Below are 86,078 nucleotides of genomic sequence, written 5' to 3' on the forward strand. Positions count from 1 at the left end.
AAACAGACTTTGCGATATCTAAACCGATTGTAGTAATCTTCATAGGTGGACCCGTCCTCTTTTTGATGAGTTTTAGCGACTACATCGTGGCCCATTGCGAGGCCGATTAAAAGTGGATGGGTCCATTCCATTATCCCTGTTGGCGCCTTAATCTTTCGTTTAGAATTATTGGGAAGTAAGGTACTGATTTTGAAAAGCTATCTTTAATATCTGCACCGTACGTAGACATTGAAACAAGATTTAATTCAGGTTCACTACCATCGCTAGTAATAGTATCCTCGTCTGTAGGTATTCCATTAATAGTCCCGAACATGTCGCAATTGAACAAATGTTCTTTGAATCTACCTAATATAAAAAAATGTTCATCTAGTTCTGTTCGTGAAATAGGGAGTTCGCCATATAATTCAGTTTTGAAATCAATATCATTATGGTCGAAGTCAAGTTTTAAACCAAGGTTTGGTTTATAGATGACTAAATTAGCATCCTTATCTGCATTATCTTTACAAGCAAAGAAAATTGCCACTAGTAGGTTTGTTGTCCAGTCGAGCAATCTTGTGGGCAATCCATAATGTTGTGCATAGGTCAGTAATTCGAGATTATTTCTATGCTTCTCTCTTGCCTCAGGATGTATACGTACAAACTCTTTTAGTAATTTTGCCTCGTCATAGTAGCCAGTTATATTGCCATTTCCATCCTTGAACGGCCTAAACAGACTTGGAACAAGTTGATAACTAGAGTCGCTGTGCCCTCTATACCAATAGGTTCTAGAAGAGTCCATCTCATTGTCGGCTTCTTGTATAACCGATAAAAGCTCTTTCATTCAAATAACCTTGACTGTTAAAGTGCAGCTAACCACTGATCTTCAGAAATAATGGCAATGTCATAGCCTTTGGCTTGCATTTGCTTAGCGTGCTGAATTTTGGTGCCATGGCTTGAGTAAGCCCAGTCACGACTAGATAGTGAGCCAACCACCACGTAGTGAGTCGCCAACGTCGGTGTTTTTTTAATGATGTTAGCCCCTAAGCTTTTGGCTTTGGCTTCAATATTCATGCGGTTATCAGTTTTAAACTTACCTGTAAAACAAAAGCCTTTACCTGTGTGAGTAATACCTACCACAGTGTCAAAGCATTGAGTTGGAGAGTCTGCAGCATCACCCGTTTCGTTAAAGTCATTACCAGTAACTTGGGTGACTAACAGATAAAGTTCGACGCGTTCTTCTGTGGTGATAACGCCATCAGCGAGTATTTGATCAATCTTGTGGGTTAGTTGAGGCACTGGCCAAATATGTGCAATATCTGTGTTTGTGGCCAACCATTTTTTAAAAAATACAATTTCAGCATCGTTAATGTCAGCGTCAGCAGTAATACCTTTCAAAATCCCTAACAATACATTGAGATGATCTTTGCATTTGGAGTCGTCTAATTCTTTGTAGGCGATAACGTCCTCAATTAAACAAAACAAATCTTCATGCTCGTCATCGCTAATCGAACCGTCTTCAAGCACATCTGATAGCAAATCGATTAAATCAGTAGTATCTGGATCATCTTGTAAAAATTCATGTTCTTTTAGCCAAGCGTTTAAAAAAATCAACTCAGCAGGTTTAAGCTTAGTGTCGCAAATCACACCTGTTAGCACGCCTTTTAGCGAGCACAACGCTTTTTGCTTGTTGTGGTTAAAGTTAATGCGACTGTAGGGTTGACCATCATTGTCTAGTAGAGGATTTTTATCACTCATAATATGTCCTTATTTTAGTTGTTAAACCGTTTCTAAAATTGATACTACCTTGCCGTGGATCTTGGTGGTGTTTGTGTTTGGGTTGACTTGGTACTTATCACCAGCATGGAAACAGATAGGCATGGCCATCTGGCAGCATACGTAAATCACAAATTTGGTAAGTATCATTAATCGCAAACAAATAACGGCTATTTGAAACTGAGTTTAATTTGAGTGGATAAAGCAATTTACCTAACTCTTTGACAATTCGCTATACGTCAACGCTATTCAATGCAAACAAAAAGGGCTTAACCTTGCGGTTAAGCCCTTCTGGTAAAATTGGTGGAGGCGGCGGGACTTGAACCCGCGTCCAGAACACCTACATCCAAGGCGCTACATGCTTAGTCTTTCTTTTGGTTAACCTGAATAAACTCCGAAAGACAGGATTTCATCAGGCGAGTCCGGTACTGTTTCGCGGTTCACCCCCGGACGGGGTTCCCTCGCTATCAAATGTAAGATGACCATCTGTATACACTGCCCATTTGAGAGACCTGTGTCAGATGGCTAGCTAGCCTAAGCTGCTAGAGCGTAGTTATCGTCGTTTGCAACTATAACTGTGCGGCTTTTTACGAGGCCAACCGCCCCTCGGCATGCTCCCAGGGTTTCGTGAATCCTGTCGAATCCAGAATCGCCCCCAAGAAAGTTGATTGTAACCTGTCGCTTAAAGATAACCTAGTATCATTTATGACAAGTGCAATCGTTTGTTCATTATCCACGCGTTTTCTCTTTTTTCATCACCCGGGCTTTTTCAACTTCCCATTCCCGTGCTTTAGTGTCTTCGCGCTTATCGTGATCTTTTTTACCTTTGCCTAGGCCAATTTCCACTTTGACCCATGCACCTTTACGCCAGTACATTGAAATCGGAATGATAGAGTAGCCTTGGCGTTCGACTAAGCCCGCCAGTTTGTCGAGTTCTTTGCGGCTTAGGAGTAATTTTTTTAATCGAAGCGGGTCGCAAACTACATGTGTCGATGCAGTATTGAGCGGAATAATAGTGCAGCCATGCATAAAGGCTTCACCATTTTTCAGGAATACATAGCAGTCCGACAGGTTGACCTTACCCATGCGGATCGACTTCACTTCCCATCCCATAAGGGACAGGCCAGCTTCCATTTTTTCTTCGAAACGGTATTCGAAGGTTGCGCGCTTATTGCGTGCGATAGTCGCAGGCGCGGCTTTTTTTGAGTTTTTCTTTACCATAGTGGCGCCATTATACGCACGGTGAATCAATTTGAAATGGATATAAGGGCTTATTTGACTTATTTCAACCCTATAGTATTTTATTGCTGATTTTTTATACTCACATGGTGCAAAACGCTATGGGGGTGATGCCCCTATGTGAGCAAGGGATGCGTTTTTTGCATATCGTGATAAAATCCCATGCAATTTTTAGTTTCCCTAGGTTTCTTAGGGCACGTGAATTTACTTGAGATCGCGTGAATTGGTTATGTAAAGAGTGCCTAAGCCCTATGCCGCAAATTTCTCGAAGTGTGTTAGTTCGTTTTAGTGCTATGCAAATGTATGATTTGGTTAATGATGTTGAGTCATATAAAGAGTTTTTACCCGGTTGTGTTGGCGGAAAAGTGTTAGAGTTTGATGGTAAAACTATGTTGGCTTCGGTTGACGTGAGTAAGGCGGGGATCCGTAAAACTTTTACCACGCGTAATCAGGTTGTTCCGGGTAAGCGTATTGATTTAACGTTAGAAAATGGGCCTTTTAAACATTTACTCGGACAGTGGCGTTTTACCGAATTAACCGAGGATGCCTGTAAGGTGGAGTTCGATTTAAGCTTTGAGTTTTCGAGCTCACTCGTCGATATGGCCTTTGGTAAAGTGTTTAATGATCTTATGGTATCAATGGTGACGGCGTTTACGAGCCGAGCTAAGGTAATTTACCGTGGTAAATGAAGCAGATAAGTTTATAGTCGATGTTATTTATGCTCTGCCGATGCAGCAGAAAGTCATTTCTGTGAGCGTGCATCCTGGCACTAGCGCGATTGAGATAGTACGCCAGAGTAATATGGTGAGCTTTTTCCCTGAGATCGATCTAGATACGGTGAAATTAGGGGTGTTTAGCAATCTGGTTAAGCATGATCAAGTAATTTTACCGGGACAGAGGGTTGAAATTTACCGCCCTTTGATTGCCGATCCTAAGGATGTACGCCGTCGCCGTGCCGATAAGGCTAAGGATGAGGGGCGCGCGAACAAAGTCACGGGTGGCCGTGCTTAATTGCATTTTGCGCATTATGGGTCATTAGAAATAAAAAAGCGCCTAAGGCGCTTTTTTATTTCTGAATAAATTCAAAGTACTATTAAGTTTTTAACACTACTTAATGGGTTTTTGCACTTGTGCTTCAGATTGATTTTCTTTCACTAACGGCTTTTCATCTGGACGCTGCACAGGGATCAAAGGCGTTGTTTCGGTCGTTGTTGCCATAGGCAATTTGCTTTGTTCCAGTGGGGTATCAAATTCTTTACTTAATTCATAATCCCCAGTTACCGAAGTTAATTTGTTGCCCGTAAAACGCAGGATCAACTCTTTGTGGGTGATACTGGCATCGCGGCCACTCTTATAGTGATAAACATAATACCAAGTATCATCGGCAAAGCTATCGCGTAACACTGGACGGCCGAGAATGTATTCGGCTTGTTCTTTGGTCATGTCGATACGCAACTTTTCAACTTGTTGTTGTTCCATGTAGTTACCCTGTGGAATGTCCGGCTTATATATCAGCCAATCGAACACACTACATGCACTGAGCGAAACAGAGAGCGCCACAGCGCCCAGCAGGGTAAGACTTTGCTTTTTATTGATCATTGTATGCGCTACTTCTGAAAATCTGGCGGCCATAATACCCAAGCATTCCCCCTTATGACAAGGGCATTCGGGCTTTGCTGCCTTCATAGTTCGAATTGTGTGAGTTTTCGACCTAGGATTTGGGGTTAAGTTCTCAAATGGTGGAGATATTTGTTCGTTATTGGGCCGAGGTTTTTATTTTATGCTTTATTTGGCGAGAGATTACTCAATGGTTAAGCAAATTCTACCAAATGGAGTGCTGCAATGTAGCAATGTTGTAAAAACATGGGTAGAGTTGTGAAAAGGTTTTACTTTGATGGTGTTAGCATTTTTTTATGGTTTTAGGGAGTAGCATAGGGTTTCGCTATCGTTTATCTCGCCAATTATGCTAACTCTTTAGTTAATGAGACAAAACATATCTTGTAAGGTGAACTTGGGGGCAATTTGGGGTCATTAGTCTGTGTGGGAACAGGTTTGCAGCTAGCGGGACAGATAAGCGTCTTAAGCCGCAGCTATATTGAGCATGCCGATATCGTATTTTCACTCCTGCCCGATGGCTTTTCCCAGCGTTGGCTGATGAAAATCAACCCGAATGTCATCAATTTGCAGCAGTTTTATGCGCAAGATGGCGAGATAAAAAATCGCAGACAAACCTATGAACAAATGGTCAATGCCATTTTGGAGGCCGTGAGGGCGGGCAAAAAAACAGTTTGTGCACTCTATGGTCATCCGGGCGTGTTTGCCTGTGTTTCCCATATGGCAATTACGCGGGCGCGGACGGAGGGATTTTCGGCCAAGATGGAGCCTGGGATCTCGGCTGAAGCTTGTTTATGGGCGGATCTGGGTATCGACCCTGGTAACTCTGGTCACCAAAGTTTTGAAGCCAGTCAGTTTATGTTTTTTAATCATGTGCCGGATCCCACTACCCACTTATTACTCTGGCAAATCGCCATTGCGGGTGAACATACATTAACTCAGTTCCATACGTCGGCGGACAGATTGCAAATTCTGGTGGAGCAACTTAACCAATGGTATCCCCTCGAACATGAGGTGATTATTTATGAGGCGGCAAACTTGCCAGTGCAAACGGCGCGTATCGAACGCTTGCCCCTTGTTGATTTACCCCAAGCGCACTTAACACCGATTAGCACTTTGTTAATTCCGCCAGCAAAAAAGCTGGAGTACAACTATGCTATTTTGACTAAGTTAGGGATAAGCCCCGAAGATTTAGGCTAAATGGATAATATTGAGTCACTATTAATAACAAGGAGAAAATATGTCTGCATTATCGGATTTTTTCACCCAGCTAGGCCAAAATGCGCAGTTAATGGAAGACTATAAACAGGATCCAGAGGCGGTGATGCGTGCCCATGGGTTAACTGATGAAGAAATTACCGCGGTGATGACGGGGGATATGGAAAAATTGAAAAACCTGAGCGGGGATGAAAGTTATCAGTCCTACCTTGTTATTTCACATGGTAATGGTGATTAGTTGAAGCGTGTTTGCGCTTTATTTGCGATTATCTTGGGTATACTCTGTATGCCCTTAATTGCTGCACCTACAAATTACGATGAAACGCTAACTAAGATTGAAACATTGCAACATTCCGATTTACCCGCTGCGATAAATCTACTTAAAACGACTGAACCTGAATTTGATTCTATGTCGCGCTTGCAACAGGGGCGATTCTTGGTCTTTAAAGGGGCTGCTTCTATTTATGCCGGGCAGTATCAAACAGCTATCGATACATTGAATCAGTCGGAAGCCTTACTGAAAGATTCTGATATGCTATTTTCTGCATATAGCTATGAGGCGACAGCCTATATTGCTTTACGCCATTTTAATGATGCTTTCAATGTGATGGGGAAGAGTCTTAGATTAATTGAGCGCATTGAAGATGTTAACCTTAAACGTGCCTCATATTTACGTTTGGCCAGTCTCTATGCCGCCATGGGGATTACAGAAGAAGTGGCTACATACGCAGCTAAAGCTCTTGCTCTTGCTTCTCCTAATGATGTTAAAGATGTGTGTGTATCTAAATTATATTTATCCGTTCACCAGTTAGAATTAAAGTCTTATTCTCAAGCATTTGATGAATTTAAATTCACTCATAGTTTTTGTGAGTCCAATGGCTATCCACTAATTGCGTATATTGCATTAAAAGGTATGGGTGAATCTAAGTTAAGGTTGGATGAACCACTCCCAGCCGTATCCTATCTATTAGATGCGCTAAAAGGCTATGAGTCATTTAATTTTCAGCTTGAGATAAATAGTACACATGCGTTGCTCAGTGAAGCCTATTTGATGTTACAGGATTTTGCGAAAGCAGAGTTACATGCTCAGCATCTTATGAAACTTTCCGATGACTCTAGTAATACGGAACTTAAGCACACTGCCTCACGGGTGCTCGCCAAGATTAGCGCTCAAAATAAACAATTTGAGCAAGCCTATGAATACTCAAGAAAAGAGCAGTATTATAATCAACTGATCTTTGATCAGTCCAAGATGAAAACCCTCGCTTACCAGGCCGCTAAGTTTAATGCCGATGAACAGGCCCGTGAAATCAATTTACTCAATAAAGAGCGTGAACTTTACATCGCTCAACAAACGGTAAAAGAGCGTGAATACACGAATATGCTGATGTTTATCACGATATTAGTTGGAGGGCTGTTTTTCCTCGGAATTTTATTAATCGTTGGGAATCTGCAAAAGCGCAAGTTTATGCGCATGGCGAGGATCGATGCCCTCACAGGCGTGCTTAATCGTGGTGCGGGGCAAGAACTCGGGGAAAACCTGTTTGTGCAAGTTGCGGCCCGTGATGGGGATTTTTGCGTGGTCTTGTTCGACTTAGATCATTTTAAACGGATCAATGATTCTTTCGGCCATGGCACGGGTGACTGGGCGCTGAAGAAGGTCGTTGAGTCACTTAAGCCCCAGATCCGTAATGGTGATGTATTTGCTCGGATTGGTGGCGAAGAGTTTGCAATCTTTCTGCCCTACGCTAATGAAGCAAAGGGAATGGAGGTTGCCGAACAGTGTCGAACCAGAATTGAGGCAATTGATACCCATTTTTCGGGGCATAAATTTGTGATCACCGCCAGTTTTGGAGTGAGTGGTATGAGGTCGGAGGATTTAAGTCTTGATCCCCTATTGCACCGTGCCGATATGGCCTTATACGCGGTCAAATCCAGTGGGCGCAATAGCGTTTTTTGCTATTCGGATATGTTAAAGTCTGATAAACAAGCGACCAGTTTAGGTAACCGCTTGGTGAGTATGCCCTAAGTGTTTTAGCGGTTGGGGTATCTATGCCGCCGCGGATTGATGGATATCAATCTCTTCTTGTCTTTAGTGTTTATCCCTGTTTTCCTCCTCCGCCGACTTATCCTTGCGTTTTGATTTTCTCCTCCTAAGTTTTAGGGTTTGTTAACAAATAAATAGGGTATGATTAGCAATAATTAGGTGTGCGTGCTTGTTTCCTATCATTTTTACTTTGTTGGAGCCCTGATGGAACAGTCGAGTTTGCTGACTTCTGTGCTACTTTTTTTACTCGCCGCGGTGATTTTTGTGCCCTTGGGTAAGCGCTTTGGGGCGGGGCCTATTCTGTCCTATCTTGCTGCTGGGGTGATTTTAGGGCCTGGAGGCATGGCGTTAGTTTCCGATCCCGCCGCCGTTTTACACTTTGCGGAGCTTGGCGTAGTGCTGATGTTGTTCGTGCTTGGGCTTGAACTCAATCCAAGTAAACTTTGGGAACTACGCAGTGCTATCTTTGGCTTAGGTAGTGGTCAGTTACTGCTTTCCTGGGCGGCGATTGGTGGTTTAGCTTGGGGATTTGGCCTATCGGTTGAGGCGGCGTTAGTGGTCGGTGCTGCGCTATCCTTATCTTCGACTGCTTTTGCGGTGCAACTGATGAGTGAGCATAGACTGCTGACGACACCTCTTGGGCGCGATGCCTTTGGGGTACTGTTAATGCAGGACCTTGCAGTGATCCCTATGCTGTTACTCACAGCCTACTTAGCACCCAATTCGGCACAGATTGAACATCATGCCGTGCCTTGGTATTGGACCTGTGTGGCATTAGTCGGCTTTGTGTTGGTGGGCAAATATTTACTGCCACGAGTGCTTAAATTAGTGGCAAGTAGCGGTGTACGTGAAGTGCTGACTGCTTTTGCATTATTGCTGGTGATGGGCAGTGCCGAGTTGATGGAATTGCTCGGGTTATCCGCGGGTATGGGGGCATTTTTAGCGGGGATTATGCTGGCAAACTCCAGCTATCGACATCAGCTTGAAACGGATATAGAGCCCTTTAAGGGGCTCTTACTCGGCCTGTTTTTTATGGCGGTCGGTATGAGTATGGATTTAACGTTATTGCTGACCGATCCCTTACTTATCTTAGCCATATTGCTGGGGATGTTAGTGATTAAAACCTTAGTGCTGATGCTACTTGGGCGATTACGTCACCATACTTGGCGCCCGAGTATTGCCCTTGGATTAATCTTGGCCGAGGGGGGCGAGTTTGCCTTTGTGCTGTTATCGCAGGCACAATTATCGGGTATTGTGGGCGACAAAATTGCACAGATTTTGGTGCTTGCTATCGGTCTATCTATGGCGGTTACACCTATGATTTTCTCCTTGTTCCGGGCCACTAAAGCCAAAGTGGTGGATACTCGGCTACCCGATACCATTAATGTGACAGAATCTGAGGTAGTGATCGCGGGCTTTGGTCGAGTAGGGCAGATAACGGGACGTATTTTGGCCTCCTCGGGTATTCCATTTGTGGCTCTGGATAAGGATGCCAGCCATGTGGATGTTATTCGTAAATATGGTGGTGAAGTGTATTTTGGTGATGCCAGACGTTTAGATATGTTGATGTCGGCGGGAATAGCACGCTCACGTTTACTCTTGCTGGCGGTCGATAATGTTGAGGATTCCATTGAGATTGCCCAGCAAGTGAAAACCCACTTTCCCCATATCCATATTGTGGCGCGGGCAAGGGATCGTAACCATGCCTATCGTTTGATGAGTCTGGGCATAACCGATGTGTTCCGTGAAACCTTTGGCTCGGCGTTATCCGCCAGTGAGAAGATCCTTCAAGGCTTAGGTTTGTCGCAGGTGCAGGCCAACGAGCGGGTAAAAATCTTTGCCGAGCACGATAAAAAACTGGTGGTTGCCAGTGCTGTCCATCAACATGATTTAGCGACGCTGATTGATTTATCTAACAAAGGTAAAGCCGAGTTGGAGTCCTTGATGCGCGGCGATAGGGAAAATGTGAGTTAAGTTTTATTGCCTAAGAGAATCAAGAGAGCCTATTGGCTCTCTTGTTGTTTATAGCTGCGAGGGAAATACTTAGAAACGCTAGTTATATTGCAGTTTTACATTGCGCTCTTCGCCCGGCATGCCGCCGAGGAATATGGCTTTACTGTAATAGTCTTTGTTGAATAGATTGTTGATATTGAAAGTCCTTTCCACGAGTTGGCGGCGTAGCTGATTGCCGATCCCACTATGGTATAGCTAGGCAGGTAACCCTCTGGTATCCCAAATGAGCTCGAGTGCGTGCTTCTATCATCCACATATTTTGCACTAAGACTGAGTTCGATTGAGCTCGGTAGTGCAAACCTGTGTCACTGTAGGTTACTCAGGCACTGGTAGTCACATAGGGTACGCCTTTTTGACTGCTGTTGTAGGTTGAACTGTTTGGATTTTGTTTATCCCTTGCTTCTTGGTATATACCGTTCGGTTTGATACGCCAGTTGTCATTTCAGTGGGCATTGAGCTCAACCTCAACCTCAACCTTTGCTTCAGCCCTTGAGTATCTAGTGCTGTGAGTGATCTGCAAAATGGTTTCATTGATGTAGCTCCCCATGAAAAGGTTGCGAATAATCATTTTGATTCTATATGCAACACATGTTTCAGGATGGGAAGAGGTATTGCAGCGACATTCTTTACGTATAAAAAACGGTAAATATTAAGGGGAGGGAGTCCTACTACCGAGCAGATCCCATTCTGTTGATGGCATTCTCGCTAACATGCCGCTGTTATTTCGATTTTGTTTCATTTTTTTTATAAAAAAGTGATTTATTTTTTGAGTTAACCAGAGCAACCGACCTTGTTGATCTGGAAACGCAACCCTAAGGGGAGTTATCTATGGGATTACAGATTTTACTGTTTACGTAAACGTCAAATTGAAACGGTCGTTTAAATTTATTGTATAGTGCTTTACATTTAACCAAATGATTTTAAATGATTTTAAATCTTTACCTCTAGGTTAGTTCAAAACATCTTCATATTTCTACTTAGGTCTAATATGGCTTTAAGTGTGTATCTAAAAAAATACTTAATGTAATAAAAGTACGTAATAAATTACATTGTATTGTCGTTGGTAAAGTTGTCTGACAATTTTCATATTAGTAAATATTTATGCTATTTATACAATTTTATTTTAGTTATAAATCAATTGCTTTATTGCGTTTTCCTTGCTTGGTATGACCAATTTTAAATGTTGCTTTGGTTAATTTTAAGCAATTTTCAACCCTGGTTTGACTGTTGCAAATACAAAGGTTTGTCGGTAAGTTTTAGTTCGAAACAAACATTTGATGGTTTTGTGGCTGATATTTAGACAGCGGTGATTGGGGGCTTGTCCCAGTGTCTGCGACAAAACTGTGATAGTTGAGCCTCTTGGGAGGGCAAGAAGATGACGGAACACACTTTGAGTAAACAGCAGTTGAATTTAGCGCAGGGGAAATCAATTTCCAGTAGTCCATTAACAATTGTGGGCAAGGATATCCCTGGGCAGGAAGTCATTTTTACCGAAGGGGCAATTGCCTTACTCGAGTCTCTTTGCCGCGAGTTTGGCGACGAGGTTCCTGCGCTACTGGCTAAGCGTAAAGACAAGCAAGCACGAATAGATAAGGGGGCTTTGCCAGACTTTTTACCCGAAACCCGTGCGATTCGAGATGGGGAGTGGCAAATCCGAGGTATTCCTAAAGATCTGCTTGACCGCCGCGTAGAAATCACTGGTCCCGTTGAACGTAAGATGGTGATCAATGCACTCAATGCAAACGCCAAAGTGTTTATGGCTGACTTTGAGGACTCCTTAGCACCGAGTTGGCAAAAAGTCGTCGAAGGTCAAATCAATCTACGCGATGCAGTGCGGGGGGATATCGAGTACACGGCTCCCGAAACGGGCAAACACTATAAGCTGGGGCCAAATCCTGCGGTATTGATCTGTCGTGTCCGTGGTCTGCATTTAAAAGAGAAGCATGTTGAGTTCAATGGTCAGGCCATTCCCGGCTCACTGTTCGACTTTGCCCTGTATTTTTACCATAACTATCGCCAACTGCTGGCGAAGGGCAGTGGACCTTACTTCTATATCCCTAAACTAGAAAGCCATATTGAGGCGCGTTGGTGGGCAAAAGTGTTTGCTTTTGTTGAAGAAAGGTTCTGTTTACAGGCGGGAACTATCAAGTGTACTTGCCTGATTGAGACTTTGCCTGCGGTGTTTGAAATGGATGAGATCCTCTATGAATTGCGTTCTAACATTGTCGCGCTCAACTGCGGCCGTTGGGACTATATTTTCAGTTATATCAAAACATTAAAGCGCCATAGTGACAGAGTGTTGCCCGATCGTCAGGCGGTGACTATGGACACCCCTTTCTTAAGTGCTTACTCAAGACTCTTGATTAAGACTTGCCACAAACGTGGCGCCTTAGCCATGGGCGGAATGGCCGCCTTTATTCCAGCGAAAGATCCCGCACAAAATGAAGCCGTTTTGCAGCGAGTACGTAGGGATAAGGAGTTAGAAGCGCGAAACGGCCACGATGGTACTTGGGTTGCACACCCTGGGCTTGCTGACACGGCCATGGGGATTTTCAACGAATATATTGGTCAAGACCATAGTAATCAGTTGCATATTACCCGCGATGTGGATGCACCTATCCTCGCTGCAGAGCTACTCAAAACCTGTGACGGTGAGCGTACCGAGCAGGGCATGCGCCTCAATATTCGTATTGCCTTGCAATATTTAGAAGCGTGGATCAGCGGCAATGGTTGCGTACCTATTTACGGCTTAATGGAAGATGCGGCCACGGCGGAAATTTCTCGGGCATCTATTTGGCAGTGGATCCAACACGGCAAGTCGCTCTCAAACGGCAAGCTTGTCACTAAACAACTCTTTAAAGACATGCTGGTGGAAGAGTTAGCCAATGTGAAGCAAGAAGTGGGTAGCGACAGGTTCACCCATGGCAAGTTTACCCAAGCCGCAGTATTGCTCGAGGATATTACCACTTCAGACGAGCTGGTCGATTTCTTAACCTTACCCGGTTACGAGATGCTCACGGCTTAACATAAAAGTTGTTAACGGTTTTATGTAAAACACTATTAGCTGTGGCGGGGCTACCGCCAATTAAACCCATGAGCATAGTGAAACTGGGGGGCAGTTTCATGATAGCTACAACATCACAGAGAAAGGAGTGACCCTATGACTAAGGCAACGCAGATTTCACGTCAACAGCAGATTGATGCGATCAAGAAAGACTGGGCAGAAAACCCACGTTGGAAACATGTGCGTCGTCCTTACACGGCGGAGGAAGTAGTGGCGTTACGTGGCTCAATCGTGCCAGAGAACACCATTGCAAAACGGGGTGCGGCTAAGTTATGGGACTTAGTCAATGGTGGTGCGAAAAAAGGTTATGTCAACTCCCTTGGGGCCTTAACCGGTGGCCAGGCGGTACAACAGGCCAAGGCAGGAATCGAAGCGATTTATCTTTCTGGCTGGCAAGTGGCTGCCGATGCGAACTTGGCCGGCACTATGTACCCAGACCAATCCTTGTACCCAGCAAACTCGGTACCGGCTGTGGTATCGCGGATTAACAATTCTTTCCGCCGTGCTGACCAAATACAATGGGGTAATGGCGTCAATCCAGAAGATGAAGCATTTGTGGATTACTTCCTGCCGATCATTGCCGATGCTGAGGCAGGTTTTGGCGGCGTATTAAACGCCTTCGAATTGATGAAGTCGATGATCGATGCGGGCGCTGCCGGTGTGCATTTTGAAGATCAGTTAGCTTCGGTTAAAAAATGTGGCCACATGGGCGGTAAAGTATTAGTGCCTACCCAAGAAGCGGTGCAAAAGTTAGTTGCGGCGCGTTTAGCGGCGGACGTGAGCGGGGTTGAAACCTTAGTGATTGCCCGTACCGATGCGAATGCGGCGGATCTGTTAACGTCCGATTGCGATCCCTATGACCGTGACTTTGTGACTGGCGAGCGTACCTCTGAAGGTTTCTATCGCGTTAGAGCGGGCCTTGACCAAGCGATTTCCCGTGGTCTTGCCTATGCCCCATATGCAGACTTGATTTGGTGTGAAACCGCTAAGCCTGATTTAGAAGAAGCACGCATTTTTGCCGAAGCTATCCACGCCAAATACCCAGATCAGCTATTGGCCTATAACTGTTCACCTTCCTTCAACTGGAAGAAAAACTTGGATGACGCCACAATTGCACGCTTCCAACAAGCTTTATCCGACATGGGCTATAAGTATCAGTTCATCACTTTAGCCGGTATCCACAACATGTGGTACAACATGTTTGATCTCGCGTATGACTATGCTCGTGGTGAAGGTATGAAGCACTATGTCGAGAAAGTTCAAGAAGTTGAGTTTGCTGCGGCCAAGAAGGGTTATACCTTCGTTGCCCATCAACAGGAAGTGGGTACTGGTTATTTCGACCAAGTGACGACAGTGATCCAAGGTGGCCATTCATCGGTCACCGCTCTGACTGGCTCCACCGAAGAAGAGCAGTTCTAAGCAGTTGTTAAAGTCGATTTACCCGTAAGATGTTGTCAATGTAAGCCCTGTGTTTAGCTGCGTTGCAGCTGTTGTACCCCCGTGCAGTTCGCCTACATGTGCTGCACGGGTTTTTAAGTCAAAACTTGTGACTTAACTTCCTACCCAGTAAGTATTTGCTTGCCTAAGCTTGGCGACTCTCTGAGTCGCTATTTTTTTATTGTTAACTCACTGATTATTATGGTGCAACTCTGGTTCGAGTTGGTGCAATTTTTAGCGGATTCTATTAACGCTTATTGCTATCTCATTGTTATTTAATGGCTAGTAAAAATGGCCTGAATAATGCTCTCAATATAAGGCAAGCTTATTTGCGCACTTAAGCTGTTTGTTGGCATTCATATTGAGGTCATCGCCATGAAATATTACAGTCGTCGTTTAGTCAAACCCGAACATTTAAATCCTGCGAACACACTGTTTGGTGGCCAGCTATTAAGTTGGATTGACGAAGAGGCCGCCATCTTTGCTGCCTGCCAGATGAAGAGCACTAGTCATGTCACTAAGTTGATCTCAGAAATCAATTTTATGACCCCAGCCCGCCAAGGGGATGTACTCGAATTTGGTCTAGAGTTAGTGAGTCTTGGACACAGTTCTATCACTGTCAGTTGTCAGGTGCGCAATAAGATGACGCAGGCGCCTGTGGTCAGTATCGATAAGATGGTCTTTGTCAATGTCAATGCTCAAGGTTTACCCGTGCCCCATGGCATTCGTGCCAATGCGGCCTGAACGGTTAGTCCCTTGCAAAAAAATGAAGTGACGCCAAGGCGTCACTCTGTGTCTTTGGTCAAATCCTCCTTGACTGACTTGACCGCATCCCGTGATGCATGGCCTATCGCTTTAGTCGTGTCTCTGGTGGCATGACCTATCTCTTTGGTGACATCTTTCGTGGTGGTGCCAATGGCTCGTCCAGCGTCCTTTAAATCTGCACAGGCCGTAGTTGCAAGCAATAGCGGGATCATTATCAGTGTCGCTTTATTCATCTTGATGTCCATCACTTAAAGGTGAGTTTCTAATATTAAGTGCGATCAATATAACAGATAGTTGCACTTAATGTTCTACTCAGCATGCAGGCGTTGTCATTAGTGTAATTTTAAGTGCGGATGGATGATACGACTAATGCCCTTAGCAAACATGAGTAGGGTTCCCTTGACGATGCCGTGCAGCTCAATTAAGTGTCTACGGTAGAGTGAGGTATAGACAAAACGTGCAATTTTGCCTTCAACCATCACGCCGCCGCCAATAAAAGACATTAAATTTCCAACCGTGTGGAATTTAGAAAGATTGACGAGCGAACCTAAATCTTTGTAGAGATATTCATGTATGGCCTCCTTGCCTGCGAGCAGCAGTTGTATATTGTCCGCCGTCATTAGTGCCATCTGTCTTGCCGATTGCCCCCTAGGTGGGACGAAAGTGCCATCGGGCTGTGGGCATGCCGCGCAATCCCCTATGGCAAAAATATGGGGATCTCGGCTGGTTTGCATATTCTGTTTTACCATGAGTTGATTGATATGGTTGGTTTCTAAGGCGCCAATATCCTTTAAAAAATCCGGCGCTTTTACCCCCGTTGACCAGATCACCATATCGGCGGGGATCATCACGCCATCGGTTGTTGTCAAACCGTCTGCCGTGACTCGATTAATGCGGGTGTTGGTCATGACCTTTACACCCAGCACCGCCAGTTCCTTAGCGACTGAGTCAGAGATTTCTACTTTTTCAACCTTAGGCAAAATGCGTTTATCCGCTTCGATGAGCGTTACTTCGAGTAAACGGGAATCAATGTTGTAACCAAAGCCGCGTAATTGATCGACCGCATGGTGCATTTCCGCGGACATTTCGACCCCAGTGGCTCCCGCACCGACCACCGCGATTTTAATTTTATCCGCGAGCAGACTGTGGCTGGCATAGCGCAGAAATTTGTTCAGTAGGATCTTTCGGATCGCCATGGCTTGCTCGGTATTGTCGAGAAATTGGCAGTATTCACGTACTCCAGGAATATTGAAATCATTCGCAATACTGCCAATAGCTATGACTAAGTAGTCGTAGTCTATGCGTCGTGCGGGCAATAGCACCTCGCCATTTTCATCACAAATCGCCGAGAGGACGACCTGTTGTGTCTGTCTATCAATATCCGTCATGGCTCCCTGCTGAAAATGGTAACCATGTGCGGCGGCGTGGCTTCGATAGCTTAGGGCATCAATGCCGATATCGAGTGCGCCAGTCGCGACCTCATGCAGTAGGGGTTTCCAAATATGACTTTCGGCACAATCGATTAGTGTCACATTTGCCTTTTCTTTGCGACCGAGCCTATGGCCCAATTTCGTCGCAATTTCCATGCCTCCAGCGCCTCCTCCAACGATGACAATATTCGCAATAGCCATGCAATTTCTTCCTGTTCAGTGTGATCTGGGGTCAGCGTGTGAGCCAAAAATTGCGGCCCTGATACAAAATATTAACAGTGGCATTATGCCCTAGGCAATTGAGGTAAAAAGTGCTCTAAAAGCTGAAATATATAACAATTTTTATTTTACTATTTGAATTTGCTGCAATTTTTGTTTTATCGTTTGAACGCTATTCAAGCTAAGTTGACGGGCAAGGTCAGGAAGTGTGATCTGTCTCGTGCTGTGAATTTGATAATTGTGCGCTAGCTCACCTCTCGGTTGTTGGGCTATAAAGCGTTTGAACTGTTTTTTGGGGAGAGTGAGGGTGAAACTGTATGGGCTGAGTGTGAATAGGGGAGTTGATGGTGGCAATTATTATGGGTGCCAGCACTGAGCGTGGCACCCGTCGAGGAGTGATTAAACCTGTTCGAGCTTGGCTAAACGCTGCTGATAATCTTCGATCAGATGCTGCATAATTTCCTCTGGCGCGGCATCGTCACAACATTCGTCTAAAAAGATTTTAAAGGTGACGAGGGCGTGGCCATCATTTTTCAACCTGTCACTCTGCATGGAAAAGTAAGCGTCTTCATTCTCGGCTTTACGAACAATAAACTTATTGGTTTCGAAGGATTTATTACCTGAAAGTTCATGCCATTTGGTAATACGGTTTAACGCAATTTCACAGGACTGGTTCATTTCGATATGGTTTAACCAAGTTACGGGATGTTCAGGATCTTTGTAATGCGGACATCTAACTGTGTAGTTATATACGTGCGTGATTGCTGTCATAGCGTACCTACCTGTTCGAGGATATTGTTGCCATCATAGGCATCGTTTTTGAATCCGGTCAATCATTAATTATGGTCATTATGTTCGGTTGTTTTTCTAAATAAATAGTTTCTTTTTGTATGAAAATTAAACAGTTGCTTAGGTTTGTTATGGCTCTATTTAGCATGAGTTTTTTACCAATAACTTTGTGCTAGCTCTCAGTTTAGAATGAAGTTTCGTTTTTACTGAATTACTGATTAATAAAGCAACAATTGACGGTCAGTGCTATCAGTGTAAGTGATAAAAATAGTGTTAGGCTCAATAAATAGAGTAATCGCGTATTGATGGAATAAACGCAGGCCATAAAAGCAGAAGGGAGAATGGACAGAGGCCCATTCCTTAGAATGGGCCTCTCAGCTGGCTTCATCTTTTGCAGGGAAAAAGCGAACTGGAAACAGTTTATCGGATCTGTAACAGAGTGTAACCTACAGAGATCACGTTTTTTTATATCATTTTGCTATGAATTTTAAAGGTTCAGATCTTTTCTTCTTAAATATGCTGACTTGTGAGTGTTTTGTCAGGGTAAAGGTGCATGGATACTGGCTTTTATGGTTATTTTTGTTGCTCAATTTCTAACACGGCTCGGTTAATGTTCTTATCTATACAAGTATAAAAATGCCCCAATAGTGCTGCGGTAATCTGTGCGCTATTGGGGCTATAAACGATTTCATTGGAGAATGAAGTCGTGTCTACACTCTCAGGTGGCAACGAGCCATTTATCCTGAAATTACATCTTGCTTACAGCGCATTAGTGAAGATCTGACAGATCTCCGCATGGGTTGCTTGTTTGGGATTTGTGAAGCCACAGGCATCTTTTAACGCGTTATCCGCAAGGGTTGGAATATCTTCCGCTTTCACGCCTAACAAGGTCAGGTTTTCAGGGATCTTAACCGCAACAGACAGTTTTTTGATTGCCGCTATCGCCGCACTGGCACCTTGCTCATCTGTCATGCCAGACACATCCACGCCCATCGCCTTGGCAATGTCTTTTAAACGATCAGGGACGACCTTGGCGTTGTATTCTTGCACATGGGGCAGCAGCAGGGCATTACACACACCGTGGGGCAGATCGTAGAAACCGCCCAATTGGTGCGCCATCGCATGCACATAACCTAAGCTGGCATTATTAAAGGCCATACCCGCTAAGAATTGGGCGTATGCCATTTGTTCACGGGCGTTGATGTCTTGACCATTTTCCACTGCGTTCACTAAGTTAGCCTGAATTAACTCAATCGCTTTGATAGCACAGGCATCGGTGATCGGGTTAGCTGCAATAGACACATAGGCTTCGACCGCGTGAGTCAGTGCATCCATACCGGTTGCGGCCGTGAGGCTCGCGGTTTTTTTCAGCATTAATTCAGGGTCGTTGACCGACAGCAAAGGCGTAGTGTGCTTATCGACAATCGCCATTTTAATGTGGCGGGCTTCGTCGGTAATGATACAGAAACGCGTCATTTCACTGGCTGTGCCTGCCGTCGTATTGATGGCCACTAACGGCAACTGTGGTTTTGCGGATTGATCTAACCCTTCGTAATCTTTGATGCTGCCGCCATTGGTGGCGACAAGGGCGATACCCTTAGCGCAATCATGGGGTGAGCCGCCACCGAGTGAGATCACAAAGTCACACTGGTTGGCTTTTAACAGGGCCAGACCCGCTTCGACGTTCGTCACGGTTGGGTTAGGTTGTACGCCATCATAGATGGTGGAGGTAATGCCATTTTGACCGAGTTTCTCGGCTACTTCACCGACTAAGCCAATTTTGACTAAGGGTTTATCCGTCACTATGAGTGCGTGTTTAAAGCCTAAGGTTTTGATGTCACCGATAGCATCATCCACTGCGCCTTGGCCTAATACGTTGACAGAAGGAATAAAAAATTTAGCAGCCATAAATCCACCTATATAATTTGCAAAGATAAATTTGTTTCATTTTCTGGTTATCAAGCTACCAATTTGGAGGTGGTGAAAGTGTGAGCTTGATCGAGTTCGGCGCTTATCTGGGGGCGATTTCCCACTAAAGTTGGAACTCGGTAACTAAACTTCGGACTTTTATGCCGGATATCATGGACAAAATCTTGAAGACTAGGGAACCTAGTTCGTTGCTCTAGGGTGCTGAATCTATTGTGACTAGGGTCGACACCGATAATAGCGATGCAGCGATACCATTGAGCATAAAGCTCTAAGCTGACAAACAGATTGAAGATAAAAAGCACTGAATCTTCAGTGCTTTTTTGCTTTTAGCTGTATGTGTTTTAGATGCTTAAGCAGCAGGACAGCTTGTTTCAGCCACAGAGTTAATCAGAATTTCTTCCACCGGCGTATAGGAGAAACCACCACTGGTTTTAGTGGGTACTATGCTTATTTGATCGACCACCTCCATACCTTCAACGACTTTGCCAAAAACGGCAAAGCCATAACTACTGGCCGATGCATCCAGATCCGGATTATCTAAGATATTGATAAAGAACTGTGATGTTGCAGAATCAGGGACGGCTGTTCTCGCCATTGCAATTGTCCCGCGCTTATTACTAATGCCGACGGCGGCCTCGTTGACTATGGGAGCATTGGTCGGTTTACTCTGTAATCCAGTTGTAAATCCCCCGCCTTGAATAACAAAATTATTGACGGCTCTATGGAATAAGGTGCCGTTATAGAAAGACTTATCCACATACTGTTTAAAGTTTTTACCTGTGATAGGCATATTGGTTAGGTCAATGGCGAGGGTGATGTCGCCCTTCGATGTGCCCATTAAATAGCAGATATCGGCGGATAATGCGGGTGGGGTTGGATCCGGTGTCGGAATTGTCGGCGTCGAGTCTTCATCGCTACCACCTCCGCAAGCTGTTAACAGGAGTGAGAGTCCACTCGCAAAGAGCAATCCTGTGAATGTTTTCATTTTATATCCTTATTTTTAATAAATTTTATCGGCAGAAGCAGAATCTATTTTGAATACCGAACCCCAATAAATATTGCTTTATGTTGGCTGTATGTTGCTTTTTTGTGGTTGGGCGAATGGTGACAGAAGTAGCGCGCTAAATTCAAGGTAAAATTTCAATTGATACAAAGTGTTGCAGCTTGATTGCTGCCGTTTAATTAAACAAAGATCAAGGACGGAAAGGCTGAATCATGGCAGGGATTGGCAACCGTCCCTCCATTGGAAGGCATTAGTCATATTAAAAAATGCTCCCTTTAAGTTCATTGCACCTTTTTTAATCACTTTCTGCTTCAATCTAGTGCACTAAGGCGTCTTTCTACTATGGCAAGATTTTTTAATATTCTAGGCTAAGTTATTCAAGTCACTGATTTATAAATTGTCTTCACTGTCATTTGGCTGACATAAATCTGTCGTCATGCTGTTATTTTGTGCTGGCATGGTTACTGCCTATCTAAAGCTATGGATGAGCCGTCGCGGGGGCGACAAATATGGGGCTGGAGAAGTTGCTGTATTTGCGAGGGGTTGGAGCTGACTTTACTGACTGCTTTGGCCAGTATATCCGCATTCCTGAGACGGATAGGCAAGGGATTTTGACTTGCATGCTACAGAAAAAAAACATCCTTGCTAGTGGTGAAAAATGCACACAGGCAGAGGAGGTTTTACTCAATAAAAGTGGGATTGAAGCCCAAATCCATCAGCTTGATGCACAACATTGGACTCAAGTTTTGCCCACATTCCATTGGTGTTATGTGGATGAGCCTTGGCTGAGCCTTTACTTACCCCATCATTATACTGGCGAGTTAACGATCACTATTGCTTGTGAACATGGTGAAGCTATTGTTTTTGACGTGCCATTTGCATCCTTAAAGCCGATAGGTGACTACCGTATTCAACATGCCCCCATCGGAGATGGTCAATATATTCAGTATCGCCTCGATTTAGTGAATGTCGACTTTAATCGTCCCTGTGGCGAAAGTGAGCAAAACGTTTCTTTAGTGGAGGATAACCCCTTAACTCCGAGCAGGGAGCATATCGAGGCTTACCTTGTAAGAGGCGATTCCTCCTCCACTTGTTCCCCAGAAAATGATGACAATACGGGCGATTTTTCGTCCTTAGGTTTGGGGTATCACGGGATAGTGCTAAAGCTGAAGTCGCCACTAGAAGCTAATCGTCAACGGACTGAAACCCCAGAACGCCTCGCCTTCCATGGCACTTTGATGGTGGCACCTAGGGCGGCGTACCAAGGTGTGCTCAGTGCCACACTCCAAGGAAAACGCCATCAACCTTGGGGAGTGAGTGTTCAGTTATACAGTTTGCGCAGTGATAGCCAATGGGGCATTGGTGATTTTGGTGATCTTGAGGAATTGATTGCTTTTATTGCAAGTTATGGTGCTGATTTTATTCAGCTTAATCCACTCCACGCCCTAGATATCGCCGCGCCAGAACATCCCAGCCCCTACAGCCCATGCGATCGCCGCAGGCTTAACCCCTTATATATCCATTTGCAGAGCGTGCCCGAATATGAGCCCTTGGCCAGTGAGTTAACTTTACCGAGTTGGCAGGAGGCAATTGCTGCGCTCAATCGGGATAATTGGCTCGACTATTCCAAAGTGAGTGAACTTAAGTACCGCGCCTTTGCCCGCTTATATAGTGTCTTTTGCGAAATGCACTTAGCGAAGGAGACGCCAAGAGCAAAGCGTTTCAATGAGTTTGTGGCCGAGCAGGGGACTGCTTTGCTTGAATTTGCTCGAGCTGAATCCCTAAGAAGCCCAAGGGCGATCGCCCTAGATGAAGGTTTTTACTTATATTTGCAGTTTGTTGCCGAGACCCAGTTGCAGCTGTGTCAATTAAAAGCCAAAGAAGCGGGAATGGGCATTGGACTTATTCGGGATTTGGCCGTAGGCGCAGCGCTTCAAGGTGTTGAAGTTCAAGCGAATGCCGAACAGTTTTGTCTAAATGCCAGCATTGGAGCACCACCGGATCCCTTTGCCCCTCAAGGCCAAAATTGGGGATTAACGCCCCTCGATCCTATCAAATTAAAACAGCATGATTACCGTCATTTTATTGAACTTATCCGTGCCAATATGGAGAGCTGTGGTGCGCTACGTATCGACCATGTGATGGGCCTATTGCGCCTATGGTGGTGGCCGCTGGATAAGCAATTAGGCAAGGGTGCCTATGTGTATTACCCCGTTGAAACCTTGCTGGCCATCGTTTGCCTTGAGAGCCAACGTGCCCGTTGTGTCGTGATAGGTGAAGACTTAGGACTCGTGCCACCGGATATTATTCATCGTCTCTACACTTCCGGCATTTATTCCAACGAATTGTTCTATTTCTGCAAAGACTATCAAGGCTTTAAATCTCCAAATCAATACAAGTCCCAGAGCCTGATGATGCTGGCGAACCATGATGTACCGACTTTGGTCGCCTGGTGGTGTGGGAGTGACTTGCACTTAAGACGACAGCTCGCCCTGTTTGCCAACGATGGGCAGCTAGATGAAGCTTTATCGGCGCGAGAACATGAGAAACAGCAGTTAGTGTCCCTGCTAATCCAGCAACATCTATTACCGGATTTTGCGCCGCAAGATATTGAAATTAATGACCTAATAACCGCTTGGATGACCCTCGGCGCCTCGGGTTGCAGTGCGCTCTATAGCGTGCAGTGGTGCGATCTGATGGGCGATCGCCACGCGGTCAATATACCGGGGACTTGGCTCGAATACCCTAACTGGCAAAGGCGTTTGCCCCTGAGTGTCACACAGGCGATGACTCGGGGGGAGATCCCCCAGCGATTGCATAATATTGCCAGTGCGCGGCAACTGTCCCAGCTAGCCCACACCCATTCACCCGATTGAACCATTGATGAATAACGGAAGCAAAATGATGACTGAGGCTAATGCTTATTTTTATGACGGTGCCGAGGTGGCGCTGCTAAATGGTCAATACACGGACGTGTTCTCACTCTTAGGTATGCACAGGTCGCCGGATGGTAAGGGGCTCATAGTGCGTTGTTTTTTACGCAATGCCCTTAAGGTTGATGTGATAAGTCTTAAAGATGGCCGCAAAGTGGCGAGTCTGGATCGAGTCAACGAGGCGGGCCTGTTTGCGGGCACATTGGGGCGACGGGTTAAGCCATTTCCCTATAGTTTAAGGGTGGAATATCCCCTGTGTCAGTTAGATATAGTCGATCCCTACCAATTTGGTTCTTTACTCAGCGATGATGATGTCTATCTGTTTGGCGAAGGCAGCGCCGAGCGGGCCTATGGTTTTTTAGGGGCGAATTGGCGTTATGTGGACGGCATTGAGGGCGTGCATTTTTGTGTCTGGGCACCCAATGCGAAACGGGTTTCCCTGACCGGGGATTTTAATCATTGGGATCACACCCGCCATGTGATGCGCCAACATATTGCGAATGGCCTTTGGGAAATATTTTTACCTAATGTGGCCGAAGGTGCGCACTATAAGTTTGATTTGGTTTATCAAAATGGTGAGCGTCACGCTAAGGCCGATCCTATGGCAACCCAAATGGAATGCGCGCCCCATAATGCGTCTATCGTGCCACCCAAGGCCCATCACAGTTGGAATGACACCGCTTGGATGAGCAAGCGGGCGGCAACGGCTTGGCATAAAGCACCTATGTCTATCTATGAAGTGCACTTAGGTTCCTGGCGCCGAAAGGGGAGTCATGGTGAGCAATTCTTAGATTATCAAGATCTTATTGAACAGCTTATTCCCTATGTGAAGGCACAAGGTTTTACCCATATCGAGTTGATGCCGATCAGTGAATATCCCTTCGACGGCTCCTGGGGTTATCAGCCCGTCGGCCTCTTTGCGCCGAGTCACAGATTCGGTGAGGCCAGTGGGCTCAAGGCCTTTGTCGATGCCTGTCATCAGGCGGATATTGGCATTATTCTCGATTGGGTCGCCGCCCATTTCCCTAAGGATCCCCATGGGTTAGTGCGTTTCGATGGCACTTGCTTATATGAACATGAAGATCCCCGCAAGGGCACTCATCCCGATTGGGATACTCTGATCTACAACTATGACCGCGGTGAAGTGCGCAGCTTTTTATTGAGTAATGCCTGCTATTGGTTAAGGGAATTTCACTTCGATGGCCTAAGATTAGATGCTGTGTCCTCCATGTTGTACCTCGATTACAGCCGTGAGCCGGGCCAATGGTTACCCAATGCCTATGGCGGACGGGAAAACCTTGAGGCCATCGGTTTTCTGCAAGTACTCAATCAGCGTCTTTATCATGCCTTCCCCGGTATTTGTATGATAGCCGAGGAGTCCACTGCCTTTGCGGGAGTGACTAAACCTACGGATCACGGCGGCTTGGGCTTTGGCTTTAAGTGGAACATGGGTTGGATGAATGACAGCCTAAGTTACTTAGGGCGCGATCCTCTCTATCGCCAATATCATCACCATCAACTGACTTTCAGCCTCATGTACGCCTACACCGAGCAATTTATGTTGTCCGTCAGCCACGATGAAGTGGTACACGGTAAAGGCTCACTGCTGCATAAAATCCCCGGGGATGATTGGCAAAAATTTGCGACGCTCAGGGCCTACTATGGCTTTATGTGGGGGCATCCGGGTAAGAAACTCCTATTTATGGGCAGTGAGTTTGCCCAGCGTAACGAGTGGAACCATAGTCAGAGCCTAGACTGGCACCTGCTGGCCTTTGAGCCCCACCAAGGGGTGCAGCACTGGCTTAGCGATCTCAATCAGTTATATCGGCAAATGCCGGCGTTATCTGTGCTCGATTATGACACTGCGGGGTTTCGTTGGCTCGATTGCGACAATGGTCGTGACAGCATTTTCAGCTTCGTGCGCTATGGCTTAGTGGATGATGCGCCCCTCGTCTTTGTGATCAATATGACACCCACAGTTCACCAGGGGTTTCGTATCGGCTTACCCCAAGGCGGGGATTTTTGTGAATACCTCAACAGCGATAGCCATCTCTATGGTGGTTCTAATCAGGGGAATGCTGGCCTAGTCGTAGCTCAGGCTCAGCCATGGCAGGGGATGGAACAGAGTGCGCTTATTACAGTTCCGCCTTTGGGCTGCTTAGTCCTAGGCCCTGTCGCAGGCCGAGGTTAACACACTATGGCAATCGAGGCTTGGGTGACATCGACGCGCTATTTTCCCTATGGACTCAGTGCAGGAAGCCCGTTTCCCCTTGGGGCAACTGTGGATGATGAAGGGGTAAATTTTTCGTTATTTTCTGCCCATGCGACTGGGGTTGAACTCTGCCTATTCGATGATGCAGGCCATAGCGAGATCCACCGTATTGCCCTTAGTGAACAGACGCAGCAGATCTGGCATGGCTATGTGCATGGGCTTAAGGCCGGGCAACTTTATGGCTATCGGGTTTATGGCCCCTATGAACCGCACCTCGGCCACAGATTTAATCCCCATAAATTGTTGCTCGACCCCTATGCGCGCCAGTTTGTGGGCGAGTATCAGCACCATAGCGCTAACTACAGCTATGAATTAAATAATAGTAGTGAAGACTTATCATTCAGTACCTTAGATAACGCGGCATTTATGCCTAAATGCAAAGTGGTGGATATTCGGCCGCTTATCGCTGCCGCCAAGGCGTCGGCAATCAGACCACTCGTTCGCCGGCCGTTAGAGCAAAGTATTATTTATGAGATGCACCTTAAGGGCTTTACGGCGGCACATCCCGATATTGACGATAAACGGCGCGGCACTTTTGCGGGGTTAGCTTGCAAGCCCGCCATCGATTATTTAGTCGAGCTCGGGGTGACCTGTGTTGAACTGCTTCCGGTGCAGGCTTTTTTTTACGGAACCTTTCTTACTGGAAAAGCAGTTAACTAATTATTGGGGTTATAACAGCATTGGTTTTTTTGCCCCCGAACCCAGTTACTTATCCTCGGCAGTGATTAGCGAGTTTCGCGCCATGGTGGATGCGCTCCATAATGCCGGGATCGAAGTCATCCTAGATGTAGTCTACAACCACAGTGCTGAAGGCAGTCGGTTGGGGCCAACCTTAAGTTTTCGTGGCATAGATAACCTCAGTTATTACCGTTTGCACCCCAATGATAAACGTTTCTATATCAATGATACTGGGTGTGGAAACACCTTAAATATCAATCATCCTCGCATGTTGCAGCTCGTGCTCGATTCGTTGCGTTACTGGGTTGAAGTCATGGGCGTGGATGGCTTTCGCTTCGACTTGGCCGCCTGTCTTGGGCGCGAAGCCTATGGCTTCGATCCCGGCTCAGGCTTTTTCGATGCGCTGCTGCAGGACCCAGTGTTGTGCCAAGTGAAATTGATTGCCGAGCCTTGGGATATTGGCCCGGGGGGGTATCAATTGGGCAATTTCCCCGTGGCCTTTAGCGAGTGGAACGACAGATACCGCGATACTATGCGCCGTTTCTGGCGTGGCGATCATGGCATGTTGCCCGAGTTCGCCCGCCGTTTTCATGGCTCTGGGGATTTTTTTGAGCACAGTGGGCGGCCCCCCGCCGCCAGCATTAATTTTTTAACTAGCCACGACGGATTCACCCTGGGGGATCTGGTGAGTTATACCCACAGGCACAACCTTGCCAATGGGGAAGATAATCGGGATGGTCACCAAGAAAACTTCAGCTATCACTACGGCGTTGAAGGGGCCACCTCAGATCCCACCATCATGGCGATTCGGGCGCGGCAGCAGCGTAACTTATTAACGACGTTATTTTTATCCCAAGGCGTACCCATGTTGCTCAGCGGGGATGAAACTGGGCGAACCCAATTAGGTAATAACAATGCCTATTGCCAAGATAATAAACTCAACTGGTTCGATTGGTCGACCGTCGGGATGGACAAGGAACTGCTCGCCTTTACCCGTACACTCATTGCCCTGCGTAAGCGTTTTCCGCTCCTGTGCGCTAAGCATTTTATCCACGAGCAATTAGTAGCCCAACCCTTAGTTGGAGCCTATGCCCGTTTAGATTGGTTTAGCCGTCAGGGGGAGCAAATGACTAAGAGCCTGTGGAGCGAGTCCATGTGCCGAAGCCTAAGCGTAGTTTTGTCTGGGGATTTAGAACTTAAGGGCAAACAACAGGCTTTACTGCTTATGGTCAACGCCGATGATAATCCCTTAGCCTTCACCACCCCGACACTTGCCCACCTAAGCCCGTGGCAATGCCTCATTCATACCCAGTTAGACACACAACCGTCCCCCTGCGCTGGGCCACTGGATGCTCAGGTCTTATCGACTCAATACCTGTTACAAGATCGCAGTCTTATGCTGTTTCATGCTGATTTGATTTTATAAAATAATCAAGGAATTAACTATGAGTAATGACAGTGAACTGAGCCATAAAATCCCTGACGTCAAAGCGGCTAAACCCAGCCGCTCCAAAAAAACGAGTGCCATTAAAAAAACGGCTGAACCCTGCGAGCCCTGTGATGCTCTGCCCGCGTCCTTCGAGCGCCATGTTCGTTATGGTTTAAGCCGTGGAGAAGGGGTCAGTTGCGAGTTATTTCAAGCCCTTGCACTGAGTGTAAAGGAGCAAATGTTAGATAATTGGCGCCAGACTCGATTAGATGACAGCCATTTCGAACGGCGACAAGTGGCCTATTTGTCCCTCGAATTTTTAATGGGTAGGGCACTGGGTAATGCTTTATTAAACCTAGATTTACAACAGGATAGCCGTGATGCATTGAACCATTATGCCGTCACATTGGAGGCGCTGGAAGAGGTGGAACATGATGCGGGCTTAGGGAATGGGGGGCTAGGTCGACTCGCTGCCTGTTTTCTCGATAGCTGTGCCAGCATGGATTTATCGGTAACGGGTTATGGCATTCGCTATGAGTACGGCATGTTTGCCCAGAAGATTGTCGATGGTTATCAAGTCGAGCGTCCAGACCGTTGGTTACGTGAGGGCAACCCCTGGGAAGTGCGGGTGCCGAACCATAATGTGACTGTGCCGTTTTTTGGTCACACCGAATCCTATGTGGATAAGCAGGGGCGCAGACATATGACTTGGGTCGATACCCAAGACGTGCTCGCCGTCGCCTATGACATGCCTGTGCCTGGATATCGCAATGGTAGGGTGAATACCCTGAGATTATGGAAGGCGGAGGCGACGGATGACTTCGACCTAGCGGAATTTAACCAAGGTGACTATACCGAGGCCGTGGCCCGTAAAAACTTGGCAGAGCAGATCACTATGGTGCTCTATCCCAATGATGCCAGCGAAAACGGCAAGGAGCTGCGCCTGCGGCAACAGTATTTTTTATCCTCCGCCAGTCTGCAGGACCTACTCAAACGTTGGGTGCATCAGCATGGCCATGACTTTAGTGATTTTGCCGCTAAAAATGTGATGCAGTTAAACGACACTCATCCGAGTATTGCCGTACCGGAATTAATGCGCTTGTTGTTGGATGAATATGGTTTGGAATGGGATGCCGCTTGGGCCATCACTCACCACACTATGGCCTACACCAATCATACTTTGTTACCCGAAGCCTTAGAGCGTTGGCCCGTGCGCATGATGGCGTTAATGTTGCCGCGTATTTTAGAAATTATCTATGAAATCAATGCTCGTTATCTAGATATTGTCGCCCATCATTGGCCGGGGGATGGTGCAAAACTGGCGAGTATGTCGATTATCCAAGATGGGCCTAATCCCCATGTTCGTATGGCATATCTGGCGATTGTGGCCAGTTTTTCGGTGAACGGTGTGGCGGGGTTGCACACCCAATTATTAAAGACCGGGCTGTTTAAGGATTTTTATACCCTGTGGCCCGAGAAGTTTAATAACCGTACCAATGGCGTGACGCCAAGGCGCTGGTTGGCCCATTGCAACCCTGCATTAGCCAGACTGTTGACCGCCCATTTAGGCCATGGGTGGGTGACGGATTTAAAGCAACTCACGGCGCTCAATGCCCTAACTCACGATGCCAGCTTTATTCAAGAATGGCGTGAAGTAAAACAGGCGAATAAGGCGCAGCTCGCACAAATGATCCTTAAGGAGTGCGGGGTAGCTTTGACCCCAGTATGCTATTTGATGTGCAAGTTAAGCGTATCCATGAGTATAAACGTCAGCTACTCAATATCTTACATGTTATTCATCTCTATCATCAGATCCAGCAAGGGCGTACCGAAAACATGGTGCCACGCTGTGTGCTTATCGGTGGTAAGGCCGCCCCAGGCTATTTTATGGCAAAGCTGATTATCAAACTCGCTAACAATGTGGCCCATATGGTCAATTCCGATCCCCTGGTGTCCCCCTATCTGCGCTTTGCATTTTTACCCAACTACAACGTCAGCGCCATGGAAAAAATTTGCCCGGGCACCGACCTGTCGGAGCAAATTTCGACCGCGGGTAAAGAGGCCTCTGGTACGGGCAATATGAAATTTATGATGAATGGCGCGCTCACCATAGGCACCTTAGACGGCGCGAATATTGAAATGCTCGAAGAAGTCGGGGTGGATAACTTTTTCATGTTCGGTCTGAATGCCGAGCAAGTGGGGCAGATGCGCTGTGATTACCACCCACAGCGGATTATTACTCAGTCCAGCGCCCTCTCCGAGGTAATGACACTATTAAAGAGTGGTCATTTTAGCCTACTCGAACCCGGCATTTTTGACCCTATCATCGCATCCATTGAGAGCCAGGATGATCAATGGATGACGGCGGCGGATTTTGATAGTTATCGCATCGCCCAAGAAGCGGTCGCCCATGTGTACAAAGATCCTAAATTGTGGACGCAAATGAGCATTCGCAATACCGCGGCCAGCGGTCGTTTTTCCAGTGATGTCACCATCGCAGGTTACAGGGATGAAATTTGGAAGCTGTAAAAGCGTTCAGCAATCAGTCAATGGAGAGTGGAAATGAAGGGATGCAAATATGGGGAAGCCCGTTGTCAGTCAACTGGGGTTAAGGGGATGTCGATGCGGTGTCTTATCGTTGCATTAATCGACTGTAATGCGTTGTTTTCGGAGTAATAGCCTATGTCTAATGTACGTTATATCAGTAATTTAACTCGTGAAACCTATGCATTAATTTTGGCTGGTGGGCGAGGCTCACGTTTGCATGAACTCACGGATTGGCGTGCTAAACCCGCACTCTATTTTGGGGGAAAGTTCCGTATTATCGATTTTCCCCTATCGAACTGTATTAACTCGGGGATCCGCCGTGTGGGGGTGGTGACTCAATATAAATCCCATTCATTGATCCGCCATGTTATGCGCGGCTGGGGCCATTTTAAGAAAGAGTTGGGGGAGTCGGTGGAGATTTTACCCGCATCGCAGCGTTATTCGGAAAATTGGTACCAAGGCACGGCCGATGCCGTGTTCCAAAATATCGACATTATTCGCCACGAGCTACCTAAGTATGTGATGGTGCTGTCGGGGGATCATGTGTATCGCATGGATTATGCCGGGTTGTTAGCGGCCCATGCGGAGTCAGGCGCCGATATGACAGTTTCCTGCCTCGAGGTGCCCGTTGCCGAGGCCGCAGGCGCCTTTGGGGTGATGGAAGTCGATGAAGATATGCGTATCTTAGGTTTTGAAGAAAAACCTCAACAGCCGAAGCATTCACCTGGTAATTCTGAAATGTGCCTCGCTTCTATGGGTAACTATGTGTTTAACACTGAGTTTTTATTTGATCAGTTGAAAAAGGACGCACAAAACGCCAATTCTGACCGCGACTTTGGCAAAGACATTATCCCCTCGATCATCGAAAAGCATAGAGTGTTTGCTTACCCCTTTAAGAGTGCATTCCCGAATGAGCAAGCCTACTGGCGCGATGTGGGGACCTTAGACTCCTTCTGGCAGGCCAATATGGAGTTGTTATCACCCACACCCGCCTTAAATCTTTACGATGCTAAATGGCCCATCTGGACCTACCAAGAGCAATTGCCCCCTGCTAAGTTTGTGTTTGACGATGATGATAGGCGTGGCATGGCGGTGGATTCGATTATTTCCGGCGGCTGTATTATTTCCGGCGCGACCGTGCGTAGAAGCGTGTTATTTAATGAGGTACGTGTCTGTTCATATTCGCTGGTGGAGGATTCTGTGGTGTTACCCGATGTGGTGGTGCTGCGTCACTGCAAGATTAAAAATGCCATTATCGACAGGGGGTGCATCATCCCCGAGGGCACTGTGATTGGCTACAACCATGACCACGATAGGGCTAAAGGCTTTCGGGTTTCAGAAAAGGGAGTCACCTTAGTGACACGGGATATGTTAGGCCTACCCGTGGGGTATGAGTAAGGCTAAGTCATTAATCGCCCGCAGTTTCGGATAATAACTTTGGAGTGCTAATTTAAGTGAAACGTATTTTGATGGTTGCGGCGGAAAATGGTGCCCTAGCGGGCGCCAAGGTAGGCGGCATGGCGGATGTGATCCGTGATTTACCACAGGCCTTGGCGGGCGTGGATTTGTGCGTCGATGTGATTATGCCCAGTTATGGATTTTTGGCCTCACCAACGGCTCAAACGCAAGCTTTAGGCGAGTTTGAGGTGGCATTTGGGGGAAAACTTGAGCGGGTCAAATTAGTTGTGATCCCCCATCCTAGGGTCGATAGAGCCAAGATTTACTTGTTAGAACATGGACTTTGGCAATCTATCCCTGGGAAAATTTATAGTCAGGGAAGTGCCGAACGCCCCTTTGCCGACGATGCCACTAAGTTTGCCTTACTCTGTGCCAGCGTTGCTAAGGTCTTAGTCGCTGGCCTTGTACCTATGCCGCAGGTATTACATCTCCATGATTGGCATGCGGGCTGTTTAGCCATGCTGCGCGCTTTTGCGCCAGAGTACAGCGCCCTTAAGACAATTGGGTGTGTGTTCTCTATTCATAACCTCGCGCTGCAGGGCATTCGTCCCCTTAGCCAGGATGCTTCCTCTCTGGCAGCCTGGTTTCCCGAACTGTTTGCCTCCCTGACTGATGAGCAAAGGCAGCAGATCATCGATCCCCGTTACCCCCACTGCATTAACCCTATGCGAATGGGTATAGTGCTCAGTGATAGAGTGCATCTTGTCTCGCCCAGCTATGCGCAGGAAGTATTGCTGCCATCGGATGTCACTGCGGGATTTTTTGGTGGCGAGGGGTTAGAGCAAGACTTAAGGCTAAAAGCCTCTGGGACTAAGGTCATTGGGATCTTAAATGGTTGCAATTACTCAGACCTTGGCTCAAGTACCTCAAAAAACCAATCTGAAACGCCATCGTTGCAACGTATTCAACTCGATGAATTTAAAACATTACTCACAACTATCGAGACGGCGTTAGTCGAATGGCAGGGCACGCAAACCCAAGTGAGCGGCGTGGATATGATTGCCTTTGCGCGGACTCAGGCCCATTGGCGCCATGCCTTAGTGGGTGAAGTCCCAACCTTCCTTATGACATCCGTTGGCCGCTTGACCGATCAAAAAGTGCTGATTTTGCGCCAGCAATTGCCTTCCGGTGCCTCTGTGCTCGAAAGCCTGTTAAAGCAGCTACAACAGGCTCAACCACGGGCCCTGTTTATCCTGTTGGGAAGTGGGGATGCTGATATCGCCCTCTACTTTCAAAACCTTGCGGCAAAATATCCTAACTTTCTGTTTTTGAATGGATACCATGAGTCGCTCTCGGCATGTCTCTACCAATATGGAGACTTATTTCTGATGCCGAGTTCCTTTGAGCCCTGCGGGATCAGCCAAATGCTGGCCATGCGGGCCGGACAGCCCTGTTTAGTGCATGGTGTCGGTGGACTCAAGGACACAGTCCACGATGGCGTCGATGGTTTTGTGTTTAATGGCAATGGCCTTACTGAGCAAGGCGAAGCATTTTTACACAGGTTGAAAGAGGTAATGGACTGTTTTGATAGTGAAAGTTGGCCAAAAATCCGCATGAATGCATGGAAGCAACGTTTCGATTGGAGCCACATTGCGCAAATGTACCAACAGCAGCTGTATGATAATTTGTGATAACAGACTTGTAATTAGAGCATGATTTGTAAGCAATTCTGCTACACTAGTGAGGGAAAGTTGTAACTGGTCTCCCATCCCTTACTTTTTTTGGAGTTGCTCCCCGATCCATGGACAAAAGCATTTTATTACCATTAGTACAAAATGCGGCATTACTGCTCGCTTTAGTGTTTTTGTATGATGCAATACCTAAAAAACATCAGCGGCAGTATTTTTTACTGTGGCGTCTGGGAATTGGATTTCTGATTGGTGGGATAGGCATCACCATCATGAGCAGTCCCTTGATATACCAACCTGGAATTATCTTCGATACCCGCTCCGTGCTCCTCTGTGTATCAGGGCTCTTTTTTGGTGGACTGCCGACATTTATCGCCATGGCCCTTACCGCATTTTATCGTATCGGTATCGGTGGCTCAGGTATGTGGATTGGAGTCGGGGTGATTATCTCATCTGGACTTATCGGGATGATGTGGCGTCAATACCGTAAGGCCTACCTTGCGGATCTCTCGGCGAAGGAAATCTTCAGTTTTGCCTATCTGGTCCATATAGTGATGTTGCTGTGGTTTTTTACTTTACCATTAGACGTCGCCTTGCCTCTCCTAATGACCATCAGTTTACCCGTACTCACGATTTACCCTATTGCCACTTGGCTGCTATGCCGGCTGCTATCGAGACGGTATGAGTCTGAGCGGGATGAGCAAATCCGCCTTCAGGATGACTTCCTCTTTCGCAGCCAATTCAACGTAGGCAATATTGGCATTGCGATAACCGATGTGGACCAAAAGTGGATCAAGGTGAATCCCCGTCTGTGCCAAATGCTGAAATATTCAGAAGATGAATTACTCCATATGACATGGAAACAGCTGACTCACCCCGAGGACATAGAGGCTGATGTCGTTAAGTTCGAATTAATGTTGGCGGGAAAACTCGATAATTATGAGATGGATAAGCGTTTTATTGCTAAGGATGACTCGATTGTTTACACCCATATGACGGTTGCCTGTAAGCGCGTTAACAATAGTGTGCTGCTTGTGATTGCAGGTTACTTAGATGTGACTGCGCAGACTTTGGCGGATAGGGAAGTACTTGCCAGTCGTGAGCAACTCGAACTCGTGTTAAGCAGTAGCGATCTTGGGGTGTGGGATTGGGATATTCGCCGTGACAGTATTGAACGCAATGCCCGCAGCGCCGATATGTTAGGTTGCGATATCGACACGTTGAATGCTGACAGTCGCCAATGGATGGACGCCATCGCCGCCGAAGACAGGCCTAAGGTGTTGCACTCCATTGAAGCCCATCTGCGGGGGAAACGGCGCAGCATAGGATGGAATATCGCTTAAATACCCTTAATCGAGGTGTTCGCTGGATTTTAGATACGGGTAAGGTCGTTAGCCGAGACGCCAATCATAATGCCCTGAGGATGTGCGGAACCTACACTGATATTACCGATGCAAAACTCATCGAAGAATCGTTGAAATTGTCGGCGCTGGTATACGACAACAGCTCAGAGGCCATGAGTGTACTCGATGAAAAGGGCGTGATCATTACCGTCAATGCCGCTTTCTCCGATATCACAGGGTACAGTGAGTCCGAAGTCCGTGGCCAGCATATTCGCCTGCTTTATTGTGATCTAAACGGCCGTGATTTTTACACGAGTATGAATGCCGAAATCCGCGAAAAGGGCCGCTGGCAGGGCGAAATGTGGCAGAGGCGTAAGGGAAAGGAAGAGTATGTTATCTGGTTAACGATAAATACCATTAACGATAAAGAAGGCCAACCCTACCGCCGAGTGGCCCTGTTCTCCGACATTACCGATAAAAAACAGAATGAACATTTGATCTGGAAACAGGCCAACTACGATACGCTAACGGGCTTACCCAACCGCCGTATGTTACTCGAATACCTAGGGGCTGAAATAAGAAACTCTGACCGTAATCGGAATCATTTTGCCCTATTATTCCTCGACTTAGACTATTTTAAAGAAGTTAACGACACCTTAGGCCATGCGATGGGCGATCTATTGCTTATCGAAACCGCCGACCGTTTAAAAGCCTGTGTGCGCGATACCGACGTGGTCGCGCGTCTTGGGGGGGATGAATTTACCATAGTGCTGAGTGCTATGGCCGATCATAAGGGGATTGAGCGGGTCGCTGAGAATATTTTGCGGCGCATTGCCGAGCCTTATCTGCTGGGGGAAGAAACCGCCTATATCAGTGTCAGTATCGGCATAACCTTATATCCCGATGATGCGACGAGCATTGAAGGGCTACTCAAACATGCGGATCAAGCCATGTATGCGGCCAAAGATCAGGGACGCAATCGTTTTAATTACTTCACGCCCTCCATGCAGGAATATGCCAAATATCGCATGCGATTAATCCAAGATCTGCGTCAAGCCGTGCTCAATAAAGAGTTTCAGTTGCACTTCCAGCCGATAGTGGCGCTGGAAACGGGGGCCATCACTAAGGCCGAGGCTTTGATCCGTTGGGACCATGCGGAGCGTGGTTCAGTGTCACCGGCGGAATTCATTCCCGTGGCTGAGGATACTGGGTTAATTGTCGAAATTGGTAACTGGGTCTTCGAGCAAGCGGCGCGTCAAAGCGCAGCTTGGCGACGGGAGTTGGGCGTTGAAATCCAGATCAGTGTGAATAAATCCCCGATACAGTTCCGCGATGAGGGGGCATTACTGCACAACTGGCTCGGGCTGCTGCAGGATTTGGATATGACAGGAGCCGGTGTGTGCGTCGAAATTACGGAGGGACTCTTACTCGATGCCAGCATGGGGGTGACTGAAAAACTGCTCGCCTATCGGGATGCGGGGGTACAGGTTTCCTTGGACGACTTTGGTACTGGGTATTCGTCACTCGCTTATTTAAAGAAGTTTGATATTGATTATCTCAAGATCGATCAATCTTTTACCCGCAATGTGGATACGGATACAAACGATCAAATTCTCTGTGAAGCCATCATAGTGATGGCCCATAAGCTGGGGATGAAAGTGATTGCCGAAGGGGTTGAGACGGAGGCGCAGCGACAGGTGTTGCTGGCCGCAGGCTGCGATTTTGGTCAGGGATATCTATTCTCTAAACCACTGATAGCCAGTGAGTTTGCCGAAAAATATTTAGGGGCATCGGCTAAGCTTATCTCCCCAGTAGCCTAAATTTCCCTTGGCCTTAGACCGAGTTGGATAATTGCCTATAAAAACGCCGCGGATTTTGGTAGACTCCGCGGCCCTCCTTTTGGGGCACTGCGCTTTCCATGCATTGATTTTTACCCCTTAGATGTTTTGCCACTTAGCTAAAGAGTCTTTATGAAATTTGAAACACTCGGTTTATCTTCCCCCATTTTGAATGCGATAACTGAGTGCGGCTATCTGCAACTCACTCAAGTACAAGAGAAAGTGATCCCACTTGCCTTTGCAGGCAAAGATATTATGGCCTGTGCTCAAACCGGAACGGGTAAGACGGCCTCTTTTGCTTTGCCCGTGCTTGAAAAATTGTCAGCGGAGGGCATAGATAGACCCAAACTGCGTGCGCTGGTGATGACGCCCACCCGTGAACTTGCCATCCAAGTTTGTGAGAATATTCAAAAATATAGCCAGTTCTTATCCCTTAAAACCTTAGCGGTATACGGCGGCGCGAATATGAATCCGCAGCGTAAAGGAGTGGAACAGGGGGTGGATATTCTGGTGGCCACCCCAGGGCGTTTGTTCGATATTATTGGGCAGTTTAATTTGGATTTATCGAGTGTAACGACACTCGTCGTCGATGAAGCCGACCGTATGCTCGACTTAGGCTTTGTGCGCGACATTGAAAAGGTGAAGCGTTTAATCGCGCCATTGCACCAAACTATGTTGTTTTCAGCGACCTATAGCGATGCAGTCAAACAGCTCGCCGAGAAGATGCTCAATGAACCCCAGTGGGTCAATGTGGCCGAAAACACGACGGCATCGACCGTAGTGCAGGAAGTGTATCGCGTCGATAAACGCCGTAAAGCCGAATTGTTGTCAGAACTCGTTGGCCGTCATAACTGGCGCCAAGTGCTAGTGTTTGCGAGTACCAAGGAGAGTGCCGAATATTTATTGCAGGAATTAAAGCTCGATGGTATCGCCGCGGGCGTGTTCCATGGCGATAAAACCCAAGGCGCTCGAAACCGTGTTTTGGAAGACTTTAAAGCGGGTAAACTGCGGGTATTAGTGGCCACCGATGTGGCGGCCCGTGGCCTCGATATTCAGGCCTTACCCTTAGTGATTAACTTAGAGCTGCCTTTCCTTGCCGAAGATTATGTCCACAGAATTGGCCGTACTGGCCGTGCCGGGCTCTCGGGCCGAGCCATCTCTTTTGTCTCTCCCTCCGATGATGAGATGCTCGCTGAAATTGAAGCCTTGATTGGACAAACATTGCCTGTCTCGGTCGAGCCCGGTTATGAAGAGGGGGCGCCATTACCAGGACGTTACCGCGAGGCTCCAGCATCGACGGCCAAGGCGACTAAGTGGAGCTACAAGGCACCTAAGGACCGCACTATTGGTAAGTCAAGCGGCAAGGCGAATGGTCAGTCTAGTGAGAGTCAAGCACGGTCACGCCAAGCACCATCTCGAGCGGGAAAGTACGCTAAAGATAAATCGGCCCAGGGCGCTAATGCTCAGGTGGGGGATGGTTTTAATAAAGCTAAACCTAAACCTAAATCTAAATCCCCCTCGGCAAACCGTTCGGGTTTTGGTTCATCCCGCGGCAATAAACCGAAATAATCAAGCTTAGCCATAATGGCCCTCATTATGCTCACTCTATAAAGTGATCTGTAACTCGGAACCGTTATCTAGATTGGTTGTTTAATGAGATGGCATATTTTTACCCCAAGAGCGCAGTGATTGGACTGCGCTTTTTTGTTGAGCTTGGGGAATAATATCCCTACACTCGAACGCCTCTAATGGCGTTATCAAGGTCGTTATCGCCAAAATATTTTAGATCCAATCGAGTTTAGCCATGATAGTAAAAGCCATTCCCACCAATATCATCACAGGTTTTTTAGGCGTTGGTAAAACCTCCTTAATCAAGCAATTACTGGCAACTAAACCCGAGAATGAGACTTGGGCAGTATTAGTCAATGAGTTTGGTGAAGTGGGGATTGACGCTGGCTTACTCAACAATAGCGATTCAGGGATCCAGATCCGTGAGGTTGCGGGGGGCTGCATGTGCTGTGCGGCGGGGGTGCCGACCCAAGTTGCCATTAATCAGCTTATTGCCCGAGCTAAACCCGATCGTTTGCTCATTGAGCCCACGGGACTTGGCCATCCAAATGAAATCATTAAGGTATTATCTGCGCCCCATTATCAGAATGTGATCTCCCTGTGCAGCACTTTATGCCTAGTCGATGCCAGAAAGGTGAGCGATCCCCGTTACAGCACACATGCGAACTTCATCCAGCAATTACAGGTGGCCGATGTGATTATGGCCACTAAGACGGATTTATATTCAGCTACAGATCCCGCAGAAAGTGCTGCCTTATTAACGGCATTACAAGCTTATCTTAATGATTTACAACGTATTGATATTCCTGTTATCAGCCATAGTTCGCAGCGAGACTTGCCTCTGGACTTACTCGCTTTTTTGGATCAACCACGGCGAGAGCGAGCATGGGCGCTTAAGGCTAATGTGGTTGCCAAACCCCACAGTTTACTGCGTGTGACGGCCAATACATTGGGGGAGATGGGGCTTTTTGCCGAGAATGTGAGCGAACAGCGGCTCACATTTGACCCACGTGGAATAGCGCGCAAACAGAATCATGGCGAAGGATGTTTTAGCTGTGGCTGGGTATTTGAACCTTCTCAAGAATTTGATTTTTATAGACTAATGGCATTTATTCAAGATCAAACTAGACTCGCTACAGCGGGAGAATCGCTGCTGAGATTGAAAGCCGTGATGATCACTACCGACGGTATTGCGGGCATTAATTGGGTAGATAGGGAGTATCATGTTGTCGAGCTCGATGACACCTTAGACTCAAGATTAGAAATGATTGCGACCCAAGAGTTGGATTGGGATGATATCGAGCGGCAGTTAATGGCTTGTTTAGTCGTTTAATGGGGAATTGGTTAGTTGTTTCAATTGGGGATAGTCACGCTGTGGATTTTGCTGAGATTGGCAAGTTCTCCGCTTTGGAGCATATCCTCGAAGAAACGGTCGAATTGCTGCTTGAGCGGTGCAAATTGCACCTGTTTCGGAAACGCCATATAACCATCCTGTGTACCGATAATGGGGAAAATGGGGCCGATAGCCTGGGGGATTTTTATATTCGCTAAGGTCGCCTCGGTATTACGCACATTCGTGGCCAGCAGATCGAGATCGCCGCGGGATAAACGCTCAATACCACTCTTGATATCGACAAACTCATCTATGGCAAGTGACTGAGTTTTTTCATTAAATGATTCGCCATAACTCCAGCCTTGCATCTTACCTATGCGTAGACCTTTGATACGCTCGTAGTCACCATTCCAGGGAATGACGCTGGCATTACCGGCATAAAAAACAATCTCATCACGGTAGAAAGCTTTGGCTGAGAATGCGAGCAGGCTTTGCCGCGCCTGATTGAGGTATGGCCCGATCAGAATATCTGCTTGGCCACGTTCAACCATAGACTGGGCTCGGCGCCAAGGGGCGATTTCATAGTGAATAGTGACTTTTTGTTGCTTGGCGAAACGGTTCAATATGTCGACGCCAAGGCCGGAAAATTCACCATTGGCTTGTTGTTCAAAGATTTGATTAAAGCGGGTGCCAACCGCAAGCAGATCCTCTGCCTGGACGGTACAGCAAAAACCACTGAGTGCCAAAAGGAGGACTTTAAGATGGATTTTGCTCAGTATCATGGCGCTCCTTAGGGGATTTATCATTATTAAATCAGTGGGATCCAAGGCTTAGGAGATAAACGGCATTCGTAGGCTGTGAATTGTACATCTTTTTGAGTAATTATAGACATCATGCGTGCTAAGTATAATCGAGCAACTGTGTTTTATGGGACGAATAATACCGAATTAACTTCTTGTATTACTTTGACTGTTAGCCTTAATTTTTAGGTTGTTTCAATTTGCATCCCGATAAGTGTTTAATCAGTTAAGGCCGATGAAAGGGGATTCGAGTATGCTTAGCCTCGCATTGAACATTACACCCATTGGGGTGGCTATTTGAGAATGGAGATTATGAAGTTACAGCATGTTGATAAAGGCACTTACCGCAAAAACATGAACTTATTTATGGTGGTCTTAGTGCTTAGCCTGATACTGCTCTCGCTTTCCTTCGGGGCAGGGTTAATAGCGCTCTTCGGTGTGGAGACGACACCCGGTGAGCCTACGGGGAATTTTCACTTAAACTTGCTCGGTGTGATACTGGCGGCCATCCTCTGTAGTGCCATAGTTTTTCAACTTAAAGCAAAACCGTTTTTTACTGAAATTTACTATGTTTGGCAGTTAAAACAGTTGCAGAATCGCATCTATCGCAAGCTGATTAAAATAAAGGCAGCTGCGGCTAATAATGATGTTAATGCACTGATTATTTTGTTGTTTTACTATACGAGCTTAAAACAAGTTTATGTATTGGATGATAATACCTTAACCTTAGCCACAGTGGAGCAAGCGTTAAGCCAGTTGCAGACTCAAATCCAAGGACAGGGATTAGCACTTAGTGCCGAACAATTCACTCCAGAGCTGCTGGGCTCATTGTCAATCGTGTAATAAAAAAGTGAGTATTTGCATACTCACTTTCGGATAGTGTTTGGGTTAATGGGCCGCTTGCTGCGCCTTTTGCAGTGTCAGCAACCACTTACCATAGAGATAAATCCCCACCGCAGAGATAGTCCCTATGGCGGCGATGATGTACCAGGCCATGCCTATGTTGTTGCTGTGGTAGAGCAGTTGCGTTAGATCATGGGCACTTTCCCCCGTATAGCTAACCAGAGTCGTAAAGGCTTCACCCTGTGGGATGGCACTTATTTCTATACTGTCCATACCGCGTGCTAGTAATAAATCCCGTGAAAATAATTCTTTAGAGGCATAAATCTCATAGAGCTTAGGGCCAAAGTAGCCTTCTAATCCCCAACCAATCCCTTGGGGTAACATCACAAATCCCAAGTACATGGCTTTTTTGCCCTGGGGGGCGATATTACCCATAAATTCATTTTTCTTTGGACTTATCATCATTTCACCGATGGAAAACATGGCAATAGCGAGCACGATAAACCAAGCCGCATGGAAAGCGCCGATAAACACAAAGGCTAAAATACTCAGCAAGCAACCAATGAACATGGCCGTGGTGATTCGATATTTGGCGGTCAATGCGGCGATGATAAAGCAACTGGTCATGATAAGACCCGCATTGAGATTTAGCATGCCCTCAGGCATCACCTTAGTGCCTTCGTTATTGAGGCCGAGCCAGAATTGCAGGATACCGTTACTGGTGCCTTCGCTACCAAAAAGAGAGGTAACAATCACGCTAGTGTCGACCCATTCGGAAATATGAATGGGCAGCACATCGAACAGGGCGTTGAACAGGAACCAGAAACCTGAAAATACCAGCATATAGTAGATCACGATTGGTTTTTTAAGCTCATGCCATGCATCACGCCACAGGGCTTCTTGCTTGATTTCACCCGATTTAACTTGCTTGTTGCGCGCCAGTCGCTCAGCTTTACCTGGTTCTGTATAGGTCAGTAAGAATAAGAAATTGAGTGAGATAATTGCAGCGCAGGCGAAAAATACATTATCCCAGGACAGTTGGCGCATATGGACGGCGACCAGCGGCCCTAAAAAACCACCAATATTCACCACTTGGTAAAAAATCCCCCAAGCCATAGAGGTATTATTGCGATTGGTCGAGAGCACTAAGGTGCCTTGAATACCGGGTTTAAATATCCCCGTGCCGATGGCGAGGAGTAAAGACCCTGCGAGAAATCCCCAAAAACTGGGGAAAAATGCCATAACGAGATAACCAAAGATCTTAATGATAGTCGAGCCAAAGATGGTTTCTTTGTAGCCGACTCTATCGGAAATACCGCCAGTAAATACTGGGACAAAAGTCTGCATAATGGCCCACAGCGAGATAATAATGCCGTAGTCACTGAGGCTTATGCCTAAACCACCCGCCGATTCGGGGGCTTTGGCATACAGCCCAGCACTCGCCTTAACACCGTAGTAGGCGATACGTTCGACTAACTCCATCCCGCCAACGAGCCAAAAAATGTAGCTCAAGCTCGTGATCGAGGCCCACATGCCAAGCTGTTTAACTTCTCGCAGATCGTTTTCTGCATTTGGACTATTTTGACTCATGTCCTTCCCTTTATTATTGTTATCAAATTAAACTGTCTATAACTCATTTTTTATCAATGTGTTAGCCGATAGCCTTTCGTTGTTTTACTCGAGGCATAAAACCCAATTTGAGTTATTTAAGCCAACACTTTACCTAATTCAAGATTAAATACCAAAAAAGTAGCCAAAAATGACGAGTTGCCCCAGATCTGTTGCCAAGTGGTGCTCCGATAGTCACTGGGCTGCAATGAAAGTGTTATTCATATAACTTATTGTGATTATTATGTTTTGTTATAAATTAAATTGAATACTCCGGTTTTGTTTTATGGCGAAATTTAGGTACAATCCGTTGCCGCATTTTTGTTCATCGCTTTTTTTAATCCGATGTGCGGCTCCTTCATCTTTGTGAGACACGGTAATGACAGCACTATCCCAGGCACCAACAGATCAGCATTTGCTCCAGGAGCCGATTGCCAAGCTTTTTTGGCGCTACACCATACCCACCATAGCATCCATGCTAGTGACTGGTGTGTATGTCACTATTGACGGTATTTTCGTCGGGCATTACCTAGGTGAAACAGGACTGGCCGGCATGATGTTGGCGTATCCCGTTGGGGCCATTTTATATGCCATTGGAGCCATGATTGGCATGGGCAGCGCGGCATTAGTGTCGATCAATCTTGGCCAAGGCAATGTCGTTAAGGCGCGTAAACTCCTCGGTAATGCCTTTAGTCTATGTCTGTTGGCGGGTGGGCTTTTTGCCCTTATTGGTGGCGTATTTTCTCGGGATATTTTGCTTGCCTTAGGTGCAGAAGGTGAGATCCTTGAGAATGCCAACGAATACCTCTTTTGGTATTTTGCCCTGTGTCATTTCCCCATTATCTCCATGACCTTCACGACGTTACTGCGTAATGACGGTCGGCCTTCTATGGTGACCTTTGTGCTGATCTTAGGTGGAGTGCTCAACACTTTCTTAGATTGGCTATTTATTGTGGTGTTTCCCTTCGGTTTGGCGGGGGCAGCCATTGCGACTATGTTGTCCCAGGCTGTGACGGGGCTTTTGTGTTTGCAGCACTTTTTTGGCCCACGCACTCAGCTTAAGATCAACCTTGAGCAGATGAAGCTCAAGCTCGACAATTGTTTGAACATCGCCCGCGTCGGGCTTCCTAGTTTTTTGATGAACCTCTATCTGTCGATAGTGTTAACCCTGCACAACACCGCTTTTTTGTGGGTCGGTGGACCTTTGCATATTGCCGCGTACGGCGTAGTGAGTTACACCGAAGCGTTTTTCTATTTGATTTTTGAGGGAATCGCCCTCGGTACTCAACCCATTTATAGTTTTAATGCGGGGGCCGGGCGGTTCGACCGGGTAAAACAGGCGCGCAATATTGCCTTTGGCATGACGCTACTCACCGCGGCGTTAGGGCTAGTGCTGATCTATTCCCGCCCCGAGTGGTTAGTGTATTTATTTGCTGGCGACAATCCTAATTTAACGCCGGTGGCGATTGAGGGCATGCGCTGGTATTTCTGGGGCTTACCTATGGAAGGCTTGATCTTAGTTGGCGCCAGTTTCTTTCAGGCAATTAATTGCTCTCGGCAGGCCTCGATTCTGACTGGCGCCAAACTTATCCTGATTGCCGCAATAATTTACTGTTTTGCTTGGGCATTTGGGGTTATTGGCGTGTGGATATCACTGGCGACCTGTAGTGCAATTCTCACCTTTTGGATGTTCATCGCCATGGGGCGGGTCGAATCGCGTTTACTTTTACCTTCGACTAACGCTGCTCAAGGTTAAACCGAATCCCCCTAGTGGGGACCGCTTGTATTTAAGCGCGATGGCTAAGACTAAGCGATGATGTCTGCATCTTTTGCGGCAAATATGACTTAGGGCTAGCGTGGGATGATGCGCTCTGATACATTTCGCTGGTTTTAGTCATTTATGTTTTTAATGAGGCCCCTATGCGCACCACTGCAGTCATTTCTATGCTGTTGTTTGGCGTGTTAACCAGTGTTAATGCCAGTGCCAAAGATAATGAGTTAGTGTTTGCCAGCGACTTTGAAGGTAATCGTTTATCTCAACCTTGGTCGTGGATCATGGGCTGCCAATTTGAAGGTGCAGAGCCCCACAGCGGTGAAAGCGCACTCCTATGTGCCGAAGGCAATAGCAGTATTGTCAGCAAGTACCCTATTTCAGAGGCGGGTCTATTAGAGTTTTGGGTGAAAACCCAAAATATCCAAACCCAATATCGGGTCAATGTATTAACCTCACCGGTATTAAAACTCGATGCCCAGTGGCAGCATGTAGCCTTAATCGATATCACCCCCGGCGCGAACGAATATTTAGCCCACCGTGTCTCTATTGACGATCCGAGCCGCCAGTATATTCGCCTCGATATTGAGGCCATTAATGGTCCCATTAGCTTGGATGACCTGACTCTCGATAAAATTCGCCTCGATATTGCGTTGCAAAAGAACGAGCAAAAAATTATCGGTGGGATTTTAGATAAGCTAAAGGAAGATAAAAACTACGAGGTACAATCTGAGTCATTTCGCACCCTTGGCAAAAATTACGCAGCCCAGCTTGAGAGTCAAAGGCAATACCTCGAATACTCCAATGCCATCTATTCGAGTATCACCTTCGTATTAGCGACCTCTGAGCGTAATAAGATGTCTAACCCACTAGGTTATAACACTTTTAGATCGGTTCTGACCGATGCTAAACGTGTGGCATCACCTATCCAGCAGGCACGATTGGGCTCTATGGTAAAACCCTTTGGCGACTTAGCAACCGCCACATTAAACGTGGTCAGTGCCGGTGCCTATTCCGCCTTTGCCGAACCTTTTAAGTCATTCTTAGCCGCGACCTTTGACCGCTCGAACTATGACAACAGCGACTTGAGCCGCAGCGATAAAAAGTTTGCCGAGGAAAATGGTCTAAAGATATACCAGCAGGCCGAGCGGTTTATGTCTGAAATCGAAAAAGAGCTGCAACAGGTCACAGCGCTCGATAATGATTTAGTCAATATGCAGAAGAACTTAGATACGTTTCGCCGCGATCTCGACAAGCATTTGCGCAGCTACTTACAACATGCGGGGATTGCCCGCACCCCAGAAAATTACAGCCGAGTGATGAGTAAGGACGAACAAACCCGCGCATTAGTGATTGCCGATGCCAGCGCCAATATTAGCGCTAAAGCCGAAGCCCTATTAGCGTCAAATAGCAATGCTGAACTTGTACAGTACATGATTAAAACCACTGAAAAAATTGATGAATTTCAAGAGTTCAAGGAGCGTTTTAACCAGATCACTTCGGCCATGCTGACCTTCTATGACCGTTTTGAACGCTCGATTGCCGTCGAACAAAACCCCTTCACCGACCCAAGCGATCGCGCCGTGTGGGAGCAACACGCCCAAAGCGCCCGTAACTATATTCGCCAGTCGAAGGAAGCCTTTACTAAGGCCTTTATGTAGCGGATTGTTGTAGAAACACCGACAGAGCTTTTTCACCGAAATGGCAGCGCAAGTCTTTTTCGCTGCCATCTTAGCCAGAGCGTGTTGTACGTAAACCCAAAGTCCCCCAAAGCAAGATATCTGAATTGTATATTGCGTTATATACATTGCCACTGTTGCCCCAGTGACACGCGGTCTATTTATTTAACAAGAAGTGTCCGGCAGCATCTGCAACGCATGGAAGTGTAAATGCCGCGTACACATGGTCAATAATATTCCAGACATCATAGTGACATTCCCCATACCCCTATGGGCAGATGTGAAAGAGCGGCCATGCCGCCAACGGTCACTGTTGCAACAATGGCAATCTTAACGACCATTGAACTATTCACTCGGCTTAAAGTTTTTGCCCCAAAGTTTGTTAGCACTCGTTTAGTGAATCGAAAATTGACGAACTACTTGCCCTAACAGTTCTTATCGATGAACCCTGTTTTCAGTGCTTCTTCATGAGTGAGCGGAACTGGATGGGTGTACAGTCATATTCAAATTTAAGTAGCTTTTCGCGTTTTTAAACCCATTATTTTGCGCATTTTTCCAATCTGAAATTATCAAAACCATTTAAAATCAACTGCATATGGTTGCCAGAAATTAGTTAATAGGTTTGGAAAACGCGCATGCGCGTTTTCCCTGATGGTGTATTTGATAGAAAGCTGATAAGTTCTTTGCATACAGCTAGTTAACTGTGCGCGTTTTCACTGGTCCAACAAGGTAAACGCGCATGCGCACTAATAAAATGTTATAACCCTATGAGGCTAATTCTAAGGAAGTTGCATGATCAGTAATTCAGAAAAAATTCGCTTATTAAATAAGCTTCTTGATAAATCTAAAGAAGTTACAATCGAAAACAGTAGTGATACTAATTTTCAGAGCTGGAAAAATCTTGTAGAAAGAACATTAATAAAAATATACGGTGATCAGTCTACTGAATATAAGCACTTTTCAGAATTACGTTTTTTCTTCAATCCAATCATGTGGACTAGTGGTAGTGATTTCACAGCAGATCATCTTAGGGTTTTCCGTGAAGATTTCAAAATTTTAATTAAATCAATTGAAGGCTATATCGAAGAATTACAAGAAGAACAACTTTCAACACCCACCCAATCCAATGAAATAATTAAAGATAACAATTTCACAAAGGTATTTATTAGTCATGCATTATTAGATGCAGATATTGTCGAAGAAGTTATTGAACTACTTGAAACTATAGGTTTAGATTCCCATCAAATTTTTTGTACATCATTTGATGGCTACGGTATTGGGTTAGGAGAAAATTTTTTGAATAAAATCAAAGATGAAATAACATCTGAATCTATGGTTTTATTTATTTTAACCCAAAACTTCTATTCTAGCCCTGTTTGTTTGTGTGAAATGGGGGCGACATGGGTTCTTGCTAAAGATCATATACCTATTGTTGTACCGCCTTTAGATTATACTGACATCAAGGGTGTAATTCCGCTGACTCAAGGGCTAAAAATTAACGACTCACTAAAACTAAACCTACTAAAAGAAAAAATTGAGAAAGAGTTTAAAATTAAAAACACGATGTCACTATCAACGTGGGAGCGAAGAAGAGATCGCATACTTATTCGAATTAATGAATTAATGAATTAATTGAAAACTCAATTGCCGGGTTATAACAAAAACTTGAAACTGGACGGCACTACGTGCCGCCATTTAAGTCAAAGTTAAATGGCAAGGAAAATGATCGCGAACCCATACATAGTTGCAATTGAAGATTACAGAGCCAATGGCTCTGACGATGAGTGGTTTTTTGCGAAACTAACCGACGGACTGTTAGATGGTTGTGAACCTCACGACGCATTTAAGGCAATCGAAGCAATTGTCGAGTACGCTCTCAATGAGAATGATGAAGGTCTGTTCTATGATCTCCTTCAGTTTATTCTTAGGCTTGAGCACAAGGCGGATACTTCACAAGCTACTGAAAATCTTATAAATAATGTTGCCAAACTTGAAAAAGTGGCAACAAACTTTGGTCAGCCACAGCTATCTTCGCTCAAAGAAATGTGCACATGGTTCAGGCTGCCATTTAACAAGCGGAACAAAACTGGACACCCAGCTTTAATGGCGCAGCAATTAACTTCCGACTATGCTTGGATTAAGCATTAAACAAGGAGGTTTGTATGCCACGTCCTCGCAGAACTCAGATTAGTGTTGAAGACACTCCCTATTACCATTGCTGTAGCCGCGTTGTGCGGCGTGCGTTTTTGTGTGGCGATGATGTCTATTCGAGAAAAAACTATGACCATCGCCGCGCTTGGGTAGAGTCGCTACTGTTTGAACTCGAAGCGGTTTTTGCTATTGATGTGGCGGCCTTTGCGGTGATGTCCAATCATCTGCATGTGGTACTGCGGATTGATATCGACAGCGCTAATCGTTGGACTGACCGCGAAGTACTTGAGCAATGGCATAAGCTGTTTAAAGGCGATGAGTTAACGCAAAAATTTGCGCAAGGAGAGCTAGTTGAGGTGCATGAGGTCAACAGATTAAGGCATTCAATCGCAATTTATCGAAGCAGATTATGCGATATTTCATGGTTTATGCGCTGCCTCAACGAACCCATTGCAAGACAAGCAAATCAAGAAGATAACTGTACTGGTCGTTTTTGGGAAGGACGCTTTAAATCCCAAGCCTTACTCGATGAAGCCGCTGTGTTAACCTGTATGGCCTACGTTGATTTGAACCCGATTAGAGCCCAAATAGCGGATACGCCAGAACAATCCGACCATACCAGTATTCAGATGCGGATTCGGGCCGCATTAAAAGGTGAACAACCTAAAAATCTACTGCCTTTTATCGGTAATGAGCGCGAGAACCAACCTAATGGCATAGCGTTTTCATTAACAGACTACCTCGAATTGGTTGATGATACCGGCCGAATTATCCGCAATGATAAACGTGGAAGCATCAGTGAAAATAGTGCCAAGCTACTGGCAAGATTAAATATATCCCAAGACAATTGGCTAAAATTGACCACAGAGTTTGGCAAGCTATTTCATGGTCCGGTGGGTACGCTGCAAGAACTAACTGATTACTGTGAACATCTAGAAAAGCGACGACGGCACTTTGCGGCAAGCTGTCAGCACTTTCACAGCAACTAACTGTAATCCTGCTTAACCAAACCAATCTCTGCCCATTTGTTTTATTGGGTGAGTTAGCATATCTTAAATATACCAATTTTTTAATGAGTTAGCTCATTTTCATGCCTCAGCTTTAGCCCTTTAACTTTTGATGACTCTAGTTTAAGCAATTTTAGCTCGTACAAGTTGTAGACAAACCAAAAGTGCATTATGTTGTTGATCTAAAGTGGATGGCCAGTATTTTTTTCTGGTTGATCTAAAATGGATGGCCAGATTTTTGCCCTTCCTGATGGTGTATTTGATAGAAAGCTGATAAGTTCTTTGCATACAGCTAGTTAACTGTGCGCGTTTTCACTGGTCCAACAAGGTAAACGCGCATGCGCACTAATAAAATGTTAGGCGCCATGACTGCCACTTATTAGAATTATCCATAGACTTATACGGAAGCAGAACTGTGTCATATACGAAAACACTTTCGACCAGCAAGCACACAGCAATCGTTGAAGTCACGGGCTGGGATAGGCCTGCATTAGCAATTAGCCAAGCGTACCTTGAGGAGATACTCAAGAAGCTCGCATTAGTTGAAGAAGATATGATCTCCAGCAAGTCTGGTGTTGCGGGCATCGAAATCCATACCGTCCAGCAGGAGCTCTCGGCCTTGCTCCGTGGCTGCTCCGGATACAACAAAGGCATATGAAATTCGAGGGGCCATACGTTATAGCGTGATGGCTCCTAACAATTCGCTCAAGAGGGACCCAGTGTCAGGCTTCGCCTGCCTCCGGGCCCCTTAGCTCAAACGTTTGGGTACAGAATAAAACATGCGTGATATCGAAACATATCTACTTGGCGTTGTAGCAGCATACCGCTGTTGTGCTTTGATGGACATTTATCTATTTACGGCTTTGTTTCCTAAATCGAGTCAGCGAACAAAACTCTCATTATTGTTCAAATATCAAGCTATATAGTGGGTTTCAGGCATACCTAGCCCAGTAACACTGGCTTACAACACACTCCATATCTTAAGCTCGCTCTACGATGGAGCTCATAGACTTCACAACCTAACAATGGCTCAGTTCTATTAAGAACGGCACCAAAACGCACAAAGTAGTCTTCATTAACTTGTTTTGCACTGATAAGTGGAACTTCAATACTGACATCTACCCGACCTTTACGTATCAACGCTGGGTCAAGATTATCAGGATGATTTGTGGTCATTACTACAAGGCAGTCATCAAGAGGAATGATTCCGTCTAACGCGTTTAGAACGCCTCCTAAAGTGAGTGGTGGGTTATCTACATTGCTTTCTGCAGTACGCGATACCGTAGCCTTTACACAGTCACAGTCCTCTATTAACAACATAGCTCCGGGCGGTACTTTTCTAATAGCCTTATGAATAGTGGCATCATTTACAGTCGAAAGATTCAATATGTATAGATCGCGATGATACTCAACAGCTAAGGCTCTCGCTATACCCGTCTTACCCGTACCCGTTTTTCCATGTAACAGTATGGTTAGCTTACTTACAACCGATTTCCCCCTACTTGCGAAGTTATCAACTTCCCCCATCAACTTCTGCTTAAACCCTTCATCTAGCACTAATTCACTAAAACCCGATGATTTCAATGTGCCATAGCGACACCATTCGGTTTCTTCGAAAATATTAACTTTCGGCTCAGTAGAGATGTCTTCACGAGTATCTTCTAAAAAACTATGTAGTTTATCTTTTGCCCACCATGGTGCTCTTACCGTAATAGAATCGTATGCCATCGTACTATCGACCTTAGTACGGGTTGCCAACATAAAACAACCAGCGTATTTAAACAGGTGCATACCGTAGCCGATAGATTTAACACTGACACGCCCGTCGTAATTCACACCATAGTCAAAGTACACAGCCTCAGAGATAGAGCGTGAAAAAAACGGAATGGTAGTATTACTGATCAAAAAGGACAGCTTATTGAATATCTCTGTGCGCGCCTGATGGCTATCGTCTATCGTGAGCCGCACAAACAGCAGGCTACTGAGCCCACTTAACAGCTTCGCGGGGACATCTTTTAGCATGTAGCCTACGAGTCCAATTAACGTTAATGTTAATACTCCAACAATGACAGCCGTCAACAAAGGATCACCATTGGTGAGCGCCTTTATTTGTAGTAATACCTCGTTCATTTACTCACCTTTACTATAAATGCCTAATGGACATAGTCGAGAATACAGCCAACCGAGTCGAGGATACTACCAAGGCATCCTCAGTATGTGCGCTATCGCACGTGGTTAAAGCGACTTGATAAAGGAGCCTGACGAATCTCCAACTTATCACTAACTATTGCCTTAGGCTGCGACAATATTGTAGGACAAACCAAGTGTTTAACATCAAAATAGTATTTAAGTGTTCGCTAAAGTTGGCAGATAAATGTCAGAGATGGCGCCGCTCATCAAAGAGCTGGACGGGGCGGCCCTGCATCCACGAGTTGACTTGAACAATATCCGTGTTTAACTGCCAGTTCGTCATCCATGGCTCTCGTTCATAAGCTTAGAAACCCTAGGTTTCTATTCACCGAGTCGGCGAGTGAATGCCATGGCAAGCCTGTAAACTGCTTGTCAATAAACGTTAATTGATAAGCGGTGTTAGTGGTTTATCACCCTACAAACCAAATATCATTCAGCTAAAGTCTCATCAAGAAAGCCGCCAATGAAGGCGGCTTTTGTGTTTCGACTGTCCCGTAACCTTTGCGTTTTCTTGGTTACTTTACACCATGACTTTCATTCGAGGTGCTAGAGTAAATACACATTTAAGCTGCAGGCGCCGTGGGCGCCGACGACGAGGGCTTGTTCGATATCGGCGGTTTTTGATGGACCCGCGATAAACACCCCGAACTCACCGATATCTAAGGTGAGTTCTTTTGCTGCTTGATGCATGTTCGGCACAATTTTATTACTTGGTAGGGCTAAGATCAGGTTTTCACAGATAAACGGCGTGACTCTGTGACCTACGTTCTTATTGTTCACCCAAATGGCACCGTTTTCGGCAACGCCAATATCCCCTAGGATCACCGCATAATCGATATCTCTAAGTTCGTGGGCTGTGGGTGGTATTTCACGGTTTGCCGTGACACCCTCTACAAGGGAGATGACCTGTAACCCTTGGGCGATAAGTTCATCCACTTTGGCTTGCAGCGTCGCAAGGCCGCCTTCACGGTGCAGCGTACCCGCGACAGTTTTAAGATTGGTTTCAAACTGGCCAACCAGATCTTCCACCCTTGGGGCTACGTCTATGCTTGGCATCGGATGATTGGTTAAAGCCGACAGTTTAAGCGCATTGAGAATTTCAAGTTTACTAGACATCTTATAGGCTCCTGTGTTGCTTAAACCAAGCTTCGAAGCTGGAGTTCGGGGCGACGGGCAGTTCACGGTATTTACCCCATGCACCGCTAAATGGCTTGAGTAGACTGCCAGGTAAAATGCGCAGCGCGGTTCTTGCCATGCTCATTGAACAATTGAGCATAGTCGGGCTTGCCATAAACTTACCGACTAATGGCATATAATTGTTTTTGCCATAGGGGAGTTTTCCTGCTTCGGCCTTAAGGCGTCTGTGGTGGAAAATAATCTTATCGAGTGGCACCTTAGTCGGGCAGATATAAGTACAGCTACCACATAAGGTACAGGCCCAGGCAATCGAGTTAGTGTCATCAATTTGGGCGCCGACGGCGATACCGATTGGCCCAGGAATGGTGTAGTTGTAGCTGTAACCGCCAGAGCGACGATACACAGGACAAGTATTGAGACAGCCACCACAACGGATACACTTCAATGATTCTGCAAGGATTTTATCCTTGAGCATTTCAGTGCGGCCATTATCGACGATAATAATGTGCATCTCACCTTCGGGCTGTGGACCACGGTAAAAGGCGCTATAAGTGGTGACGGGTTGGCCGGTGGCATTGCGCGCCAGTGTGCGCAGTAAAACGGCGGCGCTGTCGACATCGGGCACCACTTTGTCGATCCCCATTGAATGCAACTGCAACTTAGGCAAGTTAGCGCCCATGTCGGCGTTGCCTTCGTTCGTGCAAACCACCACGGCGCCTTTATCGGCAATCGCCATGTTCACGCCTGTCATCGCGGCATCGGCGCTAAGGAACTGTTGACGCAGGTGGGCACGGGCGGCGCGGGTTAAATACAAGGGATCGGATCCCCCCGCTTTAGTGCCGAGTTTCTCATGGAAGAGGTCGCCGACTTCTTCTTTTTTCATATGGATAGCGGGCACCACTATGTGTGATGGCGGCATTTTGGCGAGCTGAATAATTCGCTCACCTAGGTCGGTATCTATGACTTCAATACCATGTTGCTCTAAGTACGGGTTGAGGTGACATTCCTCGGTCAGCATAGACTTAGACTTCACCAGCTTTTTCACTTTGTGGCTGGATAAAATGCCGTGAACGATACGGTTGTGCTCGGCACCATCTCTGGCCCAATGGACTTTAATGCCGTTGGCTAGACAATTTTTTTCAAATGTTTCAAGGTATTGGGCAAGGTTTGTTAGCGTGTGCAGCTTGATTTCAGAGCCAAGCTGACGCAATTGTTCCCATTCGGGCAAGCTTCCTGCGGCGCGGTCGCGTTTTTCCCTCAGTGCCCAGAGTGCCTTTGAATGCCAGTCGACACGGGTTTCGTCGCGGCAAAAAATATCGGCCTTATGGGCATGGACTTGTGAGCCTGTCGCCCCGTAATTATGTTGATAAGCCATGGTCAGTCTCCTAGAGCGCGGCGTTAAGCACTTGCGCTATGTGGCGAATTTCAATCGGCAATTGCTGTCTGCGGATCATGCCATCGAGGTGTAATAGGCATGATGGGTCAAACCCGACCACATATTTAGCCCCTGTGGCGGCGTGGGCTTGTGCCTTATCTTTGCCCATTTTGGCAGAAACGGCACCCTCGTCGACGGCGAACGTACCACCAAAGCCACAACATTCATCACGGCGATCGGGATAAAGGATTTCGATGCCCGCAATGTTGGCTAATACGGCTTCGACTTTGTTGAATCTAGGGCCCATTTGCTCGCTTGGCGTCGCAAGGCTCAACATGCGGATACCATGACAACTGAGTTGTAGGCTGATCTTGTGTGCAAAGGGCTTGGTAAAGGCGGTGATCGGTGCGATATCGTGTAAAAACTCTGTGAGTTCATAGAGCTTATCGATCACCGCTTGGGCTTCTGGGCTGCTATCAAACTCGTGGAAGTTTTCCTTTGCGGCGACTAAGCAAGAGGCGGCGGGACAAACAATGGCGTCGCATTCGACTCCCTTAAAAGCGTTGAGCAATTTAAGGGTGGTACTGCGCGCTGCATCGAAGCAACCCGAGTTGGTCATAGGTTGGCCACAGCAAGTTTGGCCCGCAGGTAGAATCACTTGGTGCCCGAGTTTTTCTAATAATTCCAAGGTGGCGATAGCGACATCTGGCATCATTTGATTAACGAGACACGGGATGAAAAGAGCAATTTTCATGGTGTTTTCTCTTTCTTGTTAGTGAACGACATTGCCTTACATTGTGTCCCCAATGTTCACACAAATGTTAAGGTAGTTGATCAAATATAGGCTTATCTTTACAGAATATGTAGCCCTAATTTAGTAAATGAGCCTATGGATTTTTGCAAAAATGAGAATATTATAACTTATTGTTTTTTAATGTTTTTATTTATTTATTTAAGACTGGATTTAAACGATTTTAATTGTGTTTTGGTTATAAATGAGAATGATGTCTATTAGATATAAAAGCGGGCTAAATTAGCCCCGCTTTTATATTATTTAACGAATGATTAACGGGTGCACTCTTCGAGCAGATACGCTAAGTGACGGTAGGAAATACCGCTGTGTTGCGTCAAACCGACCTCACACATGCGATTGGCGTAATAGCCTTCCTTAATGTCCACAGGGATCAGCTTTTTAATATTACGCAGTGCACTGGCATTGATTTCAGGTTTGTATAAACCTTTTTCACCCGCGTAACCACAGCAGTCAATTCCCGCTGGTTTTAGCACTTGGGCTGAACAGGCATTGGCAATTGCCTGCATCTTAGGCTCGAGTTTCATCTTGCGAGCACTACAGCCTAAGTGAAGAGCCACATTGACTTTTTTGCTGATATTGAGTTTATCGAGCAAGTTGTCGTGCATAAATTCAACGAGGTCGATAATTTGAACTTTAGGATTACCCGTTAATGTTCTGTAGGTGCAGCTTAACGCATCGACCAATACGGGGAGTTTACCGCCATCGGTCATTTTGCTGACCGCGTCGATTAGTTCCTGACGTTTGGCATCGGCATTTTTAAAGTCACCCTTAGATTCCCACATTTGACCGCAGCAGAGATCGCGGGTCTTTTCTGGGGTGATGACGTTATAACCCGCACGCTCAAGCAGGGTGACAACGACTTCGGGTAGGGTACGATTATCGGGATCTTTTGGTGTTGGGCCAAAGGTTCTGCCACCACAGGCTGGGAAGTAGACCACAGTCTCTTGGCCTGCTTTTGCAGGGGAAGGTTTTGGCAGTTTACCGCCCTTAGGGAAATCCGGATTCCAATAGGGCACTTCTTTGGAAATTAAGCGACCGGTTTTCATCAATGCATTGGTAATGCCATCGCCGGTGATCTTATGGATTACCCCAAGCATGTCAAAACCTGAGCTGATCACTTGGTTTACTGCACCAAAGTGTTTGGCTTGGAAATCCAGCACTTTTTGTTCAGTGGTTGTGATATAGGGTGTACGCAGTTTACGCACCAATTGGCCCATGCTGTTATCAACTGGGCAGGCAATAGTACAAAGCTGACAGGCGGCGCAGGTATCGATAACATCATATTTAGCCGCTGCGCGCATTTCGGCGGCTGCAGCTTTATCGCCAGACTGCTCTAGACGTTCGATTTCACGCAGGGTGGCAATACGCTGACGTGGCGAGAAGTTAAGGGCTGAGGTCGGACAGGTTTTTTCGCAGAAGCCACATTCGATACATTTATCGACAAAATCATCGACGACAGGGCAGGGCTTGATGTGCTTAACATGGACATTGCTATCGTCGTTGAGGATAACGCCGGGATTTAAGATACCCTGAGGATCGAATACCTGCTTGATGCTTTTCATCAGAGTATAGGCATCTTGTCCCCATTCTTTTTCAACGAAGGGGGCAACAGCTCGGCCCGTACCATGTTCGGCCTTCATCGAACCGTCGTACTTATTAATCACCATGTCGGCAATGTCATCCATAAAGGCATGAAAGCGATCGATATCGGCTTGGGTGGAGAAGGTCGGCGTAATGATAAAGTGGAAGTTACCCGCTAGGGCATGACCATAGATACAGCCTTCAGGGTAGCCATGCTTATGGAATAGTTCGGTAATATCGTGTGCTGCCGACGCCAGATGCTCAAGTTCAAAGGCCACGTCTTCGATAATGACCGAGGTGCCCTTTGGTCGCGCGCCACCCACAATGGGGAATAATCCCTTACGCATAGCCCAATACTTGTCACACACCGCAGGGTTAGTGCTAAATTCCATTGGGCGAATAAAGTCAAAACCCGCAAGTTTTTGGGTGACATCTTGGGTATAAGCTTCGAGGGTTTGCGCATCATCGGCTCGGGATTCAATCAGCAAAATAGCGGATAATGCAGGTAATTCCGATAACCAATCTGGCATCCCAGGCTTACCCGTTACCGCTTTAATGGATGGCCAGTCGAGGAGTTCCGCTGCAGCAACGCTCTCACCGTTGATCAATGGAATAGCGCGGGCGGCATCTTCCATATTGTGGAAAACAGCCATTGCTGAGGCTTTAAATTTAGCCTCATTGACTGTGTGGTAGGTGATTTCGTTAATAAAGGCGAGAGTTCCTTCCATGCCCACCATTAGATGATTAATGATGTCGAAGGGATCGGTAAAGTCGAGTAACGAGTTGATACCATAGCCAGTGGTATTCTTGATGGAATATTTTTTACGAATACGGTCCGCCAATACAGCATTATGGCGAGTCATGAGTGACAGTTCTTTAATCGCATCAAGAAGTTTGCCGTGGGTTTTGGCAAATTCTGCCTTCGATTTTTCACAGCCAGTATCAAGCTCTGTTCCATCGACAAAAAGCAGTTTTGCTGAGGCAATCGTTTGGTAGCTGTTTTGGGCTGTGCCGCAGCACATGCCTGAAGCATTATTGGCGACAATACCGCCAATTTTAGCCGAGGCTATGGTCGCAGGATCGGGACCTATTTTACGGTTAAGTGGCGCTAATACGGCATTGGCATCGGAACCAATAACTGCTGCACCTAAGGTGATTTGTTTGGCGTCGCTACTGACTTCAATTTTTCTAAAACCATCATGGCCAAGTATGAGGAGTATGCCCTCACCGATAGCTTGGCCCGATAAACTGGTGCCTGCCGCCCTAAAGGTCACGGGCGCATTATGCTTTCGTGCTACCGCTAAGGTCTGCTTAACTTGCTCTAGGGTTTCGGCATGTACTACGACTTCTGGGACGATTCTGAAGTAACTCGCATCGGTGGACCAAGCAAAACGACGGACGGGATCATCCGTTACAGGGTGGTCGCCTAATTGCACTCTTAGATCATCGATGACCAATTTATAGTTAATCGACATTGCACTACTCTCTTTGTAAACGGACTGAAGTCGAAGTCACCGATAGCGACTTCGACTATTAAATTAAATCAATGGATTAGAACCCACCCCATAGGGTTGCAATGGTACCTGCCAGTAGGGCATAAGCGATGGCAACTGGCATAGTCTTACGGATAATTTCTGATTCTCTACCCGCCATACCTACCACAGTTGCAGCGGCGACCACGTTCATTACGCACATCATGTTACCGGCGTTTGCGCCAATCCCTTGTAGTGCCAATACCAGAGTGTGGTTCATGCCGATATTGTCGGCCACGCTGTACTGTAGGCTAGAGAACATCATGTTAGAGAAGGTCGCTGAGCCCGATAGGAAAGCACCAAAGATACCAACGATAGGCGCCATCCATGCCCATACAGCACCCATTGACTGGCCCAACATGTCGGCCAATGCAACTGGCATAGAGGCTAGGCCTGAACCGTTAGCACCCGAATTTAGGAAGATTTTCACCATAGGTACCGAAGCGCCCAGTGAAATAATCGTAGGTAACATTGATTTACATGAAATGCTTATTGATTGCTTAATCGCAGGACTTTTCATTTTGAACAGGAAGAAACCTATAATACACACGGCGACGAAGAACGCTCCCGGTGCATATAAAGTGGCAAAGCTAGCCTTAAGTTCGGTGCCCATTAAACCTGTCCAGCTGATATTGAAGCTAGATAACCAGGCTTTTAACGGCGCCACAGTGCGTGATAGCACCAGCAGGGCAGCCATAATGAAATACGGTGTCCAAGCGGCAATTTGTGAGAATTTGGCCGTGGCTTCAACCTTCACACCCTCTTGATTATCATTTTCGGCAAAATCATTCCAAGGGGTTTTAGGGAGTAAATACCCTTTGCGAGCAACAGGGATAACCAGCGCCATACCGATTAAAGCACCGATAACCGAGGGGAATTCTGGGCCTGCAAGGTAGTTGATGATCCATGCGGGAACGGTAAAGGCAAGACCTGCAAAAATCGCAAATTTCCAAATCGCTAACCCTTCCTTGAAGGATTTATTGCGACCAAAGAATCCCGTCAGCATAGTTACCATCACCAGCGGGATTAATGAACCCGTGATTAAGTCGATAGTGATCATATGCATGACGATATATTGAGCGTAACCAGCATAGTTACCACCGTGTGCAGCAAATTGCTCCGCCGCCATGCTTACGCCACCTTGGATCAGACCCTGTTCCATCCCAAAGAGCACGGGTAAACCGATAGCACCGAAGGACACACACGCTGAGTCGGCAATCAAAGCCACGACAGCTGCGGCAACGGGTGGAACCCCAAGTAATACAAGTAGTGGTGCACCAATTGCTGCGGGAGTACCAAAACCAGCACTACCTTCGATAAAGGCACCGAATAACCAACAGATGATGATCACTTGCACCCGGGCATCGGCGCTGATGTTAGTAAAGCCTGCGCGGATCGTGTCCATGGCACCCGAGTATTTCAGGGTATTGAGTAGGAATACGGCACCAAAAATGATGGTTAATGGTGTGATAGCTGAGAGCAGTCCTTCGAGGACCGATGCAGCCAGCAATGTGGTATCCATTTGCCATATAAACACGGCGGCGAGCGCTGTGATTACCATGGAGATGGGCATAGCCTTAGATGCGGGCATTCTGAGTAACACTAAAAATAGCATTACGCTGAGCACTGGCGTCAAGCTGGCGAGGAGTTGAAGTATTGTCATGCTAGCCTCTTCATAAAGTGGTCTGTCTTTTTATTAAAATATTAGGATTGTGCATCTGCCTTCATGTCGACTTCCCAGACCTCATATCAGCAGTTTTCTCTGAAAATATTAATGGTCACGACATTCTGTGGTGTGTACTAGACGCTATTTGGTGCTCGACTAATATGATCTAGATCATTTTGGCTGCTATATGAAATGCTAATTTACAGTGCTGCGGGGTGCTTCTCTCATGGGAATTTTCTATCTGTGATCGAGATCACTTGATGTAGCTATGGCATATCAATTTCGCTTATATATGTTTCAATAAATCGATATTAAAGTTATTAAAAGTGAACTTTTAGGTGGGATGGGTCCTCAGAAATGCAATTAACTGATCCATTTATTTCATTAATGGGCTCTTGTTGGATTTTTAACACATTTTTAAGGTGTGATTAAGGTCGCATAAGTTAACAGTGGTAATAAATCATAATATTAGCGAATTAATTATTTGATTGATATTTAAGGGTTATTTTTTGATTTTAGTGACTTTTTAAGGGTGATGTAGATCACATATTTAGAGGGCGCTAAATCGGATGTGACTAAGGTCACTTAATGAAATTAAGTTAATTGTGTAATTTAATTTCTGATAATTAAGTGGTTTACATAAAAAAGGGTAAAAAAAGCGCTCGCGATTTTATCAAAGCATGAGTCGATGGGACTGGTATTAGAACAGTTTGCTGCCCCAACCTAATTTGGTGCGTAAAACATGGAAATAATTATGCCCCTTAGGGTGGATAAGCCGTAGTTGTTCCGAGCTACGACGTACGATAATTTCATCGCCAGGTAACACGGATAAATGCACATGGCCGTCACAACTGACTTCGAGGTTTTCTCCATTTTCCGGCGATACGACCATCTTAATGGTGCTGCAGGCATCGACCACGATAGGGCGGCAGGACAAAGTGTGCGGAAACATAGGAACTAAGATAAGCGCTTGTAAATTCGGGGTTAGAATTGCCCCGCCGGCGGAGAGGGCATAGGCTGTCGATCCCGTTGGCGTCGACACTATCATGCCATCTGCACGCTGACTATACATAAATTGGTCGTCAATATAGACTTCAAATTCAATCATATGGGCAATTTTACCCGGATGGAGTACAGCTTCATTGACCGCAGTATTGCTCGCCTTGAGCATGCCGTGGCGATAAACCTCGGCTTCGAGTAAGAACCTGTGCTCGGTTTCAAATTCACCATCAAGCACTTTAGCGAGCGCCTCTTCGAAGGCATCGGGTGGTAAATCTGTTAGAAAGCCTAAATTGCCGCGGTTCACGCCGATCACACCCACATCGAAACGGGCCAATACCCGGGCGGCGCCAAGCATGTTACCGTCACCACCGACCACTATGGCTAAATCACAGCGCGCACCAATCTCTAGCAAATCCACCGCTTCAATATTGGCGCCTAATTCGGTGGCAACTCGCTCTTCGGCTAACACTTCATATCCTTGCATCGTCAGCCAATGGTGCAGACGTTTTAAGGTTTGGTTAGTCCCTTGATGGTGCGGTTTGCCGATAAGGCCAATGGTATGGAACTTTGTGGTCATATTTATGCTAGATCTGGCCTTAGGCCTTGAAACGTCAAAATTGATCCCCATAATATGCCCAGAGTATTTAGAAACAAAGCATTTTTAGCTGGAGTGAAAATGAGCAACGAGTCGATTAAAGCAGAACAGGATCTGATCCAAGAGGGTGTAGAGTCTGAAGTCTCTACCGAAGAAGCGAGTCTGATTGACGAGCTTACCCAAGCCAATTTCCGTATTGAAGAGCTGGAACAGTTACTCGCTGACGCTTTGGCGAAAGTTGATGAGCAGAAGGATTCAGTGATACGCGCCGCAGCCGAGGTGGATAACATTCGTCGTCGTGCCGCTATGGATGTGGAAAAAGCCAATAAGTTTGCACTGGAAAAATTCGCCAATGAATTGCTGCCCGTGTTGGATAACATGGAACGTGCTCTACAGGGCACAAATCCTCAGGATGAAGCGACTAAAGCCATCTATGAGGGAGTTGAGTTAACCCAAAAAGGATTCTTAACTGCCGTGGCTAAATTTGGGATTAAACCTATTGATCCTCAGGGTCAGGCGTTCAATCCTGATCAACATCAAGCGATTGGCATGCAGCCAAGTGCCGAATTCCCGGCTAATACCGTGATGTTAGTGATGCAAAAGGGTTATGAGCTGAATAGCCGCTTGTTACGCCCAGCCATGGTAATGGTGTCACAGGGTGGCCCAAGCCAAGAAAGCGCGACTATTGATATTGAGGCCTAGGCGATATTGCAAGCCTAGGTTTTGCTAACGTAGATGGTATTAAAAAGGACTGCATTTGCAGTCCTTTTTTATGCATTAAATCCCACCACAGTGTAGGGATGGGATTAAAATGATCAGATTATTCCGCTAGATAACCATTGATTTGCGCTAAAATGCCTTCGGCATCGAGCTGTAAATCATGGGTGACTTCTTCCGGTGAGCCGTGTTTAATAAATTCATCGGGTAGACCGATTTGCAGCACGGCTTTCGGCAGCTTCAGTTTTTGTAATAACTCTATCACCCCGGAACCCGCTCCGCCCATAATGGCATTTTCTTCCACTGTGACCAGCACATCGTGGGTCTGGGCCATCTCTTTTACTAGCTCAACATCGAGAGGCTTAACGAAACGCATATCGACCACAGTGGCATCTAAATCCTCGGCCGCCATTAATGTCGCGGCTAAGGTGGTACCAAAGTTCAGAATGGCAATGCGTTTACCGATTCGCTTAATTATTCCTTTACCAATAGGCAGTGCCGTCATCGTCTCGACCTGTGTGGCACCTGTCGCGCTGCCCCTAGGATAGCGAACCGCACTGGGGCCCGCATCGTAGCAATAACCTGTGTACAGCATTTGGCGACATTCATTTTCATCCGACGGCGCCATAATCACCATATTCGGGATACAGCGCATAAAGCTTAAATCAAATGCCCCTTGGTGAGTTGGACCATCTGCGCCGACAATACCACCGCGATCTATTGCAAATAAAACGGGTAATCGTTGCAAGGCAACATCGTGGATCAGTTGATCATAGGCCCGTTGCAGGAAGGTTGAATAAATTGCCACTACGGGTTTATAACCTTCACAGGCAAAACCTGCACCGAGTGTCACGGCATGTTGCTCGGCAATAGCCGCATCGAAATACTGTTTCGGGAATCGCTGGGAAAACTCCACCATTCCCGAACCTTCACGCATCGCAGGGGTAATGCCGAGCACTTTTTCATCTTGTTCGGCAATATCGCACAACCATTTACCAAATATCTGAGAAAAGGTTGGTAACCCTGGCTTAGTGACGGGCTTTTTAAATTGTGAAGGATCAAACTTAGGCACGGCGTGCCAGCCGATGGGGTCCTTCTCAGCAGGCTCATAGCCACGACCTTTTTTGGTCATGATATGCAGAACCTGTGGGCCCTTTAGATTACGCATATTGCGTAGGGTTTCCACTAAGGCATCGACATCGTGGCCATCTATCGGACCTATATAGTTGAAGCCCAATTCTTCGAAGAGAGTGCCTGGTACCACCATACCTTTGAGGTGTTCTTCGGTACGTTTGGCCATTTCTTTGATAACGGGCATACCCTTGAGCACTTTTTTGCCGCCTTCGCGCAGCGTGGTATACAAGCGACCCGACATCAGCTGGGCTAAATGGTTGTTTAAGGCGCCGACATTTTCAGAAATGGACATTTCATTGTCATTCAGTACTACCAGCATATCGTTGTGCAGGTCGCCCGCGTGGTTCATGGCCTCAAATACCATGCCGCCTGTCATAGCACCATCGCCGATCACGGCAACCACTTTACGCCCCGCTTGTTCTTTCTCTGCGGCAACGGCCATCGCCAGTGCGGCACTGATTGACGTCCCTGAATGCCCCACACTGAAGGTGTCGTATTCACTTTCTTCCCGCCAAGGGAAAGGGTGCAAGCCATTCTTCTGCCTGATGGTATGCATTTTATCCCGACGCCCCGTTAAAATTTTATGGGGATAGGCTTGGTGGCCTACATCCCAAATTAAACGATCGAATGGGGTGTTGTAGACATAATGCAAGGCAACGGTCAATTCGACCGTACCTAGGCCAGAGGCAAAATGCCCACTGGACATGCCAACAGACTTAAGAAGGAACTCCCGTAATTCATCGGCTACCTGTGGTAATAGGGCCTGAGGAAGTTGGCGGAGTTCATTGGGAGTATTGGCCTGCGCCAATACGGGAAACTGAGAAATGTCCAAACTCATAGCGAGATACTTCGTCTCTTATTATATTCTTCGCTCAATGATATAGCGGGCGAAGTCTGCAATTAACTGGCTATTGTATGGCAATTTAGCCAGCGCTGATAGTGCCTCTTGGATCAGTTGCGCTGCGGTGTCTTTGGCACCTTGTAGTCCAAGCAGTTGCGGAAAAGTACTCTTATTCGATTCTGCGTCCGAGCCCTGGGGCTTGCCGAGTTCTTCCGTGGTGGCAATGATGTCCAGAATATCGTCTTGCACTTGGAAGGCAAGCCCTACCGCATGGGCAAATTCCATCATAGCCTGATATTCATCTTTAGGCGCATTGGCGGCAATTAAGGCTAACTCAACGGCACAGCTGATAAGCGCGCCCGTTTTCATATTGTGTAGTTGAGTTAAGGCATTAAGATCAATTTTTTTATCGGTTGAGGCTAAGTCTATCGCTTGGCCGCCACACATACCACGATAGCCCGAGGCTTTTGCCAGTGTCCGGACCATAGCGATATGTTGCTCGCTGCTGATGCCTGGAACTACTTCGGTAACAATTTCAAAGGCTAAGGTCTGTAATGCATCCCCGGCAAGAATAGCTGTAGCTTCATCGAAGGCGATATGCACTGTGGGTTGACCACGGCGAAGCGCATCATCATCCATGGCGGGTAAATCGTCATGGATTAAGGAATAGGCATGGATGCACTCAATGGCGGCGGCGCAGGCATCTAACTTTTCAAGCGCGACCCCAAACATCTGTCCAACACTGTAAACAAGAAATGGGCGAATCCGTTTACCGCCAAGGAGTGCGCCATGGATCATGGCCGCCTTTAATTGGGGGGCTGTATCTTCAAGTGTACTAAAACGCTGTTTTAATTGGTTATCAACCCGTTGTTGATATGTTTGTATGGCACTGACTAACACGCTTATTCACCCTCAACGGCATAGGGAGACAGGGGCGCATTTTCATCTGGCTTCAGTAAAATGGCCACTTTTTGTTGGGCTTGTTCGAGCTTAGCTTGGCTATTACGCACGAGATTAATGCCGCGTTCAAATTGTTTTAACGCGTCATCGAGGGAGACGTCGCCCTGTTCTAACTCGGCCACAATGCGCTCGAGTTCAGCTAGGGATTCTTCAAAACTAAGGTTTTCGGGTTTCTTCGCCACGTTAATAATTCCTTTGAAAGAGCGGACACAAGGTATATCAGGGCGGCGCAAGGGTCAAATTCAGACGGCGGATATTTGCTCAATAGCACGCTTTGTTGCTGAATTTTTTTCAGAAAATATAAATAGTCGCTAAACTTGCTTAGTGCTTGTCCGATAACTGACAATAGGAACACCGCGTTTAAGATGATTTTTTTGCATAACGAATAAGGCTCACGTAAATACCAGAGTGTTATATTGGCGCAAATAACACGAGTGTAATTTTACTCATAGAGTCAGTATGATGTTGTTTATACCAAATATTGAGGAGCCGTTGTGGATTTAGCTACATTAATAGGGTTAGTGGGAGCCTTTGGTTTTATCCTTTGGGCGATGGCGACCAGCGGCGGTTTGATGATTTTCATTGACGTGCCTTCGATTTTTATCGTATTTGGTGGTTCTTTCTTCGTCGTGATGATGAAGTTCAATCTCAAACAGTTTTTCGGTGCGGTCAAAATCGCGATGAAAGCCTTTATGTTTAAGATTGATAAGCCTGATGATCTTATCGAACAATCCGTGACTATGGCCGATGCCGCCCGAAAGGGTGGTTTTCTCGCGCTAGAAGAAGCGCAAATTACCAATAGTTTTATGCAAAAAGCCGTCGATATGCTGGTTGATGGCCATGACGGCGAAGTGGTGCGCGCCGCCCTCGAAAAAGACATCGCCTTAACGGAAGAACGTCATCGTAATGGTATTGCCATTTTTAGAGCTTTTGGGGACGTAGGCCCTGCGATGGGGATGATAGGCACACTCGTCGGTCTAGTGGCTATGCTATCGAATATGTCTGATCCTAAATCCATTGGTCCTTCGATGGCGGTGGCGTTGTTAACCACGCTATATGGTGCAGTGGTTGCTAACATGGTGTGTATTCCCATCGCCGATAAACTCACCCTCCGCATGGGCGAAGAAATGCTGAACCGCAACTTGATCATGGATGCGGTGTTGGCTATTCAAGACGGCCAAAACCCACGGGTGATTGAAGGGTTCCTGAAAAACTACCTGGCTGAAAAACAGCGGAAAGTCGATACAACGGACGGAGAGTAGCCGATGGCTAAGGCTAAGTGCAATTGTCCACCGCCGGGAGCCCCGCTCTGGTTGGCAACATTTGCCGACTTAATGTCGCTGTTAATGTGTTTTTTCGTGCTGCTGCTATCGTTTTCTGAAATGGACGTGATGAAGTTTAAGCAGATCGCAGGCTCGATGAAATATGCCTTTGGGGTGCAGAATAAGGTTGAAGTGAAAGATATTCCTAAGGGGACGTCGGTAATTGCACTGGAGTTTAGGCCCGGCCGTCCCGATCCCACCCCGATTGAAATTATCAACCAACAAACCAATGAAATGACCGAGCCTGTCCTAGATTACCAAGCGGGTGAAGACGAAAGCGCCGGTGGTGTACAGCAACAAAGTGGCTCCCAAAGGGGGGGCGAGGCGAGTGCGACGGCCCAGGAAACCGCCGATGCTGTGAAAGCCGAAGCCGCCGCTGCCCAGGATAAGATCAATCAGCAAGTGAAAAAAATGGCCCAGGAGCTGAATAAAGAGATCACCGATGGTGCGATTGAGATTGAGTCTTTAGGTCAACAGATTATTATCCGGATCCGTGAGAAAGGCTCATTTGCCTCAGGCTCTGGTTTCCTTCAGCCCAAATTTAAGCCTGTGGTTCATGCTGTGGGTGAGTTGTTAAAAGATGTGCCAGGGATCATTACCGTATCGGGTTACACCGATGATATGCAGATAAGCGATGAGCTCTATAGCTCTAATTGGGATCTCTCTAGCAAGCGTGCCGTTGCCGTTGCCACTGTTTTATTGCAGGTCAACGGTTTTGATTCTAAGCGGATGAAAGTGGTAGGTATGGCATCTAACAATCCCATAGTGCCAAATAATTCACCGGAAAATCGGGCCCGTAACCGCAGAGTGGAAATTGCTATCGAACAAGGTAAGGCGAAAGAATCACAAGAAATTCAGATAGATAAATAGAATTCATTACGCCAACATCAAGCCGTGATACTTTCACGGCTTTTTTATAGTCCTCCGCCTATTCGTTTTCATCTGTGCATAAACGCACAGCCTAAGCAGCTTGAGAGTGGAAACAGGTGCGTCAATTGCGGTGAGTTTGTTATAATCCCCCGATTATTCTTTTAACCAATTTTGCTGTATTCAAAATTGCCCGCGGAAATCCCATGAAGTTTATTGTAAAGCTATACCCAGAAATCATGATGAAGAGCAAGCCTGTGCGGATGCGCTTCACCAAAATGCTCGAAACCAACATCCGTAATGTACTCAAAAAAGTTGACGAAGATGCTAAGGTGCAGCGTCAATGGGACCGTATTATGGTGATGGTGCCTAAGGATAAACCTGAATTAGCACAGGCCTTTGGCGAGCGCTTGGCATGTATCCCTGGTATTGCCCATGTCGTTCAGGTTGATGAGTATAGCTTTACCTCTGTGGATGATATTTATCAACAAGTGCTGCCCGTTTACCGTGACCAAATTGCCGGTAAAACCTTTTGTGTACGGGTGAAGCGCACCGGTGACCATGATTTTAACTCCATCGAAGTTGAACGCTATGTGGGCGGCGGTTTAAATCAATTTACCGATGCATTGGGCGTACGTTTAAAAAATCCTGAAGTGACGGTCAATCTTGAGATTGAGCGCGATAAACTTTACATGGTGACTAAACGCATCGAGGGTTTAGGTGGCTTCCCGATGGCAACCCAAGAAGATGTGTTGTCGTTGATTTCCGGCGGTTTTGACTCGGGCGTTTCCAGCTATCAATTTATTAAGAAGGGTGCTCGCACCCATTATTGTTTCTTTAATTTAGGCGGCGCGCAGCACGAAATTGGCGTAAAACAGGTGGCGTACCATTTGTGGAAAACCTACGGCGAATCCCACAAGGTGAAGTTTATTTCTGTGCCCTTCGAGCCCGTAGTCGCCGAGATTTTAGAGAAAATCGACAACGGCCAAATGGGGGTTGTGCTTAAACGTATGATGATGCGCACCGCGGCGCGCATCGCCGATCGTATGGGCATCCAAGCTTTAGTCACGGGCGAAAGCTTAGGCCAAGTATCGAGCCAAACGCTGACTAACTTGAACGTGATTGACCGTTGTACTGAGCTGCTGATTTTACGTCCGTTGATTGCGATGGATAAGCAAGACATTATCAATGAGAGCCGTAAAATTGGCACCGAAGATTTTGCTAAGTCTATGCCGGAATACTGCGGCGTTATTTCCCAGAAGCCGACAGTGAAGGCTGTGCTGGGGAAGGTTGAAGCCGAAGAGAAGAAATTTTCGGAAGATCTGATTGATCAAATTGTTGCGCAGGCTGTCGTTATCGATATTAGGGAGATTGCAGAGCAAATGGATACTCGGATAACAGAAACGGAAACCGTGGTCGCTATCGATACCAATGAGATTGTGATTGATATACGTGCTCCAGAGGAAGAAGAAAACAAACCACTTCAAATTGAAGGGGTTGAGATTAAACGTATTCCATTCTTCAAGTTAGCAACTCAGTTTGCGGATCTCGACAAACAAAAAACCTACTTGTTGTATTGCGAGCGAGGTGTAATGAGCAAGCTGCAGGCACTGTATTTAATCGAACAGGGATACACTAACGTCAAAGTGTACCGTCCATAGATAAAGGCTTCCAATCGCTTTGTTGGTCAGCGTCTTGGGTGAACATAAAAATGAAAAGCCGCAAATATTTGCGGCTTTTTCGTCAAACATACCCAGCTATTTTTCGATAGGGCTGGCGTTAGGATTATTGCTCTACTTTTACAACTTGCTGGCTTGGCGCTTTGCCCTCATCAGCAATCAGCATTGTGGGAGCTTGTAACTCTTCCTGCTGTATCTTATCCATGGCTGCGGTTAAGTCGGCATTGATACTTGCCTGTAAGTCAGTTGTATCTATGACGATGTCGTCAACCAGTACATTGGCACTGACATTAACACTGAGTGCTGAGACTAATACTAACGCAAATGCAGATTTTAAATTGAACATAGTCGCCTCCGGGCTGACAAAATAACACTGTCAGACATTCCCATCATCGTTGTCGAGATTGTCCAACCTAGGTGTTTCATTGGCGCAAAATTTAACCAAAAACGCTGGCCTTTACAAACGATTAAATGTAACAATACGGATTAGAAAAACTAATTAAAAATTGAGATAGAGATCACTATGTCAAGACGATTACCACCACTTAATGCGGTTAAAGCATTTGAAGCCGCCGCACGGCACTTGAGTTTTACTCGCGCAGCTGAAGAACTGTTTGTTACTCAGGCTGCGGTGAGCCATCAAATTAAGGCGCTGGAAGACTTTCTCGGATTAAAATTATTTCGCCGAAAAAACCGTTCTTTGCTGTTGACCGAGGAGGGGCAGAGTTATTTTCTCGATATTAAAGATATCTTCACCCAATTGGCCGACGCCACCGACAGACTTTTAGCCCGCAGTGCTATTGGTTCGCTGACGGTGAGCATGTCTCCGAGTTTTGCTATCCAGTGGTTGGTGCCACGTTTGGCCAAGTTTAGTGAAAAAAATCCCGATATTGACGTGCGGATTAAAGCCGTCGATACCGAGGCCAGTTCTTTGACCGATGATGTGGATGTGGCGATTTACTACGGTTTAGGTAATTGGCCTGGATTACGGGCCGATAAGCTGCGTAATGAAGTGCTTATCCCAGTATGTTCGCCTATGTTGCTCAATGGTTCTAAGCCGCTGTCGAAACCGAGCGATTTAAAATATCACACCCTGCTGCACGATATGAGTCGCCACGACTGGCAGGCATGGTTTAGGCAATGTGGCATTAACGATATCAATGTGAACCAAGGGCCGATTTTCAGTCACTCATCCCTAGTGTTACAGGCTGCGGCACATGGGCAAGGGGTTGCGTTAGGATACAGCGTGCTCGCTCGCCCCGATATCAAAGCGGGGCGGCTTGTGTGCCCATTCCAAGAAGTGTTGGTCAGTAAAGATGCTTACTACTTGGTTTGCCAGCAGAATCACGCTGAACTTGGCAAGGTCGTCGCATTTCGTGAATGGATGTTAGATATGTTTGCCGAGGAGTCCCGTAGTGAGTTATTGCCAGGATAACCCCGCATATCTGGTTGAAGGTGCACCCAGTGACACATTGATTTTATTTGCCCATGGGGCCGGGGCCAACCGGGATGCTGAATTTATGCGCTCGATGGCGTCCGGATTGGTGGCCAAGGGCTTTAAAGTGATGCGCTTTAATTTCCCCTATATGCAGGCCAATGCGGCCGATGGCAAGAAGCGTCCTCCCGATAGGGCGCCCAAACTGCTCGCTTGCTTTACAGAAATGCTCGATGTGGCGCATGCAGAGCCACAGGTAAAACGCGTAGTATTGATGGGCAAATCCATGGGTGGTCGTATGGCGGCTATCCTTGCCTGCGACACTCAGCTTGCCAGTCGGATCGACAGGGTGATTTGTTTAGGTTATCCCTTTATTCCCCTTAACGGCGGCGAGCCGAGATTAGCACCGCTAAATGACTGCCAAGTCCCAGTGCTAGTGTTACAGGGAGAGCGGGATAAGTTTGGGAATAAAACCCAAATATCCACTTGGCCACTGAACGGCACTATCCAATTCGGTTGGTTACCCGACGGGGATCATAGTTTTGTCCCAAGAAAGTCGTCTGGCACAACTGAAATGGCTAATCTAGCCCTTGCTATTGATTTATCAGTTAAATTTATTATTGAGCGTTGAGCCCATTCCATTTGGAGATTGAAATGCGTAAAGGACTGTTATTACTCGCCGCACTTAGCGGATTTTTAGCCGTGGCTTTAGGCGCGTTTGGTGCCCACGGTTTAAAGGCGGTGGCGCCACCCGAGTTGATCCAAGTGTTTAACTTAGGTGTGCAATATCATTTTTATCATACCTTTGCCTTAATTATGGTTGCCTTCTCGGGCCAATGGTTAACCTCCCGTTTACTCGATTGGGCGGCATATCTGTTTATTGCAGGAATAGTGTTGTTTTCAGGCTCTTTATACGGGCTGGCATTGTTTGGTACTAAGTGGCTTGGCCCTATCACGCCCATGGGGGGAGGGTGTTTTTTACTCGGGTGGTTATTATTTGCCGCCGCGGTATGGCGCCACAAAGTGATAGACGGTAACGAATCTTAAGCTCAAAGCTGAATGTGAGCAGCTAGGCTTAGGGCGCCCCTAAGCCTTTTTTATTGCTCAAATCGCACTTAGTGTTTGCGTGTCGGCAAATAGGGCATTTGTGGATTGAAATTGGTATACTGGCGCCCAAATCGATAGTCAGCCAGTGCTTTGGCTTGGATTTCTTAGGGATCCCCATGAAAAACCTATTTTTATTTTGCCGCGCCGGCTTTGAAAAAGAATGCGCAGCAGAAATTCAACAGCGAGCCGGTGAGCTCAATGTCGGTGGCTTCGTTAAGGCCAATAATAACGACGCCTATGTGGTGTACCAATGTTTTGAAGATGACGCCGCAGATACGTTAGTAAAACAACTGCCTTTAGATTCGCTCATTTTCGCTCGCCAAATGTTTGCATCGAGTGAGTTGCTCGCCGATTTGCCCGAAAATGACCGTATCAGTCCGATAGTTGAAGCTCTGCGCGAAGTCAGCAAGGCGGGTGAAGTGCGGGTTGAAACGCCTGACACTAACGAAGCGAAGGAGTTGTCGGCTTTTTGCCGTAAGTTCACTGTGCCTTTACGCCAGCATTTAAAAAAATCCGGCAGTTTATTGGCCCAAGAAAACCCAAAACGTCCGATTATCCACGTGTGTTTTGTCGGGCCCGGTCGCGCCTATGTGGGTTATTCCTACAGCAATAACAGTTCACCCCATTTTATGGGCATTCCACGTCTTAAAATGGCGGCGGATGCGCCGAGTCGTTCTAGTCTGAAACTCGATGAAGCCTTTGGCCAGTTTGTCCCTAAGGAAGAACAGGAAGAGCGTATTCGCAGTGGCATGAATGCCGTGGACTTAGGCGCTTGCCCCGGTGGCTGGACCTATCAACTGGTGCGCCGCGGCATGTTTGTCTCGGCTGTCGATAATGGTCCCATGGATGAAAAACTGATGGAGACGGGCCAAGTAAAACATTACCGTGAAGACGGTTTTCGTTTCGAGCCCCAGCGCAAGAATATCTATTGGTTAGTGTGTGACATGGTTGAAAAGCCTGCGCGTGTGGCCGAGCTTATCGAGGCTTGGGCCATTAATGGCTGGTTTAAGGAAGCGATTTTTAACCTTAAATTACCGATGAAGAGCCGTTATAAAGAAGTCACGGCGATCCTTGAGACAATGCAGACCATCTTAAGGGAAAACGGGATCGCTGAGTTTAAGGTGCAGTGTAAACACCTCTACCATGACCGAGATGAGGTCACAGTGCATTTATGGCTGCGCCCTAATACGGCTTGGAATTGATCCTGATTGTAATATAAGATAATGATCATTCAGCAAAAAGCCCCGAATATTCTTCGGGGCTTTTTATTGGTCAATCTTAATGTAAAGCCGTTAGCTTTAGCGCATTAAGATCACAGGCGATCGAGTACCGCTTGGGTAAAGTCGGTCGTGCCATGGGTGCCGCCTAAATCGCGAGTGGTACGGTCGCCTTCTTCGATCACTGCAGATACCGCTTTACGGATTTGCTCAGCTTTGTCAGCCATACCTAAATATTCCAGCATCTGGATAGAGGCTAAAATTACTGAGGTTGGGTTCGCGAGGTTTTTACCAGCGATATCCGGTGCACTACCGTGAACGGCTTCGAAAATCGCAGCATCACGGCCGATGTTGGCGCCTGGCGCCATGCCTAAACCGCCCACTAAACCGGCACACAGATCCGATAAAATGTCACCAAACAGGTTGGTCGTCACGATCACATCGAAGTTTTCTGGGTTCATCACTAACTTCATGCATGTTGCATCGACGATCATTTCTTCAGTCTTGATGTCTGGGTAACGTAGGCTCACTTCACGGGCCACTTTCAGGAACAGGCCCGAAGTTGACTTCATGATGTTGGCTTTGTGCACGATAGTGACTTTCTTACGGTTTTCCTTGCGGGCAAGTTCGTAGGCAAATGTTGCAATTTGCTCTGCACCTTGGCGAGTGACGATACTGGTGGCTTCTGCCGTTAAACCATCGTCAGACACTTTTTGACCGTGACCAGAGTACATACCTTCGGTGTTTTCACGGACGGTAATGATATCGATATTCTCGTAACGGGCTTGAGTGCCTTTAAAAGACAGCACCGGGCGCACGTTAGCGTATAAGCCAAATTTCTTACGTAAGGTTACGTTGATAGAAGTAAAGCCTTCACCAACGGGGGTTGTCAGTGGACCTTTAAGGGTGATGCGGTTTTTTTCGATAAGCTCTAAAGTGCGTTGTGGAAGTAGTTCGCCTTGCTTCTCGAGCGCAGTTAGGCCGGCATCGGCAAATTCATATTCAAAATCACAACCTGCTTTATCAAGAATTTTTAAGGCAGAATCAATAATACTTGGGCCAATTCCATCACCTGGAATTACGGTTATCGTTCTTTTTGACATGGAGAAGTCCTTCCACGGTTCGTCGTTACTGCAATTGTCTGCCCCAGCGATAGCTGGGTAACATGACTATGAATTTGGTATTTTTTCTGGCTATTATTTTAACCATCTTTGGTCAAACTTCACAGGGAATAGTGAGCAATATCACGATTTTTTGTGTGGTATAACTTGTAAAAATACTGGGTTATAACGATGATGGAGAGCTAATGGTTAAAAAAGTCTACTTTAGTCTAACAAATATATAAAAGAGGAAGACATTGAAGTTATTACCTATCACATCTTTGGTGCTGTTATCCCTCGGTATATTGCCTGTCGTGCAGGCAGAAACCAGCACTAAGCCGCTCACCCTCACAGACATAATGCACTTTGAGTCCCTCGAAAAACCAGTTATCGCTGACAATGGTCAAGTGATTGCGGTCGAAGCTGCCCCAGACCGTGGCGATAGCCATGGTATAGTGAAGAATCTGCAAACGGGTCAAGACTTTCAAATTGGAGGCGGCTCGGATCCTATCGTGAGTCACACTGGTCGTTATGTGGCGATGGCCGTTAAACCCAGTTTGCTCAAAGTCGAAACCAGCGATGCCAAAGCCAAGAAAAAGCTCAAGGCCGATATGGTGCTGCTCGATACCCAAACCGGGACGCAAACAAAGTTCGAGCGGGTAAAGGAATTTGTCTTTAGTGACGATGGCGCGCATTTAGTGATTTGGTTTGAAGCCGATGAAGAAGCCAAAAAGGACACTCAGGATAAGACCGAAGGCGCCGAGGACAAGCCCAAAGCCGAGAAGGTGAAGGTCGATAAGTTCGATCAAGGTCGCCGTTTGAGTCTAGTGAATTTGTCTTCGCCGTCGCAGCGTGTGGATGTGGAGCATGTGACCGCCTATCACTTCGATAAGGACAGTCGCCGCCTAGCATTAGCGGTGAATGATATCGAGGCAAAACAACATCAATTACAACTGATTGATTTAAAAAACTACAATCAATCAACGGCATTTGAATCTCAAACCCAGCAAATCGGCGCAGTAGCACTTTCGAAAAATGGCCGCTGGCTGGCCTTTACTCAGGGAGATGCCGGTGAATTACCCTATGGCCGCAGTTATCAGTTATCGCTGGTCGATCTGCAATCGGGGAAATTGAGCAAAGCCCCTGAATCATCTGAGTGGAAACTCAATCGTTACACTAGCTTAAGTTTTTCCTCGGACAGCGAACGCTTGTTCTTCGGCCGAGTGCCACAGGTGAGTCAGCAATTTAGTTTGGCTAAAATTACCGAAGAAAGAGATCTGTTCGATGCCGATATTGTTACCGGTCAGCGCGGGCTTAAGGTGTGGCATGGTGATGATCCACGGATTAAACCAAATGAAATCAAGCAATATGAGGACGAACAAAAACGTACTTACCTTGCGGTATTGCATTTAGGCTCGAATAATCTAGTGCAGCTCGGGGATAAAACTGTACCCGATGTGATGATGTCGCAGCATAAGCGTTTTATGCTGGCGAGTTCTGATTTGCCTTATCGTAAAATGGCAACCTGGGCGGGCTTTTACCAAGATTATTATCTTGTCGATCTTAATACGGGTCGTAAGGTGCCATTTTTGACACAACAGCCCAGTGATGAGCTGCCGAGTCTGTCGGGGAATGGTAAATATGTAGTTTATTATCAACAAGGTAACGTCTATCTCTATGATGTTGCACTGGGACGGCGCACCAATCTGACTCAATCCTTAAGTGTCAGTTTTGCCGATGAAGACCATGATTACCCATCTAATGCACCAGGCTATGGTTTTGGCCCTTGGCTTAAGGATGATGCGGGTTTCTTAGTCTATGACAAATACGATGTCTGGCAGTTTAATACTGAATCTAAGGCGGGTTTTGCGTTAACTGCGGGTCAAGGTCGCGTACAAAAAATCCAATATCGTGTTGAAGGCTTAGTGGATAATCCCGATGCACCGACTGAACTTGCCTATAACGCCACTGTGTTACTCCACGGTTATAGTGATAAAACCAAGGCAGATGGTTTCTACCAAGCTACCTTAGGTGAAGCCGGCGTGAAGACGTTGATGCAAGGGGAGTATAAGCTGACCGTGCTTGGGCGCAGTAAAGACGCCGACACTATCGTGTTTTCTAAGGAGCGTTTCGACTTATTCCCTGATTTATATACGGCCAGCTATAACGCACCGCAAAATGCAGTTAAGCAAACTGATTTGGATAAACAGCGCCAAGCCTTTAATTGGGGCCAAGCCGAGTTAGTTCACTGGACTAATGGTGATGGTAAGCCATTAGATGGGGTGCTGATCAAACCGACCAACTATCAAGTGGGGAAATGCGTTCCTGTATTGGTTTACTACTATCGCTTTATGACCGACAGACTGCATGCGTTCCCGCAGATGAAGGTCAATCACAGACCCAACTTCGCTTGGTATATCAATAATGGTTATGCGGTGTTCTTGCCCGATATTCGCTTCGATATTGGCTATCCTGGAGCCAGTTCGGTTCAAGCACTCACTTCAGGTGTGCAAAAGCTGATTGAGATGGGGATTGCCGATCCTGCAGCAGTTGGCTTGCAGGGACATTCTTGGAGTGGGTACCAAACGGCGTTTGCTATCACTCAAACTAAGATGTTTAAGGCGGCGGTAGCAGGGGCGCCGGTTGCCAATATGACCAGCGCCTACAGCGGCATTCGCCATGGCACGGGTATTGCGCGTCAGTTTCAGTATGAAACAGGGCAGAGTCGTATTGGGGCAAGTTTGTTTGCTGCGCCACAAAAATACATTGAAAACTCACCGGTATTTTATGCAGATCGCATTCAAACGCCTTTGATGATCATGTTTGGTGATAAGGATGATGCTGTGCCTTGGGAGCAAGGGGTTGAAATGTACTTAGCTATGCGCCGTGCGGGTAAAGAGGTGGTGTTTTTGCAATATGAAGATGAACCGCATCACTTAAAGAAATACCCTAATAAGCTCGATTACAGCATTCGCATGATGCAATATTTCGACCATTATCTGAAAGGTAAACCCGCGCCAGCTTGGTTAAGCCAAGGCGAAGCCTATGTCGAATATAAAGCCGATGATGAGTAACTCTCTATTTTAGCTTTACAAATAAAACGCCACCAGAAGGTGGCGTTTTTTATGGCAATAAGGGGCAAGAGTTAGCTAATTGATAGCTTGTGCAGATAACTTTCTTTGGGACAAAAACGCATTAGATCCCTAACACTCCTACATGTACTCTACATTTTAATCAACGACAGCCACGCCTGGTGGATAATAAGTAATTTCAAAACGAACACCATCAGGATCCTTCATGAACAATGCTTTAACACCATCAAAGTCCTGTATTTCAGGAACAACAAAACCACTTTCTTTCATCTTTGTTTGTAAATCAGTCACAAACTCTGGTGAAGGAGCGGAAAATCCAATATGATTCATCCCTGCACCATATCTCTCATATTCGCTAGTTCCTTCTTTTGCCTGATTAAATTGAATAAAAAAACCTTCATTATCAGTCCAAACAAAATCACGTAATTTGTCAAAACCAATAAGTCCTAATAATTTTGTATAGTAAGGCATACTTTCTTTTAATGATTTAACCAAAATAGTAATGTGATCGACTTTGAGTGACATATTATCTCCATTGCAACGTAACGCTTTGCTCATTGGCTGCCGCAGCGTAGGCAGTCCAGTGGAAGCCACGCTTTTTGTGGCCGGAACAAAATTAAGCAACTTGTTAAATGCCATTTTACTCACGCCCTGCTTGTTGCCTGATTTTAGGTAATTGGATTTGTAGTAGCGCAAATACTGGCAATAAAGGTACAAACGCTAGCAAAGACTGCATTTGAAATGCCCAAAAGTAAATAAACCAACTTTGGAGAACAAATAGACCTAAAAGCTTTAACCAACGTGGAAAAAGCATTAAATCACCCATTGCTGCTAGTGGTAACCCAAAGCAAAGAGTACCCGCGCCATACAGCCATAAATTAAAGCTTGCGGAAGATTCAATCAATCCGACATCTATGGCAATTCCAAATAAACATGGAACTAAAATAAGCAACAGAACAATAGTCACAAAGCGCTCATTGCTTCTATGCTTCTCTTGAGCCTTATTTTTTTCTGCAAGTTTCTCTAATACATCCATGGCATTTAACGCCCCAATAATTTGCTGCAAGGAGCGCAGCGTATTGCAGTCAAATTGATTGCTTTGTTATAGGCGTGACCAATTAAGAACGCCGGTTTTATGGTTAAAAAAAACATAAATCGGATCACAATCGTCACCGCCAACCACAAGCTCTTTGCATGATTGGGAATATTTATACCCATCAATCTTTTCACCAAACATTTCAAGATGCGTCTCTTTTGTGGCTGCATCTCCAGAAGACAACTTCGGTGAGAGGCCACAAATCGCGTCTTGACGTGATGACTGACCAAGTCCAAAAGTTAACGAAGATTCTTTTTTGTTAGAAGAGGCTATGACACTAAGGACAAAGTCTTGTTCTAAAACATTCAACGCCACATTCTCTGGCACACCATCGCAATCAATATCTATTGAAAAGTTGTCGTTGTCTGCGACTGCGATAGTTGATAAGGCCAAAAAGGCAGATGCGATCAGTATTTTCATTTTGAGCCTATAACACCCCAAACACGGGCGAGCGAAACAACGTGTAGCGAGTCCGTGCTGGCGCTTTTTAGCCAGCACAAAGTGCTTTGGCTTGTTAGGTATCTGTGGTGATTTCATCCCAAGGTAACCCGCAATAGCCAATTACATAATTAAAGCCATGGTGCCTCTCCATAACTATGCCAGAGTCTATATCTTTTGGTTTAGCTTTTTTATGTAAACGAGCATCCCTGACCTTCCAGTGCGCATCGAATACTTTTTCATATTCATCCTCGATCTCACATTCATTTCTTAATTGACATTTCTGAATGAAATCGGAAGTGGATTTCATAAAGCAGGGTATTGCTTTTGACATGTGCACGAAATCGATTTGTTCATTCAAAGCGGGCAGTGCCACTATTTTGTTGATACTCCAGAGCAAAGAAACTAAAGCTTCAGATCGCCAGGATATGTTTATGCAAGCTCTTTCATCTTTAGTATTTTTTGTGAAATCTAGTTCATAAGGTGAAAGTTCTTCCCATAAATTTTCGGATTTTAACCAGTCAAAAACGCGATTCTGGTCCTCACCAAAAACTACCTTTATGAGGGCTGTAAGGACGATTGCGCGCCTGGCTATTTCTTGTGGAGATCGGTATTCGTCATCCTCAATTTGTTCTTCGACTGTCATAATTATTCCTGAAGATACCTAACGCTCCAGTCAATTGCGCAGAACACATAAATAAAGCGTATAAAAATTTAAAACCGCAACAGCAGTGATTAAATGCGTCAATTGCACTGGCTTGTTAGCTTTCATTGTCAAAAGGGAAGGCTTTTTCTAGATATCCAATTTGCTTATTTAAAATCGGTTTTGAAATACGTAATATTAATGATTCCACATGCTTGGGGTAGTCAACCCATTGTGAATCACCTACATCATAAGCTGAAATGTAACGTACAACTTCATGACGTTTTTCTGGTGATTTTTTTACACCAGTAGGAAACTTTACAGGTACATCTCTCCGAATCGCTGAATAGCATTCATCGAGTAATCTAGTAGCCTTACCGACATAAATTAAATTCGCAAATGCATCATAAAACGCATAAATACCCATTCTATCCTCATAACCTTTGAATAGATTTCTTAACTGAGGTCTAACGTCACCCTTTGGTTCAAATTCTGCGTATTCGACAATAACTTTGAATTCTGGCACAAATAATTTATGCATAATAAATTCAACTGTCTGTTTTTGTGGATGTTTAACACCAGTTATCCAATCGTGTAACTGTGTTTTTGTATATCCTGTTAGATCACTTGCTTGATCTAAATCGCCGCTGAAGTATTCATTGATCAAGTAATTAATCATTACATTTCTTTCTTCCACAAACTACCTCGATTTATAAATTCAAAGCTATATTAGGAAAGCTAACGTTGTGATAACGGGCGCCGCATAGCGGCGTCCCAGCAACACGCAGTGGTGCGCGTTGATCAAATTGTTATGTGCTTATCGCATCAGTAAACGTTAATCGATTGCCAAAAGGATCTTTAATCGACATGTCGTTACTACCCCAAGGCATTACCTCTATTGAAAGGCGTGCGTTTTTATATATTTTCTTAGAGAGTTCAAGATGATAGCCTTCAATATCGTCAGTTTCGATTCTCATTGCAGCACCAGGGCAGCAATCACCGTGATGCTCAGAAAGATGAAGGATGCAATTATCTCTGGACACTTGCATATATAAAGGTAAACCATCTTCGAACCTATGTTCCCAGTCAATTACAAAGCCAAGGTAATCGACGTAGAACTGCCTTGCTAAATGCTCATCAAAGATTCTCAATATTGGTGTGGTTTTTCCTATTTTCATTCTACGCATCCTTTTCTATCATTTTTTAACACTTCTACACTTTTCTGCGATGTTACTCAGATGTCTACTGCACATAACGTTTTGCTAAGGGGCTGGCGCTACGCGCCTGTCCCGCGGAGCCAGCTTTAGCTGGCGGAGTAGACTTGAGCAACTGGTTATGTGTTTTAGTAAATGGAGTATCCGACAGAGATCACCTGAAAGGTTTTCTCTTTCACTCTTAGGTTTACAACCAATCGACTCTTAAACAGGACTTCAATCGACTCTTCCCCATTTTGATAATGACGAGTAAGGTCAAGTATTGAATCCGTCGAGTCAGTCATCTCCAAACTCTCCACCAATTTCTCTGGTAACGTCCCCTTCGACTTCGCAAACGCTATGCCCATATGACGGACTTCGTACTGGTTGGCAACAACAAAATCTCGATCATTGTCACTAACAACGACGTCCGAGAATACAGGTGCTCCGAAGGCCAGAAAAAATATCAGAGTAAGGTTTAAAGTGAATGATTTGATAACTACACCTCTAAGAAACATAACTATTAATTATGGGGCGGTTGAAAACCGTCCCACATTAATTTTTTGTTAGATTTGTGGCTTTGGCTTGTGTTGCTGGTAGGTTTCTATCTCCCAGCCTTCTGGTGATGACGATAAAAACAATTGCTCATTTGTTTCTGCATCAGTAATATTTCCTAAATGGAAATGACAATTTGCTAATGTTGCATACATCCATTTTTTATCTTGACTTGTATCATCAAGGAATAATTTTTTGGTTATGTCAGAGATTATTTCTTTTCTAATGGTTTTAGATTGATACTTACAATATACCTGCTCTTCAACATCTGCAGATGCATTTGATAAAACATCTAGGCATGAAGCGTAATTTTCACCAGTATAGTAATCACCAGAGATAATGTAGCCACGTTTATATGCGTTAATTGAAGATTTAAGTGTCTCAATATCAGAGGTGGTACTATATATTCTTTTATATATGGCACCAGCTAATCCAAGAGTTTCTGGATCGTTGGTGTCCTCTTGGTTATATATTTTAGATAGAATGGTTAGGGCACTGAGAAGAGATGTTTCTTTGCTTGGTAGTTCTGATTTATAAGTACATAAAGCGTGCTGCTGGATGAAATAATGCTCATCTGGTAAAAGACTAGATGCTTTTTCCCATAACAATGCTGCATCTGCAAAATCATTTTTAGTCATCAATAACTTTGCTTTTTCTGAAACAGCAAAAACATGGCCTTCTTTTTCAGACAATTTTGATATAATTTGGTCATAGTCTGTTTGTGAGATTTGGTGTGGGTTTAGCCCTTCAAGGAAGGTAAAAAGAGGGCTATCGACAGGTTTTTGCTTTTCTATGTCAGTTATTAAGTTCAATAGTCTTTCTTGGCATTCTTTTGCCTCAGTTGCCCCAACATCATCACCTAGGTGGGTATAGATTAAAAACCTATTATGATCAAGATCGAATGGTATTTTGCCATCTTTATCTTTTAAAATTATAGTGTAATTAGGTCTGGCTGCATGACGAATACCTAATTCATATAAAGCATTAGGGTTTAATGTTGTTATATCTGCAATGACTAATTCAGCCTTAATTAGTAACGCATACATGCTTTTATCTATGAGCGATGAATCTTGGATCTCATCTGCGCGAATACTAATATAGCCAGCATTTTCTACAGCAGGCTTGATTATATTTAGATAGGTTTTATCTAAGTCATATGTTCGGCCTGTTGAATAGTCGGTCTTTTTTCCAAATCCCATTATTGTAAAACATAGTTTCTGCTTCATATTCATAGCCCTACTGGGATAGGATAGTTTAATTGATTGCATATCTTCCTAATAATAGCTGGCGTATTGAAACCAGAAGGGCCATTTTGGTTGTCTGCTAGTTGAATGAATAATGGAATATTGCCTGTGTAGTTATAAGGCTTTACAGATAAAATTGGTTTGCCGTAAGATGTTGCAACATCTATTTCATATTTGCACCAATAACTGTTTGCCATGGCCATGTTTGCAAATATTACAAAATAATTACATTGTCTTATTTGCTCACTTAAAGCCTGTTTAATCTGGTTCGTTTTATTCAAATCAAGAGGGTCATGACTTGGAACAGAATAATTTAGATGAGGTAATTCGTACTCATTTAATTTTGAAATAAGGCTTATATAACTGCTGTTGTAATCCCATCTATGAGATATGAATATATTTGGTTTTGCCATTTTCATTTCCTTTTTTAGTTGGTAACTTAGCAACGATGAATGTATAAAATCTAACGTTTGGTTAAGGGGCGGGCTTTAGCCCGTCCCAGTGAGCGAAGCGAACGATTTGAACCACTTGTTAGCCGTTACCACTATTTCGCTTCATGTTAGCAAGCATTTTTTCATTAACCTTCATGCGTGTTTGAAGTTGCTTGCCAGTGAGAACTCTCTTTCGCATTGTGTCGATTGAGAAATTGTATTCCCAGTCGTTTATCCAGCCTTTTTCATGCGCATGTTTTATGGCTTCTGCATTAAGCGATTTTTGATTGTCTTTCCGGACGCGCTTCACTGCTTGGAATATAAGGTCGGAAGGTAGGCCAATGAATTTCTTTACGCAGCAGTTGCCTACGGTTACGAATTGTCCGTTTAGCTTATTATGTAGTGTGCATATTTCAATTATTGGAAAGTGACCGCACAGACAAGTTTCTGGCTCTTCGGCCTCATATATTTGATACAAGCTCCATTCTAGCTTTGCTATGTCCCAAATTTGAGCCTGAGAACGCTTCAAAATTTCTTCAGTGAGTTTGTATTGGGACATCGGTGCCTCCTTGCGGCTAACGTTCGCCATAACCGGCAGAGAAAAGCGGTGCGACGAAGGAGCGCCGCTTTTCTCTGTCCGTGTTGATGGCGTTGTTAGGTGCGTGTTGATTCATGGTTTAAATTCCCAATACTGGCCAGATTGAGTTTCAACTGTACGAAGACCAAAACGTTGATTCGCCTTCTTGCCATCGCGAATCAGGTAGAACATATCCGCTAGAACCGACCTCGCCTCAGCAAAGTAAGAGTGTCCAAGGAGACTTGTATCAACCCGCGTTGCATCAACTGTCTCGATCCCTGGAACAATGACTAAACCGCGACCCGAATCCCCTGCTCGCGCATATCCATGTACTTTCTTCGATGCAACTAGCGCCAAGTCTTCAGACGACGCGTACAACGTCACTGGCCGGCCCGCAGCTACAAGTGCGGGTGCAATATCTCGTTTAAATACGTCAGCATCTATATCCGGAGCGGTAAGAATCACGTCTCTAAGTCGACTCCGTAACGTTGGTTTGTCAGCCAGAAGCGAGGCTACTGCGCGCGTAAGTGCCCGGTTGCCCATGCTGTGTGCAATCAAATAGACGTTTTGAGCATCAGAGCGCGTGAAAAAATCTTCTAAAAACCTTCTGAGGTTGGCTTGCGTCCATTCAATATTCTGCTCATCAATGGTGTAGGCGGCAGTTGATCCCCGCGATGGCCAACTATAGAAAGTAGGAGCGCCATCGAACCCGAGGTCATAGGTTATCTGAGCAGTTCTCCTCGCGGCATCCTCAAACGTGACGTTGTAGCCATGGACGAACAGAAATGCGTTACTAGCCTTGGATCGGCGCACGCGCGTAGCGACATCTGCGAAGAACTGATCTTTGGAGGCGATAGCAGTCCTCAGTAGCACGACATGCTTGGCAGGGTCTTCCTGGAACTCCAATCGCCATATGGAAGGAGACTCAAGCTCACCCATTCTGTGGTCACGTGGAATGCTTACTTCACATGTTCCATATGTGAGATCCGAGCGGTTAGCCCCAAACATCTCGCTCGGAATCGTACTCCCGGTCAGGTTCCGGTCTGTTGCATAAAACACTCTTACTGTTGCGTGATCTGGCGCTATAGCAGGAGCAGGAGCAGGAGCAGGAGCAGGGGCACCGGTTATTGTTGCGCAACCGTTCAGCAGCGCCAGCACCGCAACAATGCAGAATACGCGTGTCACCAACATGATTTTTCCTCCCGCTGTGGATTGAATGTTTGCAAGCACCTAACGCTTGGTTAAGGGGCGGGCTTTAGCCCGTCCCAGTGAGCGAAGCGAACGATTTGAACCACTTGTTAGGCGCTTCAAACGTAATTGATTGCCATTCATCCATTGGTTCTCTATAGCGCTCAATGAGCTCAAGTAATCCAGATAAATTTTTTTCACCGGTGTAAAGATAGTCACCTGGTGGATAACTTTCAATTTGAAAATCATATCGTCCGATGGGTATATCGCCAAAACATAGCACTGAAAACGTGGCAGGAATGTTATTTATGCGGAAACCAGTGCCCTCTTGCTCATTTTCAGAGGAACCATAAAGCTCGTATTTTTCACCGTATCTTTCTTTTAGACGGCGAATCAAAACTGGTACATCATCACGACGCATTGAGATCACCGCCTAACATTTTATTAGTGCGCATGCGCGTTTACCTCGTTGGACCAGTGAAAACGCGCATAGTTAACTATCTGTATGTAAAGAACTTATCAGCTTTCTGCCAAATATACCATCTTGGAAAACGCGCATGCGCGTTTTCCAAACCTATTATCTCAAATCGTAAATGCATAACTGATTGATATAAAAGAGTTATATTAATTAGTACGTGTGAAAACGCGCAAATTTTTTTCACTATTTTCCTTGATATCCGGAAATTCCAAATAATACTGTATAAAAACACAGCAACTTAAGAGTGAGGGTTATCATGAATCTAAAAAGCCCCTTTCTAAGAGGTCTTCAAGAAGAAATGCGCATGCGTGGTTACAGTATTAGAACGGAAAAAACCTATCTGTATTGGATCAAGGCATTCATTAACTTTCACAACAAGCGTCACCCTTCTTCCAATGGGAACGGAAGAAGTTACACAATTTTTAACCTTCCTTGCCAATCAACGAAATGTGGCCATCAACACACAAAAAATTGCACTGAACTCATTAGCCTATTTGTATCAGAAGCATTTGCACCATGAGCTTGGGGATTTAGATTTTTGCTATGCCACTAAACAGAGACATTTACCGACAGTGTTATTCCCATTGGAGATCTCATCGATATTAAATCAACTTCATGGCCGAGACAGGCTAGTCATTGAGCTGCTCTATGGTAGTGGACTGAGAGTGTCAGAATGTCTCCGGTTACGCGTCCAAGATATTGATATTGAGAGAGCTTCGCTGACCGTTAGAGACGGTAAAGGGCATAAAGATAGGCAAACCATCCTCAGCCATAGATGCGCAGAAAAGCTCACGCCATATATTGAAAAGGCTATTAAGATTCAACACTATGACAACCAACAAGGGATAGGCCCATCACTGCCAAATGCATTAGAACGTAAGTACCCCAATGCGTTTAAGCAACACGGATGGATGTTTATTTTTCCTTCCAGCACAACCTGTATCAATCCTTATACAGGAACGCTTTGCAGGCATCATTTACATCAAAGTGTTATTCGTAAAGCGCTCGGGAATGCCGTGCGTAATATTCAACTGAATAAACGCATCACCTGTCATACGTTTCGGCATAGCTTTGCAACCCATTTACTCCAAGCAGGCCGCGACATTAGAAGTGTGCAAGAACTGCTTGGGCACAATGATGTGAGTACCACACAAATCTATACCCATGTACTTGGCCAACATTTCGCGGGGACAACTAGTCCGTTAGACACATTATAAAGTCAGAGTCCTTTAGTTATTCCGTAGCATTACTAAAATTTGGTCAACTTACAGCTTGTAGAGTTAATTGTTAGCAGCCCTGATAACGCGCAATGGGGTAATAGCTTTTTAGCTGAATGAATTGTGTAAGGGATAGTTAAGATTGGCATTGTTGCACCAGTGACCTTCTAAAACAGGGATAATGGAATGGACCCATCCACTTTTAATCGGCCTCGCAATGGGCCACGATGTAGTCGCTAAAACTCATCA

65 protein-coding genes, 1 other RNA gene and 5 pseudogenes are annotated in these 86,078 nt (G+C 45.9%); 35 read left to right on the forward strand and 36 right to left on the reverse strand.

Annotation, left to right across the window (positions count from 1 at the left end; translation table 11 throughout):
• Window positions 1-130: 130 nt before the first annotated feature.
• The 4 genes from SOHN41_RS19790 to smpB form a co-directional block, all read right to left on the reverse strand.
• The gene (locus tag SOHN41_RS19790; RefSeq protein WP_007646476.1) at window positions 131-820 is read right to left on the reverse strand and encodes an FRG domain-containing protein; all 690 of its coding nucleotides are present in this window, start codon (window positions 818-820) and stop codon (window positions 131-133) included.
• A gap of 17 nt (window positions 821-837) precedes the next feature.
• Window positions 838-1,734 (reverse strand): BRCT domain-containing protein, encoded by an 897-nt coding sequence (locus SOHN41_RS05685; RefSeq protein ID WP_007646478.1) that lies wholly within the window; start codon window positions 1,732-1,734, stop codon window positions 838-840.
• A gap of 319 nt (window positions 1,735-2,053) precedes the next feature.
• Window positions 2,054-2,409: a transfer-messenger RNA gene (ssrA, locus tag SOHN41_RS19800) on the reverse strand.
• A gap of 72 nt (window positions 2,410-2,481) precedes the next feature.
• Window positions 2,482-2,973: an SsrA-binding protein SmpB gene (gene smpB / locus SOHN41_RS05690; RefSeq protein ID WP_007646482.1), complete on the reverse strand. Its 492-nt coding sequence runs from the start codon at window positions 2,971-2,973 to the stop codon at window positions 2,482-2,484.
• Between the two features lie 269 nt (window positions 2,974-3,242).
• Here smpB and SOHN41_RS05695 point away from each other — a divergent pair, with 269 nt between their 5' ends.
• Both SOHN41_RS05695 and SOHN41_RS05700 read left to right on the forward strand, forming a co-directional pair.
• Window positions 3,243-3,680 (forward strand): type II toxin-antitoxin system RatA family toxin, encoded by a 438-nt coding sequence (locus SOHN41_RS05695; protein WP_007646486.1) that lies wholly within the window; start codon window positions 3,243-3,245, stop codon window positions 3,678-3,680.
• Window positions 3,670-4,002 (forward strand): RnfH family protein, encoded by a 333-nt coding sequence (locus SOHN41_RS05700; protein ID WP_007646487.1) that lies wholly within the window; start codon window positions 3,670-3,672, stop codon window positions 4,000-4,002. Before SOHN41_RS05695 ends, SOHN41_RS05700 begins: the two co-directional genes overlap by 11 nt.
• Window positions 4,003-4,098: 96 nt before the next feature.
• Here SOHN41_RS05700 and SOHN41_RS05705 read toward each other — a convergent pair whose 3' ends face one another.
• Entirely contained in the window at window positions 4,099-4,590 is a 492-nt protein-coding gene (locus tag SOHN41_RS05705) for an outer membrane protein assembly factor BamE (RefSeq protein ID WP_007646488.1), read from the reverse strand.
• A 423-nt stretch (window positions 4,591-5,013) separates the two neighbouring features.
• Between SOHN41_RS05705 and SOHN41_RS05710 the strand changes: the two genes are divergently transcribed.
• From SOHN41_RS05710 to SOHN41_RS05725, 4 genes are all read left to right on the forward strand, one after another.
• Window positions 5,014-5,805, forward strand: a complete 792-nt coding sequence (locus SOHN41_RS05710) for an SAM-dependent methyltransferase (RefSeq protein WP_037458248.1) — start codon at window positions 5,014-5,016, stop codon at window positions 5,803-5,805.
• Window positions 5,806-5,845: 40 nt separating this feature from the next.
• Complete coding sequence (locus SOHN41_RS05715) at window positions 5,846-6,061, forward strand: hypothetical protein (protein ID WP_007646491.1); 216 nt, start codon at window positions 5,846-5,848, stop codon at window positions 6,059-6,061.
• 48 nt (window positions 6,062-6,109) lie between these two features.
• On the forward strand, window positions 6,110-7,852 hold the full coding sequence (locus SOHN41_RS05720; RefSeq protein ID WP_037458270.1) for a GGDEF domain-containing protein: 1,743 nt from the start codon (window positions 6,110-6,112) through the stop codon (window positions 7,850-7,852).
• A 222-nt stretch (window positions 7,853-8,074) separates the two neighbouring features.
• Window positions 8,075-9,844, forward strand: coding sequence for a monovalent cation:proton antiporter-2 (CPA2) family protein (locus SOHN41_RS05725; RefSeq protein ID WP_007646493.1), 1,770 nt, complete (start codon window positions 8,075-8,077; stop codon window positions 9,842-9,844).
• A 78-nt stretch (window positions 9,845-9,922) separates the two neighbouring features.
• Here SOHN41_RS05725 and SOHN41_RS20315 read toward each other — a convergent pair.
• Window positions 9,923-10,352 (reverse strand): annotated as a pseudogene (locus SOHN41_RS20315) (TonB-dependent receptor); the annotation flags it as partial.
• Between the two features lie 906 nt (window positions 10,353-11,258).
• Here SOHN41_RS20315 and aceB point away from each other — a divergent pair.
• The 3 genes from aceB (at window position 11,259) to SOHN41_RS05740 (ending at window position 15,128) form a co-directional block, all read left to right on the forward strand.
• Entirely contained in the window at window positions 11,259-12,908 is a 1,650-nt protein-coding gene (gene aceB / locus SOHN41_RS05730) for a malate synthase A (protein WP_007646507.1), read from the forward strand.
• A gap of 135 nt (window positions 12,909-13,043) precedes the next feature.
• Entirely contained in the window at window positions 13,044-14,366 is a 1,323-nt protein-coding gene (gene aceA, locus SOHN41_RS05735; protein ID WP_007646508.1) for an isocitrate lyase, read from the forward strand.
• A 393-nt stretch (window positions 14,367-14,759) separates the two neighbouring features.
• The gene (locus tag SOHN41_RS05740) at window positions 14,760-15,128 is read left to right on the forward strand and encodes an acyl-CoA thioesterase (protein WP_007646510.1); all 369 of its coding nucleotides are present in this window, start codon (window positions 14,760-14,762) and stop codon (window positions 15,126-15,128) included.
• A gap of 41 nt (window positions 15,129-15,169) precedes the next feature.
• Here the strand turns inward: SOHN41_RS05740 and SOHN41_RS05745 are convergent, their stop codons facing one another.
• The 5 genes from SOHN41_RS05745 to SOHN41_RS05765 all read right to left on the reverse strand — a co-directional run bounded on the left by SOHN41_RS05745 (window position 15,170) and on the right by SOHN41_RS05765 (window position 20,501).
• Window positions 15,170-15,382 (reverse strand): hypothetical protein, encoded by a 213-nt coding sequence (locus SOHN41_RS05745; RefSeq protein WP_007646511.1) that lies wholly within the window; start codon window positions 15,380-15,382, stop codon window positions 15,170-15,172.
• 99 nt (window positions 15,383-15,481) lie between these two features.
• The gene (locus SOHN41_RS05750) at window positions 15,482-16,780 is read right to left on the reverse strand and encodes an NAD(P)/FAD-dependent oxidoreductase (protein WP_007646519.1); all 1,299 of its coding nucleotides are present in this window, start codon (window positions 16,778-16,780) and stop codon (window positions 15,482-15,484) included.
• Window positions 16,781-17,197: 417 nt separating this feature from the next.
• Window positions 17,198-17,569, reverse strand: coding sequence for a hypothetical protein (locus tag SOHN41_RS05755; protein ID WP_037458250.1), 372 nt, complete (start codon window positions 17,567-17,569; stop codon window positions 17,198-17,200).
• A gap of 777 nt (window positions 17,570-18,346) precedes the next feature.
• On the reverse strand, window positions 18,347-19,495 hold the full coding sequence (gene yiaY, locus SOHN41_RS05760) for an L-threonine dehydrogenase (protein ID WP_007646526.1): 1,149 nt from the start codon (window positions 19,493-19,495) through the stop codon (window positions 18,347-18,349).
• A 370-nt stretch (window positions 19,496-19,865) separates the two neighbouring features.
• Window positions 19,866-20,501 (reverse strand): peptidylprolyl isomerase, encoded by a 636-nt coding sequence (locus tag SOHN41_RS05765; RefSeq protein WP_007646527.1) that lies wholly within the window; start codon window positions 20,499-20,501, stop codon window positions 19,866-19,868.
• Window positions 20,502-21,028: 527 nt separating this feature from the next.
• Here SOHN41_RS05765 and malQ point away from each other — a divergent pair.
• The 9 genes and pseudogenes from malQ to SOHN41_RS05810 all read left to right on the forward strand — a co-directional run bounded on the left by malQ (window position 21,029) and on the right by SOHN41_RS05810 (window position 39,547).
• Complete coding sequence (gene malQ, locus SOHN41_RS05770) at window positions 21,029-23,395, forward strand: 4-alpha-glucanotransferase (RefSeq protein WP_007646528.1); 2,367 nt, start codon at window positions 21,029-21,031, stop codon at window positions 23,393-23,395.
• Window positions 23,396-23,420: 25 nt separating this feature from the next.
• A complete protein-coding gene (gene glgB, locus SOHN41_RS05775; protein WP_007646529.1) occupies window positions 23,421-25,643 on the forward strand; it encodes a 1,4-alpha-glucan branching protein GlgB in 2,223 nt (740 codons plus the stop codon).
• Window positions 25,644-25,649: 6 nt separating this feature from the next.
• Window positions 25,650-27,828, forward strand: a pseudogene (gene glgX, locus SOHN41_RS05780) (glycogen debranching protein GlgX).
• Window positions 27,829-27,847: 19 nt separating this feature from the next.
• Window positions 27,848-30,360, forward strand: a pseudogene (locus SOHN41_RS05785) (glycogen/starch/alpha-glucan phosphorylase).
• Window positions 30,361-30,513: 153 nt separating this feature from the next.
• A complete protein-coding gene (gene glgC / locus SOHN41_RS05790) occupies window positions 30,514-31,776 on the forward strand; it encodes a glucose-1-phosphate adenylyltransferase (protein ID WP_007646536.1) in 1,263 nt (420 codons plus the stop codon).
• 71 nt (window positions 31,777-31,847) lie between these two features.
• Complete coding sequence (locus SOHN41_RS05795) at window positions 31,848-33,467, forward strand: glycogen synthase (RefSeq protein WP_037458272.1); 1,620 nt, start codon at window positions 31,848-31,850, stop codon at window positions 33,465-33,467.
• Window positions 33,468-33,577: 110 nt separating this feature from the next.
• Window positions 33,578-36,627 (forward strand): annotated as a pseudogene (locus tag SOHN41_RS05800) (EAL domain-containing protein).
• A 150-nt stretch (window positions 36,628-36,777) separates the two neighbouring features.
• Window positions 36,778-38,214 carry a DEAD/DEAH box helicase gene (locus tag SOHN41_RS05805; protein WP_007646545.1) on the forward strand — a complete coding sequence of 479 codons (1,437 nt, stop codon included), beginning with the start codon at window positions 36,778-36,780 and terminating at the stop codon, window positions 38,212-38,214.
• A 235-nt stretch (window positions 38,215-38,449) separates the two neighbouring features.
• Entirely contained in the window at window positions 38,450-39,547 is a 1,098-nt protein-coding gene (locus SOHN41_RS05810) for a CobW family GTP-binding protein (protein WP_007646547.1), read from the forward strand.
• A 20-nt stretch (window positions 39,548-39,567) separates the two neighbouring features.
• Here SOHN41_RS05810 and SOHN41_RS05815 read toward each other — a convergent pair whose 3' ends face one another.
• Complete coding sequence (locus tag SOHN41_RS05815; RefSeq protein WP_007646548.1) at window positions 39,568-40,329, reverse strand: substrate-binding periplasmic protein; 762 nt, start codon at window positions 40,327-40,329, stop codon at window positions 39,568-39,570.
• Between the two features lie 330 nt (window positions 40,330-40,659).
• Between SOHN41_RS05815 and SOHN41_RS05820 the strand changes: the two genes are divergently transcribed.
• A complete protein-coding gene (locus SOHN41_RS05820) occupies window positions 40,660-41,190 on the forward strand; it encodes a DUF3087 family protein (RefSeq protein WP_007646550.1) in 531 nt (176 codons plus the stop codon).
• Window positions 41,191-41,235: 45 nt separating this feature from the next.
• On the opposite strand, the gene SOHN41_RS05825 is transcribed toward SOHN41_RS05820, so the two are convergent.
• Window positions 41,236-42,780: an MFS transporter gene (locus SOHN41_RS05825; RefSeq protein WP_007646552.1), complete on the reverse strand. Its 1,545-nt coding sequence runs from the start codon at window positions 42,778-42,780 to the stop codon at window positions 41,236-41,238.
• A gap of 397 nt (window positions 42,781-43,177) precedes the next feature.
• Between SOHN41_RS05825 and SOHN41_RS05830 the strand changes: the two genes are divergently transcribed.
• From SOHN41_RS05830 to SOHN41_RS05855, 6 genes are all read left to right on the forward strand, one after another.
• Window positions 43,178-44,554 carry an MATE family efflux transporter gene (locus tag SOHN41_RS05830; protein ID WP_007646554.1) on the forward strand — a complete coding sequence of 459 codons (1,377 nt, stop codon included), beginning with the start codon at window positions 43,178-43,180 and terminating at the stop codon, window positions 44,552-44,554.
• Window positions 44,555-44,718: 164 nt separating this feature from the next.
• Complete coding sequence (gene bdpA, locus SOHN41_RS05835) at window positions 44,719-46,230, forward strand: BAR domain-like protein A BdpA (RefSeq protein ID WP_007646556.1); 1,512 nt, start codon at window positions 44,719-44,721, stop codon at window positions 46,228-46,230.
• An 810-nt stretch (window positions 46,231-47,040) separates the two neighbouring features.
• A complete protein-coding gene (locus SOHN41_RS05840; protein WP_007646560.1) occupies window positions 47,041-47,880 on the forward strand; it encodes a toll/interleukin-1 receptor domain-containing protein in 840 nt (279 codons plus the stop codon).
• 90 nt (window positions 47,881-47,970) lie between these two features.
• The gene (locus tag SOHN41_RS05845) at window positions 47,971-48,396 is read left to right on the forward strand and encodes a hypothetical protein (RefSeq protein WP_037458253.1); all 426 of its coding nucleotides are present in this window, start codon (window positions 47,971-47,973) and stop codon (window positions 48,394-48,396) included.
• A 14-nt stretch (window positions 48,397-48,410) separates the two neighbouring features.
• Window positions 48,411-49,388 (forward strand): hypothetical protein, encoded by a 978-nt coding sequence (locus SOHN41_RS05850; RefSeq protein WP_007646562.1) that lies wholly within the window; start codon window positions 48,411-48,413, stop codon window positions 49,386-49,388.
• A 433-nt stretch (window positions 49,389-49,821) separates the two neighbouring features.
• Complete coding sequence (locus SOHN41_RS05855; RefSeq protein WP_007646566.1) at window positions 49,822-50,064, forward strand: hypothetical protein; 243 nt, start codon at window positions 49,822-49,824, stop codon at window positions 50,062-50,064.
• A 284-nt stretch (window positions 50,065-50,348) separates the two neighbouring features.
• Here SOHN41_RS05855 and SOHN41_RS05860 read toward each other — a convergent pair whose 3' ends face one another.
• From SOHN41_RS05860 to nadK, 7 genes are all read right to left on the reverse strand, one after another.
• Window positions 50,349-51,536, reverse strand: coding sequence for an AAA family ATPase (locus SOHN41_RS05860; protein ID WP_007646568.1), 1,188 nt, complete (start codon window positions 51,534-51,536; stop codon window positions 50,349-50,351).
• Between the two features lie 606 nt (window positions 51,537-52,142).
• The gene (locus tag SOHN41_RS05865; protein ID WP_007646570.1) at window positions 52,143-52,712 is read right to left on the reverse strand and encodes a LutC/YkgG family protein; all 570 of its coding nucleotides are present in this window, start codon (window positions 52,710-52,712) and stop codon (window positions 52,143-52,145) included.
• Window position 52,713: 1 nt separating this feature from the next.
• Window positions 52,714-54,108 (reverse strand): lactate utilization protein B, encoded by a 1,395-nt coding sequence (locus tag SOHN41_RS05870; RefSeq protein WP_007646572.1) that lies wholly within the window; start codon window positions 54,106-54,108, stop codon window positions 52,714-52,716.
• A gap of 10 nt (window positions 54,109-54,118) precedes the next feature.
• Entirely contained in the window at window positions 54,119-54,862 is a 744-nt protein-coding gene (locus tag SOHN41_RS05875; protein WP_007646574.1) for a (Fe-S)-binding protein, read from the reverse strand.
• Window positions 54,863-55,173: 311 nt separating this feature from the next.
• Complete coding sequence (locus SOHN41_RS05880) at window positions 55,174-57,978, reverse strand: FAD-binding and (Fe-S)-binding domain-containing protein (protein ID WP_007646575.1); 2,805 nt, start codon at window positions 57,976-57,978, stop codon at window positions 55,174-55,176.
• 76 nt (window positions 57,979-58,054) lie between these two features.
• A complete protein-coding gene (locus tag SOHN41_RS05885) occupies window positions 58,055-59,698 on the reverse strand; it encodes an L-lactate permease (RefSeq protein ID WP_007646576.1) in 1,644 nt (547 codons plus the stop codon).
• A 703-nt stretch (window positions 59,699-60,401) separates the two neighbouring features.
• Window positions 60,402-61,280, reverse strand: coding sequence for an NAD(+) kinase (gene nadK / locus SOHN41_RS05890; protein ID WP_083820746.1), 879 nt, complete (start codon window positions 61,278-61,280; stop codon window positions 60,402-60,404).
• A 99-nt stretch (window positions 61,281-61,379) separates the two neighbouring features.
• Between nadK and grpE the strand changes: the two genes are divergently transcribed.
• Entirely contained in the window at window positions 61,380-62,000 is a 621-nt protein-coding gene (gene grpE, locus SOHN41_RS05895; protein ID WP_007646578.1) for a nucleotide exchange factor GrpE, read from the forward strand.
• Window positions 62,001-62,118: 118 nt separating this feature from the next.
• Here the strand turns inward: grpE and dxs are convergent, their stop codons facing one another.
• The 3 genes from dxs to xseB are packed head-to-tail and all read right to left on the reverse strand — an operon-like array spanning window position 62,119 to window position 65,132.
• Window positions 62,119-63,987, reverse strand: coding sequence for a 1-deoxy-D-xylulose-5-phosphate synthase (gene dxs, locus SOHN41_RS05900; protein ID WP_007646579.1), 1,869 nt, complete (start codon window positions 63,985-63,987; stop codon window positions 62,119-62,121).
• 21 nt (window positions 63,988-64,008) lie between these two features.
• The gene (ispA, locus tag SOHN41_RS05905; RefSeq protein WP_007646580.1) at window positions 64,009-64,890 is read right to left on the reverse strand and encodes a (2E,6E)-farnesyl diphosphate synthase; all 882 of its coding nucleotides are present in this window, start codon (window positions 64,888-64,890) and stop codon (window positions 64,009-64,011) included.
• A 2-nt stretch (window positions 64,891-64,892) separates the two neighbouring features.
• Window positions 64,893-65,132, reverse strand: a complete 240-nt coding sequence (gene xseB / locus SOHN41_RS05910; protein WP_007646581.1) for an exodeoxyribonuclease VII small subunit — start codon at window positions 65,130-65,132, stop codon at window positions 64,893-64,895.
• Window positions 65,133-65,444: 312 nt separating this feature from the next.
• Between xseB and pomA the strand changes: the two genes are divergently transcribed.
• The 3 genes from pomA (at window position 65,445) to thiI (ending at window position 68,800) form a co-directional block, all read left to right on the forward strand.
• Window positions 65,445-66,212: a flagellar motor protein PomA gene (gene pomA, locus SOHN41_RS05915; protein ID WP_007646582.1), complete on the forward strand. Its 768-nt coding sequence runs from the start codon at window positions 65,445-65,447 to the stop codon at window positions 66,210-66,212.
• 3 nt (window positions 66,213-66,215) lie between these two features.
• Window positions 66,216-67,142 carry a flagellar motor protein MotB gene (locus SOHN41_RS05920; RefSeq protein WP_007646583.1) on the forward strand — a complete coding sequence of 309 codons (927 nt, stop codon included), beginning with the start codon at window positions 66,216-66,218 and terminating at the stop codon, window positions 67,140-67,142.
• Between the two features lie 203 nt (window positions 67,143-67,345).
• Window positions 67,346-68,800: a tRNA uracil 4-sulfurtransferase ThiI gene (gene thiI / locus SOHN41_RS05925; protein ID WP_007646584.1), complete on the forward strand. Its 1,455-nt coding sequence runs from the start codon at window positions 67,346-67,348 to the stop codon at window positions 68,798-68,800.
• 124 nt (window positions 68,801-68,924) lie between these two features.
• Here the strand turns inward: thiI and SOHN41_RS05930 are convergent, their stop codons facing one another.
• On the reverse strand, window positions 68,925-69,164 hold the full coding sequence (locus SOHN41_RS05930; protein ID WP_007646586.1) for a hypothetical protein: 240 nt from the start codon (window positions 69,162-69,164) through the stop codon (window positions 68,925-68,927).
• Window positions 69,165-69,341: 177 nt separating this feature from the next.
• On the opposite strand from SOHN41_RS05930, the gene SOHN41_RS05935 reads away from it, so the two are divergent.
• From SOHN41_RS05935 to rlmM, 4 genes are all read left to right on the forward strand, one after another.
• Window positions 69,342-70,253, forward strand: a complete 912-nt coding sequence (locus SOHN41_RS05935; RefSeq protein ID WP_007646587.1) for a transcriptional regulator GcvA — start codon at window positions 69,342-69,344, stop codon at window positions 70,251-70,253.
• Window positions 70,234-70,884 carry an alpha/beta fold hydrolase gene (locus tag SOHN41_RS05940; protein ID WP_007646588.1) on the forward strand — a complete coding sequence of 217 codons (651 nt, stop codon included), beginning with the start codon at window positions 70,234-70,236 and terminating at the stop codon, window positions 70,882-70,884. The genes SOHN41_RS05935 and SOHN41_RS05940 overlap by 20 nt, the downstream gene beginning before the upstream one ends.
• 23 nt (window positions 70,885-70,907) lie before the next feature.
• Complete coding sequence (locus SOHN41_RS05945; RefSeq protein WP_007646589.1) at window positions 70,908-71,300, forward strand: DUF423 domain-containing protein; 393 nt, start codon at window positions 70,908-70,910, stop codon at window positions 71,298-71,300.
• A gap of 176 nt (window positions 71,301-71,476) precedes the next feature.
• Window positions 71,477-72,562 carry a 23S rRNA (cytidine(2498)-2'-O)-methyltransferase RlmM gene (gene rlmM / locus SOHN41_RS05950; protein WP_007646590.1) on the forward strand — a complete coding sequence of 362 codons (1,086 nt, stop codon included), beginning with the start codon at window positions 71,477-71,479 and terminating at the stop codon, window positions 72,560-72,562.
• 110 nt (window positions 72,563-72,672) lie between these two features.
• Here the strand turns inward: rlmM and SOHN41_RS05955 are convergent, their stop codons facing one another.
• Window positions 72,673-73,680 (reverse strand): isocitrate dehydrogenase, encoded by a 1,008-nt coding sequence (locus tag SOHN41_RS05955; protein WP_007646592.1) that lies wholly within the window; start codon window positions 73,678-73,680, stop codon window positions 72,673-72,675.
• 254 nt (window positions 73,681-73,934) lie between these two features.
• On the opposite strand from SOHN41_RS05955, the gene SOHN41_RS05960 reads away from it, so the two are divergent.
• Window positions 73,935-76,751 (forward strand): prolyl oligopeptidase family serine peptidase, encoded by a 2,817-nt coding sequence (locus SOHN41_RS05960; protein ID WP_007646595.1) that lies wholly within the window; start codon window positions 73,935-73,937, stop codon window positions 76,749-76,751.
• Between the two features lie 156 nt (window positions 76,752-76,907).
• Here the strand turns inward: SOHN41_RS05960 and SOHN41_RS05965 are convergent, their stop codons facing one another.
• The 11 genes from SOHN41_RS05965 to SOHN41_RS06020 all read right to left on the reverse strand — a co-directional run bounded on the left by SOHN41_RS05965 (window position 76,908) and on the right by SOHN41_RS06020 (window position 84,555).
• Window positions 76,908-77,408, reverse strand: a complete 501-nt coding sequence (locus tag SOHN41_RS05965; RefSeq protein ID WP_237703905.1) for a VOC family protein — start codon at window positions 77,406-77,408, stop codon at window positions 76,908-76,910.
• Between the two features lies 1 nt (window position 77,409).
• The gene (locus tag SOHN41_RS05970; protein WP_237703906.1) at window positions 77,410-77,835 is read right to left on the reverse strand and encodes a hypothetical protein; all 426 of its coding nucleotides are present in this window, start codon (window positions 77,833-77,835) and stop codon (window positions 77,410-77,412) included.
• Window positions 77,836-77,871: 36 nt separating this feature from the next.
• Complete coding sequence (locus SOHN41_RS05975) at window positions 77,872-78,285, reverse strand: hypothetical protein (RefSeq protein ID WP_037458258.1); 414 nt, start codon at window positions 78,283-78,285, stop codon at window positions 77,872-77,874.
• 94 nt (window positions 78,286-78,379) lie between these two features.
• Entirely contained in the window at window positions 78,380-78,949 is a 570-nt protein-coding gene (locus SOHN41_RS19810) for a DUF4272 domain-containing protein (RefSeq protein ID WP_083820747.1), read from the reverse strand.
• Between the two features lie 115 nt (window positions 78,950-79,064).
• Window positions 79,065-79,643: a hypothetical protein gene (locus SOHN41_RS05985; RefSeq protein WP_139058344.1), complete on the reverse strand. Its 579-nt coding sequence runs from the start codon at window positions 79,641-79,643 to the stop codon at window positions 79,065-79,067.
• 112 nt (window positions 79,644-79,755) lie between these two features.
• Window positions 79,756-80,124, reverse strand: coding sequence for a glyoxalase superfamily protein (locus SOHN41_RS05990; protein WP_007646603.1), 369 nt, complete (start codon window positions 80,122-80,124; stop codon window positions 79,756-79,758).
• 581 nt (window positions 80,125-80,705) lie between these two features.
• Window positions 80,706-81,920 (reverse strand): TRAFs-binding domain-containing protein, encoded by a 1,215-nt coding sequence (locus SOHN41_RS06000; protein WP_202797550.1) that lies wholly within the window; start codon window positions 81,918-81,920, stop codon window positions 80,706-80,708.
• A 2-nt stretch (window positions 81,921-81,922) separates the two neighbouring features.
• Entirely contained in the window at window positions 81,923-82,351 is a 429-nt protein-coding gene (locus SOHN41_RS06005) for a TIR domain-containing protein (protein ID WP_050801821.1), read from the reverse strand.
• 118 nt (window positions 82,352-82,469) lie between these two features.
• Entirely contained in the window at window positions 82,470-82,928 is a 459-nt protein-coding gene (locus tag SOHN41_RS06010) for a hypothetical protein (RefSeq protein WP_037458265.1), read from the reverse strand.
• Window positions 82,929-83,039: 111 nt separating this feature from the next.
• Window positions 83,040-84,137 (reverse strand): alpha/beta hydrolase, encoded by a 1,098-nt coding sequence (locus tag SOHN41_RS06015; protein WP_007646608.1) that lies wholly within the window; start codon window positions 84,135-84,137, stop codon window positions 83,040-83,042.
• A gap of 64 nt (window positions 84,138-84,201) precedes the next feature.
• On the reverse strand, window positions 84,202-84,555 hold the full coding sequence (locus tag SOHN41_RS06020) for a hypothetical protein (RefSeq protein WP_007646609.1): 354 nt from the start codon (window positions 84,553-84,555) through the stop codon (window positions 84,202-84,204).
• Window positions 84,556-84,868: 313 nt separating this feature from the next.
• Here SOHN41_RS06020 and SOHN41_RS06025 point away from each other — a divergent pair.
• Window positions 84,869-85,829: pseudogene (locus SOHN41_RS06025) on the forward strand (integron integrase).
• Window positions 85,830-86,078: the final 249 nt, after the last annotated feature.

This window comes from Shewanella sp. HN-41, from assembly GCF_000217915.1.
GTDB lineage: Bacteria > Pseudomonadota > Gammaproteobacteria > Enterobacterales > Shewanellaceae > Shewanella.

What these genes read in the sequence shown, in the direction of transcription:
- SOHN41_RS05955 (WP_007646592.1), bottom strand. Translation starts at nt 73,680, where the DNA reads ATGTCAAAAAGAACGATAACCGTAATTCCAGGTGATGGAATTGGCCCA.
- nadK (WP_083820746.1), bottom strand. Translation starts at nt 61,280, where the DNA reads ATGACCACAAAGTTCCATACCATTGGCCTTATCGGCAAACCGCACCAT.
- SOHN41_RS05840 (WP_007646560.1), top strand. Translation starts at nt 47,041, where the DNA reads ATGATCAGTAATTCAGAAAAAATTCGCTTATTAAATAAGCTTCTTGAT.
- thiI (WP_007646584.1), top strand. Translation starts at nt 67,346, where the DNA reads ATGAAGTTTATTGTAAAGCTATACCCAGAAATCATGATGAAGAGCAAG.
- SOHN41_RS19810 (WP_083820747.1), bottom strand. Translation starts at nt 78,949, where the DNA reads ATGACAGTCGAAGAACAAATTGAGGATGACGAATACCGATCTCCACAA.
- SOHN41_RS05815 (WP_007646548.1), bottom strand. Translation starts at nt 40,329, where the DNA reads ATGATACTGAGCAAAATCCATCTTAAAGTCCTCCTTTTGGCACTCAGT.
- SOHN41_RS05705 (WP_007646488.1), bottom strand. Translation starts at nt 4,590, where the DNA reads ATGATCAATAAAAAGCAAAGTCTTACCCTGCTGGGCGCTGTGGCGCTC.
- SOHN41_RS05750 (WP_007646519.1), bottom strand. Translation starts at nt 16,780, where the DNA reads ATGGCTATTGCGAATATTGTCATCGTTGGAGGAGGCGCTGGAGGCATG.
- glgC (WP_007646536.1), top strand. Translation starts at nt 30,514, where the DNA reads ATGTCTAATGTACGTTATATCAGTAATTTAACTCGTGAAACCTATGCA.
- rlmM (WP_007646590.1), top strand. Translation starts at nt 71,477, where the DNA reads ATGAAAAACCTATTTTTATTTTGCCGCGCCGGCTTTGAAAAAGAATGC.
- SOHN41_RS06020 (WP_007646609.1), bottom strand. Translation starts at nt 84,555, where the DNA reads ATGCGTCGTGATGATGTACCAGTTTTGATTCGCCGTCTAAAAGAAAGA.
- SOHN41_RS05860 (WP_007646568.1), bottom strand. Translation starts at nt 51,536, where the DNA reads ATGAACGAGGTATTACTACAAATAAAGGCGCTCACCAATGGTGATCCT.
- aceB (WP_007646507.1), top strand. Translation starts at nt 11,259, where the DNA reads ATGACGGAACACACTTTGAGTAAACAGCAGTTGAATTTAGCGCAGGGG.
- SOHN41_RS05825 (WP_007646552.1), bottom strand. Translation starts at nt 42,780, where the DNA reads ATGAGTCAAAATAGTCCAAATGCAGAAAACGATCTGCGAGAAGTTAAA.
- dxs (WP_007646579.1), bottom strand. Translation starts at nt 63,987, where the DNA reads ATGAGTTTGGACATTTCTCAGTTTCCCGTATTGGCGCAGGCCAATACT.
- SOHN41_RS05830 (WP_007646554.1), top strand. Translation starts at nt 43,178, where the DNA reads ATGACAGCACTATCCCAGGCACCAACAGATCAGCATTTGCTCCAGGAG.
- SOHN41_RS05945 (WP_007646589.1), top strand. Translation starts at nt 70,908, where the DNA reads ATGCGTAAAGGACTGTTATTACTCGCCGCACTTAGCGGATTTTTAGCC.
- SOHN41_RS05930 (WP_007646586.1), bottom strand. Translation starts at nt 69,164, where the DNA reads ATGTTCAATTTAAAATCTGCATTTGCGTTAGTATTAGTCTCAGCACTC.
- SOHN41_RS05765 (WP_007646527.1), bottom strand. Translation starts at nt 20,501, where the DNA reads ATGAAAACATTCACAGGATTGCTCTTTGCGAGTGGACTCTCACTCCTG.
- malQ (WP_007646528.1), top strand. Translation starts at nt 21,029, where the DNA reads ATGGGGCTGGAGAAGTTGCTGTATTTGCGAGGGGTTGGAGCTGACTTT.
- SOHN41_RS05805 (WP_007646545.1), top strand. Translation starts at nt 36,778, where the DNA reads ATGAAATTTGAAACACTCGGTTTATCTTCCCCCATTTTGAATGCGATA.
- SOHN41_RS05685 (WP_007646478.1), bottom strand. Translation starts at nt 1,734, where the DNA reads ATGAGTGATAAAAATCCTCTACTAGACAATGATGGTCAACCCTACAGT.
- SOHN41_RS06000 (WP_202797550.1), bottom strand. Translation starts at nt 81,920, where the DNA reads ATGAAGCAGAAACTATGTTTTACAATAATGGGATTTGGAAAAAAGACC.
- SOHN41_RS05935 (WP_007646587.1), top strand. Translation starts at nt 69,342, where the DNA reads ATGTCAAGACGATTACCACCACTTAATGCGGTTAAAGCATTTGAAGCC.
- SOHN41_RS05870 (WP_007646572.1), bottom strand. Translation starts at nt 54,108, where the DNA reads ATGGCTTATCAACATAATTACGGGGCGACAGGCTCACAAGTCCATGCC.
- SOHN41_RS05920 (WP_007646583.1), top strand. Translation starts at nt 66,216, where the DNA reads ATGGCTAAGGCTAAGTGCAATTGTCCACCGCCGGGAGCCCCGCTCTGG.
- SOHN41_RS05795 (WP_037458272.1), top strand. Translation starts at nt 31,848, where the DNA reads ATGGTTGCGGCGGAAAATGGTGCCCTAGCGGGCGCCAAGGTAGGCGGC.
- yiaY (WP_007646526.1), bottom strand. Translation starts at nt 19,495, where the DNA reads ATGGCTGCTAAATTTTTTATTCCTTCTGTCAACGTATTAGGCCAAGGC.
- SOHN41_RS05755 (WP_037458250.1), bottom strand. Translation starts at nt 17,569, where the DNA reads ATGACAGCAATCACGCACGTATATAACTACACAGTTAGATGTCCGCAT.
- SOHN41_RS05745 (WP_007646511.1), bottom strand. Translation starts at nt 15,382, where the DNA reads ATGAATAAAGCGACACTGATAATGATCCCGCTATTGCTTGCAACTACG.
- SOHN41_RS05845 (WP_037458253.1), top strand. Translation starts at nt 47,971, where the DNA reads ATGATCGCGAACCCATACATAGTTGCAATTGAAGATTACAGAGCCAAT.
- SOHN41_RS05990 (WP_007646603.1), bottom strand. Translation starts at nt 80,124, where the DNA reads ATGAAAATAGGAAAAACCACACCAATATTGAGAATCTTTGATGAGCAT.
- aceA (WP_007646508.1), top strand. Translation starts at nt 13,044, where the DNA reads ATGACTAAGGCAACGCAGATTTCACGTCAACAGCAGATTGATGCGATC.
- bdpA (WP_007646556.1), top strand. Translation starts at nt 44,719, where the DNA reads ATGCGCACCACTGCAGTCATTTCTATGCTGTTGTTTGGCGTGTTAACC.
- SOHN41_RS05850 (WP_007646562.1), top strand. Translation starts at nt 48,411, where the DNA reads ATGCCACGTCCTCGCAGAACTCAGATTAGTGTTGAAGACACTCCCTAT.
- SOHN41_RS05975 (WP_037458258.1), bottom strand. Translation starts at nt 78,285, where the DNA reads ATGAAAATACTGATCGCATCTGCCTTTTTGGCCTTATCAACTATCGCA.
- SOHN41_RS05865 (WP_007646570.1), bottom strand. Translation starts at nt 52,712, where the DNA reads ATGTCTAGTAAACTTGAAATTCTCAATGCGCTTAAACTGTCGGCTTTA.
- SOHN41_RS05820 (WP_007646550.1), top strand. Translation starts at nt 40,660, where the DNA reads ATGAAGTTACAGCATGTTGATAAAGGCACTTACCGCAAAAACATGAAC.
- glgB (WP_007646529.1), top strand. Translation starts at nt 23,421, where the DNA reads ATGATGACTGAGGCTAATGCTTATTTTTATGACGGTGCCGAGGTGGCG.
- smpB (WP_007646482.1), bottom strand. Translation starts at nt 2,973, where the DNA reads ATGGTAAAGAAAAACTCAAAAAAAGCCGCGCCTGCGACTATCGCACGC.
- SOHN41_RS05965 (WP_237703905.1), bottom strand. Translation starts at nt 77,408, where the DNA reads ATGGCATTTAACAAGTTGCTTAATTTTGTTCCGGCCACAAAAAGCGTG.
- SOHN41_RS05880 (WP_007646575.1), bottom strand. Translation starts at nt 57,978, where the DNA reads ATGTCGATTAACTATAAATTGGTCATCGATGATCTAAGAGTGCAATTA.
- SOHN41_RS05715 (WP_007646491.1), top strand. Translation starts at nt 5,846, where the DNA reads ATGTCTGCATTATCGGATTTTTTCACCCAGCTAGGCCAAAATGCGCAG.
- SOHN41_RS06005 (WP_050801821.1), bottom strand. Translation starts at nt 82,351, where the DNA reads ATGGCAAAACCAAATATATTCATATCTCATAGATGGGATTACAACAGC.
- SOHN41_RS05740 (WP_007646510.1), top strand. Translation starts at nt 14,760, where the DNA reads ATGAAATATTACAGTCGTCGTTTAGTCAAACCCGAACATTTAAATCCT.
- SOHN41_RS05810 (WP_007646547.1), top strand. Translation starts at nt 38,450, where the DNA reads ATGATAGTAAAAGCCATTCCCACCAATATCATCACAGGTTTTTTAGGC.
- SOHN41_RS06015 (WP_007646608.1), bottom strand. Translation starts at nt 84,137, where the DNA reads ATGTTGGTGACACGCGTATTCTGCATTGTTGCGGTGCTGGCGCTGCTG.
- SOHN41_RS05885 (WP_007646576.1), bottom strand. Translation starts at nt 59,698, where the DNA reads ATGACAATACTTCAACTCCTCGCCAGCTTGACGCCAGTGCTCAGCGTA.
- SOHN41_RS05695 (WP_007646486.1), top strand. Translation starts at nt 3,243, where the DNA reads ATGCCGCAAATTTCTCGAAGTGTGTTAGTTCGTTTTAGTGCTATGCAA.
- grpE (WP_007646578.1), top strand. Translation starts at nt 61,380, where the DNA reads ATGAGCAACGAGTCGATTAAAGCAGAACAGGATCTGATCCAAGAGGGT.
- SOHN41_RS05725 (WP_007646493.1), top strand. Translation starts at nt 8,075, where the DNA reads ATGGAACAGTCGAGTTTGCTGACTTCTGTGCTACTTTTTTTACTCGCC.
- SOHN41_RS05875 (WP_007646574.1), bottom strand. Translation starts at nt 54,862, where the DNA reads ATGAAAATTGCTCTTTTCATCCCGTGTCTCGTTAATCAAATGATGCCA.
- SOHN41_RS05720 (WP_037458270.1), top strand. Translation starts at nt 6,110, where the DNA reads ATGCCCTTAATTGCTGCACCTACAAATTACGATGAAACGCTAACTAAG.
- SOHN41_RS06010 (WP_037458265.1), bottom strand. Translation starts at nt 82,928, where the DNA reads ATGTCCCAATACAAACTCACTGAAGAAATTTTGAAGCGTTCTCAGGCT.
- SOHN41_RS19790 (WP_007646476.1), bottom strand. Translation starts at nt 820, where the DNA reads ATGAAAGAGCTTTTATCGGTTATACAAGAAGCCGACAATGAGATGGAC.